Source organism: Clostridium tyrobutyricum, assembly GCF_019144085.1.
GTDB classification, from domain to species: domain Bacteria; phylum Bacillota; class Clostridia; order Clostridiales; family Clostridiaceae; genus Clostridium_B; species Clostridium_B tyrobutyricum_A.
Genome location: NZ_JAHHUY010000003.1, coordinates 1 through 115,343, shown reverse-complemented (window position 1 = coordinate 115,343; position 115,343 = coordinate 1). Strand labels below are relative to the sequence as shown.

At 29.4% G+C, this 115,343-nt stretch carries 107 protein-coding genes, 1 pseudogene and 1 riboswitch (1 of these 109 running past the window's edge); of the genes and pseudogenes, 16 read left to right on the top strand and 92 right to left on the bottom strand.

Annotated elements, in window-relative coordinates:
* Positions 1–125, bottom strand: partial view of a molybdopterin-dependent aldehyde oxidoreductase gene (locus KM800_RS02165; RefSeq protein ID WP_217811604.1) — the 5' end (the start) only. It extends 2,599 nt beyond the left edge of the window; 125 of the gene's 2,724 nt are visible here — the first part of the coding sequence; it begins with the start codon at positions 123–125; the stop codon falls past the left edge of the window.
* A gap of 27 nt (positions 126–152) precedes the next feature.
* Positions 153–1,181: a molybdopterin-binding protein gene (locus KM800_RS02160; protein WP_217811603.1), complete on the bottom strand. Its 1,029-nt coding sequence runs from the start codon at positions 1,179–1,181 to the stop codon at positions 153–155.
* A gap of 306 nt (positions 1,182–1,487) precedes the next feature.
* Here KM800_RS02160 and KM800_RS02155 point away from each other — a divergent pair, with 306 nt between their 5' ends.
* Entirely contained in the window at positions 1,488–3,410 is a 1,923-nt protein-coding gene (locus KM800_RS02155) for an ABC-F family ATP-binding cassette domain-containing protein (RefSeq protein WP_217811602.1), read from the top strand.
* 68 nt (positions 3,411–3,478) lie between these two features.
* Here the strand turns inward: KM800_RS02155 and KM800_RS02150 are convergent, their stop codons facing one another.
* The gene (locus KM800_RS02150) at positions 3,479–4,879 is read right to left on the bottom strand and encodes an aminopeptidase (protein ID WP_217811601.1); all 1,401 of its coding nucleotides are present in this window, start codon (positions 4,877–4,879) and stop codon (positions 3,479–3,481) included.
* Positions 4,880–5,044: 165 nt separating this feature from the next.
* Positions 5,045–5,143, top strand: a riboswitch (SAM riboswitch).
* Between the two features lie 173 nt (positions 5,144–5,316).
* Here KM800_RS02150 and KM800_RS02145 point away from each other — a divergent pair.
* Genes KM800_RS02145 through KM800_RS02135 form a run of 3 tightly spaced genes read left to right on the top strand, consistent with a single transcriptional unit; the run spans position 5,317 to position 7,590 of the window.
* On the top strand, positions 5,317–6,129 hold the full coding sequence (locus KM800_RS02145) for a MetQ/NlpA family ABC transporter substrate-binding protein (RefSeq protein WP_217811600.1): 813 nt from the start codon (positions 5,317–5,319) through the stop codon (positions 6,127–6,129).
* A 19-nt stretch (positions 6,130–6,148) separates the two neighbouring features.
* On the top strand, positions 6,149–6,925 hold the full coding sequence (locus tag KM800_RS02140; protein WP_017750551.1) for a methionine ABC transporter ATP-binding protein: 777 nt from the start codon (positions 6,149–6,151) through the stop codon (positions 6,923–6,925).
* Positions 6,922–7,590: a methionine ABC transporter permease gene (locus KM800_RS02135; RefSeq protein WP_217811599.1), complete on the top strand. Its 669-nt coding sequence runs from the start codon at positions 6,922–6,924 to the stop codon at positions 7,588–7,590. The genes KM800_RS02140 and KM800_RS02135 overlap by 4 nt, the downstream gene beginning before the upstream one ends.
* A 53-nt stretch (positions 7,591–7,643) precedes the next feature.
* Here the strand turns inward: KM800_RS02135 and KM800_RS02130 are convergent, their stop codons facing one another.
* The 4 genes from KM800_RS02130 to KM800_RS02115 all read right to left on the bottom strand — a co-directional run bounded on the left by KM800_RS02130 (position 7,644) and on the right by KM800_RS02115 (position 10,330).
* The gene (locus KM800_RS02130) at positions 7,644–8,582 is read right to left on the bottom strand and encodes a magnesium transporter CorA family protein (protein WP_217811598.1); all 939 of its coding nucleotides are present in this window, start codon (positions 8,580–8,582) and stop codon (positions 7,644–7,646) included.
* A 74-nt stretch (positions 8,583–8,656) separates the two neighbouring features.
* Positions 8,657–9,205: a 5-formyltetrahydrofolate cyclo-ligase gene (locus tag KM800_RS02125; RefSeq protein WP_217811597.1), complete on the bottom strand. Its 549-nt coding sequence runs from the start codon at positions 9,203–9,205 to the stop codon at positions 8,657–8,659.
* Positions 9,195–10,130, bottom strand: a complete 936-nt coding sequence (gene hprK / locus KM800_RS02120; RefSeq protein ID WP_217811596.1) for an HPr(Ser) kinase/phosphatase — start codon at positions 10,128–10,130, stop codon at positions 9,195–9,197. The genes KM800_RS02125 and hprK overlap by 11 nt, the downstream gene beginning before the upstream one ends.
* An 11-nt stretch (positions 10,131–10,141) precedes the next feature.
* The gene (locus KM800_RS02115) at positions 10,142–10,330 is read right to left on the bottom strand and encodes a DUF896 domain-containing protein (protein WP_217811595.1); all 189 of its coding nucleotides are present in this window, start codon (positions 10,328–10,330) and stop codon (positions 10,142–10,144) included.
* A 364-nt stretch (positions 10,331–10,694) separates the two neighbouring features.
* Between KM800_RS02115 and KM800_RS02110 the strand changes: the two genes are divergently transcribed.
* Complete coding sequence (locus KM800_RS02110; RefSeq protein WP_217811594.1) at positions 10,695–10,859, top strand: aspartyl-phosphate phosphatase Spo0E family protein; 165 nt, start codon at positions 10,695–10,697, stop codon at positions 10,857–10,859.
* A 147-nt stretch (positions 10,860–11,006) separates the two neighbouring features.
* On the opposite strand, the gene helD is transcribed toward KM800_RS02110, so the two are convergent.
* Both helD and KM800_RS02100 read right to left on the bottom strand, forming a co-directional pair.
* Positions 11,007–13,307, bottom strand: a complete 2,301-nt coding sequence (gene helD / locus KM800_RS02105; RefSeq protein WP_217811593.1) for an RNA polymerase recycling motor HelD — start codon at positions 13,305–13,307, stop codon at positions 11,007–11,009.
* Positions 13,308–13,458: 151 nt separating this feature from the next.
* Entirely contained in the window at positions 13,459–13,953 is a 495-nt protein-coding gene (locus KM800_RS02100; protein ID WP_217811592.1) for an ECF transporter S component, read from the bottom strand.
* Between the two features lie 157 nt (positions 13,954–14,110).
* Between KM800_RS02100 and def the strand changes: the two genes are divergently transcribed.
* A complete protein-coding gene (def, locus tag KM800_RS02095; protein WP_217811591.1) occupies positions 14,111–14,584 on the top strand; it encodes a peptide deformylase in 474 nt (157 codons plus the stop codon).
* Positions 14,585–14,641: 57 nt separating this feature from the next.
* Here def and KM800_RS02090 read toward each other — a convergent pair whose 3' ends face one another.
* From KM800_RS02090 to KM800_RS02075, 4 genes are all read right to left on the bottom strand, one after another.
* Complete coding sequence (locus KM800_RS02090; RefSeq protein WP_217811590.1) at positions 14,642–16,333, bottom strand: B12-binding domain-containing radical SAM protein; 1,692 nt, start codon at positions 16,331–16,333, stop codon at positions 14,642–14,644.
* A 322-nt stretch (positions 16,334–16,655) separates the two neighbouring features.
* Complete coding sequence (locus KM800_RS02085) at positions 16,656–17,213, bottom strand: class I SAM-dependent methyltransferase (protein ID WP_217811589.1); 558 nt, start codon at positions 17,211–17,213, stop codon at positions 16,656–16,658.
* 90 nt (positions 17,214–17,303) lie between these two features.
* Positions 17,304–18,020 carry a zinc dependent phospholipase C family protein gene (locus KM800_RS02080; protein ID WP_217811588.1) on the bottom strand — a complete coding sequence of 239 codons (717 nt, stop codon included), beginning with the start codon at positions 18,018–18,020 and terminating at the stop codon, positions 17,304–17,306.
* Positions 18,021–18,055: 35 nt separating this feature from the next.
* Positions 18,056–19,363, bottom strand: coding sequence for a hypothetical protein (locus tag KM800_RS02075; RefSeq protein WP_217811587.1), 1,308 nt, complete (start codon positions 19,361–19,363; stop codon positions 18,056–18,058).
* Between the two features lie 123 nt (positions 19,364–19,486).
* On the opposite strand from KM800_RS02075, the gene spoVB reads away from it, so the two are divergent.
* Positions 19,487–20,818, top strand: coding sequence for a stage V sporulation protein B (gene spoVB / locus KM800_RS02070; protein ID WP_217811586.1), 1,332 nt, complete (start codon positions 19,487–19,489; stop codon positions 20,816–20,818).
* Between the two features lie 12 nt (positions 20,819–20,830).
* On the opposite strand, the gene KM800_RS02065 is transcribed toward spoVB, so the two are convergent.
* The 6 genes from KM800_RS02065 to KM800_RS02040 form a co-directional block, all read right to left on the bottom strand.
* Positions 20,831–22,432, bottom strand: coding sequence for a putative polysaccharide biosynthesis protein (locus tag KM800_RS02065; RefSeq protein ID WP_217811585.1), 1,602 nt, complete (start codon positions 22,430–22,432; stop codon positions 20,831–20,833).
* A gap of 22 nt (positions 22,433–22,454) precedes the next feature.
* Positions 22,455–23,414, bottom strand: coding sequence for an RluA family pseudouridine synthase (locus KM800_RS02060; RefSeq protein WP_217811584.1), 960 nt, complete (start codon positions 23,412–23,414; stop codon positions 22,455–22,457).
* Between the two features lie 160 nt (positions 23,415–23,574).
* A complete protein-coding gene (locus KM800_RS02055; RefSeq protein ID WP_217811583.1) occupies positions 23,575–24,747 on the bottom strand; it encodes a M20 metallopeptidase family protein in 1,173 nt (390 codons plus the stop codon).
* A 24-nt stretch (positions 24,748–24,771) separates the two neighbouring features.
* Entirely contained in the window at positions 24,772–26,763 is a 1,992-nt protein-coding gene (locus KM800_RS02050; RefSeq protein WP_217811582.1) for a cell division protein FtsA, read from the bottom strand.
* Between the two features lie 100 nt (positions 26,764–26,863).
* On the bottom strand, positions 26,864–27,151 hold the full coding sequence (locus tag KM800_RS02045) for a hypothetical protein (RefSeq protein ID WP_017750570.1): 288 nt from the start codon (positions 27,149–27,151) through the stop codon (positions 26,864–26,866).
* A 199-nt stretch (positions 27,152–27,350) separates the two neighbouring features.
* A complete protein-coding gene (locus KM800_RS02040; protein WP_217811581.1) occupies positions 27,351–29,183 on the bottom strand; it encodes an ATP-dependent helicase in 1,833 nt (610 codons plus the stop codon).
* Positions 29,184–29,325: 142 nt separating this feature from the next.
* Between KM800_RS02040 and KM800_RS02035 the strand changes: the two genes are divergently transcribed.
* Positions 29,326–30,807 carry a nicotinate phosphoribosyltransferase gene (locus KM800_RS02035; RefSeq protein ID WP_217811580.1) on the top strand — a complete coding sequence of 494 codons (1,482 nt, stop codon included), beginning with the start codon at positions 29,326–29,328 and terminating at the stop codon, positions 30,805–30,807.
* Positions 30,808–30,835: 28 nt separating this feature from the next.
* Here the strand turns inward: KM800_RS02035 and KM800_RS02030 are convergent, their stop codons facing one another.
* Positions 30,836–31,456: an NUDIX hydrolase gene (locus KM800_RS02030; RefSeq protein WP_217811579.1), complete on the bottom strand. Its 621-nt coding sequence runs from the start codon at positions 31,454–31,456 to the stop codon at positions 30,836–30,838.
* A 192-nt stretch (positions 31,457–31,648) separates the two neighbouring features.
* Here KM800_RS02030 and KM800_RS02025 point away from each other — a divergent pair, with 192 nt between their 5' ends.
* Both KM800_RS02025 and KM800_RS02020 read left to right on the top strand, forming a co-directional pair.
* Positions 31,649–32,905: a D-alanyl-D-alanine carboxypeptidase family protein gene (locus KM800_RS02025; protein ID WP_217811578.1), complete on the top strand. Its 1,257-nt coding sequence runs from the start codon at positions 31,649–31,651 to the stop codon at positions 32,903–32,905.
* Positions 32,906–32,979: 74 nt separating this feature from the next.
* A complete protein-coding gene (locus KM800_RS02020; protein ID WP_217811577.1) occupies positions 32,980–34,497 on the top strand; it encodes an MBL fold metallo-hydrolase RNA specificity domain-containing protein in 1,518 nt (505 codons plus the stop codon).
* A gap of 44 nt (positions 34,498–34,541) precedes the next feature.
* Here the strand turns inward: KM800_RS02020 and KM800_RS02015 are convergent, their stop codons facing one another.
* Positions 34,542–35,651, bottom strand: a complete 1,110-nt coding sequence (locus KM800_RS02015) for a methyl-accepting chemotaxis protein (protein ID WP_217811576.1) — start codon at positions 35,649–35,651, stop codon at positions 34,542–34,544.
* A 192-nt stretch (positions 35,652–35,843) separates the two neighbouring features.
* Here KM800_RS02015 and gltX point away from each other — a divergent pair, with 192 nt between their 5' ends.
* On the top strand, positions 35,844–37,301 hold the full coding sequence (gltX, locus tag KM800_RS02010; protein WP_217811575.1) for a glutamate--tRNA ligase: 1,458 nt from the start codon (positions 35,844–35,846) through the stop codon (positions 37,299–37,301).
* Positions 37,302–37,350: 49 nt separating this feature from the next.
* Here the strand turns inward: gltX and KM800_RS02005 are convergent, their stop codons facing one another.
* The 4 genes from KM800_RS02005 to purB form a co-directional block, all read right to left on the bottom strand.
* The gene (locus KM800_RS02005) at positions 37,351–37,764 is read right to left on the bottom strand and encodes an acyl-CoA thioesterase (protein ID WP_217811574.1); all 414 of its coding nucleotides are present in this window, start codon (positions 37,762–37,764) and stop codon (positions 37,351–37,353) included.
* A gap of 38 nt (positions 37,765–37,802) precedes the next feature.
* Positions 37,803–38,603, bottom strand: coding sequence for a hypothetical protein (locus KM800_RS02000; protein ID WP_217811573.1), 801 nt, complete (start codon positions 38,601–38,603; stop codon positions 37,803–37,805).
* An 85-nt stretch (positions 38,604–38,688) separates the two neighbouring features.
* Positions 38,689–40,134, bottom strand: a complete 1,446-nt coding sequence (locus KM800_RS01995; protein ID WP_217811572.1) for an NAD(P)/FAD-dependent oxidoreductase — start codon at positions 40,132–40,134, stop codon at positions 38,689–38,691.
* A gap of 75 nt (positions 40,135–40,209) precedes the next feature.
* Positions 40,210–41,640, bottom strand: coding sequence for an adenylosuccinate lyase (gene purB / locus KM800_RS01990; RefSeq protein ID WP_217811571.1), 1,431 nt, complete (start codon positions 41,638–41,640; stop codon positions 40,210–40,212).
* A gap of 190 nt (positions 41,641–41,830) precedes the next feature.
* Between purB and KM800_RS01985 the strand changes: the two genes are divergently transcribed.
* A complete protein-coding gene (locus tag KM800_RS01985) occupies positions 41,831–42,052 on the top strand; it encodes a DUF378 domain-containing protein (RefSeq protein ID WP_217811570.1) in 222 nt (73 codons plus the stop codon).
* Positions 42,053–42,096: 44 nt separating this feature from the next.
* Here the strand turns inward: KM800_RS01985 and KM800_RS01980 are convergent, their stop codons facing one another.
* From KM800_RS01980 to dprA, 38 genes are all read right to left on the bottom strand, one after another.
* Positions 42,097–42,357, bottom strand: coding sequence for an HPr family phosphocarrier protein (locus KM800_RS01980; RefSeq protein WP_039655600.1), 261 nt, complete (start codon positions 42,355–42,357; stop codon positions 42,097–42,099).
* A 96-nt stretch (positions 42,358–42,453) separates the two neighbouring features.
* A complete protein-coding gene (locus KM800_RS01975) occupies positions 42,454–43,647 on the bottom strand; it encodes a pyridoxal phosphate-dependent aminotransferase (RefSeq protein ID WP_217811569.1) in 1,194 nt (397 codons plus the stop codon).
* Between the two features lie 76 nt (positions 43,648–43,723).
* Positions 43,724–44,980, bottom strand: a complete 1,257-nt coding sequence (locus tag KM800_RS01970; protein ID WP_217811568.1) for a hypothetical protein — start codon at positions 44,978–44,980, stop codon at positions 43,724–43,726.
* 17 nt (positions 44,981–44,997) lie between these two features.
* On the bottom strand, positions 44,998–45,858 hold the full coding sequence (locus tag KM800_RS01965) for a decaprenyl-phosphate phosphoribosyltransferase (protein WP_419195451.1): 861 nt from the start codon (positions 45,856–45,858) through the stop codon (positions 44,998–45,000).
* Positions 45,859–45,981: 123 nt separating this feature from the next.
* Complete coding sequence (locus KM800_RS01960; protein WP_217811567.1) at positions 45,982–46,242, bottom strand: stage V sporulation protein S; 261 nt, start codon at positions 46,240–46,242, stop codon at positions 45,982–45,984.
* Between the two features lie 146 nt (positions 46,243–46,388).
* Positions 46,389–47,933, bottom strand: coding sequence for a ribonuclease Y (gene rny / locus KM800_RS01955; protein WP_217811566.1), 1,545 nt, complete (start codon positions 47,931–47,933; stop codon positions 46,389–46,391).
* Positions 47,934–48,142: 209 nt separating this feature from the next.
* Entirely contained in the window at positions 48,143–49,228 is a 1,086-nt protein-coding gene (recA, locus tag KM800_RS01950; protein WP_217811565.1) for a recombinase RecA, read from the bottom strand.
* A gap of 192 nt (positions 49,229–49,420) precedes the next feature.
* Positions 49,421–50,008, bottom strand: coding sequence for a CDP-diacylglycerol--glycerol-3-phosphate 3-phosphatidyltransferase (pgsA, locus tag KM800_RS01945; RefSeq protein WP_217811564.1), 588 nt, complete (start codon positions 50,006–50,008; stop codon positions 49,421–49,423).
* Positions 49,992–51,332 carry a 30S ribosomal protein S12 methylthiotransferase RimO gene (rimO, locus tag KM800_RS01940; RefSeq protein WP_217811563.1) on the bottom strand — a complete coding sequence of 447 codons (1,341 nt, stop codon included), beginning with the start codon at positions 51,330–51,332 and terminating at the stop codon, positions 49,992–49,994. The genes pgsA and rimO overlap by 17 nt, the downstream gene beginning before the upstream one ends.
* Positions 51,333–51,427: 95 nt before the next feature.
* Entirely contained in the window at positions 51,428–53,701 is a 2,274-nt protein-coding gene (locus KM800_RS01935; RefSeq protein WP_217811562.1) for an FtsK/SpoIIIE family DNA translocase, read from the bottom strand.
* A 109-nt stretch (positions 53,702–53,810) separates the two neighbouring features.
* Positions 53,811–54,497 (bottom strand): ClpP family protease, encoded by a 687-nt coding sequence (locus KM800_RS01930; RefSeq protein WP_217811561.1) that lies wholly within the window; start codon positions 54,495–54,497, stop codon positions 53,811–53,813.
* 77 nt (positions 54,498–54,574) lie between these two features.
* Positions 54,575–55,780, bottom strand: coding sequence for an aspartate kinase (gene dapG, locus KM800_RS01925; protein ID WP_217811560.1), 1,206 nt, complete (start codon positions 55,778–55,780; stop codon positions 54,575–54,577).
* Between the two features lie 83 nt (positions 55,781–55,863).
* On the bottom strand, positions 55,864–56,136 hold the full coding sequence (locus tag KM800_RS01920) for a YlmC/YmxH family sporulation protein (RefSeq protein WP_217811559.1): 273 nt from the start codon (positions 56,134–56,136) through the stop codon (positions 55,864–55,866).
* A 65-nt stretch (positions 56,137–56,201) separates the two neighbouring features.
* Positions 56,202–57,500 carry a M16 family metallopeptidase gene (locus KM800_RS01915; protein WP_217811558.1) on the bottom strand — a complete coding sequence of 433 codons (1,299 nt, stop codon included), beginning with the start codon at positions 57,498–57,500 and terminating at the stop codon, positions 56,202–56,204.
* A gap of 111 nt (positions 57,501–57,611) precedes the next feature.
* Positions 57,612–59,723, bottom strand: a complete 2,112-nt coding sequence (locus KM800_RS01910) for a polyribonucleotide nucleotidyltransferase (RefSeq protein WP_217811557.1) — start codon at positions 59,721–59,723, stop codon at positions 57,612–57,614.
* A gap of 78 nt (positions 59,724–59,801) precedes the next feature.
* Entirely contained in the window at positions 59,802–60,065 is a 264-nt protein-coding gene (gene rpsO, locus KM800_RS01905) for a 30S ribosomal protein S15 (RefSeq protein ID WP_017750599.1), read from the bottom strand.
* A 122-nt stretch (positions 60,066–60,187) separates the two neighbouring features.
* On the bottom strand, positions 60,188–61,120 hold the full coding sequence (locus KM800_RS01900) for a bifunctional riboflavin kinase/FAD synthetase (RefSeq protein ID WP_217811556.1): 933 nt from the start codon (positions 61,118–61,120) through the stop codon (positions 60,188–60,190).
* Between the two features lie 2 nt (positions 61,121–61,122).
* A complete protein-coding gene (gene truB / locus KM800_RS01895; RefSeq protein WP_217811555.1) occupies positions 61,123–62,004 on the bottom strand; it encodes a tRNA pseudouridine(55) synthase TruB in 882 nt (293 codons plus the stop codon).
* Complete coding sequence (locus KM800_RS01890; protein WP_217811554.1) at positions 62,005–62,970, bottom strand: DHH family phosphoesterase; 966 nt, start codon at positions 62,968–62,970, stop codon at positions 62,005–62,007.
* A complete protein-coding gene (gene rbfA / locus KM800_RS01885) occupies positions 62,960–63,322 on the bottom strand; it encodes a 30S ribosome-binding factor RbfA (protein WP_217811553.1) in 363 nt (120 codons plus the stop codon). The genes KM800_RS01890 and rbfA overlap by 11 nt, the downstream gene beginning before the upstream one ends.
* Before the next feature lie 32 nt (positions 63,323–63,354).
* Complete coding sequence (infB, locus tag KM800_RS01880; RefSeq protein ID WP_217811552.1) at positions 63,355–65,418, bottom strand: translation initiation factor IF-2; 2,064 nt, start codon at positions 65,416–65,418, stop codon at positions 63,355–63,357.
* Positions 65,419–65,435: 17 nt separating this feature from the next.
* Positions 65,436–65,747 carry a ribosomal L7Ae/L30e/S12e/Gadd45 family protein gene (locus tag KM800_RS01875; RefSeq protein WP_217811551.1) on the bottom strand — a complete coding sequence of 104 codons (312 nt, stop codon included), beginning with the start codon at positions 65,745–65,747 and terminating at the stop codon, positions 65,436–65,438.
* Complete coding sequence (gene rnpM, locus KM800_RS01870; RefSeq protein ID WP_217811550.1) at positions 65,737–66,006, bottom strand: RNase P modulator RnpM; 270 nt, start codon at positions 66,004–66,006, stop codon at positions 65,737–65,739. The genes KM800_RS01875 and rnpM overlap by 11 nt, the downstream gene beginning before the upstream one ends.
* A 13-nt stretch (positions 66,007–66,019) precedes the next feature.
* Positions 66,020–67,090 (bottom strand): transcription termination factor NusA, encoded by a 1,071-nt coding sequence (nusA, locus tag KM800_RS01865; protein WP_217811645.1) that lies wholly within the window; start codon positions 67,088–67,090, stop codon positions 66,020–66,022.
* 17 nt (positions 67,091–67,107) lie between these two features.
* Positions 67,108–67,572, bottom strand: coding sequence for a ribosome maturation factor RimP (gene rimP, locus KM800_RS01860; RefSeq protein ID WP_217811549.1), 465 nt, complete (start codon positions 67,570–67,572; stop codon positions 67,108–67,110).
* A 295-nt stretch (positions 67,573–67,867) separates the two neighbouring features.
* Positions 67,868–72,178, bottom strand: coding sequence for a PolC-type DNA polymerase III (locus tag KM800_RS01855; protein ID WP_217811548.1), 4,311 nt, complete (start codon positions 72,176–72,178; stop codon positions 67,868–67,870).
* Positions 72,179–72,233: 55 nt separating this feature from the next.
* Positions 72,234–73,283, bottom strand: a complete 1,050-nt coding sequence (ispG, locus tag KM800_RS01850) for a flavodoxin-dependent (E)-4-hydroxy-3-methylbut-2-enyl-diphosphate synthase (protein ID WP_217811547.1) — start codon at positions 73,281–73,283, stop codon at positions 72,234–72,236.
* Between the two features lie 28 nt (positions 73,284–73,311).
* Positions 73,312–74,322 (bottom strand): RIP metalloprotease RseP, encoded by a 1,011-nt coding sequence (gene rseP, locus KM800_RS01845; protein WP_217811546.1) that lies wholly within the window; start codon positions 74,320–74,322, stop codon positions 73,312–73,314.
* A 21-nt stretch (positions 74,323–74,343) separates the two neighbouring features.
* On the bottom strand, positions 74,344–75,519 hold the full coding sequence (locus tag KM800_RS01840; RefSeq protein ID WP_217811545.1) for a 1-deoxy-D-xylulose-5-phosphate reductoisomerase: 1,176 nt from the start codon (positions 75,517–75,519) through the stop codon (positions 74,344–74,346).
* A gap of 160 nt (positions 75,520–75,679) precedes the next feature.
* On the bottom strand, positions 75,680–76,477 hold the full coding sequence (locus KM800_RS01835; protein ID WP_217811544.1) for a phosphatidate cytidylyltransferase: 798 nt from the start codon (positions 76,475–76,477) through the stop codon (positions 75,680–75,682).
* Positions 76,478–76,520: 43 nt separating this feature from the next.
* Positions 76,521–77,276: an isoprenyl transferase gene (locus tag KM800_RS01830; RefSeq protein WP_217811543.1), complete on the bottom strand. Its 756-nt coding sequence runs from the start codon at positions 77,274–77,276 to the stop codon at positions 76,521–76,523.
* Between the two features lie 73 nt (positions 77,277–77,349).
* The gene (gene frr / locus KM800_RS01825) at positions 77,350–77,907 is read right to left on the bottom strand and encodes a ribosome recycling factor (RefSeq protein ID WP_217811542.1); all 558 of its coding nucleotides are present in this window, start codon (positions 77,905–77,907) and stop codon (positions 77,350–77,352) included.
* 17 nt (positions 77,908–77,924) lie between these two features.
* Complete coding sequence (gene pyrH, locus KM800_RS01820) at positions 77,925–78,638, bottom strand: UMP kinase (protein WP_217811541.1); 714 nt, start codon at positions 78,636–78,638, stop codon at positions 77,925–77,927.
* Between the two features lie 83 nt (positions 78,639–78,721).
* Positions 78,722–79,642 carry a translation elongation factor Ts gene (tsf, locus tag KM800_RS01815; RefSeq protein ID WP_217811540.1) on the bottom strand — a complete coding sequence of 307 codons (921 nt, stop codon included), beginning with the start codon at positions 79,640–79,642 and terminating at the stop codon, positions 78,722–78,724.
* A gap of 91 nt (positions 79,643–79,733) precedes the next feature.
* Complete coding sequence (gene rpsB, locus KM800_RS01810; protein WP_217811539.1) at positions 79,734–80,435, bottom strand: 30S ribosomal protein S2; 702 nt, start codon at positions 80,433–80,435, stop codon at positions 79,734–79,736.
* Positions 80,436–80,575: 140 nt separating this feature from the next.
* Positions 80,576–81,352 carry a GTP-sensing pleiotropic transcriptional regulator CodY gene (gene codY, locus KM800_RS01805; RefSeq protein ID WP_217811538.1) on the bottom strand — a complete coding sequence of 259 codons (777 nt, stop codon included), beginning with the start codon at positions 81,350–81,352 and terminating at the stop codon, positions 80,576–80,578.
* Between the two features lie 287 nt (positions 81,353–81,639).
* Positions 81,640–83,766, bottom strand: a complete 2,127-nt coding sequence (gene topA / locus KM800_RS01800; protein ID WP_217811537.1) for a type I DNA topoisomerase — start codon at positions 83,764–83,766, stop codon at positions 81,640–81,642.
* A 101-nt stretch (positions 83,767–83,867) separates the two neighbouring features.
* Positions 83,868–84,980: a DNA-processing protein DprA gene (gene dprA, locus KM800_RS01795; RefSeq protein ID WP_217811536.1), complete on the bottom strand. Its 1,113-nt coding sequence runs from the start codon at positions 84,978–84,980 to the stop codon at positions 83,868–83,870.
* A 150-nt stretch (positions 84,981–85,130) separates the two neighbouring features.
* Between dprA and KM800_RS01790 the strand changes: the two genes are divergently transcribed.
* Both KM800_RS01790 and KM800_RS01785 read left to right on the top strand, forming a co-directional pair.
* Entirely contained in the window at positions 85,131–86,645 is a 1,515-nt protein-coding gene (locus KM800_RS01790; RefSeq protein WP_217811535.1) for a YifB family Mg chelatase-like AAA ATPase, read from the top strand.
* 326 nt (positions 86,646–86,971) lie between these two features.
* Positions 86,972–87,340, top strand: a complete 369-nt coding sequence (locus KM800_RS01785) for a YraN family protein (RefSeq protein ID WP_217811534.1) — start codon at positions 86,972–86,974, stop codon at positions 87,338–87,340.
* 20 nt (positions 87,341–87,360) lie between these two features.
* Here KM800_RS01785 and KM800_RS01780 read toward each other — a convergent pair whose 3' ends face one another.
* The 22 genes and pseudogenes from KM800_RS01780 to pta form a co-directional block, all read right to left on the bottom strand.
* Positions 87,361–88,173, bottom strand: coding sequence for a ribonuclease HII (locus KM800_RS01780; protein ID WP_419195452.1), 813 nt, complete (start codon positions 88,171–88,173; stop codon positions 87,361–87,363).
* 79 nt (positions 88,174–88,252) lie between these two features.
* A complete protein-coding gene (gene ylqF, locus KM800_RS01775; protein ID WP_217811533.1) occupies positions 88,253–89,098 on the bottom strand; it encodes a ribosome biogenesis GTPase YlqF in 846 nt (281 codons plus the stop codon).
* A gap of 44 nt (positions 89,099–89,142) precedes the next feature.
* Positions 89,143–89,664, bottom strand: coding sequence for a signal peptidase I (gene lepB / locus KM800_RS01770; protein WP_217811532.1), 522 nt, complete (start codon positions 89,662–89,664; stop codon positions 89,143–89,145).
* Between the two features lie 46 nt (positions 89,665–89,710).
* Positions 89,711–90,058, bottom strand: coding sequence for a 50S ribosomal protein L19 (gene rplS / locus KM800_RS01765; RefSeq protein WP_217811531.1), 348 nt, complete (start codon positions 90,056–90,058; stop codon positions 89,711–89,713).
* Positions 90,059–90,149: 91 nt separating this feature from the next.
* Positions 90,150–90,887, bottom strand: a complete 738-nt coding sequence (trmD, locus tag KM800_RS01760) for a tRNA (guanosine(37)-N1)-methyltransferase TrmD (protein WP_217811530.1) — start codon at positions 90,885–90,887, stop codon at positions 90,150–90,152.
* A complete protein-coding gene (gene rimM / locus KM800_RS01755; protein ID WP_217811529.1) occupies positions 90,872–91,366 on the bottom strand; it encodes a ribosome maturation factor RimM in 495 nt (164 codons plus the stop codon). Before rimM ends, trmD begins: the two co-directional genes overlap by 16 nt.
* 68 nt (positions 91,367–91,434) lie before the next feature.
* Positions 91,435–91,578, bottom strand: a pseudogene (locus KM800_RS01750) (KH domain-containing protein); the annotation flags it as partial.
* Positions 91,579–91,646: 68 nt separating this feature from the next.
* Positions 91,647–91,874 (bottom strand): KH domain-containing protein, encoded by a 228-nt coding sequence (locus tag KM800_RS01745; RefSeq protein ID WP_217811527.1) that lies wholly within the window; start codon positions 91,872–91,874, stop codon positions 91,647–91,649.
* An 18-nt stretch (positions 91,875–91,892) separates the two neighbouring features.
* Entirely contained in the window at positions 91,893–92,150 is a 258-nt protein-coding gene (gene rpsP / locus KM800_RS01740; protein ID WP_017750636.1) for a 30S ribosomal protein S16, read from the bottom strand.
* 41 nt (positions 92,151–92,191) lie between these two features.
* Positions 92,192–93,547, bottom strand: coding sequence for a signal recognition particle protein (ffh, locus tag KM800_RS01735; RefSeq protein WP_217811526.1), 1,356 nt, complete (start codon positions 93,545–93,547; stop codon positions 92,192–92,194).
* Between the two features lie 15 nt (positions 93,548–93,562).
* Positions 93,563–93,898, bottom strand: coding sequence for a putative DNA-binding protein (locus KM800_RS01730; RefSeq protein WP_217811643.1), 336 nt, complete (start codon positions 93,896–93,898; stop codon positions 93,563–93,565).
* A 157-nt stretch (positions 93,899–94,055) separates the two neighbouring features.
* Positions 94,056–94,967, bottom strand: coding sequence for a signal recognition particle-docking protein FtsY (ftsY, locus tag KM800_RS01725; RefSeq protein ID WP_217811525.1), 912 nt, complete (start codon positions 94,965–94,967; stop codon positions 94,056–94,058).
* Between the two features lie 23 nt (positions 94,968–94,990).
* Complete coding sequence (gene smc, locus KM800_RS01720) at positions 94,991–98,557, bottom strand: chromosome segregation protein SMC (RefSeq protein ID WP_217811524.1); 3,567 nt, start codon at positions 98,555–98,557, stop codon at positions 94,991–94,993.
* 12 nt (positions 98,558–98,569) lie between these two features.
* Positions 98,570–98,668 (bottom strand): hypothetical protein, encoded by a 99-nt coding sequence (locus KM800_RS01715; RefSeq protein ID WP_017750641.1) that lies wholly within the window; start codon positions 98,666–98,668, stop codon positions 98,570–98,572.
* Between the two features lie 13 nt (positions 98,669–98,681).
* A complete protein-coding gene (locus KM800_RS01710; protein ID WP_217811523.1) occupies positions 98,682–99,755 on the bottom strand; it encodes an elongator complex protein 3 in 1,074 nt (357 codons plus the stop codon).
* Between the two features lie 14 nt (positions 99,756–99,769).
* A complete protein-coding gene (rnc, locus tag KM800_RS01705; protein WP_217811522.1) occupies positions 99,770–100,474 on the bottom strand; it encodes a ribonuclease III in 705 nt (234 codons plus the stop codon).
* Between the two features lie 117 nt (positions 100,475–100,591).
* Complete coding sequence (gene acpP / locus KM800_RS01700; protein WP_217811521.1) at positions 100,592–100,825, bottom strand: acyl carrier protein; 234 nt, start codon at positions 100,823–100,825, stop codon at positions 100,592–100,594.
* 136 nt (positions 100,826–100,961) lie between these two features.
* A complete protein-coding gene (plsX, locus tag KM800_RS01695) occupies positions 100,962–101,960 on the bottom strand; it encodes a phosphate acyltransferase PlsX (protein ID WP_217811520.1) in 999 nt (332 codons plus the stop codon).
* 104 nt (positions 101,961–102,064) lie between these two features.
* Positions 102,065–102,247 (bottom strand): 50S ribosomal protein L32, encoded by a 183-nt coding sequence (rpmF, locus tag KM800_RS01690; protein ID WP_017750646.1) that lies wholly within the window; start codon positions 102,245–102,247, stop codon positions 102,065–102,067.
* 18 nt (positions 102,248–102,265) lie between these two features.
* Positions 102,266–102,766 carry a YceD family protein gene (locus KM800_RS01685; RefSeq protein ID WP_217811519.1) on the bottom strand — a complete coding sequence of 167 codons (501 nt, stop codon included), beginning with the start codon at positions 102,764–102,766 and terminating at the stop codon, positions 102,266–102,268.
* 81 nt (positions 102,767–102,847) lie between these two features.
* On the bottom strand, positions 102,848–104,044 hold the full coding sequence (locus KM800_RS01680; RefSeq protein ID WP_217811518.1) for an acetate kinase: 1,197 nt from the start codon (positions 104,042–104,044) through the stop codon (positions 102,848–102,850).
* A 53-nt stretch (positions 104,045–104,097) separates the two neighbouring features.
* A complete protein-coding gene (gene pta / locus KM800_RS01675; RefSeq protein ID WP_217811517.1) occupies positions 104,098–105,099 on the bottom strand; it encodes a phosphate acetyltransferase in 1,002 nt (333 codons plus the stop codon).
* Between the two features lie 213 nt (positions 105,100–105,312).
* Between pta and KM800_RS01670 the strand changes: the two genes are divergently transcribed.
* Together KM800_RS01670 and ylbJ are read left to right on the top strand one after the other, a co-directional pair.
* Positions 105,313–106,548 (top strand): nucleotidyltransferase, encoded by a 1,236-nt coding sequence (locus tag KM800_RS01670; protein ID WP_217811516.1) that lies wholly within the window; start codon positions 105,313–105,315, stop codon positions 106,546–106,548.
* Between the two features lie 97 nt (positions 106,549–106,645).
* Positions 106,646–107,815, top strand: a complete 1,170-nt coding sequence (ylbJ, locus tag KM800_RS01665) for a sporulation integral membrane protein YlbJ (protein WP_217811515.1) — start codon at positions 106,646–106,648, stop codon at positions 107,813–107,815.
* Here ylbJ and KM800_RS01660 read toward each other — a convergent pair.
* The 7 genes from KM800_RS01660 to KM800_RS15400 form a co-directional block, all read right to left on the bottom strand.
* Positions 107,798–108,322, bottom strand: coding sequence for an ATPase (locus tag KM800_RS01660; protein ID WP_217811514.1), 525 nt, complete (start codon positions 108,320–108,322; stop codon positions 107,798–107,800). The two genes, ylbJ and KM800_RS01660, sit on opposite strands and share 18 nt — an antisense overlap.
* A gap of 21 nt (positions 108,323–108,343) precedes the next feature.
* Positions 108,344–108,838, bottom strand: coding sequence for a pantetheine-phosphate adenylyltransferase (coaD, locus tag KM800_RS01655; protein WP_217811513.1), 495 nt, complete (start codon positions 108,836–108,838; stop codon positions 108,344–108,346).
* A gap of 1 nt (position 108,839) precedes the next feature.
* Complete coding sequence (rsmD, locus tag KM800_RS01650; protein ID WP_217811512.1) at positions 108,840–109,406, bottom strand: 16S rRNA (guanine(966)-N(2))-methyltransferase RsmD; 567 nt, start codon at positions 109,404–109,406, stop codon at positions 108,840–108,842.
* An 86-nt stretch (positions 109,407–109,492) separates the two neighbouring features.
* On the bottom strand, positions 109,493–111,529 hold the full coding sequence (recG, locus tag KM800_RS01645) for an ATP-dependent DNA helicase RecG (RefSeq protein ID WP_217811511.1): 2,037 nt from the start codon (positions 111,527–111,529) through the stop codon (positions 109,493–109,495).
* A gap of 53 nt (positions 111,530–111,582) precedes the next feature.
* Positions 111,583–113,241 (bottom strand): DAK2 domain-containing protein, encoded by a 1,659-nt coding sequence (locus KM800_RS01640; RefSeq protein ID WP_217811510.1) that lies wholly within the window; start codon positions 113,239–113,241, stop codon positions 111,583–111,585.
* Positions 113,242–113,256: 15 nt separating this feature from the next.
* On the bottom strand, positions 113,257–113,607 hold the full coding sequence (locus KM800_RS01635; RefSeq protein ID WP_017750657.1) for an Asp23/Gls24 family envelope stress response protein: 351 nt from the start codon (positions 113,605–113,607) through the stop codon (positions 113,257–113,259).
* A gap of 264 nt (positions 113,608–113,871) precedes the next feature.
* A complete protein-coding gene (locus tag KM800_RS15400; RefSeq protein WP_254906432.1) occupies positions 113,872–115,128 on the bottom strand; it encodes a transposase in 1,257 nt (418 codons plus the stop codon).
* Between the last annotated feature and the right edge of the window lie 215 nt (positions 115,129–115,343).

Below are 115,343 nucleotides of genomic sequence, written 5' to 3'. Positions count from 1 at the left end.
TTACCACATCCCACTTTAGTGCCTAAAAGATGAAGTTGTTCTCTAAGAACTGTTGACAACATTGTTTCAGGTGTTGTTATGACAATTTTTGGAACACCATTGATTATTAAAGTCGTATTATACATTATAAATTCCTCCTTAAAAAATATTTATTATATAGCACATTTTCCAAATCCACAGTTTGGAAATGAACACTTTTCACATTCAATACACAAACCTCCATGACCAAGCTTTATTATATCTTTCCTTGTAACTTTTTCACCTGCTACAAGTCTTGGTACAATCAGATCAAAAATTGTTCTTTTATTATACATTACACATCCTGGCAGTCCTAAAACTGGTACTTCATTTATATATGAAAGTAAAAACATTGAACCTGGAAGTATCGGCGCACCATAGGATATAATCTGTGCCCCTGATTCCCTTATTCCTGTAGGTGTTACATCATCTGGATCTACAGACATTCCACCAGTAACCGTAACCATATCTGCTCCTTCTTCTATAAGTTGTGTTATGGATTTTGCAATCATATCTGCATCATCTCTTGCATATAACTGCTTTATTATATTACAATCAAGTTCTTTAAATTTCCGCTGTATGACAGGTCCAAACTTATCCTTTATCCGCTTATAGAATACTTCATTTCCTGTAGTAACTATACCTATATTTAATTTTTTTAGAGGTTTGACATCTACAATAGGATAATTTGTTTTACATATATCCTCTATATGCTTTATCTTACTTTCCTTAGTAGTTAGCGGTATTATTCTAGTACCTGCAACTTTGGCATCTCCCTGTATAAACTGATTTGTATGAAGTGTAGCAAATGCAATTTCCTCAACATCGTTTATTTCCATCAATGCTTCATAATTTATTTTTAATAATCCACTATGTCTAGAAATAAGGGTTATTTTTCCCTCTGAAGGTCCAAAAAGTTCTATGCCTTTCCCTGCTGCTGCTTTAGCCATTCTAATAGCTGCTTCATTTTCATGTATATATCCTTCTTTTATTTCCATGATATATATATGTTCTTTGCCCATATTAAGTAGTACAGGTATATCTTCCTTCTTTATAACATGACCTTTTTTAAAAGCAGCACCTTTATGTTTTCCGGGAATTATTTGAGTCATATCATGACCCAATACCATTCCCTCGGCTTCTTTTACTGGTAAAAGCTTCATTTTTGTCATCCTCTCTACATTTATAGTTTTTCATGTGTTATATATTTATATAGCAATATACATGCCAAAAGCTAAAGTGTGCATTTTAAATGATTTCGTTTACATGTATTGCAGTTTTGTTCATTTTTAGAACAAAATTAGTGAAATTGTCTGTGTATTTTTCGAACAGTGATCTATTGTGATACAATATAATATACTATATCTTTTGTAAAGATTTCCAAGCAGGCTAATTAATATATCACATTTATTTTTTACCCATGTTATAATAGATTAGAATTTACTTGTCAAAGAATAGGATGTGTATAAATGAATTTACTAACTGTAGAAAACATAAGTAAAAGTTACAGTGAAAAAATACTGTTTGATAATATATCTCTGGGGATAAATGATGGGGATAAAATAGGAATAATTGGTGTAAATGGTACAGGTAAATCAACATTATTAAAAGTAATTGCAGGTATTGAAGTGCCAGATACTGGTGATATTGTTAAATCCAATAAATCTATAATAGGATATCTTCCTCAAAATTCCGATTTCAATAATAGTAATCAATCAACAGTAATTGAACAAATTTTCAAAAGCGGTTCTCCTGTCATGGATCTTTTAAGAGAATATGAAACTACTGTTAAGTTGATTAAAGAAAGTCCTGATGATGTAAAACTACAAAATAAACTTTTTGCTCTCAATACAAAAATAGAATCAGAAAATGCATGGGAACTGGAAAGTCAAGCTAAAACTATACTTACCAAGCTAGGAATTACTGATTTTAATGCAAAAATATCTACACTATCAGGTGGACAGAAAAAAAGAGTATCCCTTGCATCTTGTCTTATAACACCTGCAAATATTTTAATACTTGATGAACCTACTAATCATCTTGATGATGAAACTATAGAATGGTTGGAGGAATTTTTAAATAAACGCAGTGGTGCACTCATTATGGTAACCCATGATAGATTTTTTTTAGATAAGATTACTAATAAAATGTTGGAACTTGATTATGGAAAACTCTACAGCTACTTAGGAAATTACAGTACTTTTCTTGGAAAAAAGGCTGAGAGACTTGAAATGGAAACCAACAATGACAGAAAAAGAGAAAGTCTTATAAAAAAAGAACTTGCATGGATAAGACGTGGTGCAAAAGCAAGAAGTACAAAGCAGAAGGCAAGAATACAGAGGTTTGAAGATCTTACCAGTCAAAAATCAAGTATAAACAATTCAAAATTTGACATTGACATTCAAAGTTCAAGATTGGGAAAGAAAGTAATCAATATCGATAATATAAGTAAAAGTTTTGGAGAAAAAACATTGGTCAAAAATTTTTCTTATAATATATTAAATAATGATAGAATAGGCATAATAGGCTCTAATGGAAGTGGAAAATCTACATTGATGAATATTCTAAATGGAGATATAATTCCTGATAGTGGAAATATAGATATAGGTCAAACAGTTAAAATAGGATACTATTCTCAAGGAATCTCCAATATGGATATGAAACAAAGAGTAATCGAATATATAAGAGGTACATCAGAATATGCTAAAACTTCTGAAGGTGAAAAAATAAATGCATCAAATATACTTGAAAAATTTTTATTTGAACCTTCAGTACAATGGACTCCTTTAGGAAAACTTTCAGGTGGTGAAAGAAGAAGACTTTATCTTTTAAAGGTACTTATGGAATATCCTAATGTACTTTTACTTGATGAACCTACAAATGATCTTGATATAGAGACACTTACAATTCTTGAAGATTATCTTGAAAATTTTAATGGTGCTGTTATTGCAGTATCTCACGATAGATATTTTCTTGACAAAATAGTCAACAAGATATTTGCATTTGAAGGCAAAGGTGAAATAAACCAATATACAAGTAATTACTCATATTTTAGAAAAATGCAAAAAGAAAAACAGATACATTTAGAAAAAGACACCGTTGAAAATAACGCTGAAAAAAAGAATTATAAACAACAGAGTAGGAAGACTTTAAAATTTTCATATAAAGAACAACTTGAATTCAGCAAAATAGATGAAGTAATTGAATCTTTGGAAAAAAGCATATGTGAAAAAGAATTTGAGATAAAAAATGCTGGATCCAACTATATGCTTCTTGAAGATCTTTTGAAAGAAAAAGCTGTTTTAGAAAAGACACTAGACGAAAAAATGGATCGATGGGCATATTTAAATGAGTTAAATGAAAAGATTCAGGAAAGTAAAAAGCATATATAAGAAAAATGAGGATAGATTGGTTTTTACACAAATCTATCCTCATTTCCTCTCTATATTACAACTAATTGCTATATCTCGTTTAAAAATGCCTTATATCCTTTTACAGCTTCATAAATATCAGCTTTACTTGCAACTTCCCATGGTGCATGCATATTATGGAGAGCTATACCACAGTCTATTACTTGCATATTGTACTCTGCAAGTATATATGCTATAGTTCCACCGCCGCCCTGATCTACTTTACCGAGTTCAGATGTCTGCCATGATACATTGTTTTCATCCATTACTTTCCTTATCTCAGCAATAAATTCTGGATTGGCATCATTACATCCTGACTTTCCTCTAGCTCCTGTATACTTGTTAAATACTACTCCTTTTCCAAAATAAGCTGCATTATTTTTCTCCATTACGGATGGATAATTAGGATCAAATGCGGCGCTTACATCTGACGAAAGCATCTTGGAATTGGTCAACGCACGCCTCAATTTCAAATCACTATAGTCTCCAATAAGATCTATTAATTCTGCAACTGTATTTTCAAAGAACCTGGATTGCATTCCAGTGGCTCCTACGCTTCCTATTTCTTCCTTATCCACTAAAAGTGTAACACAGGTTTTATCAGGATTTTTTATTTTCATCATGGCATCAAAGGATGTATAGGCACATATCTTGTCATCATGTCCATAAGCCATTACCATACTCTTGTCAATTCCATAATCTCTTGCCTTGCCAGCTGGAACCACTTCAATTTCTGCGGATACAAAATCTTCTTCTTCAATACTGTATTTTTTGTTGAGTATCTTAAGTATATTCTGTTTTACTCTATTCTTTACATCTTTATCTTTTACAGGGATACTTCCTACCAATATATTCAAATCTTCTCCCTCTATAACCTTAGCTGCTTTTTTAGCCATCTGATCCCCTGAAAGGTGTATTAACAAATCAGATATACCTACTACAGGATCATCTTCATCTTCTCCAATTACTATATCTACTTTAGTACCATCCTTTTTTATTACTATACCGTGAATTGCAAGTGGTAATGTAACCCATTGATATTTTTTTATTCCACCATAATAGTGGGTATCAAAGAGGGCAAGATCCGTATCTTCATAAAGTGGATTTTGTTTTAAATCAAGCCTTGGTGAATCTATATGGGCACCTAATATCCTCATACCTTCTTGTATATCTTTTGATCCTATTACAAAAAGAGCCAAAGTCTTATCCTTGTTGTTAGCGTATACCTTGTCTCCAGGATTCAGTTTGGTATTGCTTTTTATAAGTTCCTCTATATTTTTATATCCCTTGACTTCCGCTCTTTTTATAAATTCTCGAGTACATTCTCTTTCAGTTTTACATTTTGACATAAAATCCTTATACTCATCTGATATTTTAAAAAGTGCTTTAAAGTCATCCTTTGAATATTTATCCCAAGCATAGTCATATTTCTTCTGTAAGTCTTTTGCCATTTGTCACATCTCCTAACTATAAATATCCTCTGCTTTAATTAATGATTATATTCTATCACAAAAAAACCAATATTTACAGTATTTTAAATATTGATGCAAAATATTTATATTGACAACTTAGTACAAGTTTGCTATACTTCATGATACAATCAAAAAATCAAGATCTTTCTATCAAGAGAGGCTGAGGGACTGGCCCTATGACGCCCGGCAACCTAATACATTTAATGGTGCTAATTCCAGTAGGATTATCCTTGAAGATGGGAAGTAAGTAGAGTTCTTCTTACGTCTATCTCTTATGAAGAACTTTGTTTTTATGTGAAATTTTATATTTTTTATATTTTCCAGGTTGACTAGAAAAACTAGAGACCAGGTTATAGGTGTTTTATGCCTATAGTCTGGTCTCTTTTTTAATATAACTATTATGAGGGGTGTCTATTATGAAGAAAAAAATTGTTACTTTACTATTCTGTGTAATTTTATTGGGAGGAATTTTTACAGGCTGTAACAGTAAAAATACAGAAACTTCAAATTCAAAAACGTTGAAAATAGGAGCTGTCGCAACTCCACATGCAGAAATTTTAAATCATATAAAACCAACACTAAAAGCAGAAGGCATAAATTTAGATGTTATCGTTTTTGATGACTCAGCGCAATTAAATCCTGCACTTAAAGATAAACAAATTGATGCCAATTATTTTCAGCATAAACCATATTTGGATTCAGTTGCTAGTGAAAAAGGATTTGATTTCTCATCAGTTGGCAATATCCACGTTGAGCCTATTGGATTCTATTCTAAAAAGATCAAATCTATAAATGAATTAAAAGATGGAGCAACTATAGCTATACCTAATGATGCTTCAAATGAATACAGGGCATTATTATTATTGCAAAAGCAGGGATTAATAAAGGTAAAAAATACAGTTTCTAATAAAAGTGCTACTATCAACGATATTGCTGAAAATCCAAGGCATTTAAAAATTGAAGAATTGGATGCATACCAGATACCAAGATCACTTCCTGATATTGATGGGGGAATAATAAATACAAATATAGTACTTCAATCAAAAATAGATCCTAACAGTGCATTATTTAAAGAAGATAAAGATTCACCTTATGCAAACATAATTGTAGTAAGAAAAGGTGATGAAAATAGAGATGCTATAAAAAAATTAGTTAAAGCACTTCAATCAGATGATGTGAAAAAATTTATTAAAGAAAAATATAAAGGTTCAGTAGTTCCCGCATTTTAAAAGTTAGGAGGTTTTTACTTTGATAACCATTAAAAATTTAAGTAAGAAATTTAATACTCCTTATGGAAAGGTTGATGTTTTAAAAGGCATCAACCTTAAAATTGAAAAGGGAGATATATTTGGAATAATTGGCTTCAGTGGAGCAGGTAAATCTACTATGATAAGATGTTTAAATCTTCTAGAAAAACCTGATGAAGGAACAATAGAAATCGGAAATAAAGAAATTACTTCTTTAAATAAAAAAGAATTAAAAGATGCAAGAAAAAAAATAGGAATGATATTTCAACAATTTAATTTATTTGACTCAAAAACAGTATTTGAAAACATAGCTTTTCCATTAAAAGTTGCAAAATATCCCAAGGATAAGATAAAAACCAGAGTAGATGAAATACTGGATCTTGTAGAATTATCTAATAAAAGATATGCCTATCCAGCTCAATTAAGTGGCGGTCAAAAACAAAGAGTAGGCATAGCTCGAGCTCTAGCTAATAATCCTGATGTTCTCTTAAGTGATGAGGCAACTTCTGCATTAGATCCACTTACAACTTATTCAATTTTAGAACTTTTAAAAAATATAAATAAGAAGCTTAATTTAACAATATTATTAATCACCCATGAACTGGATGTAGTTAGATACTGCTGTAACAATGTGGCTGTACTCGAAAAAGGAGTAATAACTGAAAGTGGCTCTACTAAAAGCTTATTTTTAAATCCTAAAAGCAATACAGCTAAAAAGTTTATTGATATAACAAACAGCTTTCAAACTACTACATGGAAAGAAGGTGCTGGAATATGACTGATGAAATGTTAATAGTACTTAAAAAAGCACTTGGAGAGACCATATATATGTCTGTAATTACATGTATATTTACTTTTATTCTGGGAACTATCTTGGGAATACTCTTAGTAGTAACAGAAAAGGGAAATATATTAGAATCTCTTAAATTCAATAAAGTATTTGGAACCATAATAAATATTATAAGATCATTCCCTACCATGATTTTAATAGTAGTATTGCTTCCTCTATCTAGGCTAATCGTAGGTACGACCATCGGTACAAATGCTGCAATAGTTCCATTAGTTATAGGATTGTCTCCATTTTTAGGCAGGATGATTGAAAATAGCATAAAAGAAGTTGAACATGGAAAAATAGAAGCTGCTGTAAGTATGGGAACAACAGAAATAACTATAATAACTAAAGTATTAATTCCTGAAGCTCTTCCATCTCTTATAAGAAGCTTTACTCTATGTACAATATCCATAATTGGAAGTACTACTTTAGCCGGAGCAATAGGTGCCGGAGGACTCGGAAGTGTCGCCCTAAGATACGGATATGAAAGATTTGAAACTAGCTATATGATAGCAACTGTTGTTATATTGGTAATTTTAGTAGAAATAGTACAAATAGTTGGAGATCTACTATCCAAAAGAATTATTAAAAAAAGATATAAATCTATTTAATTATGTAAATGAATAAAGATATAGTTTCTATTTAAACTAAACATAAATAGAAACTATATCCACTTATTTCTTTTAAATATAAATATCAAAAAAATTGCTATACATATCATAAATATAACCACATAATGGCATCCATTTTCCAACTCTATAAATGGAATTCCCTTTAAGTTCATACCATACATACTGGTAATTAAATTCAGAGGAAGAAATACACTTGTAATTACAGTAAAAATTTTCATAAGCTCATTTGTCTTATTTGCAGTTTCAGACTCAAAAGCTTCTCTCACAAGTGCTAAATCTTGAACTAGACTTTCAAGAGACAACATAAGTTTCTCTATCTTTTTGTTCAAGCCTATAAAATAAGCTATATTTTCAGTTTCTATTATCAAATTATCATTTAATGACAGACTATCGCCTATATATCTTAGAGGATTTAAATATTTTCTAACCTTATACACCTGTCTTCTTAAAGTTATAAGGTGATATAATTGCTCTTTTTCTGCATCTTTTAAAATATTTATTTCTATCTTGTCTGCACTGGCCTCCAATTTTGATATAACATCATAGTTCCTTATAATTATTCTATCCAATATATAGTACAATAACATATCTACAGCAGGCTTATCTTTTAAAGCATAACAATTTTTTGAATCTCTTATATCATCTATTAAATTGTTTAAAATCCCCATGCTATCTCTATAAACAGTTATTATATAATTTTTACTTAAAAATACATTTAAATCTTTTGAAGTAACTATGTCATTTTGCCAGCTCAATACATTAAAGATAACAAAAATATATTCATTAAAAAAACTTATTTTAGAAGTTTGAGAAAAACTTTTACAATCCTCTATGCTCTCATTATCAATGTTTATAAATTTATTTAAACTTTCGACTTCACTTACATCTGCCATTATCCAACACTTATTATCTTTTAAATCTTCTTCACAATCAACATTTATAAAATTATTATCTATATCAATTATTCTCATAGTAACACCACCATAGATGCATGATTAATTTTAAAAATAATTATAATGTTTATTTTGTGCAGAAGTTAAGATATTTAATCAGTTATTATTTTATAAATTGATACATCGTGATTTTCTCTAGGTACTTTATCCAATAATTGAAAATTATAGCAGATAGCTATTTTTTCAGAATCCCTTTTCAGTTTTTTTAAAAATCTGTCATAATAGCCTCCGCCATATCCAACCCTGCCTCCATGTCTATCAAAGGCAACTCCTGGAACATATATTAAATCTATAAAGCTTTCATCTATTTTTTTATATATATTTATAGGTTCCAGTATATTAAAAGCTCCTGGAACCAATTCACTAAACTTTTCTATTCTCACTGCTTTCATGCCTTCATCTTTAGATATTATTTTAGGTACACAGACTATTTTTCCAGATGACAGAGCATGTTTTATAATTTCATGGGTATTAACTTCACTTCTATAACTTACAAATACAAATATACATTTAGCACATTTATATTCTGAACTTTTTATAATTTTATCAAATATTTTATTGTCCAATGCTTGACGCTGACTATTACTTAGTGAATCTCTAATTGATAGTATGTTTTTTCTAATATCTTTCTTATTCATCATCTTCTAATATTTTCCTCTTTTTCTCCACTTGATTCATTCTCTTACTTATTATATCTACTGGAGTAACATCAGTCATAAGACCATACCTGTAATTTGCTGCAGCTGCTTCTATTATAACAGCTAAATTTCTTCCCGGTCTTATCGGAAGTGTCATTTTTCTTAGTGGTACATTCAAAATATTGATATACTGTTTATCTACTCCCAATCTATCGTAATTTTGAGATTCTTTCCACTGCTCTATATAGACTACTAAATGAATTATTTTACTCTTTAAAACTGAACTCAATCCATAAAGGGCTGATATATCTATTATTCCCATTCCTCTAACTTCAATCATTCCTGACGTTATGTAAGGAGATTTTCCATGTAGTTCTCCATCTATTTCTTTTATATCAACCGCATCATCTGCAACAAGTCTATGTCCTCTCTTTATAAGTTCAAGTGCTGTTTCACTTTTACCTATACCACTTTCACCAGTTATTAACATTCCAACACCATATACGTCTACTAGCACTCCATGAAGTCTAGTTTCAGGTGCCAATTTATAGTCTAGATAATTCATAAGTTTATTTATAAATCTTGTAGATAAACTGCCGGTTCTAAGTATCCATCTATCATATTCACGTGCACTTTCTAAAAGTTCTTCATGAGGTTCTAGATTTCTAGTTATTATAGTGCATGGGTTATCAAACTCAAAATATTTTTTTAACCTTTTTTGTCTTAAGTCTGGCTGCATAGCATCTAAAAAACTCCATTCTGCTTTTCCTACTACTTGTACTCTTTCATTGGCATAATAATTATAAAATCCACTAAATTGAAGTCCCGGTCTGTTTATATCACTTACATTAATTTTATTTACCCTTTTACCTTCATTTAAAACTTCCAATTTTAAATCCTTTATCATATTTTTAACTGTTACAGCCATTTTTTCGCCCCCTAGTCCAACGCTTTATTATCCATTGGTTTAGTTATATTATCCAGTTGGGCTCTAAAGTTTCTTTTTACATTATTTAAATATTTTTTTCTAAGTTTTTCCTGTTCCATTTTTTCCTGTTCTGTAAGTCCAACACTTTTGCTTTTAGCATATAGTGAATTTATTCTATCTATTAATTTATCTTCTATCAAATCTCTTCCTCCTGAATATCCTGTTTTTATGGTATTTATTATAGCACAATAGTATGAAAAAAGTATAAAACTACAAGTATAAAATTGAGAGTAAATAAATTCTTATATATTGATTATATGCAAAAAAGTTTTTGACAATATTTTGCCTTTGCAATTTTTTCCATTCTCTTTCATATCAATATATAAAGACATGTTTTTATGTTTTTCCACATTTTTTCCACAGAATAGTCCACATCTTATCTACAGAAATTATGTTTTTTCTTGTAATAATCTGTATTTTATTGACTTATAAAATATATGTTTAATTATTTATTATCCGTTAAAATATATAGAGATAACTAAATTTGAATTATGAGGTAATGTGATGGAGAAAAACTTAAATAACCTAAATCTAGAAATAAACCAATTAAAATCTGTTTTATATGAACTAATGAAAACTGGCACTTTAACAGATAAAAAAGTAGTACAGTGCAGTATGGAATTAGATGAACTTATATTGAAATATCAACAACAAAAAATGTCTAATTAGCAGTGTAAGTATATTTTATGACTTATTGCACTACTTTATTTCTTTTTTAATTATACTAGGGATTTGAAACTCGCTATATATCTTATAATAAATAAAAATTCATCACTTTTATTGCAATAATGACATTGTAAAGACTTCAATCAAATATTATTTATCATCCATAATGAGATTGGAAATATTCCCCGAATAAAATATAAATTCAAAATGAAGTGCTCTTGTTAAAGCTACATACAATATCTTTTTATCCAATTCATTATTTGCATAATTTTCCTCATTGCAATTATATATTACACTACAGTCAAATTCTAATCCTTTTGTCATATATGATGGTATTATTATACAATCCAATTCTAAGTTCTTATCATTTTCTTTTATTAATTTCCAATCATAATTGCTGTATTTTCTTAAGTAATCCTTTATTTTTTTACATTGCTTATAATTTTTTCCTATAACTGCTATACTCTTTTTATTATTATGTTTAACTTTAAATACAATTTCATCTAATCTTTGTGCAAAATCTCTATTGGTTTTAAATTTAAATATTTCTGGTTTTTTACCATGCCTCAAAATAGGAACTGCCGGCTTTAAATTGTTCTTCTGAAGTTTTAATACTCTATTGGCAAATTCCATTATTTCAATTGTAGACCTGTAACTTTTATTTAGTCCTACATACTTAAAATCTTCCTTAAATACATTTTCAGTCAAGCTTTCCCAGTTTGAAATTCCTTTATAATAGTATATTCCCTGACCAATATCACCTACTATAGTCATGGAATTATTATATGCCATTTCCCTAAACACAGAAAATTGAAATTCACTGTAATCTTGAGCTTCATCTATAACTATATGCTTATATTTGAATTTTTCAGATATACCTTCTATTTTAAACTTCAAATATAATAAAGAGGCTAAATCATCACTGTCTATTATATTTTCTTTAGCATTCTTATTGAAGTCATCTCTAATAAAGTTCCATAACTCTTCATTGACTTTTCCATCCACAAATTTTTTAAACATATAATCACTATTTAAAAAGTCACTATACTTGCTTTTAGTACTGACACCTTTCCAAGTATCAAAATACGATTCAAAAGATTTCTTTGCATCAATACATAATCTCTTTTTCTTATCATCTCTTTCACTATATATTTCTCTAAGTTTTTTTCTTCTTTCATCTCCATCTTCCATAGTACTTTTAATTCTCGATACTAAATAAGCATAGGAAAAATCAACTTTATCCATAATAAATTTTATCTTATCATCTATTTTTAATTTAAAATACCTTTTTATTTCATCTTTTCTCCTATTTATAGGAAAATTTATCATATCCTTTAAGTACAATCTTTTTATTTCATCTTCTTTAAACATTACATAATTGTCAGCTTTTATATCATCTATATTAGAATCCTGTTCCTCCATATACTTTATATAGATATCCAAAAAACTCTTATATAGCATGCTCCCTTTTAAATTACTACTTCTAATTATAAGAGATTTATTTTTTATATCCGATTCCTCTACTAAATATGATAATTTTTTATCCTTTGTAATTATTTTATTCTTAATACCTAATATATTCATACTTATTTGTTCAAAAGTACTTTGTTTTACATCACTTACTCCTAAATCCGGAAGTACTTCAGATATATAATCCAGGAAAAGCTCATTAGGGGCTATTACAAGAATATTTTTTCCTTCTAATTTATCTTTATACTTATATAAAAGATATGCCAATCTATGAAGAGCCACTGTAGTTTTTCCCGATCCAGCTGATCCTTGAACTATAAGAGATATATTTTTTTCTGTTCTTATTATATTATTTTGCTCTTTTTGTATAGTCGCAACTACATCCTTAAGTTTTGTACTTATACTTTCTTCCAAGTTTATTTTTAAGAATTCATCAGTTAAAGAACTACCCTTTTCATCTGATGATCTAAGCATAATATCGTTTATTCCATCATCAAATGCATCTTTAAGTTCACTATTTCTTATGAGGAATTTCCTTTTAAGACTTAATTTGCCGCTTACTATTCCCATTGGTGCTCTATAAAAAGCATCTCCAAAAGTTCCACTATAGTATAAATCAGCCAATGGTGAACGCCAGTCAATTACTTTTTCATCCCCATCTCTTATATCACCAAGACCAAATTTTCCTATATAAAAACTTTCTTCATCTCTTTTATATTCCCTGAAATTTATTCTTCCAAAATAGGGTTGCTCAAGACTTTCTATATACTTTTCCAAGTTTTGATAAGTTATATTATATAATTTCTCTTTTGTTTCAAGTTCTTCATTATATTTTCCCTTTAGCTGTTTTCTAAGATTATCTATACCACTTTTTAGCTTTTTATAATCCCTACTTATATTTTCAATTTGATTCTGTATCCAACTTTTAGTTTCTTCCAAATATTTAACTTCAAATACCATGTCTTCATGTTTTATTGACACAACACAAACCCCCTTTTGCAATGAATATGTTCAAATGTTTCTAAACATTATACAAATTTAAATTTTATATTTAAGCGGTATATATGTCAAGGCTTTAAAAATAGGGCAGTGCAAAATCTGCACTGTCCTATTAAAATTATCTATATATTAATTAAGCTTTTCTCAAATTCACCTTTAATGTTTTTGTCAGAGTAGATAAAAGTATACATGCTATAACACCATCCACAATATGATGAGCCACAGTGCCTACTCCTACTACAACAAGTACTTTATACATTGTAAATCCAAAAGGCATAACAAACAATGCTTCAAGTACAGCATGAACAGGTGCGGTAAAAGCAATTACAGTTTTAAATCCAAATCCTTTCTTCAACAGTACAGAACCAATAAATCCAACAAAAATATGACTACATGCCCTAGCTGCAATTACTGCCGGGCTGGTTATCAAAAATCCAAGTGCAGATCCTACCCCTACAATTACTGCTGGCACTGGTCCTAAAAACATTGATAAAAACATTGGAACATGTGCTGCAATTGTGGCAGTAAATGGTCCCAATTGAATTTTTAAAAATCCAAAAGCTGTAGGAATTACAATTGCAAGTGCTGTTAAAAGCCCTGCATAAGTAAGTTTTTTAATATTATCCATTAATTATTCCTCCTAAACGCATTCTAGTGTATATACATTAGAATATACTATTTTCTTTTTAATGTAAATATATTTATAACTAATTTCAATATTTGATTGTTATTTTAATTAAATGTATAATTTAATTAGAACTTACTTTATAGGAGGGTATAATTAAATGGCAGTAAAAGAAGTATTGCAATATGGAAATAAAACTCTTAAAAGAGTGAGCCGTAAAATTGAAAAGATAGATGATATCATTTTAGATATTATAAAAGATCTTAAAGATACTTTATATAGCAATGATGATGGTATAGGCCTTGCTGCCCCACAAATAGGAATATTAAAAAGAATTATAATCATAGATTTAAGAAGAGAAGATTCCAAACCAATTGTACTTATAAACCCTAAAATTTCAAAAAAAATCGGACACGAAGAAAGTACTGAGGGCTGTCTTAGCTATCCAGGATATGAAGGCATTGTAACAAGACCTAAAAGAGTTATAGTTACAGGTATGACACCAAATGGTAAAAAAACAGAATATACGGCAAACGGACTTTTAGCAAAAGCTTTTTGTCATGAGATAGACCACTTAGATGGTGTGCTTTATATGGAAAAAGCAAAGAAAATGTATAAGCTCAACAAAAAATAATTTATAATCACTTTTTATACTCTGTGCCAGATATTGTATATCTGGCACACAATTTAATTAATCAAACAAATATATTTCTCTATTACTATTGCCATCAAATATTATATATCCTTCTTTTTTCTCTAATATACCATTATTTTGGAACTTATGAACATCTATAAAAAACTTTTCTATATGATAATTTCCTGAAACTGATATATCTCCATCTTTTATTCTATTTTTCAAAATTCTTTCTTCTTCTTTGATTCTGTCCCTGACAAGGAATTCAGGAAGCCATCTTTTTTTATTAAATTCAAGATAATCATATTTTATAATCTCTTTTAATTCAGTATTATCCTGTTCCAAATGTTCCGAATTAAACTCTAAAAATACTTTATAATATTGTACTGCAGAAATATTTCTATTTAAGTATCCTTTATCATAAAAAAATTTACCTAACTCATAGTAAAAATCAAATGGTGTACTGAATATATTTAAAAAATATTTTAATATATTATTGAATTTGCCTGAATTATAGTATTTATCTACAACCTCATCCACTCTTTTTAAAGACAAAATTTCCATATAACTTATAAAATCGTTTTTTAATATTTCATAAGGTGGAAATGGTGAATATACTATTCCCCATTTTTCAGCTTCGTATCTCATAGAAGATCCCTTTAAAAGTTTCAAAAAACCCACTTGTATTTTTTCAGGATGAATGGAGTATACATCATTAAATGAACTTTTAAATGATGCAAAATCTTCTCCTGGAAGTCCAACTATTAAGTCAAGATGTTGATTTATATTATGATATTTCTGTATTCTCTCAACTTTATTTTCTATATCAGAAAATTTCACTCTTCTATTTATGTTTTTAAGCACTTCCCAATTTGTAGTTTGGACTCCTACCTCAAGCTGTATTCTTCCTTTAGGGGCACTATTTAACACTTCTATTTCTTCATCAGTTAATATATCTGCAGAAATCTCAAAATGAAATGTAGCATCAGTATCCTGAGCAATTATAAATTTCCATATATCTATAGCAAATTTATAATTGCAGTTAAAAGTTCTATCTACGAACTTTATAAGTTTTATGCCCTTATTTATTAAAAAGTTCAACTCTGATTTTACTCTTTCCGCATTTAAAAATCTAACACCTTCTGTTGTTGAAGAAAGACAATATTTACAAGAGAAAGGACACCCTCTAGAAGCTTCATAGTATACTATTTTATTGTCCAAATTATCATTTTGACCATATGGGAATATTATCTCATTTAAATCCAGGGCCTTTCTTTTACCATTAAATACCACTTTACCATTTTTATTAAAACAAAGTCCCTTTATATCTTCTAATTTACCTAAATAGCCTGCCCCTTTTGAATTTTGTATTTCAAAATTCAAAAGATCATAATATGTAGCTTCGCCTTCTCCAGATATAACATAATCCCCTTGATTATATTTTAAAAATTGGGAACAATCATATGATACCTCTGGTCCTCCATAAAATATCTTTATATTAGGATCTATAAGTTTTATAAGCTCTGCTAAAGATGTACAATAGTCTATATTCCATATATAGCATGAAAAACCAACCATATCAGGTTTTTCTTTTATTATTTCTTCAAGCATATTTTCTCTTCTATCATTTATCGAAAATTCCTTTATCACACATGTATAATCAATCTCTCTAGTAAAGGATTTTAAATATCTAACTGCCAAATTACTGTGAATAAATTTTGCATTTATAGCTGTCAATACTATTTTCATTTGTAAATGAATTCTCCTCTCAAACTCTTATCTGCACCATAAAATATATTAACACAAATACGATATATATTAAATTAATAAATTTATCTTAAATTAAAATTAAATTAACATAAATTAATATTTTTTGTGATATAATAATTCAAACAATAAAAATGGAATTTAAAAACAGAAAAGGTGGTTGTCCCAATGTTTGTTATATATGTATGTTTTATCATTCTAGGAATTATGTTTACAATGTTTAAATTAGAGCAAGTTGTCAACAATGAATAATTTTAAAAGAACCTCCATAATTAGTCAGGAGGTTCTTTTAAGATTTTTATATCTAATTTTCATCATTAATATCAGTAATTGATACTTCCTTTAATTCTTGTTTTTCACATTTATTTTTTGCCTTTATATAATATATATCTTCGGTAAAATTGTATTCTTCTACGTCAAAATATTTGCTTATAATATTTAGTGTGTTCTCTTTTGAACTATTTTGAATTATATTAAAATCTCTTATTTTTATTTTTTTTAATCTCTTTCCTGGAATTAAAATTTTTATATCTCCGTTAAAAATTTTACCAATTTTTTTATCTATATCCCATATATAAAGCAAACCGTTTTTATTCAAGCATCTATGTATCTTTTCTATAATCATCTTCCTTTTGATTTGAGAGAATATGGTACTAAATGAAAACAACAAAATACAAAGATCATAATAATCTTCTTTTATATACTTTCCCTCATCTTCTCCGCTTACATACTCTACATTTATTTCATGATTGAATTCTTTGTATATATTATATACTATCCCATAATTATCTAAGCCCACATCTAATAAATTACCTCTGAATATTTCATTTTCCATATTTATAAATACTTCTTTTTTATTCATAGCATCGCCTCCTTTTTTTGTATTTATTTCCGTAATAAGTAAATGCTTTATATATGATATGTTCTCTAATAATAAAAAAAATCCTTCAATTTAATGAAGAATTTTAAGTGACTTTATTTTATCATAATAATTGAGCATAAAACCCGCAGTAGTTCTTTGTGCTTCTTTTATTATACATGAAGCTATTTTTTGATATCTATCATATGTTTTTTTTATATTTAAATTTTTTATATAGGTACTGTTCGCCATTACTGCATTATTTCTTATATAATCTTCTAAGTGTTCATATCTTACCACTTTATCATACGCTATAAAAGAATAATCAGACAAGAGTCTTCCTATAATCCACAATTCAAATTTTCTGTGACTTTTTAAGAGTCTGTTATTAACATGTTGAGGTACTGTTACATCCTGAATTAAATGGCATGCAGCTCCAAAATAAAAATTTGCTTTCTCCACATTATTATCTTTAGCCATATAAATAGACTTACTATAATATTTTTTGCACTCAGTAAGAGCATCTGAAAATCCATACAGACCTCTTCCCTTACTTACATGATAAAAATGATTTGAACTTTTAAAATCCTGGTCTGCCCAGGTAACACCTGAATTCAGACTAGATATATTTTTTCTAAAATAATTAGATTGCACTTCATATCCATCATTTTTTAATATTTCTATAGCTCTGATCATTATAAATTTATGAGCGGTACAATTAGTTTTCATTATCTTCTTTTTAAGTGGATTCACTGCAAAAAATAATTTTCTTACTGCTCCACCGTAGGTTCTTTCAAATTTTTCCTTCATCTTGAGATTATCTCCCTCTTTCTAAACAATATTAATTAATCTCTTCTAGCTTTGAGAATTAATATAATAATTAAAACAATAAATATAATAAGATAAATATAAATATTATTGTAATCTTTTAAATTCTTTATAGAATTAAACTTTCCCTTATCTATACTATACAAGTATCCATTACTGCTATCAAGTATTAATAAACTTTTATTATATAGTTTTATGCTTTTTATTGCAGAAGTTTTATTAAATACAATTTCTTTTTTCGCTACTTTAGGATATTTAAAACTATATAATAGATTATCTATCTTATCATAAAAAAATATACAATTTTTTTCACCTATATTTCCTGATTTATCCACTACAGCACTTCCTAGACTTGAAACCTTATTATATTGATAAACAGGTGAAGGCGGATTCATATTAGGATGATTTTCAAGTAAAAATCCCAGGTTGTTTTTTCCCTTAAATTTAGGAGATGTAATTGGATCTCCTCCACTATAATCAGGCCATCCGTACCAAAATTCCTTTTTTATTTCATATATATAATCATTATCACCCATGATTGGTCTGGATCCCCTATTCTCCATTCCTCCTACAACACATATAAGTTTGTTATCTGAATCAAAATCCATTGCTGTAACATTTCTTATACCCCATGCAAAAGTACTTCCTTTTTTAGTATTTAAGTTATAAACTGCAATAGATGCATTACCTGGAAAGTGAGCAGGAACTACTTGTCCTTTAATACTCTTTGTTCCATAACTTTGAAATGCACCTGTTTTGCCATTCAAAGAATTTATACCTTTTAAAGTTATATCTCTGGAAGTTATGTCATGAGCATAAGGTTCATTAATCTTCCAATTATTATCTTCTCCTACTATACCCGAATTAGTCGCAGCTCCTATGGAAACAAAAAGATCATCTCCATTTACTTTTACAATACTTTTATTATAATCTCCATAATTTGGAATTCCTGATGCAAATTGACTATTATTTTTATTTTTTATATTATAACAATATATTTTATCTTTAGAAGAATAATATAATTTACCATCTTTATAATCTATACTTGTTATATTAAAATTAGGATTTTCGATTACATCATAGCTTTTACCATCCTTTCCTATAAACTGAATCTTGGAATTATATGCTATGTAGTAATTTCCTTCATTATCCCATGTGAAATCCACTGATTTCTTTAGATTTTTATATTTTATACTGTAACTTAAATTTTTGTTCTCTATTTTCAAATTCACACAAGTATTTTGTTTATAAAAATATAATTTAGCTGCATATACAAAGATGCATACACTTACTATAATAAGTAATATTTTAAATACTTTTTTCATTTTATACAATCTCCTAACTTTATAACTCATAGAATATGTATATTTAAAATTATAGTTATATATGAATATATCTTTTTTTAACATCATATTTATTTATTAATTCTATATATTTAGGAGTTGTTTATGAAAAGAGACAGATTTTTAAAGAGTTCACTTATTTTAATTTGTTCAAACTTGATTACAAGTATATTTGCCTTTATATTCTCTATTATACTTTCAAGATACCTAGGTGCTGAAGGTATGGGACTATATGATCTGATAATGCCTATATATGATCTGTTTATATGCCTCATCTGTGGAGGTATGGTAACATCCATATCGAAAGCATCTGCTGTTTATTTTGGAAAAGATGATTTTTCAAATTTAGATGGTTCAATTTCAGTATCATTGCTTTTTGATTCCGTATGGTCTCTTATAATAATATGCTTCGTATTTGTAAATGCTAAATACATAGGTATGAATATAATAGATGACATAAGGGCAGTACATGCTATTCAAGTAATTTGTCCAGCTATGTTTTTCATAGCACTATCATGCATATTTAAGGGATATTTTTATGGTACATCCGATGTTAAAATTCCAGCACTTATAGATGTAGTTGAAAAATTTCTAAGGATAATCATAATAACAAATATAGTGAGTGCATTTACATTAAAGGGTGTAAATAAAACAGTAACTGCAGCTTATTTAACACTTGCTTTTGGGGAACTCATAAGTCTAGTTGCACTTTATTTTTTCTATAAGTTAAAACGGAGAAAACATTTAAGGGCACTAGATTACAACGTAGACAAATTCCAACTTTTATTTAATGTTTTAATTGTATCATTTCCTCTATGTTTAAATGGATTTTTGTCTACAGGAATATCTGCCGTATCTGGACTTACTATTCCAAGAAGACTTGTATCTTCTGGTATAGATTACAATCTAGCTCTTTCTATGATAGGTAGATTCAAGGCTATGGCTTTTAGTATAGTATTCTTTCCAACTACTATACTAAATTCCATATCAATAGTTTTAATCCCAGATCTATCTGAAAAAATAAGCAGTCGGGACTATTTTGCAGTGGAAAATAGAATATCTCAAGTTTTAAAAGTTTCTATAATTCTAGGTATAATAACCATGGTTATATGCCTTTGCATTCCAGATTATTTGGGACAATTATTCTATAAGAGAAATGATATTGGAAATTATATAAAATTCGCTTCTCTTTGCGCCCCTGTAAGTTTTGTTTCAGCTGCAAGTTTTTCCATATTAAATGGAATAGGCAAACAAAATATACTTCTCAGGAATTCTCTTATAGTATCAGTTGAGGAACTTATATTAATATATTTTTTAACTGGAATACGTTCAATAAATATATACGGTTGTGGAATAAGTCTTATTCTTACCTCACTTACAAGTTTAATCTTAAATATGCATGAAATAAAAAAAGAAGGTTTCTATAATCCACTATAGAAACCTTCTTCTCTATCTTATTTTTGAAACTATGAATTTAGGAATACATCTAGTCAATTTTCTAGGCATGCTGTTTAAATCTTTTTTTGTTATTCCACCTATAATTGCCAGTATAAATACATAACTCAATGCTCCTATTAAAATTGCTATAATAGTAGAAACTGCATTTGCAATATATCCAGGTCTTATTAATTGTATCAATATATCCAATACGTAGTATATAAAGAATACCACTATACCCATAAATATAGAAGAAATAACAGGCTTAACAGCATGTCCAAGCATGCTTATATGTATGCTAAGTGACTTCTTAATCATTCTATGATTTAAAACTATAGGTACCAAATATCCTATTACACTTCCACCAACGGCTCCAAGTATATTTATTCTTGGAATTGCAATAAGCATATAATTGATACCTATCTTACATGCGATACCAATAACCGAATATATTGTAGCTGAATATAATTTCCCTATTCCCTGCAGTATGGTAGTCTGTATCTGCATAATAGCCATAAGTACAAGCACTATGGAACCACATGCCATTATATAAGCTCCACCCCTGAATTTCAGTAGATTAAATATAGGACCACTCAAAATAGCAAGTCCTGCAGCACATGGAATTGATATCAAAAAACACAGCCTAAAAGAATAATTTATACTATGCTTCACTTTATTTTCATCTCTAACAACAGCAGCTGCAGAAATAGCTGGAAGTATTGCCATTGTTAGAGATGAAATAATAGCAATAGGTACATTCATAAGTTGCTGATACTTGGTAAGATATCCATATAATATCATGGCACCATCACTTGTAAATCCTCCTACTACAAGCCTTGATGTAGTATTTATTACATCTACTATGTTACCGGCATAGGTCATTCCTACACATATTGTTATGGGAATTCCATAATTTATTATTTTTCTCAAGAGCTGTTTGTTACTAAACCTTCTTTTATGTTCATTTAAATTATCTTTATCTCTAAAACTTCTATTGTTATTGTAACAAAACATTAAAAATGCAGCTGAAGCCAAGGCTCCCAGTGAAGTTCCTATAGTGCTTCCTGCTATACCCGCTTCTACTCCGTACCTTATAAGATAAGCTGCAAAAGCTATAGAAAATACAATATTTAAAGTTTGTTCTATAACCTGTGAAACTGCAGTTGGTGTCATATTTCCCCTGCCTTGAAAATATCCTCTGTAAGATGAAGATACAGATGTAAACAAAATGGCTGGAGACAATGACACAAGGGATAAATATGCTCTTCTATCAGTTAATTTTGCAAGCGGAAATGCAAACACAATTAACATAACAGACATAAATATACCTACAAGGACAAGAACAGCTCTAGCTATTTTAAAGCCCCGTGCAGCATCCTTGTAATTTCCTGTAGCTGTCAGTTCTGATATAAGTTTTGATATGGCAACAGGTATTCCCGAATTGGTCAGCACAAATACAAAAGCATATATTTGGTAGGATGCTCCATATATTCCGTAACCGACTCCACCAATTATAGCAATTAAAAGAGGCACATATAACAATGATATAACTTTTGTAAGCATCCCTGCTGCTGAAAGTATGGCAAAACCTTTAGTTGTTGATTGTTCTTTCATATTAAAGACTCCCTACCCAAAGCTAGAATTTTTCAAAAATATCTTTTCTTATTTTTTTAAATACAGGAGGCAAAGCTGCAGTTATAGTCTTATTTTCCATATAATTTAATTTTTCATCACAATTTTTAAAATTTAACTTATAGGCATATAAATATTGATAATTTAAACCATATTTATTATAAAAAAAGCTGTTAATTTTTGTCTCTCCATATTTTCTATCTCCTATAATTGGATTTCCAAGATGAGCCAAATGAGCTCTAAGTTGATGACTCCTACCTGTAATTAAATCCAATTCCACAAAAGAATACAAACCACAGGTTTTTATCATTTTAACTTTCATGGAAATCTCCTTTGTATCTTTTCCAGGACTATTATATATCTCTGATATATTTTCTAAATTATCCTTGCATATGTATGCCTTGTATATACCATCTTTTATATTGCCTTTTACTATTGCCTGATAGTACTTACTTACAGTTCTGTCTCTTATCATCTCATTTAAAAGCTTGAGTGACTCATAGTTTTTGCCATAAATAACTATTCCTGAAGTATTTCGATCCAATCTATTACAGGGAGATGGGGTAAAAGTTACTGATTCATTTGGAATGTAATCTCCCCTATCATATAAATGTGACAATACATAATCTGTCAAAGTAGGATCTTTACTTTTGCTGTCTGAATGTACAAGTACTCCAGGCCATTTTTCAACTAACAGCATATTTTCATCTTCATATATAATCTTCAAAAAGCTATTGTCTATGCTCTTAAATTCACTTTTTTCCTTCTTAGAAGTAATATAGTTTGCCTCCACTGTATCTCCTTCTTCTAAAAAGTACTTTTCTTTTCTCTTTTTCCCATTTACTTTAATATCGCCTTTTCTTATAGCCTTATATATAGCACTCAAAGGGACGTCTTTCAGCCACTTTCTTAAAAATTTATCAAGTCTCTGACCTGATTCATTTATTCCTATTTCAATTTTCATTCACTCACTCCTATAAGAATATAAAAATATGTATCATTTTTCCCTAACTAATTAATTATATAATAACAATCTAATTGAAATCAACATAATTCTACATTAGTTCTATAAAATATAAAAAATATACTTAAATATGGTACTTTAAGTATATTTTTTATATTAATTATTTTAAAAAGTCATATACTGCCTGACATTGTATAGCCACACCAATTGGCAGGCATCCTTCATCTATATCAAACAAGTTGCCATGAGCTGGATTAGTTATACCCCTACTCTCATTTCTACTTCCCAAATAATAAAATGCCGATGGTCTGTTCATAGAAAAATATGCAAAACTCTCCACTCCCATACTTGGATTCTTTAAGTCTACTATATTTTCATCACCTATTATCTTGGAAGCTGAAGAAACTATATTCTTAATTACAGTATCATCATTATATAAACAAGGATAACTCTCTTCTATTTCTATTTCACAGCTTCCCCGCATAGACTTTACTATTCCCTCAGTTACTTCTCTAAGTCTTTTTTTAACATATTCCCTGTGTTCAGTTTTCATAGTTCTTATTATTCCTGATATAGTTAATTCAGTTGGTATTATATTCTGAGCTGTTCCACCATGTATTGAGCCTACAGTAATTAAAGCACCATCTGTTGGTGGAATTTCCCTACTTATTATTTCTTGCAGTGCAACTACAACATAACTTCCCATTACAATGGGATCGATACCCATATTAGGTCTGGCTCCATGAGCTCCTATTCCCTTTATTTTTATATTAAATGGATTAGATGCTGCATTCACAACTCCATATCTAACTCCTATTTTGCCTACATCTATTCCTTCTTCCACATGGAGTCCTATCACCCTGTCTACATGAGGATCTTCAAGTATTCCTTCTTTTATCATTATCTTGGCTCCACCACTTGTTTCTTCCGCAGGTTCAAAAAATAATTTTACATTTCCATTCAATTGATCTTTTATGCTGTTTAATATCTTTGCAACTCCGAGAAGTATTGTAGTATGTGCATCATGTCCACATGCATGCATTTTTCCTTTCTCCTTAGATGCATAATCGCATTTTTTCATATCTTGAAGAGGTAATGCATCCATGTCAGCTCTCAAGCCTATAGTTTTACTTCCATTTCCCCTTATTATTGCACATATTCCTGAACCGGCAGATTCAACATATTCTATATTCTCTTTATCTAAAACGTCTTTTATTTTTCCTTGAGTTCTGTAAAGCTCATAATCAAGTTCAGGATGCATATGAATATCCCTTCTAACCTTAACTAATTCATCTTGCATATTTTTGGCGATTTTTAAAAAGTCTAAATTCATTTAACTACTCCTCCTAATTGATTTTTATTTCCATCCTATTTCTATTACATCTCCTTGAGAAAGTTCATCATAGTATCCTGCGTTTTTTCCATTTAAATGAAGATATAATTCACCTTTTGAGCTAGATAGGTCAAATTCTATATGGTTAAATATATCAACAAATATATATTTTTTCTTTCCTTTTAGTTTTATATTTTGTCCATTTGCAGTCAATGTAATTTCATTATAATCTTCTTCATCATTTTTTACACTGTCAACAACAATTTCTGATTTTTCTTTAGGAACTCTGTATATTCTATCTCCTTCTTCAATTACATATTCATCTTCTAATTTATTACCGTTTAGATAATAGATAAAATCATCTTCTAAATCCACAAAATATTTTTTATAATCTTCTAAAGTTCTAGGATATATTATATCAACTCTAGCATTTTCTCTAATAAATGTATTGAGTTGGGATTTTTTATTATTTATATATAGTACAGGTTCTAGACTATATATTATATTATTTATAAAAAAACTTACAGAATATATATTGTCAATATAGTCTTTAACTCTAGGTTCTGCATTTTTTCCATTTATAGAATACTTAAGTTCTATATTATCTCCTTCCCTAACTTCTTCGTCAATACTCTTTTTAACTCCATTTATAAATATTGAAGCATTGGAACCCATTGTACCAAACGCCACTCTCTTTATATCATTTAAAATAAACCTTATGTTCTTTCCATTTTTCGCTATTAAAACTTTTGGATTTACACCTGCCTGCATCATAACATCCATAACAGTATGCCTATGAGAATTAAACAAACTTATTATAGTATCATTTAAAATAACGTCGATAAAATCATGTCCAAGTTTTCTTATAGAAACAAGTGCAATACCAAGTACCGTTACCCCTGTGCTTTCAAGAGAATTATCCATACATACACAATCACTTACTGAATTTCTACCTTTTATTGCTATTCTCTGCATTGATAAATTTAGATTTTTAGATAAAAATTCTTGAAGTTTAGGGGTATGTGCTCCACCTCCTACTAAAAATACAGCATTTGGTGGCTTGTCTCCATTCAGACTTATTATCTTTGAAGATATTTCATCTGATATTTTTTTTACTACAGGAGATATAAGTTGTATGACTTCTTCGCCAGATATTTCATTTTCAATTCCAATAACATCTTCATATTTTATCTTTTTCTCTAAGCTACATTGTTTTTTTATTATTTCCGCAGTATTAAAATCCACTAGATAATTCTTAGCTATTATTTCTGTAACTTCATCTCCAGCTTTAGAAATCATTCCATATGCACTTATGGTATTATTGCTACTTATGGCTATATCAGAAGTTCCTGCCCCCACATCCACAAGAGCTAAATTAAGAAGTCTTAATTTTTGTGGGACAGCAGCCTCCATAGCTGCTATAGGCTCCAGAGTCAAGCTTATTACTTGAAGATCAACCTTTTCCATAACGGAATACAGGCTGTCAACTACAGATCTTGGAAGAAATGTGGCAATAACTTCTACAGAGATATTTTCTCCTTTTTGTGATAGTAAATTTCCTATCAAATATCCATTTAGATAATAATTTTGTACGCTATACCCTACACAATACAATCTTCCATCAGTATCCTTATTAACTATATCTTCTGCTGACTTCACTGCCGTTAATTCCAGACTTCTTATAGTATCTTTATCTATTTCACTGTCATAATCAATTTCCATATCCTCTTTTGATAGTACAGTTCTTAAAAATCTACCTGCTGCTGCTATAACCACTTTTTCCATTTTCATATTCAAATCTTCTTCTATTTTTTGTTTAACTTCATTTACAGTATTTGATACAAGTTGTATGTCATGTATTTGACCATCTACCATTGCTCTATCTTTATGTTCAATACAATACTCCGATATCACATTAAATTTTTTATTTTTCACAATTCCAGCTATTCCTATTACTGTACGTGTTCCTATATCTAATGCAAATATTATATCCTGTGAATTAAGGTCGGCAATCATACTATTTACCCCTTTTTTCGTAATTTAAAAGCTCATATTCTTAGAATATGAGCCTAATAAAATTATATAACATTAATATTAAACATTCAATGATGCTGTTTTATGCCAGCTTTAAAACTCCATCGTTTTCTTTTATATAAGGAAGTGTCTTCAATATTTCATACTCATATAAATATTTCTTGTCTAGATTTTCTTTTATTCCTATTTCATTAAGGCAAACTATATTGCACCATATATCTACAAAATCCTGCTTTGTTATAAAATAAGTATTTATATTGTCTTTTATTACAAATCCACTCTTGAAATTTTCTATTACTTTTATATTTTCTATCTGATTGTTTGACAGGGAATCACATACATCATCCCACATTTTTTTAAATGCTATCATTCAATATATCCTCCTAAATCAATATTGTTTTTATAAAACGTATACATTATGTCTATAGTATAACATATATGTTTAATATTTTAAATAACCATATTAAAATCATTTAATAGTATAACTTATATTTTATAATTTGTTTACATTTATTTTAATTGACATAATATTTTTAACGTATACTAGATTATGCTTTTGCTAAAATCTATTATTCATTAATAAACATTTCATCTAAAAATCTGGATTGATTTTTTGGTTTTCCACATATACTTTCAGCTGAAAATATATAGAGATTATCTATAGCCCTTGTAATTGCGACATAGAAAAGTCGTCTTTCCTCTTCCAGTGATTTTGGAATACTATTTACATGTGGAATTATTTCCTCATTGCAGTTTATTATAAATACATTATCAAACTCCATACCCTTTACTCCATGAATACTACTTAAAATTACAGCATTGTCAAAATCAACACTCTCATTTATACTATTTGAAAACTTTTTCACATGTTCTAAAAATTCACTTATGTCATTGAATTTTTCAGAACATTTTTTAAACTCCCATAATATATTTTCATATTCAGCAATATCAATATTGTTCTTTTGGCATAATTTTTCAAGATAATTTATATATCCAATTTTGTATACTATAGTGTCTATAACTTTATTTAAAGACATTTTCTTAAATCTTGATACAATTTTTTTCAATTTTAATATCTTTTTTATCTGAAAAACAGAAGTATTTCTTATGTTGCTTAAAACATCAAAACAATTTTCTCTATATGGATACTTTTTAACTTTTGCTATATTGATTTTACTAATATATCTATAGGGTTTGTTTATTATATTTGAAAAACTATCTGTATCGTATTCCTTTATAGAAATATTTAAATAATCTATTATATCCATGCATATAAAATGTTCAAAGAAATTATAACTTCCATTTAAAAACTTAAATTTGATATCCTTCTTTAAAAAATCATCTATTATATTTCTTGATTCTATGCTGGTTCTATATAAAATTGCAATATTTCTATAATCGTATTTATTGGAATCTACAATTTCTATTATTTTTGTTGAAATATAATTTGCCTCATCACATTCTCCTTTAAAGTTAAAGAATTCTATTTTCCCTGAAAATTTCTTGTTGGCATTTATACTTTTTAAATTTCTATTCTTATTGTTCATTATAAGATTTTTAGAAAGTTCCACAACATTTTTCACACTTCTATAATTCACATTTAAAAAAAGCTTCTTTCCTCCATTAAAATATCTATCAAAATCCACCATGTAACCTGGATTAGATCCTCTAAATCCGTATATGCACTGATCTTCATCACCTACTGCAAATATTGAATTGTCTGAACAAATAAGTTGCAGCAATTTCAACTGAAGTTCGTCACAATCTTGAAATTCATCAACCAGCACATACTTAAATGTTTTTCTATACCTATTTAAAATATTTTCATTATTTATAAATAATCTTTTGGCTTGTAACTGTATATCATCAAAATCCAGTAAATTATTTTTGAGCTTATATTTTTCATAGCTGTTGAAGCAATGAATAAAAACATTTTTATCAGTTTTGCTTTTAAAAGTATCAATACTTGAATTTTTATTTTTTAACATGGATATATCATTTAGTATCTCTCTAATTTTCTGCTTTGGGACACAATCCAAATACATTTTTAATACATTCTTTATAATTCTAAAACTGCAATCTTCTTCTATTATATTTATACTGTGTTTGTATTCTAATAATATTTTATAAAATAGAGAATGGAATGTTCCAAAGAAAGGTATCTTGTCTTTATATTTTGAAATAGCTAAATATCTGTTTTTCATATTATGTGCAGCTGATTTGGTAAATGTTATTACTACTATATTAAATGGATTCACTTTCATATCTTCTATTAAATGACATACTCTATTTATAATAACAGTGGTTTTTCCCGAACCTGGTGGTGCACATACTTCTACATTAGTATGTGCAGTATAAACAGCTTCTCTCTGTTTTTCATCAAGTTGATTATCTTTAAACATAAATATAAATGCCCTCCTATAATATATGTAATCCATTAGGCTGTTGTGCTATTGTATTAACTACACTAAAGTATTACAATGTGTATATACAAAATTATTGACATATGAGGAATAATTAAAACATAATTTAGAGGAGATTATTATGAACTACGTAAAAAATTCTGACGTAAGAAACAGTAGAAATCTTACTATGTTAGTAGATTTTTATGAACTGACTATGGGAAATGGCTATTTGGAAAGCAATATGGGAAATAGAATTGCCTATTTTGATATGTTCTTTAGAAAGATACCTGATGATGGTGGCTACTGTATTATGGCTGGAGTTCAACAAATAATAGAATATTTATCTAACTTAAAGTTCACTAAAGATGATATTAACTATTTAAGGGAAAAGGGTGGCTTTTCAGAAAAGTTTTTAGACTACTTAGAAAATTTTAAATTCACCTGCGATGTATGGGCAGTACCTGAAGGATATCCTGTTTTCCCAAATGAACCTCTCGTAACAGTAAGAGGACCTGCAATTCAAGCTCAATTTATAGAAACAATGATACTTCTCACAATAAATCATCAAACCCTTATAGCTACAAAAGCAAATAGAATATGCAAAGCAGCTAAAGGAAGACCTGTTATGGAATTTGGTTCAAGACGTGCTCAAGGATATGATGGTGCAGTATATGGTGCAAGAGCTGCTGTCATAGGTGGATGTGACTCTACTGCCTGCACTATATCGGAGCAGATGTTTGGAATACCTGCTGTAGGTACTATGGCACACAGTTGGATACAACTTTTTTCATCTGAATATGAATCCTTTAAAACATGGGCTAAAATTTCACCAGATAATTGTGTGCTTCTAATAGATACTTATAATGTGTTAAAATCCGGACTTCCAAATGCCATAAAGGTATTCAATGAAGTTCTTCTGCCCATAGATAAAAAACCTCTAGGTATAAGAATAGACAGTGGAGATATAACTTATTTAACTAAAAAATGCAGAAAAATACTAGATGATGCTGGTTTTGACTATGTTAAAATAGTCATTTCAAATTCTCTGGATGAATTTATTATAAGAGATGTACTTAATCAAGGAGCTTGCATTGATTCTTTTGGAGTTGGAGAAAGACTTATAACTGCAAAATCAGAACCAGTATTTGGAGGAGTATACAAGTTATCCGCCATAGAAGATGAACATGGAAATATAATTCCAAAAATAAAAATAAGCGAAAATGAAGAAAAAATAACTAATCCAGGGTTTAAAAAGATTTATAGAATATATGATAAAACTGAAAATAAAGCTATAGCAGATTTAATAACCTTAAGAGATGAAAAAATAGATACTTCAAAACCTATAGAAATATTTGATCCTGTATTTACATGGAAAAAGAAAAAATTTAAAGACTATTATATAAAAGATCTTATGGTAAAAATATTTGATAAGGGAAATTTAATGTATAAAAGTCCAGATGTAATGGATATAAGAAATTCTGTAAAAGAGGAAACTGAAAAAATGTGGCCTGAAGTTTTAAGATTTGAAAATCCGCATCCTTATTATGTAGATCTTTCAAAGCAGTTATGGGATTTAAAACATGAACTTCTTCATAAACATTCTAAAATCTATGAAGAATAATATCATAAAACTGGAACTCCATATTATTTTATGGAGTTTCGGTTTTATGATATTTTATTATATCTACAAATCTTTTTACCACAAGAGCTGTAAATCCCCATATAACATACTCTTTGTATTCATAAAAATAATCCTGAACTTTTCCCTCTCTAAACTTGTAATTTTTCCCGCCATTTATAAGATGATATGGAAAACTTTCATCACTCTTTTGAATTATAGGTAATTCATGCATCTCTGGTTCATTATTTATAAAAAATTTCAGAGGTACTTTAAAAATATGATCAACTTCAGCTTGGCTTGGCACTATTTCTGCATTTTCATCTAATTTAGATACAAATGGAAATATTATAAAATTAAATGGTGTAACTACATAGTCCATATCGCCAATAAAATGTATGTCCTTTCTATTTAGACTTAACTCTTCCATTGTTTCTCTTATAGCTGTCTGTCTTGGGATTTCATTTTTTTCTATTTTTCCTCCAGGAAGACATATGTCTCCCGGTTGATGAGACAATTTAAAAGATCTTACTTCAAATACTATATTAGGATTATTCTGTTCACCAGTTAAAAGCAGCATAACTGATGCCTTTTTAAAATTTCCTATTATGCCTGGTTTTCTACTCTTAAATATACTATATATTTTATCCATAATATACACATTTCCTTCCATTTTATATTATATTTATTAATAATATATTAATTTGACATATGACTTAAGACAAGTCCTCTTCTTCAATTGTAAAATATATTTCTTAATGATATACTTTTACTGTTATATTCATAGTATAATATTATTTAACATAATTATATACATAAATCTAAGTAAATGGAGTGAGCTTCGTTGATTAAAAATAAATTTTACATATTTATTGCATTTATAATTGTTATGATTCTTAACATCAATGTATATGCCAAAGAGCCTGAAAATTCAGCTCAAGTAAAAATATATGGTGAATCAGCTATTACTGTGGACATGCAGACCGGAGAGATTATATATTCTAAAAATATAGATAATAGAATGTACCCTGCTAGTACAACCAAGCTTTTAACAGCTTTAATTTTATCTGAAAGCAAACAAAAAAATATCCCTTTGAAATATACTAAAGGTGCAAAATCACAACCAGCTGCTTCATTAAATGATGATATACACTCCATAGATATTGGAGACACAATGACTGCTTCTTCTGCAATGGATGGTTTATTAATGTATTCTGCAAATGATATAGCATATATGATAGCTGAAAATGTATCCAAAGATGTTCCGTCTTTTGCAGATCTTATGAATAAAAAAGTTAAAGAATTACACTTAAAAAACACACATTTTGTAACTCCAAATGGACTTCACAATAAAAATCACTATTCAAGTGCCTATGATATGAGTATCATAGCAAAAACCGCATTTAAAAATCCCTGGATAAAAGAAACTATGGGAAAATCATCAACTACTATAAAGACTTCAAAAGGAGTAAGCTTTACATTTAAAAATAGAAACAAGCTGCTGGGAAAGGATGGCTGCATAGCTGGAAAAACTGGATATACTGTTCCCGCTGGAAGATGCCTTGTAACAGTTTATGAAAGATCAGGTAGAAAAATACTTGGTGTTGTCATGAAATCAATCTATGATCCAAAAGACACTTATGTATTTAACGATATGGAAAAAATAATAAATTGGAGTTATGCTGCAAAACCAACTATATTACACACAAAAAATTCAATTGTTGAGCAAAAGAGTATAAAATATAAGCCTTTAGGTTTTGGACCAAGTATTAAAATATCCGTACCTTTAAAAGTATCTGATAATGTTACTTATTATGAAAATAGTGTAAATAAAAATGAATTAAAAGAATCCATAAATCTAAGCTCTATAGATTCATCCAATTTAGAAGGCAAGAAACCTATAGGTACTTTACAGATAAAAGAACGTGACAGTTTAAAAAAGTATTCTCTTTACTCTGGGTTATCGAGAAAATACATTATGAAAAAAAGTCTTCCAATATATATATCTACTATAATTATACTTGCGATCATTGCACTTGTGATCAGAAGAATCATAATTCATAAAAGACAAAGACTTCGTAAATTTTATAGATATAGATAAGATATTTTCAAATCACAGTATATGCTATAATATTTATATAAACCTAATATTGATTTTATGCAGGAGGCGATATTGTGAAAATGGAATTTTATGGTGCAGCTGGATGTGTTACAGGTTCATCTCATCTATTAAAAATTAAGGATAAAAATATACTGCTTGATTGTGGTTTATATCAAGGTAAGGATGAAAATGAGCGTGGAAATGCTACCTTTAATTTTGATCCCAAAATAATTGATTATGTAATTTTAAGTCACGCACATATAGATCACAGTGGCAGAATCCCCCTTCTTTATAAACAAGGTTTTAAAGGATCTGTAATATGTACGGATGGAACAAAAGACTTATGTAATATAATGTTAACAGATAGTGCTCATATAATGGAATCTGATACAGAATGGAAAAACAGAAAAAGAATAAGACAAGGTATCTCCACTCCATTAGAACCTCTATATACTGTAAAACTTGCCCAAGTTTCCATGTATCTTTTTAAATCCTATCCTTATGAGCAATGGATAGAACTATTTGATGGCTTTAAATTAAAATTTAAAGATGCAGGACATCTGCTTGGTTCAGCCATAGTGGAAATGATCATAACTGAAGATACTAAAGATACTAAGATCGTATATACAGGTGATCTGGGAAATAATCATTTACCTATTTTAAGAGATCCTTCAAATGTGGATTATGCTGATTATGTAATTATGGAAAGTACTTATGGAGACAGACTTCATTCGAATTCATCTAGTGAAATGAAAAATTTATCACAAATTATAATTGATACTTTTAAAATAGGTGGAAATGTAATAATTCCTTCTTTTGCAGTAGGACGTACTCAGGAAGTTATCTATTCATTAAATAACTATATTTCAGAAAACGTTTTAAATAAAATAAAAGTTTATGTGGATAGTCCCCTTGCTTCTGAATCGACTTCTATATTTTCAAGATATGAAAAATACTATGATAGTGATGCAAAAAAACTTCTAGAAAAAGGTATCAATCCCCTTAGATTTGACGGATTAACTTTCGTAAGATCACCAGAAGAATCTATGAAATTAAACAAGGTAAATCAAGGCGCCGTAATTATATCCGCCAGTGGGATGTGTGAAGCTGGCAGAATAAAGCATCATTTAAAGCATAATCTTTGGAGAAAAGAATGTTCTATTGTATTTGTAGGATATCAAGCCGAGGGAACTCTTGGAAGAAAAATAGTAGATGGAGCTAAAAGAATAAAAATATTCGGTGAAGAAATAGCTGTAAACGCCAAAATATATAAGCTTGAAGGTTTATCCGGACATGCAGATAGAGATGGATTATATAACTGGCTGTCAAATTTTAAAGTTAAACCAGAGAAAGTAATACTTGTACATGGTGAAAAACACTCTTTGGAAAGTTTTAGTAATTTTTTAAATCTAAAAGATTACTCAACTTTTATAGCTCATGCAGGAGATACTTTTATTCCAGGGATAATTCCACAAAAATTCAGCATAGTTAGAAATAAAATATTATCCATAATAAATTCTATAGAAGACCTGGATTCCTTTAACAGAGAAGCTCTAATAGAAAAAATAAGTTCTGAAATTAAAAATATATAAAAAAAGGGGCTATCACACTAAAAATTAGTACGACAGCCCCTTTTTTATTCTTTAATTAAATTTTTAATCCGGGTACTGATACCTGAAGATAAATTTGAAAGTTTTTGTGAAGCATCCGCTATTTCTGATGAAGATGAAGATATGCATTGTGAATCTTGTGAAATTTTTTCTATTCTCTGTAGTATTTCACTATTGTCGTTTAAAGTTTCATTAAATGATTTTTTAGTTTCATCTATAAGATTTGGAACTATAGTAATTGAATTTATAATATCCTCAAATGAAATTATAGTATCATTTGCTGCTTCAGCTTGATTCTCCAATAGCGATCCAACTTCATTTGAATTATCAATAACATCTTTTGTTTCATTAATTATAGATCTAACTAGGTTAGAAACTCTTTCCGATGAATTTTTAGATTTTTCTGCTAATTTTCTTACCTCATTTGCAACTACTGTAAAGCCCTTTCCATTCTCTCCTGCTCTGGCAGCTTCTATGGAAGCATTTAGTGCTAAAAGATTGGTTTGTTGAGATATTCCTGATATAACGTCAGTTATTTTTCCTATTTCAGACACTGTATTAGATAAACTATTTATTTTATTCATGACTATATCAAAAGAGCCCTTTATATTTACTATATATTTTATAAGTTCATATATTTTATCTTCTCCTTCTTTTGCATTCAATGTACTATCTTTAGTATTCTTGGATATCATTAATAATTTTTGTTCTATCAAGTCAACTTTATTTTTTAAATCTTCAATTAAAGTAACTACATTTACTATTTCATCACATTGTAAACTTGTATCTTTGGATATATTCTGTATAGAACTTGCTACTTTATTGGAAGATGATTCAATAGTCTTTGACATATTAAATATGTTGTTAATAGCTGTTTTGGATTCTTCTGAATCCATATTGGAGTCTATATTAATTAAATTATTTCCACTGCAAGATATGTCTTTTACATCTTGATTTATAGGTTTGCCTATACCAAAAGCTATAATTATACATACAACTGCTATTATTGCCAGACATATTATAAAATTACTATTATTTATATTGCCTGTATAACTTAGAAAACAGTATACAATACCTATAATTACTATAGGTATAACTGAAAAACATATGCACATCAATCTGTGTCTTTTCTGCATCTTTTTATACTTACCTCCACATGTTACTGAATTTTATACATATATATTATACCAAAAGTACATGATATTTAAAATCATCTTGACACCCAAACTCCATTATTATATGATTTAATTGAGATTAAGATTAATTTTAACCTTTCGTCTTTTGGATGAGAGGTTTTTACTTTAAAAATAATAGGAGTGAAGCTAATAATGACTAAAGTAAGAACAAGATTTGCACCAAGTCCAACAGGTTATATGCATGTTGGAAATCTACGAACTGCCTTGTATGCTTATTTGATAGCAAAACACGATGGTGGAGATTTTATACTTAGGATAGAAGATACTGACCAGGAAAGATTGGTAGAAGGTGCTTTAGATATAATTTATGATACTTTAAAAATAACAGGGCTAAAACACGATGAGGGTCCAGATATAGGTGGTCCGGTTGGTCCCTACATTCAAAGCAAAAGGACTAACATATATATGGAATACGCAAAACAGTTAATTGAAAAAGGAGAAGCTTATTACTGTTTTTGTTCAAAAGAAAGACTTGATGAACTTCATAAAAATGCAGAAGCAGCAAAACAAACTTATAAGTATGATAAACACTGTCTTCACCTTTCAAAAGAAGAAATACAAGAAAATTTAAATTCGGGAGTACCCTATATAATAAGACAAAACAATCCTGAAACTGGTACTACGATTTTTCATGATGAAATTTATGGAAACATATCTGTAGACAATTCAGAATTAGATGACATGATACTTATAAAATCCGATGGATTTCCAACATACAATTTTGCCAATGTTGTAGATGATCATCTTATGGGAATAACCCATGTTGTAAGAGGAAGTGAATATCTGTCTTCTTCCCCAAAGTATAATAGACTGTATGAGGCTTTTGGATGGCAAGTTCCAATTTATGTTCACTGTCCACCAATAATGAAAGATATTCATCATAAATTGAGTAAAAGAAATGGAGATGCTTCTTTCGAAGATTTAATAAAGAACGGCTATCTAAAAGAAGCAATACTGAATTACATAGCTCTACTAGGCTGGAATCCTGGAGGAGAAAATGAAATATATAGTTTAAACGAGTTGGTAAAAGCCTTTAATTACAAAAATATAAACAAGTCTCCAGCTATATTCGACGACGTAAAATTAAAATGGATGAATGGCGAATATATTAAAAAAATCAATATTGATGATTTTACTGAAATGGCAATGCCTTATTATAAAAAAATAATAAAAAAGGACTTGAATTTTAAAAAGATAAGTGAACTTGTTCAAACTAGAATTGAAGTACTACCTGAAATTTGTGATCTAATAGATTTCTTTCAGGATCTTCCTGAGTATTCGGCTGATATCTACGTTCATAAGAAGATGAAAACAACTTTTGAAAATTCACTTTTAACTCTTGAAAAAATCTTTCCAGTATTTGAAGCAATGGATAACTGGAATATAAAAAATATAGAAGATGCATGTATGAATCTAGTTAAGGAGCTATCTGTTAAAAACGGTATAGTCTTATGGCCTATAAGAACTGCCCTATCCGGGAAAAAATTCTCTGCTGGTGGTGCTTATGAAATTGGAGCTATAATAGGTAAAGAAGAATCTTTAAAAAGATTATCTATAGGAATTGATAAATTAAAAGCTGCTATTGAATAAAATAAAGGCTGCATGGAAAATATCTAATATATTTTCTATGCAGCTTCTTCTATTTTAACAACTGAAGCTTACTCCAAAAATCCGTATATTTTTTTTGCAGGTTTACTATCTTAAAATCCTTGTTTACAAAGGTTTGAGTAGTTTTGCCTTTAGCAATCAGTTTTCCTGTAGATTCATGTATTACCTTATAGTTAAGTATTATTTTAACTGGAGTTAGCTCTCCAATTGAAGTTTCAACTATTAATTCATCATCATACACTGATGGTCTTAAATACTTGCAGTATGTTTCAACAAGAGGCATGAGTATGCCTCTTTGTTCCATTTCATTATAGGTAATGTCAAGTTTTTTTATAAAATCTCCTCTAGCTACTTCAAACCAAATGTAGTAGTTAGAATGATAGGCTATCCCCATTTTATCTGTTTCAGCATATCTTACCTTTATCTTCGTAGTACTTGTATACATAAATAATAAATTACTCCTTTTTATACAGTATAATTATATTAATTCTCTTTTATTAAAATAATACTACTAAAACTTATAATAATATTATTATCAAACAAAACAAATCCATCATAAACTTTTTTAACAACACATTCTTTTATAAATTTAAATTTTCCCTGATTTATAGTTTCAATACTAATCTTTTTTCCAATATGAGAATTAAAATACTTTTCCATAGAAATACTCTCTACATTTGTATGTTTAGTATCATCTTCTTTAAAAGGAACATTTTTTAAGTATATTCCTGATATATTGCAAACTGGTAAAACGAAAATTTGATTTTGAGAATCTCTAATTCTCAAAATATTGTCATCTGCATATATCAAAAATACATTTTCCATTGTATTTAATGCTGGATATTTAAATGATATATCAATATATTTACTATAAAATTCAGATAAAAGATAGCTAATATGATTATGATAATCTTTTTTAGCAGAAGTTTCTTTAACTTTCATTTCTTTTTTGTCTTTTGCCAAACTGTCACCTGCAACTTTGTTCGATATCTTATTATCTTTGTCACTAATTTTTTTATCTTGATTTACTTCTCTTTTTTTGTTTTTAGATCCTATATCTTTTTCGGATAAAAAATTTTTCTCTAAAAAATCAAATAACTTTTTTCTATCCATTAATGGATCTTTATGATAATCATGAGAATGTTTTTGACCTTTCAAATGATTGTCAGGTTCTCCATGATCATTATAATGTCTTCTATATCTCTCTATTCGTCTCATATATTTTGGCAACATATATAGTGCAATCTGCATAAAATCATCTATATCATTATAGGATCTGCTCATATTAATACCTCCGCGTATATCAGTATACTATATGATATGGAATCATACACAAGCAGTTACACTACCTAATATTATAATTTCAATATTATTTTTTTAAATTCATAATGTGAGATCTACTTGCTCTTTTAGGAAGTATAGATGATCCCGGACCTCTTCTCTTAACTTCATCTTCATCTATTTTTAATTCTCTTGCTATAATTTTTCTTACTCTTGGCTGGCAGAACATGCCTTGACACATTCCCATTCCTGCTCTTGTACGTCTCTTTATGCCATCTATTGAATTAGTCTTTATAGGTCTTCTTAAGGCATCTAGGATCTCCGCTTCTGTAACCTTTTCACATCTACATATTATATGGGTTTTAGGATCTTCGGAATTAATATCCCCAACAAATTTTTCATCTTTTTTTACTATAATAGGCTTTCTATAAGAGTTAAATTCTTTATTTTTTTCTAACTTCATACCCATTTCTGATATAATATCCACTACTTTTAGAGCTATTGCAGGAGAAGATGTAACTCCTGGAGAATCAATACCTGCTACATTAACAAAGCCTTTAACTTCAGTTTCCTCTATTATAAAATCTTTTGTACTGCTAGTTGGTCTTACTCCTGCAAAAGATGTTATAGCTTTTTTCATATTAAAACCTGAAACTGATTTTTCAGCAGTTTTTACTATATATTCAAGCATTTCCTCATCGGTAGATACATCATTCCTGTCAGATACTTCTTGAGCATTTGGCCCAATCATAAGATTGCCATGATATGTAGTTGTTACCAATATTCCTTTTCCCTTTTCAGTTGGAACCTGAAATATAACACTATTGATCAAATAGGATTGATCCTTATTAAAGATAACATATTGTCCCTTTCTGGGAATAATACTAAAATAATTTAATCCCAGCATATTAGATATTTTATCACTATATGCTCCTGCTGCATTTATAACATATCTACTCTCTATTTTTCCCTTATTGGTGACTATTTCAAAATATCCCTGCTTTTTAATTATTGACATAACTTCATGTTCCAATTTTAAATCTACACCATTTTCTACTGCATTTTCTGCTAATGCAATTGTCATTTCATAGGGTGAGCATACACCTGCATTCTTACAGTATAATGCCCATTTAACATTTTTACTTATATGTGGTTCCATCTCCATGACTTTCTGTCCATTAATTATTTCCATACCTTGTACACCATTTTTTATTCCATTAGTATATAGCTCTTCTAAATGAGTTTTCTCAGTATCATTAAAAGCTAATACCAATGAACCTGTTTGTCTATATCCAAAATTCAGTTCATTATTTAAATTTTCATACATTCTGTTTCCTTTGACACAAAGCTCAGCTTTCAATGTACCTGGTATATCTGAATATCCCCCATGAACTATACCACTATTAGCTTTAGATGCACCACAAGATACATCATCTTGTTTTTCAAGGATACATAAATTTAATTTATATTTTGAAAGTTCTCTTGCAATTGAACAGCCTACTATACCTGCACCAATAATTGTAATATCAAACATAAAATTTCCTCCATTAAATGAATTTTATGTTTACATTATACTACTAAACCAACACAAATTAAATCATTTACAATGCTATACATTTATCTCAACTTTTTCTCCAAGAATGTCCTTGTTTTTTTCAAGCAGCGGCTTTATATCACAATTTATAAAGTCTTCTACCTGTTGTTTTGCTCTTCCAGTAAATTTATATGGATCTATCAAATCCAATATTTCATTTTCCTGCATATTAAAGAAAGAATCTCCTATTATTCTCTGTATAAGATCATTTTCCTTTCCTTCCATTTTAACTTTTTTAGCAGCTTCCATTGAGTGAACTCTTATTCTCTCATGAAGTTCCTGTCTGTCTCCACCCTTTTTAACAGCTTCCATTATTATATTTTCAGTAGCCATAAATGGAAGTTCTTTTTTAACATGAGATTCAATCACATTTTTATATACAACCATATTTTCTGATACATTAAGGTATAAATTTAATACTCCATCTAAAGCCAAAAATGCTTCAGGTATTGCTATTCTCTTATTTGCTGAATCATCCAGTGTTCTTTCAAACCATTGTGTAGCAGCTGTTATTGCTGGATTCAATGAATCTACTATTATATATCTTGCAAGTGATCCTATTCTCTCACATCTCATAGGATTTCTCTTGTATGCCATAGCTGAAGAGCCTATCTGATTTTTCTCAAAAGGTTCCTCCATTTCCTTCATATTTTGAAGTAATCTCATATCGTTGCTAAATTTATATGCACTTTGGGCTATTTCAGATAGTGTATTTAATATTATAGAGTCTACCTTTCTAGTATATGTCTGGCCTGTAACCATAAACTCATTTTTAAATCCCATCTTTTCAGTTACAATTTTATCAAGAGCTTTTACTTTTTCAGTATCTCCATCAAAAAGTTCCATAAAACTAGCCTGAGTTCCTGTAGTTCCTTTAACTCCTCTAAATCTTAAAGTATCTATTACAAATTGAAGATTTTCCAGATCAAGATAGAGATCCTGTATCCAAAGACTAGCCCTCTTTCCTACTGTAGTTAACTGAGCTGGTTGAAAATGAGTAAAACCAAGAGTAGGCAACTCTCTATAATTTAATGCAAATTTAGTTAATACATTTATTACATTTAATATTTTCTTCTTGATTAAGTTAAGTCCATCTCTCATAATTATTAAGTCGGTGTTATCTCCTACATAACAACTAGTAGCACCTAAATGAATTATTCCTTTTGCTTTTGGACACTGAAGTCCATAGGCATATACATGGCTCATTACATCATGTCTAACTTCTTTTTCTCTTCTTTGTGCATCTTCATAATTTATATTATCAACATTGGCCTTTAACTCATCGACTTGCTCTTTGGTTATATTAAGTCCCAATTCTCTTTCGCTATCTGCAAGAGCAACCCATAGTTTTCTCCATGTTTTAAATTTCATTTCTTCTGAAAATATGTAACTCATCTCTTTTGATGCATATCTTGTATTCAATGGTGTATTATAAGTATCTCTCATATTAAAATTCCTCCGTAATTATTTGATTTTTCTATGCTTTTCGTTCATATTATAACATATGAAAACTTATTTTTATACTTTTATATTCGTATTTTTAACATAATACTGTAATTATAAATATACAGTTCTATATTTTTTATATTTAAATATAATTTTACTGACAGGTAATATTTTTAGGAGGTAAACTTATATGTATAAATTTACTATTATAGATATTGTTTCTCTTTTTTTAATAATTATATGTGCTTTAAATCAAGGATTATATGGTATTTCAGATTTTAACCTAATTGAAATTATATCTGGTGGGCATGATAAATTGGTAGGAAGAATTATTTACATACTTATGGGAGTATCTGGAATAGATATAGTTATATTTTTAATTAAGGCAAAAAATTATAATTCATATAAATAAATGGCTCTTAATGAGCCATTTATTTATGTAATTATTTTTTAATTTTATTCTTCTAATGAGTCTATTAATTTAGCTATTTCCTCAACAGCCAAAGATTCGTCGTCTCCTGATGCAGTAATTTTTACCGTTGAGTTGTTTGTAACACCTAATGATAGTACTCCTATTAAACTTTTAATATTAGCTTTCTTTCCATCAAATTCTATAGACATATCTGATTTAAATGAAGAAGCTTTCTTAACTAATAACGTTGCAGGTCTTGCATGCAATCCTGTTGCACTTTTAACTGTAACTTCTTTAGATACCATTTTATTCACCTCAATTATTCTGTAATTAAATTATTTAAAAACTCTCTTTTAATTATAACATTTTTTTTACATCTTTTAAACATATTTTGGTTAAATTTAATTTATACTATTAATAAACTTTTCTATTCTATTCAAACCTTCATTTATATTTTTCATAGATGTAGCATATGATAGTCTAATATAGTTATCCACTCCAAAACCACTACCTGGTATTACCGCTACTTTTTCTTTTTTAAGAAGTTCACTGGAAAAGCCAAGGGAATCATTAATTTCAACTCCATCAACTTTTTTGCCAAACAGTTTTGATATATTTACCATTACATAAAATGCACCTTGTGGTTTAACAGCTGTTATTTCTTCTATATTTTCTATACGTGATATCATGTATTTTCTTCTATTGTCAAATTCCCTTATCATAGATTCAATATCAGAACTATCATGTTTTAGTGCACACAAAGATGCATATTGAGATATTGAGTTAGCATTACCTGTAGTGTGACTTTGTATGTTAGACATCAATTTTATTATTTTACTGTTTCCTGCTGCATATCCTAATCTCCAACCTGTCATTGCATAAGTCTTTGACATTCCATTTATAACTATTGTTCTATTATAGGCGTCTTCTGATATACTTGCTATACTTATATGAAGGTTATTATTATATATTAATTTTTCATATATTTCATCAGATATTATAATTATATCTTTCCTCTTCGCAAATTCTGCTATATTTGAGAGTTCCTTTTTAGTGTATACACTTCCAGTAGGATTATTAGGACTATTTATTATAATTGCCTTAGTTTTATTTGTAACTGACTTTTCAAGATTTTCTATAGTATATTTAAATCCATTTTCCTCTTTAGTTGATACAAAAACAGGTGTACCGTCAGCAAGTTTTACAAGTTCAGGATAACTAACCCAATATGGCACTGCTATAAGTACTTCATCTCCTGGATTTAATATGGCAGACAATACATTTGAAATACACTGTTTAGCACCTGTAGATACAATAATCTGATCAATTTCATAGTTTAAATTATTATCTTTTTTGAATTTATTTGCTATTTCCTGTCTAAGATCTGCTATTCCAGCAGCTGGAGTATATTTGGTAAAACCATTTTTTATTGCATCTAAAGCAGCTTCTTGAATATACTGTGGTGTATTGAAATCAGGTTCTCCTGCTCCAAATCCCACTACATCAATACCTTCTGACTTCATTTGTTTTGCCTTGGCTGTTATTGCTAAAGTTATAGATGCTTGAATTTTTTCAGCTTTTTTTGATAAGTTCATTTTTATTCCTCCATTTTACATTTGAATGATATTTTAAATTATTAACTGTTCATGAAGTCAAAATTAAATAATATATTTAATTTTTTCTTATTTTACCAAGTAAAAATAAATTTTTAAAAAATATATAAAAATAATATAAAAGCACAAATATTATTGGGAAAGAGTACCTCCCCTGTCCTTCCGTTAGAAAATAAACACATGTAAACATAAAGAATAGTAATACTCCATATATATTAAATTTACTAATAAGATAATTTCTGCGTTTTATTAAACATTTTAATATAAATGCACTATAAAGTATTATGCATAATATAGCTGGAGCAAAAACTATCTCCCTTATAAGATTTGCATAAGCAATGAGAAAATATCTAAAGCCAGTACTTATGCCACTTGCATATGTACTATAAACTATATCATCTCCTACGAAATATGTATTAAAAAGTCTTTTAAATCCTAATTCAATAAATTTGGCAGGATGAGATTTTATCCATTCTTTAGCAGATGCACTTAGCATTTTATTTTTAACAGTCATATTTGCATTTTTATATTTTGAAGTATTTACAATGGATTTTTCAACTGCATTTGCTGCCATCCAACGTCCCTTTGAATTTTGGGAGTTATTATTTATATATAATACTATTCCTCCATTATTGGACACATAAGTAAATTGACCTATTAATTTAGAATTTCTATATATCCACGGCGAAATTACAATAACGGTCATAACTAATACTATCAATGCATTTTTTACAGAACCTACAATCTTTTTGTGCATTATAATTTCTACAAGAAATATTGCAAAGAATATTATTATAAAAAATGGCTTAATCATAGTATTAATTCCTGATAAAACACCGATCCAAAAATATTTAAATTTTACTTCACTCATATAGAGATTAGTTATAATTAAAAGTACTACTGTAAAAAGTAGTTCTGTACCTAATATACTATTGTAAAAAATATTATTTGGTATAAATACAAACAAAGCAAACAGTATCTTTCTATCTATGGTCTTTAAATCTAGTTTAAATAAAATCGATTTAAAAGATAAGTAACTTATAAATGTCAATATTATATTGAATATTTTAGCTTTAAGAACACTAGCTCCAAATAACTTGAATATGCCACCCAATACTATGGAATATCCAACTGAAGTATATGTATCTCCCCATAAACCTCCATTTGCTATCGTAACTGCCATTTTATAATAATAATCAAAATCTGAGAACGGTGTGGAATTTATAAATATTATCCACAATGCACATAATACTATACCTATTGTCATAGTGATCTTATAATAAAATGTATCTTTTAAAACACTTCTTATCTCCATACAAAATCGGCACCTTTCTAAAGTTTTAGATATATTATAGTAACTACACTTATAATCCAAATAATAATATTTATTAAAAATGGCTTATCTTTAGCAAAAACAGCTTCAGGCTTACCTCCTAAATTTTTCTTATCTACCAAGTATTCATATCTGAATATTCCATAGAGTACAAATGGAATTGTAATCATCATAGTCCTACTTTGAATTGAACTAAATGTGTAAAGACAATATGCCATTAATATAGATGGATTAACTATAGTAAGCATCTTGTCTATATTATTAACAGAATATTCTTCTAATATTTTTCTATGAGATGCACTTTTATCTTTTAATGTCAATATCTCACTTTTTCTTTTATTTAGTGCCAAAAATAGAGATAAAAGTACAGTACACAAAAACAGCCACGGTGATACAGATACTCCTGTAGCAATGCTTCCACTCTCTACTCTCAACATAAATCCAAAGGTAATTATCATTACATCTATTATAACTACATTTTTTAATTTGAAAGAATACATTATATTTATAATTATATAAATCAGTATTATACTAAATATTGCAATACCCATAAATCTATAGCTTATAAAACTGACTAAAACGAATAGAATTATATCTAAAATTATAGCTGACTTTTTACTTATCCTGCCACTTGGAAGAGGTCTTTTCTTTTTTTCAGGATGGCATTTGTCCTTTTCTGTATCAACTATATCATTCAATATATATACTATTGATGAAGTAATACAAAATAGTATATATGTCAATATGTTTGAAACAACCACATTTATATTTAAAAAATTTCCTGAAAAAATAACTGCTGCAAAAACAAAGAAGTTTTTAATCCACTGCTTTGGTCTCATTAATTCTAACAATGCTGCCATAAAAATCCTCCTAGGTTGTATATCTTTTTTAATTTTAACATAGTATGTAAGATAGTCAATGGATAAATTAAACAAGGACTTGATAATAATTCAAGTCCCCATGAATACATATTCAATCTATATTTATCTTGGCTGCACTATTAACTTAATAGCAGTTCTTTCCTCACCATCTATCTCAACATCGGTAAACGCTGGTATACATATTAAATCGATTCCACTAGGTGCCACAAACCCTCTAGCAATTGCCACTGCTTTAACTGATTGGTTCAATGCGCCAGCCCCTATAGCCTGTATTTCTGCAGCTCCACGTTCTCTTAGTACCCCCGCAAGAGCCCCTGCAACTGAATTTGGACTTGATTTTGCTGAAACTTTTAATACTTCCATAGTAACCCTCCTAATATATTAACCCTATTTGTTATTGATATTATTATCACTTTATAATATTCTACAAAAAATCAAAAATTCCTTTTAGATTTAATAAAGCTTACTCATTTAAAAAATCCAAAAGAAATTCTCATTTATTTTAATTATTATTTTGCATACTCAACTGCACGAGTCTCTCTAATTACATTCACTTTGATTTGACCAGGATATTCTAATTCTTCTTCTACCCTTTTTACTACATTCCTTGCCATCTCAACGGCTCCTGCATCGTCAATATCTTCTGGTTTAACCATAATTCTAAGTTCTCTACCCGCTTGAATGGCATATGACTTTTCTACACCTTCACATGTATTTGCTATCTCTTCTAATTTTTCCAAACGCTTGATATAAGCTTCCAAAGTCTCTCTTCTAGCTCCAGGCCTAGCTGCTGAAATCGCATCAGCTGCCTGAACAAGTATTGCTTCTAAAGATTGAAATTCTACATCTCCATGATGGGCTGCTATAGCATTTACTATCAATGGTGATTCATGATATTTTTTAGCTACATCTGCTCCTATAATTGCATGTGGACCTTCAACTTCGTGATCAACTGCCTTACCTATATCATGAAGAAGACCAGCTCTCTTTGCTATAGTTGGATCCATACCTATTTCAGAAGCCATGAGACCGGCTAAATAAGAAACTTCTATAGAATGTTTTAATACATTTTGACCATAACTAGTTCTATATTTCAATCTTCCAAGTAATTTTATTATTTCTAAATGAAGACCATGTACTCCAGTTTCAAATGAGGCCTGTTCACCCTCTTCTTTAATATCACTTTCCAATTCTTTTTTAGCTTTCTCTACCATTTCTTCTATTCTTGCTGGATGTATTCTTCCATCTATTATAAGTTTTTCTAGCGCTATTCTAGCAATCTCTCTTCTTATAGGATCAAAACCTGACAATATTACAGCTTCAGGTGTATCATCAATAATTAAATCTACACCTGTTAAAGTTTCAAGAGTTCTTATATTTCTACCTTCTCTTCCTATTATTCTTCCCTTCATTTCATCATTGGGAAGAGTTACAACATGCACTGTAGTTTCAGCCACATGATCTGCAGCACATCTTTGTATCGCACAAGTTATAATTTCTCTAGCTTTCTTATCAGCTTCTTCTTTAGCTCTAGCCTCAATTTCCTTAATCATAACTGCAGATTCGTGCTTAATTTCTTTCCTAACTTTTTCTAACAAAATTTCTTTAGCATCTTCGGAACTTAGTCCTGATAATCTTTGAAGTTCTTCATTTTGTTTTTTATAAAGCTCCTCTATACCAGACTGTGTTTTTCCAATTTCCTGTTGTTTTCTATCCAGATCATTTTCCCTTTTTTCAAGCACATCATTTTTCTTATCTAATGATTCTTCCCTTTGAATAATCCTTCTTTCAAGTCTTTGAACTTCATTTCGTCTATCTCTAGACTCTCTTTCTACATCGTTTCTTAATCTGTGGGCTTCTTCTTTAGCTTCTAATATAATTTCTTTTCTTTTAGATTCAGCCTCTTTTTTAGACTCTTCACGTAATTTATTGGATTCTTCAACAGTTTTTGATTTTATATCAGATAATTTATTTTTTATAGTATAAAATTGAGCTAATATAATGACTGCTATAACTATACCAGCAATAATTTCATATATTAATATAGAATTCACATGTACACCTCCCTTGCTTATCTTTATGCATCTATAACCTTTAAAATATGTAAGCGTAGAAAAGGTGTCATATTTATCCAATTGGTAATTCCTAAGTACATGACAAACCAGAATTTGTCTTAATTTTATATTATATTTTAAACATTGTCAAGTTCCTATACTGCAATACTATTATATATATATTTGTTAATTTTATAAATAAAAACTATCTATTTATCTTGTGTTTTTAAATTGCTTTTTTCATCAGCTGACTTTTCGCCTTTATTTTTATCATTTTCCTTTTTATCAGGCTTTTCTAAAGGCAAATTATATTTTTCTCTTATCTTATTTTCTATTTCCAATCTTATATCTGGGTTATCCCTCAAAAATTGTTTGGAATTTTCTCTTCCCTGACCAAGTCTTGTTTCATTATAGGAAAACCAAGCTCCACTTTTTTGAATGAATTCTTCTCTAACTCCAACATCTAAAACATTACCCTCTTTTGATATTCCATGATTATACATTATATCAAATTCTGCACGTTTAAAAGGAGGTGCCACTTTATTTTTAATAACTTTTACTTTGGTTCTATTTCCAACAATATTATCTCCCTGTTTTATAGAATCTATTCTCCTTACATCCATTCTAACAGAAGAATAAAATTTTAATGCTCTTCCACCAGGGGTGACTTCGGGATTTCCAAACATAACACCAACCTTTTCTCTAAGTTGATTTATAAATACTGTTACACATCTTGATTTATTAATTGATGCAGTTAACTTTCTAAGAGCTTGTGACATAAGTCTAGCCTGAAGTCCTACATGAGAATCTCCCATTTCTCCTTCTATTTCTGCTTTTGGTACCAACGCTGCTACAGAGTCAATTACAATTACATCTATAGCATTTGATCTTACTAATGCCTCTACTATTTCAAGTGCTTGCTCTCCTGTATCAGGCTGAGATACTATTAAGTTTTCAGTATCCACTCCTAAGTTTCTAGCATAGGAAGGATCAAGGGCATGCTCTGCATCTATAAATGCTGCTACCCCACCTGCTTTTTGAGCCTCTGCTACTATATGTAATGCTACTGTAGTTTTTCCAGATGATTCTGGTCCAAAAATTTCAACTACTCTTCCTCTGGGAACTCCTCCTATTCCAAGTGCTATATCCAAATCAAGACACCCTGTAGAAATGGAATCTATGTCTAATATACTATTTTCTCCAAGTTTCATTATAGAACCTTTTCCAAATTGTTTTTCTATCTGTCCCATAGCTGATTCTATAGCTTTTAGCTTTTCATTATTTAAACTTGCCAAAGATTTCACATCCTTTCATATTCGAACGTATGTTCCTAATCATTATATACCACATTATTTATACAGTCAACCTATAAATTAAATCTCCAATATCATATTATAAAATAATTTTGTGTATATAACTAATTATAGACATTTTTTTAGAGTTTTAATCCATTAATTACATGAATTAAAACTCTACGAATTAAAATTTTATTTATCAATATTTATTACTTTTTTATTCTTCACAAAATAGTCTATACCAGACAGTATAGTCATTATTATGGCTAATCCCATAAAGATATCTGTAGTCAAATTTAAAAATTTATGAGGATGATTTACTACAGTTTTAAGTATTCCCAAAGATACATGATTATAATTTAAATTTATAAGAGCAAATATTATAGCTATTATTTGAGTTACAGTCTTAGCTTTACCCCAAGGGCTAGCAGCTATTACTATACCTTCAGCAGCAGCAATACTCCTAAGTCCTGTTACTGCAAATTCTCTAGCTATTATTATCATGGCTACCCATGCTGGTATTATATGATATTCAACTAATGATACAAGAGCAGCTGTCACTAACAGTTTATCTGCAAGCGGATCCATAAATTTTCCAAATCTAGTAATTTGGTTCCTACTTCTTGCTATATAGCCATCTAATTTATCTGTTATTGATGCTAAAATAAATATTATTATAGCAATAAATTTAAAATATGGAACATCTTTTACTGCCATAAATACTAAAAATACAGGAACAAGTATAATCCTAACTATTGTAAGTTTATTTGCTAAATTCATCACATACAACTCCCATTAAATCATATTCAAGACTGTCTACAATTTTTATTTTTATTATAGTTCCAATTCTTAATTCATTTTTACTCTTTATGTATATACTTCCATCTATTTCTGGACTCATTTCATAACTCCTGCCAAAATATAAATTATCTTTTTTATCTTCTAAAATAACTTCATATGTTTTTCCTATTTTAGCCCTATTGATTTTCTGAGATATTTTTTGCTGAAGAAGCATAATCTCTCCTTCTCTTTGAACTTTTATATCTTCTGGAATCTGACCTTTCATTTTATAAGCTGGAGTTCCCTCTTCTCTTGAGTACTTAAAAACTCCAAGTTTATCAAATTTCATATTATTTACAAACTGTTTTAGTTCATTAAAATCCTGTTCTGTCTCATCGGGAAATCCTACTATCAAAGTAGTTCTTATAACAATATTGGGAATACATTTTCGCAAATTATTTATATTTTGAATTATTTCAGCTTTTCTTCCTTTTCTGCCCATGGATTTAAGTATATTATCACTTATATGCTGTATAGGTATATCTATATATTTACAAACCTTTTTGTTTTTTGCCATTTCATCTATTAGTTCCATAGTTATCTCTTCTGGATAACAATAAAGCAATCTAATCCATTTTAGTCCATCTATTTGAGAAATATTCTGTAAAAGTTCAGGCAGCATTTTTCTTTCATATAAATCTATTCCATACCTTGTAGTATCCTGAGCTATTAATATTATTTCCTTTACTCCTTGTTGCACAAGTTCCATACATTCTTTCAAAATTGACTTCATAGTCCTGCTTCTATATTTTCCTCTAATTTTAGGTATTATACAGTAAGTACATAAATTATCGCACCCTTCTGCAATTCTCACATAAGCAGTTGATATCGCTGTTGTAAGTATTCTACTTCCTTCATTTATTTTAACATTACTATAATTAAAACTGTATACCTTATCAAATTTATTTTCAATATAATTTTTAATACTTTCATTTAATTTGTCATAATCATTAACTCCAAGCATTATATCAACCTCAGGAAGAAGCTGCATAATTTCATTGCCATATCTTTGTGCCAAGCATCCTGTAGCAATCAGTATCTTACAGTTAAATTCTTCTTTATACTTAGACATATCAAGTATTGTATCTATTGATTCCTGTTTGGCAGATTCTATGAATCCACAAGTATTTACAATTATTATATCTGCCTGTTTTAATTCAGAAACAAGATCATAATCGTATTTTAAATTATTTAAAATAATTTCAGAATCCACTCTGTTTTTATCACAGCCTAAACTTATAATTCCAACTTTTAGCTTATTCAATTTTCTCCTCCTAATTTCAGGTTGCAAATATACGATTCATATTTAATAATACATATGTTATTGTAAATCTACTTTATTAATTTTACAAGATAAATTTATAATTTAAATTCATCTTTATTTACCAGTACCTGCCTTGGTTTCGTTCCATCTTTTCCAGATATGATACCTCTTTCCTCCATCTGTTCTATTATTCTGGCAGCTCTATTATATCCAACTCTCAATCTTCTCTGAATAAGGGATGTAGATGCTTGTCCTGAATCTAGTACTATTCTAATTGCCTCATTTAAAAGTTCATCACAATCTTCATCATTTTTAGATACACTTGTATCTATTTCTTCAATTATTTTATTTTCATATTGTGCTTCGCCTTGTTTATCTCTAATATATTTAACTACATTTTCTACTTCCTTTTCAGATATAAAAGCACCTTGTATTCTAACAGGTTTTCCTTCACCAACAGGGTAAAACAACATATCTCCTTTTCCCAGCAGCTTCTCAGCTCCACTTGTATCAAGTATGGTTCTGGAGTCTATCTGACTGGATACTGCAAAAGATATTCTTGAAGGTATATTTGCCTTAATTACTCCAGTAATTACATCTACAGACGGTCTCTGAGTCGCTATAACAAGATGCATACCTGCAGCTCTTGCCATTTGGGCAAGACGTCCTATATAATCCTCTACTTCATTTGGACAAACCATCATAAGATCAGCAAGCTCATCTATTATCATAACAACAAATGGCAATTTACTATCTACTATTTTTTCATCTGCCAGCTTGTTGTAACCTTCTATGTTTCTTACTCCAGTATCTGCAAATAACTTATACCTTCTATTCATCTCCTGAACAGCCCAATTCAAAGCCCCTGCTGCTTTTTTAGGATTCGTCACAACTGGTATTAAAAGATGTGGTATACCATTGTACACACTCAGCTCAACTACCTTTGGATCTATCATAAGCAATTTTACTGTTTCTGGAGAATATTTATATAACAAGCTTATAACTAAAGTATTTATACATACACTTTTTCCTGAACCAGTTGCTCCTGCAATAAGAAGATGAGGCATTTTTGTTAAGTCAGATACTATGCAATTTCCTCCTATATCCTTTCCCAAACAATATGCCAGTTTTGATTTGGAATTTGAAAATTCCTTTGATTCTACAACTTCTCTCAAATAAACTGGAGTAAGTATTCTATTCGGTACCTCTATACCTATAGCCGATTTTCCAGGTATAGGTGCCTCTATTCTAACTCCTGTAGCTGCAAGTCCTAATGCAATATCATCAGATAAATTGACTATTTTACTTACTTTCACACCAGGACTTGGCTGTAGTTCAAATCTAGTAACAGAGGGTCCTTTACTTACTTGCATTACTTTAGCTTCAACTCCAAAACTGTTTAAAGTTTCCTCCAATTTGTTAGCACTGTTAATTAGTTCTTTCTTATCTTCTTTATTTAACTGAGATTTAATGTTCTGTTTTAACAGATCTATCTCAGGATAGTTATATACTAAATCTTGAACTTCACTTTCAATCATTTTTTTATTTAATTCTTCGTTTATAGACTTATCAGGGACTTTATCTGCCGCTATTTCTATTTCAATTGGATGATCTAAAGATTTACTCTTTTTATCTGAAGTATCAGCAATATCAATTTTTTTATCCTCTTGTTTTTTATCCTCTAAAAGTTCTTCATCTTTGGATTTCATAAAGTTTAATATTTTTATTCTATTATTCAAGCCTTTAATAAATCCGTCTTTTTCATCTATATCTTTTACTTTGCTTATACTATCTCGTTCTTCCACTATTGTATCTTGATTTTCTTCGGATATAGACTCTTTAATTTTATGTATTACATCATATAAAGTCAGTTTGCTCATAATTATTACGGATATAAAATATAACGCTAAAAATATAACATAACATCCTATATCTCCAAACAATTTAAGTAGAGGTATATCTATAAACAGACTTATAATTCCTCCATGAACTATATTATCCAAACTATACATACTCTTTATACTGTCCAATATACTATTATAAGGATAATAATCTGACATAGTTATCATCTGTACAAAGAGAAGCGTATTTATCGTAAATAATATTATGCCATAAAATCTCTTACTAAAATTAATTTTATTCTTTCTTGCTAAAACGCATCCTCCTATAAAAATTATCAAAGCAGGAAAGATAAAAGCTCCAAGCCCCATAAGCATAATTAATATTTTCTTTATATTTCTTCCTACTATACCTGATGTAGAAGGTGAGAATACGCTTATTAACATTAAGATTCCAAAAGTAATTAGTATTATTCCTTTAATATCACTATTTGAACTTTCTACTTTTTTTCTTCTCTTTTTTCTAGTCATAAAAATCACCTCCAAAGTCATAATATCTTCATTTTATTATATTCTACATTACCTTTTCATTTCCTTTGAATAAACATAAATACCATAGGATCAGCTCCTATGGCTAATTTTACTTATTCTGTTTATCTATAAGCTGGTGGAGTTTTGATATAGCTCTACTTATTCCACCTACTTCATCAATTAATCCAGCTTCTACAGCTTCTTTGCCAACCAGCATAGTACCAGTATCATTTAAAAGTTTATCTGTCTTCAACATAAAATCCGTCAATTTTTCCCCAGTAATATTTGAAGTTCTAATAATGAATTCATTTATTCTGTCCTGTATTTTATTAAAATATTCAAATGTTTGATGAACTCCTATTATCATACCATTCATTCTAACAGGATGAACTATCATAGTTGCAGATGGAGATATAAATGAATAGTCTGAACTTGTAGCTAAGGGAACTCCTATGGAATGACCTCCTCCTATTACAAGAGATACCGTAACTTTGCTAAGACTGTTTATCATCTCAGCTATGGCAAGACCTGCCTCTACATCTCCTCCTACAGTATTTAAAATTACAAATACACCTTTAATGTTACTATTTTGTTCTATCGAAACAAGCTGAGGTATTACATGTTCATATTTTGTAGTCTTAGTCTGAGGTGAAAGTACTTCATGACCTTCTATTTGACCTATTATAGGTAAAACTTGAATATCATCTTTAATATTTGAAATACTATTTATTCCTAATTCCCTTATATTTTGTCTTGTATTTTCATCTGTGCCTCTATTTTCTTCCTGAACTGACATAATGTATCTCCTCCATAATCAAATTGTATATACTACTATTTTGTTCATTGAAGAGATTCCATATACATTAATATTGACTAATTTTCACTAAGACCAAATCCTTTATGCAGTGCATTTATAGATGTATTTTCAAAACGACTTTCAACAAGACACCATATTGTAGTATGAGAATCCGCTGTCTGAAGAACCTGTATATTTTCTTTTGCCAGTATTTTAAGTATCTTTGCCATAACTCCTGGTATTCCACGCATGCCATTTCCTACAAGAGCTATTTTGGTACATTCCTCAACTATAGAATATTTTAAGCCAAGATTTTCAGCTACAATTTTAAAATTTTCGATGTCTTTATTATCTATTGTAAAAATCTTCTGTTTTTTAAATACATTTATAAGATCTATACTGATAAGATTGTCCGCCAGTTCATCAAACAAATTAAAATAATTTCTATTTTGGGTATTTTCATCATATTTTACAGTAATTTGTACTCTGTTATTTACAGAAGTTATTCCACTTATTATCTTATCTTGATTTTCCATAATGGAATTACTGATTATTGTACCTGTACTATTATTAAGAGTATTTTTAATAACTAGTGGTATATTACTATTCATGGCTATTCTTACAGCTCTGGGATGTATTACCTTGGCACCTTGATCTGCCAGCTGAAATACCTCATTATAGCTTATCTCCTTAATTAGAGAAGCATCCGCTACTACTCTAGGGTCTGCAGTCATTATTCCATCTACATCCGTATATATTTCCACTTTTTCTGCTTTTAAAGCGTTTCCTAAAAGTACAGCTGTTACATCGCTTCCTCCTCTTCCAATAGTAGTCATAAATCCACTTTTATTTATTCCCTGAAATCCAGAAACTACGGGAATTTTGTTTGAGCCTATTATTTTAAATAATTTCTTTGGATCTACATTTATTACAGATGCTTCATTATAATTATCATCGGTTATTATAGATGCCTGAGCCCCAGTAATTGGAACGGCATCTAATTCTCTCTTTGATATTTCATCTGATAAAACAACAGCACTTATAATTTCTCCACAGCTCATTATCAAATCACAGGCCAATTTATTTTTCACCTTAAAATTATCGCTTATTAAAGAAAGTAGTGTATCAGTAGCATAAGGCTGACCTTTTCTTCCCATTGCAGATACTACTACTACTGGAAAATAGCCATCTTTCTTTGCCTTGACAACTTTGTTTACTACATCTTCTCTTCTTTCATGTGTAGATACTGAAGTTCCGCCGAATTTTTGCACTAATATTTTCATATCCATCCCCCATTTTATTCTCCATTGTAATAAACATTTTATTACCCTGCTACATTCATTTTATTAATAAGCTTAAGGTTTTGTTAATGGGTTTTTTTAAATTTTTTTTCATCAGCATCTATTATTATTGTTTTAGCACCAATCTTCTGAACACAATCCCAAGGTACTTCTACAAATTCATTTTTACCAAACAGTCCAAATTTAGATTTATTTTCATTTAACAATAATATTTTTAAGTTACCATTTTCATCTATAATAATATCATTATTCCCCAGAGAGTTAAATCTGTCACCATCATTTACATTTATAATTTCATACCTTTCAATATCTCCATAAAACTTTATATTGTCACTCACAAGTAATTCCTCCAATTCACATGATTTACTATATAAATAATATGAATTGGATATATAACTTATTACTATATATTTATACTACTACCTTTTTTAAAAGGATTTTCACATTCACCTAATATACTTTTAACTATATCTACATCTATATCTAATCCTACAAATGCTGAATTTAATATTCCATTTTTAAAAGTCTCTTCCATTACTTGGTTTAATTTATCAGTATTAATTTTGTCTATCTTTCTCATTATATCTTCAGGGCTATTTACTTTATTTAAAAAAAGAACTGACTTTCCATTATTGAACATTCTACTTGTAGTACTTTCTATTCCCAATATATAATTTCCTTTTAACTGCTCTTTTGTTTTCTGTAGTTTTTGAAATCCAATACCAGATTTCGTTAGTTTAAATACTTCTTCCTGTATTATATTTATGGCATCATAAGCATGTTTTGGATTCAATCCAGTATATATGCTGATTACTCCCGTATTATTAAATGAGGCTATATATGAATATATAGAATAACATAAACTTTTTTCTTCCCTGATCTTTTGAAATAGGATAGATGATGCTCCTCCACCAAGTATATTACTTATAAGCAATTCAGTATATAAATCATCATTTCCACTCTCTATACCAGGTATTCCGAGATTTAAGTGCAACTGCTCTATATCTTTCTTTTTAAATATGTGTTTTTTAAAAAATTTAGGATTTGAATACTGTACTGCTTTTTCACTATTATTTTTCCACTGTCCAAAATACTGGTCCACCACTTCTTTAATAGTATATAAGTCTATCTTGCCACATATTGATATTACAGCATTTTGCGGAACATAATATCGTTTTAAATAATCTATTACTTGCTTTCTGGTAAATGATTTAACATTTTCTTTAGTACCCAGTATTGGATAGGATATTGGATCATTGCCCCATATTGCCTTACTGTGAATGTCTGATAGGACATCCTCCGGGGTATCTTCGCTCATATTTATTTCTTCAATTATAACTCCCTTTTCTTTTTCCATATCTTCAGGTGAAAATTTACTATTAAAAAGCATATCTGATATAACATCCAATGCTAAATTTAAATGGGAATATAATGCTTTTACATAAAAACAAGTAGCTTCTTTTCCTGTAAAAGCATTTATCTGTCCACCTACTTCTTCTATACATTCAGCTATATTAAACGCATTTCTCTTTTCAGTACCCTTAAAAAACATATGTTCAATAAAATGAGATATTCCATTTTCATGTATGCCCTCATTTCTAGAACCGTTTTCTACCCACAGTCCTACACTAATTGAGTTAACATGATCTATATTTTCTACAACTAATCTTAATCCATTGTCTAGCTTAATTATATTGTACATAATTTTATCATCACCTTCTTTTATTTCAAATTATAATTACACTATATTCTATGTATATTTCAATTATTTATAATTGAAAAAAATAAAAAGGCACATAAGCCCTTCTATTTTTTAGTCCTCATCTGATTTCTTTTTTTCTGAATCCTTTATTGCATCTTTTCTAGAAAGATTTATCCTGCCTTGATTATCTATTTCTATAACCTTAACAAGTATTTCATCTCCTACTGAAACTATATCTTCAACTTTATTTACCCTAGTAAAATCAAGTTTCGATATATGTACCAATCCTTCTTTCCCTGGAAGTATTTCAACAAATGCCCCAAAGTTTGTAGTTTTAGTAACTTTGCCTAAGTAAATTTCTCCTACTTTTACTTCTCTTGTTAAGTCATCTATAATCTTTAATGCCTTTTTAGCAGATTCAGTATCATCTGACATTACAAATATGTTACCATCTTCTTTTATATCAATTTTTACTCCTGTTTCCGCTATTATCTTATTTATTACCTTTCCACCAGCTCCTATTACATCTCTTATTTTGTCAGTATCTATACTCATGGTAAATGTCTTTGGAGCATATTTAGAAAGATCTTTTCGAGGAGCACTTATACATGCATTTATTTTATCAAGTATAAACAATCTAGCTTTTTTCGCTCTTTCCAAAGTTTCTTTTATACAGTGCAATGAAAGTCCATGAATTTTAGTATCAAATTGGATAGCTGTTATTCCTTCCTCAGTTCCTCCTACCTTGAAATCCATGTCTCCAAAGAAATCTTCTATTCCCTGTATATCAGTAAGTAATTCTTCCTGAGATAAATCATCACTAGTTATAAGTCCTATGGCGATTCCTGCTGCCGGTCTCTTTATAGGAACTCCAGCATCTAAAAGGGCTAAGGTACTTCCGCATATACTTGCTTGAGACGTGGAACCATTAGAACTTAAAACTTCTGATACAAGTCTTATTGTATATGGAAATTCAGATTCAGTTGGAATAAGTGGTATCAAAGCTTTTTCTGCTAGTGCACCATGTCCTATCTCTCTTCTTCCAGGTCCTCTAAGAGGTCTAGTTTCACCAGTACTATAAGATGGGAAATTATAATGGTGTATATATCTTTTAGATTCTTCTAAATCTATTCCATCAAGCACTTGAACATCTCCAAGAGATCCAAGAGTAGCTACTGTCATTACCTGAGTTAATCCTCTTGTAAATAATCCTGTACCATGTGTTCTTGGAAGTATTCCAACTTCACAACTTATAGGTCTTACTTCATCAAATCTTCTTCCATCAGGTCTTCTATGTTCATTTAAAAGCATATTTCTAACTATTTCTTTTTGAATTCTATATAGAATATCACTAATATCTGCTTTACTGTCTGGATATTTATCTCCAAATTCCTCATCTAATTTCTTTTTGACTTTATCAAGCGCATCATTTCTTTCATCTTTGTCAGTTATGTGCATAACTTCTTTAATACTATCAAAAGAAAAATTTCTAACTTCATTTTCTAAAGTTTCATTTACTTTATGTAATTCTGGTACGCCTTTCTTTTTACCGTATTTCTCCATAGCTTCTCTTTGAAATTTAGCTATTTTTTTACATTCCTCAAAGCCAAAATTTATAGCATTATACATTGCATCTTCTGCTATTTCATCTCCACCAGCTTCTACCATCATCACTCTATCTTCAGTGGCACATACAGTCAAATTCAATGTACTTTTTTTTCTTTGTTCTAATCCTGGGTTTATTACAAAATCTCCATCTACTATTCCAACAGAAACAGCCCCTACAGGAGTATCGAAAGGAATACTTGAAAGGCACAATGCTAGAGATGCACCATTTATAGAAAGTATATCTGGCATGTTATCTTGTTCAACAGACATTACAGTACATACAACTTGAACATCATTTCTATATCCTTTAGGAAATAACGGTCTAAGAGGTCTATCAATTGCCCTTGCATGTAAAATGGCTTTATCAGTAGGTTTACCCTCTCTTTTTATAAATCCTCCAGGTATCTTTCCTACAGAATAGAGTCTTTCTTCATATTCTATGCTTAATGGGAAAAAATCTACCCCATCTCTTGGTTTTGCAGAAGAGTTTGCATTTACTAGAACAACAGTATCACCATAACTTATTAAAATGGCACAATTGGAAAGTCTTCCAACCTTACCATAATCAACTTTTAGAGTTCTTCCTGCAATAGTAGTTTGAATAATTTCACTCATTAAATTACCTCCTTCACTTACGGCTAAAATATTAATATTTTTTTAAAATAATAGAGCGGTTTGAAAGCCGCTCCAAGATTATTTTCTTAAATTTAATTCTTTTATAATAGTACGATATCTTTCAATATCTTCTTTAATTAAATAATTAAGAAGTCCTCTTCTCTTACCAACCATCATCAAAAGACCTCTTCTTGAATGATGATCTTTCTTATGAACTTTCAAATGTTCATTTAAATGATTGATCCTTTTAGTAAGAAGTGCTATTTGAACTTCAGGTGAACCTGTGTCTCCCTCATGTCTTTCATACTTCTTTATTATTTCCTGCTTAATTGCCTTTTCCATTTTGCTACACCTCCAAATTGTTAATCCCCTATATTCCAAGAAAGACGTCGGCAAGTCGAATTTCTTAGCATAAGGATCACGTCTGTAATTATAGCAAATAAAATTAATAATGTAAATTAATTTTAAAAATTAATTTCTAAGTTTTTCTTATTTGCATAATTTCTATCACTTTCAAGCTGACTGATTAATTGATCTAAATTTTGAAATTTAAATTCATCCCTAATTCTATCAATAAAATAAATTCTCAGTTCACTTCCATATATATCTTTGTTGAAATCTAAAATATTAGTTTCAACACTCAATTTATTATCATTTGTAGTAGGATTATATCCTACATTTGTTATACCCTTATAAAATTTATTTTCAAATTTTACAGCTGTAAAATATACTCCTTCTTTTGGCAAAATAAATTTTGTATCAAATTCCATATTAGCAGTTGGAAATCCCAATTTCTTTCCAAGATGTTTTCCTGAAATTATTTTTCCTTGAAGCATATAAGGCCTTGAAAGCATATTGGCAGCTTGCTTTACATCGCCCTTATCTGCAATAAGATTTCTTATAATTGTACTTGATATGATATTACCATTAAATTTTACTGGTTCTATAATATCCAATGAGAATTTGTATTTTTCGCTTAACTCTTTTAAAAGTTCAATATTTCCCATATTCTTATATCCAAATCTATAATTGAATCCAATTACAAGTCCTTTTGCATTATAATTTTGTATAAGCTTAATTATAAATTCTTTTGGTGATATTTTCATAAAATCATAATCAAAGCTTGCCATATTTATTATATCCAAGCCAGACTCTTTTAATACTTCTAATTTACTTTCATTGTTCATTAAAATTTTAGTAGCAGACTTTTTATTTATAATGTTTCGTGGATGAGATTTAAACGTAAATACCATACTTTTTGCATTATTAACTTTTGAGAGTTCAATTGCTTTTTTTACAAGCTGCATGTGACCTAAATGAAGTCCATCAAAACTTCCAAGTGCAATATATGTTTTTTCTTTCAAATGAATTTTAAAATTATCTTCTATTACTATCATATCTAATTACCCCGAATCAATAATTTTATCATTTTAAAACCAGTATTACCATTATTCATACCAATTCCTATAAATTGATCTCCATCTATGTATACCCTATAAATTTCATCTGGATTTACATATTTTAAAAATTCCTCGTCATATATAGGAATTCCATTTAAAACATTCTTTTTGAAATTATGTTTCACAAAAACCTTTGGACATTTGTTTAATGCTTTATCCATGGGTATTATATACTGTAACACATTTTCATTATTCAAATCATTTATGGATATGGAATTCAAAATATCAAATTCTCCAGTATGTGTGCGAACAAGACTCCACATAGCCCCACCACAACTTAAACTTTTCCCTATATCATAACAAAGACTTCTTATATAAGTTCCTTTTGAACATTCAACTTTTAATTTTACATAAGGAATATTTATGTTCATTATGTCTATGCTGTATATGGTTATATCTCTACTCTTTCTCTCGATTTCAATTCCCTGTCGTGCTAAATCATATAGTCTTTTTCCATTTACTTTTAATGCAGAATACATTGGTGGTATCTGTTTTATATTTCCTATAAAACTATTTATTGTATCAATTAGTTGATTTTGATCTATATTTACATCTGATTTACTAGTAATCTTCCCATACCTATCATAAGTATCGGTTACTATTCCCAATTTTAATTCAGCTATATAAGTTTTTCTGCCTTGCATTATATAGTCTACCAATTTGGTAGCACGTCCTATGCAAATTGGTAAAACCCCTGATGCTCCTGGATCAAGAGTGCCTGTATGACCCACCTTTTTAATATTTAAAATAGTTTTTACCTTTTTAACTACATCAAAAGAAGTCATGCCAACAGGTTTATTTATATTTAAAATTCCATTCATCTACATCAACTCTTTTTGTATTTCTTTGATTATCAAATTTTCAGCCTCATTTATATCTTTTCCATGAATTTCAAGTCCTGCTGCTCTCACATGACCACCACCATTAAATTTTTCTGCAATATTTCTTACATCTACAATTTCTTTAGATCTAAGGCTCGCCTTTATTCCTTCTTCTGATTCCTTCAATAATAGCGCAACTTCCACTTTTCCTATTTGAAGTCCTATATTAACTATATCATGGGTGTCTATATCAATATCGTCTTTTACTACTTCATCTATCATAGCTTTAGTTACATATATAACACATATACTCTCATCTATAATTTTCATGCTTTCTATAGCTTTGCCGCTTAATTTAACTTTTTCAAATTTCTTGTTCTCAAATAATACTCTATGAATTTTGCTAAAGTCAAATCCTGTATTTATCAAATTTCCTGCAATATTATGTGTCTTTTCCGTAGTTGAAGAATATCTAAAAGATCCTGTATCCGTAATAAGAGAGGTATACATGCATATGGCAATATCTCTATCTATATTAATATCAAGTTTTTTTAAAATATCATATATGATTTCAGATACTGCAGCAGCTTTCGTATCAATATAATTCAAGTCTCCATATTGTTCATTGGTGAGATGATGATCTATATTTACTATCGTATAACTTTTGCTGTTAAAATCCAAATTGGCATTTATTCGTTTTTTATCTCCACAATCCAAAACTATAACACAATCTATATCAGATTCAACTTCAAACTTATCTGGATCAATAATATCTGAATAAGGCAAAAATTTAAAATCCTCAGGTACTTTTTCCATTGAAAGTAAGGCAACTTGCTTTCCAATACTTTTAAGTCCTTGAAATAGTGCAAGTGCACTTCCAATAGAATCTCCATCAGGAGATTTATGAAAAGTAATAGCAAATTTATTACTTTTCTTTATTGTCTCCAATATATCATCAGTTATCATTATTTTTATGCTCCTTTATCTTTCTCAGAAGCTCATCTATATGCATTCCCTGTTCTATAGTGTTATCCAATTCAATTATTAATTCTGGAATGTTTCTAAGTCTTATTCTATGACCCAATTCTCTCCTTATAAAACCTGATGAATTTTTTAAGGCTTCTAAAGTCTCCTCTTTAGATTTATTATTTCCATATAGGCTGACATATACTTTAGCATAGCTTAAATCTCTTGTGACTTCAACTTTTGTCACACTTATCATGGCTGTGAGTCTTGGATCTTTTACATCACTTCTTATTATATTGCTTATTTCCTTTTTCATTTCTTCGTTTATTCTGCCACTTCTATATTTAGACATAAACTATCACCTCTCAGTATTACTTATATTAATTATAACTCTTTCTTTTTAATTTCTTCCATAACATATGCCTCTACTATGTCGCCCTCTTTTATATCATTGAACTTTTCAATAGAAAGTCCACACTCATAACCTTGAGCAACTTCTTTTACATCATCCTTAAATCTCTTTAAAGATGCAAGTTCAGATTCAAATATTACTATTCCATCTCTTATAATTCTAACACTGCTGTTTCTAGTTATCTTTCCGTCTAAAACATAGCATCCTGCAATAGTTCCAATACTTGAAATCTTATAAGTACGCCTTATTTCAACTTTACCAATTACATTTTCTTTATAATCAGGTTCAAGCATTCCAAGCATTGCTGCTTTTATATCATCTAGGGCTGTATATATAACTCTGTAAGTTTTCATGTCGACTGCTTCTCTTTCAGCTGCTTTTTCTGCATTAACATCTGGTCTTACATTGAATCCTATTATAATTGCATTTGAAGCAGATGCCAAACTTATGTCTGTTTCAGTTATAGCTCCAACAGCTCCATGTATTACTCTTACCTTTACTTCATCAGTTGATAACTTTTGAAGTGATTGTTTGAGGGCTTCTATAGAACCTTGAACATCAGCCTTTACAATTATGTTCAACTCTTTTACCTTGCCCTCTTTTATCTGATTATATAAATCTTCCAATGAAACTTTATGTGTAGATTGGAGATATTCTTCTCTGACCTTCTGTTTTCTACCATCGGCTAATTCTCTTGCTGTTTTTTCGTCTTTTACTTCGTTGAATTTATCTCCAGCTTCAGGGACTTCAGATAATCCCAATATTTCAACTGGAATGGATGGTCCTGCAGATTTAATTTTTTTACCTTTGTCATCAAACATTGCCCTTATTCTTCCATAAGTTGTTCCAACTATTATAGAGTCTCCTACGTTTAATGTACCATTTTGAACAAGTAGTGTTGCTACAGCTCCTCTACCTTTATCAAGTTTTGCTTCAATTACAGCTCCTCTAGCATTTCTATTAGAATTTGCTTTAAGTTCCTGAAGTTCTGCAGTTAAAAGAACCATTTCCAGCAATGTGTCTATACCTTCCTTGGTATGAGCTGAAACTGGAACACATATAGTATCTCCGCCCCAATCCTCAGGTACAAGCTCATATTCTGTTAATTCCTGTTTTACTTTATCTATATTTGCACCAGGCCTATCTATTTTATTTATAGCAACTACTATAGGAACATTTGCAGCTTTGCAGTGATTTATAGCTTCTTCAGTCTGAGGCATTATACCATCATCTGCTGCAACTACAAGTATAACTATATCTGTTATCTGAGCTCCTCTGGCTCTCATTGCTGTAAATGCTTCATGTCCAGGCGTATCTAAAAATGTTATTTTTTCTCCATTTATAGTTACAGTATAGGCTCCTATATGCTGAGTTATTCCTCCAGCCTCATGAGAAGTAACTTTTGATTTTCTAATAGCATCCAAAAGTGATGTCTTACCATGATCTACATGACCCATAACGGTTACTACAGGAGGTCTTTTTTGTAAGTTGTCTTCAGATTCAGTTTCTTCTTCTTCTTGTTGCTCTGAAATCTCTTTATCGATATTCTTCTCCTTTTTCACTGCAATTACATCAAACTTCTCTGCTAATTTTTCAGCTGTTGAAAAATCAATTTCTTGATTTATTGCCGCCATTACTCCCATAAATATAAGTTGTTTTATAACTTCAGTAGATGATTTTCCTATTTTTTCTGACAATTCCTTTACAGTTATAGTATCATCTATTTCTATTATTTTTTCTTCCTCTTCTGATTCTTCCTCTTTAGGAATATTTTTAGATTTAGACTTTTTATTATTCTTAGTGCTTTTATTATTAGAATCAGTATTTTCATCTACAGCAATTTCAATATTTTTATCATCTTCTGCGTTTTCTGCCTTGTCAGATAAAAACTCTTTTATAAGATTAGCATCCTCTTCTTCTATAACACTCATGTGATTTTTTACTGCTATACTAAATTCCTCAGAAAGAAGTTCGATTAATTCCTTGCTGGATATATTTAGCTCTTTGGCCAATTCATAAATTCTTATTTTTGACAAATACTTCACCCCCGAAATTAAAGTTTATCCTCTTTTTTAATACTAATTAATTTTTCGCTTATGTTTTTATCTTTAACACCAATGATTTTTATTTCATCTACTCCAATAGCTTTTCCAAGATCTTGTTTAGAATATTTTATTATAACACTTATATTATATTTATTGCCATATTTCAAAAATTTATTTAAAGTGTTTTCAGAAGCGTCTTCAGATAATATTATAAGATAAACTTTATGCTTTTTAATATTTTCTTCACATTTATTATATCCTTCTAAAATTTTTCCTGCACGTTTTGCGAGCCCTAAAAATTTCAAAAAATCATTTTTCATTTTCTATTTCTTCCTTCAAGCTGTTATATAAGTCTTCATTTATTTCTATTTCAAGATTTTTTTGAAGTCTTTTATTTTTAAAAGCCTGTTCAAGACATGCAATGTTTTTGCAAATATAGGCTCCTCTTCCATTTTTCTTTCCTGTAAGATCCACAAAAACTTCGCCCTCTTTATTTTTTACTACTCTTATCAGTTCTCTTTTTGGTTTCATTTCCATGCATCCAAGGCACATTCTCTGTGGTATCTTCTTTTTTTTCATAAATAACACCACCTTAATTTATATTATCTTCTTTACTATTATCTACTTGTGTTTTGCTCTTTATATCGATTTTCCAACCTGTAAGTTTAGCTGCTAATCTTACATTTTGTCCTTCTTTACCAATAGCAAGAGATAATTGATCATCATCTACTACAATTTGTGCAAATTTATTATCTTCATCTATATATACATCTAAAACCTTAGCAGGACTTAAAGCATTAGCTATATATTCTTCTGGAAGCTTACTCCACTTTATTATGTCTATTTTTTCATTCTTAAGTTCATTTACTATGCTTTGAACTCTTATTCCCTTAGGTCCTACACAAGCACCCATTGGGTCCACATTTTCATCGTTGGAGTGTACTGATATTTTAGTTCTGGAACCAGCCTCTCGTGCAATTGACTTTATATCTACTATACCATCGAATATTTCAGGTACTTCTAATTCAAATAATCTCTTTATAAGTCCTGGATGTGTCCTTGATATTACAATTTGTGCACCTTTTGTAGTATTTTTTACTTCTACTATATATAGCTTGATTCTATCATTAAAATTATATTTTTCACCGGGCATTTGTTCATTAGGTCCAAGTACTGCCTCTGTTTTGCCTAAATCTATAAGAACATTATTCTTATCTTTTCTAATTACTGTCCCAGTTATTATATCATCTTCTTTTTCAGTAAAATCACTATATATAATTCTTCTTTCTTCTTCCTTTATCCTTTGAATTACTACTTGTTTTGCAGCTTGTGCGGCTACCCTTCCAAACTTCTTAGGAGTAACTTCTATACTTACCAAATCCCCAAGTTCATATTTTGGATTTATTGTTCTAGCTTCATCTAATGATATATCATTTAATTCATCTTCTATTTCTTCTAATACTGTTTTTTGAGAATACACATGAATTTCTCCATTTTCCCTGTTCATAGTAACTTTCACATTTTGACCATTGCCAACATGTGAAGCATAATTTTTCTTGTAGGCAGCTACCAGTGCATCCTCTATAGTAGCAAACAGCAACTCCTTGCTTATTCCTTTCTCTTTTACTATTTCTTTTAAGGCCTCTATAAACTCTTGATTCATTTCCATTATACCTCCCCTTAGAAATTGACCTTCAAACACACATCATAAATTTTGTTTTTAGGGATAACTAATTCATTATCTTCAATTTTTATATATATGTCATCTGCATTGAAGTTCAAAAGCTCCCCTTCATATCTTTTCTTTCCATTTAATAATCCTTCTATATTTACAGTTACCATATTTCCAATATACTTTTTCAAGTGAGCATCTGTATATAATTTTCTTTCTATTCCAGGTGAAGATACTTCCAAATAATATGGAAAACTTATAGGATCTTTTTCATCAAGCATAGCACTGACTTCTCTGCTTACTTTCTCACAGTCATCTAGAGATATTGGAGAATTTTCATTATCTATATATATTCTTAAATAATTTTCATTTTCTTCTTTGACTAATTCTAAATGATACAATTCATATTTTAAACCAGTAACTATAGGATTTATTAATTTACGCAATCTATCTACTAAATTATTTTTATCCATATTTATTTCCTCCTTACTTCATATGTTAAAAAATTCAAAAGAAAAAATGTAAAATCATAATTTAAAAACGCAACTTACGCTGCGTTTTTACAAATAGAAAGAGTGGGTTTTAACCCACTCTACAATTAAACAATCTTCTGTAGAATTACTATTCTAATTTTAACATAACAAAATACTTATTTCAAGACAAATATTGATTCTAAATATCAATGAACTATTTTAAGCTGCTGATTCTTTAATTTGGAATTTAGCAATAAATAATATTTGTAACTACAAATAAACATAACAAGAGTAATTATGCAAACAAAGAAAGCTGATTTGTTTCTGGCAACCCCTTTAGACATCCATGAATATCAAGCATTTCTATTGCACTTTTAGAAGCTTTGCCTCTGATTTTTAAATCTTCTTTTGATATAAACTCTCCTTGTTCTCTGCCTTTAACTATATTTTTTGCTGCATTTTCTCCTATACCTTGAAGTGCATTTATAGGAATCCTTATTCCTTCATCTTCTATTAAAAACTTTACAGCATCCGATTTATAGATATCTACTGGAAGAAATTTTATTTTTCGTTTATACATCTCATAGGAAAGTTCTAATATTGTTAGAAGCCCTTTCTCCTTTTGCGTAGCATTATTACCCATAGCATATATTTCGTCCATTTTTCTCTTTATTGATTCTGATCCTTTTATAATTATATCCACATCAAATTCATCAGCTCTAACTGTAAAATAAGTAGCATAATAAGCTCTTGAATAATATACCTTGAAATATGCAATTCTAACTGCCATCATAACATATGCCACAGCATGACCTTTAGGAAACATGTATTTTATCTTCTTACATGAATCTATATACCAATCTGGTACATCATGCTCTCTCATAAGTGCTTCTCTCTCTTCTGTTAGGCCTTTTCCTTTTCTTACTTTCTCCATTATGGTAAATGCATCTTTTGGAGGTAACCCTTTGTTAAGCAAATACATCATTATATCATCCCTGCATGCTATACAATCGCTTAATGTAGTATATCCTTCCTTTATATAATACTGAGCATTATTTAGCCATACATTGGTACCATGAGATAATCCTGATATTCTTACTAAATCTGCAAAGCTCTTAGGTTTCGTATCTAACAGCATTTGTCTTACAAATTTTGTACCAAACTCAGGTAATCCATATGTTCCAACAGGGCAACCCAGTTCCTCAGCAGTAACTCCCAATGCTTCTGGTGATGTAAAAAGGCTCATTACTTTATGGTCCCCTAAAGGGATTTTTTTAGGATCTAATCCTGTCAAATCCTGAAGCATTCTCAAAACAGTAGGATCATCATGACCTAGAATATCCAACTTCAATAATCTACCACTTATGGAGTGATAATCAAAATGCGTAGTTATTATATCTGTGTCATTATCATCTGCAGGATGTTGAACTGGAGTAAAATTATATATTTCATTATCAGCTGGAACTACCATTACTCCACCAGGGTGCTGTCCTGTAGTTCTCTTTATGCCAGTACATCCAAGTGTAAGCCTTTCTATTTCAGCCTGAGGCACTGTTATATTTTTCTCTGATAAATATTTTTTAACATATCCATAGGCCGTCTTTTCAGCTATAGTTCCAATAGTTCCAGCCTTGAAAACGTGTCCTTTACCAAACAATACTTCTGTGTATTTATGTACTACAGATTGATATTCACCCGAAAAGTTCAAATCTATATCAGGTTCTTTGTCTCCATTAAAACCAAGGAATGTTTCAAATGGTATATCGTGTCCATCACGTCTCATATCAATTCCACATTTCGGACATTTCTTTTCTGGAAGATCAGCCCCAGAACTTACTGAACCATCAGTAATAAATTCACTGTATTTACATTTAGGACAAACATAATGTGGAGGAAGACCATTTACCTCTGTAATATTTGACATGGTAGCAACAAAAGAAGAACCTACAGATCCTCTGGATCCTACAAGATATCCATCTTCTGATGACTTTGCTACAAGTTTTTGTGCAATTAAGTACAAAACTGCATAGCCGTTGTTTATTATAGAATTCAATTCTTTGTCCAGTCTTTTTTCTACTATATCAGGTAATTTATCACCATATATAGAATGTACTTTATGTAATGTCATATCCTTTATCTGTTCTTCTGCACCTTCTATTTTAGGAGGAAATGTTTCATCTGGTATTGGTTTAACATCGCCTATCATATCAGTAATCTTGTTTGTGTTGTCTATAACTACTTCCTCTGCCTTTTCTGTTCCAAGGTATTGAAACTCTTCAAGCATTTCTTCAGTAGTTCTAAAATATAAAGGTGGCTGAGCATCTGCATCGGAGAAACCCCTTCCAGCCATTATTATCCTTCTAAACACTTCATCTTTTTCATCCATAAAATGTACATCTCCTGTAGCAACTACTGGAAGATTATACTTATCTCCAAGATAACAAATTCTCCTATTTATTTTTTCAAGTTCTTCTTTCCCATTTACAGTTCCATTTCTTATCATAAATTCATTATTACCTGTAGGCTGTATTTCCATGTAGTCATAAAATTTCAATGTATGTTCAAGTTCACTATCACTCTTACCGCTTAAAACTTCTCTATAAATTTGTCCTGCTTCACAAGCACCACCTATGATAAGTCCTTCCTTATACTTCATTATAAGACTTTTAGGCATTCTTGGCCTTTTAAAAAAATAATCAAGATTAGAGAATGAAACCAGTTTATATAGATTTTTTAATCCAATCTGATTTTTTACCAAAATTATAAGATGATATGTGGGTTCCTTTTTTATATCTATGTTTTTTAAAAATTCACTATTGATTTTTCCAAGATTGAGTATATTTCTATCTTTAAGAATTTTAAAACATCTCAAAAGTATATCCGCTGTCGCTCTTGCATCATCTACTGCTCTATGGTGATTTTCAAGGGATATACCAAGATGTTTTGCCACTACATTCAATTTAAACTTCTTTAATTCTGGAAACAGGAATCTAGAAAGAAGTACTGTATCCACAATAGGGTTTTTAAACTTCATATCCATATCCTTGCAATTTTTCTTTATAAACCCTGTGTCAAATCTTGCATTATGAGCTACTACTACTGAATCTCCTATAAAATCTATAAATTTCGGGAGTATTTTATCTATTGAATCCGCACTGCTGACCATAGCATCTGTAATACTTGTAAGATCCACAATATGACCAGGTATTGAAATTTGAGGATTTACAAATTCACTAAATCTATCTATTACTTTTCCATCTTTAATTTTAACTGCACCTATCTCTATTATTTTATCATTAATACTTGAAAGTCCTGTAGTTTCAATATCAAATACTACATAGGTGTCATCTAGGTTTCTTTCCTCTCCTCCTATGGCAATTGGAACACCATCATCTACTAGGTAGGCTTCTACACCATATATAACTTTTATATTATATTTTTTTGCAGCAGACATTGCTTCAGGATAGGCTTGAACTACGCCATGATCCGTTATAGCTATAGCTTTATGTCCATAACTTGCCGCTCTCTCTATAAGATCCGAAGCAGGACTTACAGCATCCATGGCACTCATCTGTGTATGAAGATGTAATTCTACTCTCTTCTTAGATGCATTATCCGTCTTTTTTGTCTTAACGGATTTTACTATATCCTTTGCCATTATTACCAATTCTCTTGCATAAGGATCATTTACAGATTCGCCTCTTACAGTACAATAAAGCCCTTCCTGTATCTCTTCAATTATCCTCTCTGCATCTCTTGGTCTTGGGAAAAACTTAACCGTAATGGAACTAGTATAATCTGTTATATAAAATGTGACTATTTTTCTTCCCGTCTTAGTTTCTATAATTTCCTTTTTAAATATAGTTCCCCTTATAACTACAATACCTTGAACTTCTGTTATATCTTTTATTTCTATAGGTGCTCCAGTTATAGGTTTTCCAAATATAACCGATCCGGATTTAACTTCACGATTTTCATTTTTAAAATCAGTATTTCTTTTGGATGTTATTTTGTTTTGAATATCCTTTGTTACTATAGGCCTATTTTTCAGCATACTTTCTATATACTTTTTTTCCTTGTTCTGGCTTTCTTCTAAAAATTTCTCATTATAAAGATTTTTGTCATATATCAAAAATACATTACATTCTATTCCAAATATGTCTATTATGATTTTATGCATAAGCTTTTCTAAATTTTTATTTTTTAAAAGATTATATATAAAATTATTTCCACTATATATGTTTATAGTATTGTCTTCTACCTTTTTTGAAGATTTAGTCAAGAATTCTTTACATACAGGAATATATGAGGAAATTATATTTACTAATTCCATCCAATAATTATTGCATACTTCTCCTAATGATGCATTTGATATGTCCCTATAACATATAAGATCAATATTATTAAAGCATCCTAATTTTTCACTAACTATCTGCTTTATTTTATGTTTTACATTGGAATTTAGCTCATTAACCGATTTAACAATTACTTTTAATTTATTGCTCTTTTTTAAATACTGAACCTTTTGCAACTTTACTTCTTCAGAAATAATATCACTATTGCAATCTATGTTTTCCTGCAAAAGTTTTATAATGTCAGTACTCATTGTTCACAGCCCCCTTATGTACAAAACCGAGCTAACAACATATACTTTTTGTTAATTACATATTTTGAATTTCTTCCATAAGAGCTTCAACTAGATTTTCTTCTCTTACTTTTTTTATGATATATCCATTTTTAAATATAAGTCCTTCACCTTTTCCTCCAGCTATTCCAATATCAGCCTCTCTTGCTTCTCCAGGACCATTTACCACACAACCCATTACTGCTACTTTAATATTTTTGTTTATATGAGAAAGTCTTCTTTCAACTTCCTCAGCTATTTTTATGAGATTGATTTCAGTCCTGCCGCAAGTAGGACAGGATATCAACTCAACTCCCTGTTTCCTTAATCCACAAGCTTTTAGTATTTCTTTTCCAACTTTAACTTCTTGCACAGGATCTCCAGTTAAAGACACTCTTATAGTATCTCCTATTCCTTCCATAAGAAGTGTTCCTATTCCTACACTTGACTTTATAGTACCAGTGAAACTGGTACCTGCCTCTGTTACTCCAAGATGAAGCGGATATTGACAAATTGTAGATATTTTCCTGTAACTTTCCACCATTTGAATAACATTAGAAGATTTTATTGATATAACTATATTATCGAAATTTGCATTTTCAAGTATTTTTACATGATTCAACGCACTTTCAACTAATGCATCTGAAGAAACCCCTCCATATTTTTTTAACATATCTTTATTTAAAGAACCTGAATTAACCCCTACTCTAATCGGAATATTGGAATTTTGAGCCGCTTTGGCAACCTCTTTAACTCTATCATTACTACCTATGTTGCCCGGATTTATTCTAAGACCAGACACACCATTTTCTATGGATTTAATTGCCAGTCTATAATCAAAATGTATATCTGCAACTACAGGTATGTTTACACTTTTTGTAATATCTTTAAGTGCATTACACGCCTCCATATCAGGAACAGCACATCTTACTATATCGCACCCTATTTTTTCCAAAGATATTATTTGTTCTATAGTAGCTGCTTTATCTCTCGTATCCGTATTAGTCATAGATTGCACAGTTATTGTGGAATCCTCACCTATAAATATATTTCCTAATTTTATTTTTTTAGTATTTGATCTATTCATTATTAAACTCTCAACTTTCAAATTTATATTAAAATTGAATAGGATGTAATAAATCTTTTACTGTTACCAGTACCATAAGCATCATAAGTATAGCAAATCCTACATAATTTATTACTCCTACCTTATTCTGATCTACTCTTTTCCCTGTTATTATTTCAAATAGAAATAGGAATATATACCCACCATCCAATGCTGGAAATGGTATTATATTAAATATTGCAAGTTGTATACTTATATATGCAGAAAAAGCCAATAAGGTAAGTATGCCTGCCTTTGCAGCTGCTCCAGATAATTTAATTATAGTAACAGGTCCTCCTACATCATTCATATTAGCCTTGCCCTGGAAAAGTGTTTTAAAAAATGAAAAAGTTTGGGTGATAAGTGACCGTGTCTCTACAAATCCATATGATATGGACTGACCTATACTGGGGCTCTTTATTTGTCTTGGTCCTATTCCTACCATATATCTATTTTCTGCTTTATTCTTAATAGGAGTTAGCTTAACTTGTTTTAAATCTCCATCTCTATTATAAGTAATATTAACAGGATCCTTGCCACCTAAATATACTGCAGATGAGAAATCCTCCCATGTAAGTACTTTGGATTTATTTACCCTAACTATTTTATCTCCAGGTTTTAAACCTGCCACCTGTGCCGGATAATTATTTACCGTACTATCTATTATAGGAGCTAAATATCCTTTTTGTGATGCTATTATGGCAAATAAAATTACTCCAAGTATAAAATTCATTATAGGTCCTGCTGCTACAATGCTTAATTTTCTAAGAGGACTTTTATTATTAAATGCTCTTGGATCCGTACTTTCTCCTTCATCACCAAGCATCTTGACATATCCGCCTATTGGCAATAATTTAATAGAATACTGTGTTTCATTTTTCTTTATTCCAAATAGCTTTGGACCCATTCCTATTGCAAATTCCTCTATCTGAACTCCATTTATCTTTGCCAAAGTAAAATGTCCTAATTCATGAATAAAAATTAATACTCCAAAAGCTATTATTGCTGCAATTATATACAATAACCATTCCTCCTAAATACATTATTTAATTATTTCATCTGCATGAGAGTATTTGAGATTCACATAATTTTTTATGCTCATATTTAATTCCAGTATATCATCTAATGTATAATCTCCTTTTCTCTCAAATTTATTCATACAGTCTTCCAATATATCCATTATATCTAAAAATTTTATCTTTCCAGACAAAAACAGAGAAACTGCAACTTCATTGGCACAATTTAGTATAGCTGGCATGGTTCCACCTGTTTTTCCTGCTTCATAGGCCAGTTTAAGTGGTCTAAAGGTATCTATATCAGGTTTTTCAAAATGCAAACTTGAAATATTATAAAAATCCAATGTATCTACTACTTTGTCTTTTCTTTCAGGATAATTTAATGCATATTGTATGGGAAGTCTCATATCTTTGCTTCCAAGTTGTGCTATAATACTGCCATCTTTATATTCCACCATTGAATGTATCAAGCTTTCCGGATGAACTACTACTTGTATTTTTTCATATGGCATATCAAAGAGCCAGTGAGCTTCAATAACCTCCAAACCTTTATTCATAAGAGTTGCAGAATCCACCGTAAGTTTTCTTCCCATTTGCCAATTAGGATGATTTAAAGCTTCATCCACGGTCACATCTAAAAGTTCACTTCTTTTTTTACCTCTAAATGGTCCTCCAGAAGCTGTAACAATTAATTTATTCACATTTTCAATTTTATTTCCTCTAAGGCATTGAAAAATTGCTCCATGTTCTGAATCTACAGGGATAATTTTTGCATTATTCTGCTTTAACTCTCTTTTTACAATTTCACCTCCAGCAACAAGAGTCTCTTTATTTGCAAGTGCTATAGTCTTGCCAGCCCTTATGGCCTTTATAGTTGGTACAAGTCCTACTATTCCAACTACAGAAGTAACTACTATGTCTACATTCTCTAAAGAAGCTATTGTATTTAATCCTTCTATTCCAAATAATATTTTTGTATTTACATTTTTATTACTACAATATTCTTTAACTTTATCATAAGCCGATTTTTCATTTAAAACTGCATATTCAGGTTTGAATTCGTTTATTATATTAACAAGTTTTTGGAAACTGCGATTTGCAGAAACTCCAATCAGCTTGAAATTTTCTCTATCATTTCTAATTACGTCAAGTGTTTGAGTTCCTATGGAACCCGTAGATCCCAATATGGAAATTTTCTTCATTAAAACATCTCCCTATTAAATTAAACTATAACTTGAACTACTTATTTAATAGCAATTAAACTATGATTATTATACCATATTTATATTATTATAATAGTCAAAGTTTATAAAACTATTTAAAACAAATATCCCCATATACAGCATGAGGATATTTGTGATTTTATATTAAATTTGAGAATATCAAGTAACAGTAAACTATAAATCCTGAAAAAAGCACGCTGTCAAATCTATCCAAAATTCCTCCATGTCCAGGTATCAGATGACTATAATCTTTTACTCCTGCATATCTTTTTATAGATGATGCAAACAGATCTCCAAACTGGCTAAAAATTCCACAAAGAATTCCTATTGCAATATAATTATACAAATGTATCGGAACACCCCTATAAGCACAGAACATGCCAAATAACCCGCATATAACAGTACTTCCTATTATTCCACCTATAGATCCTTCTATAGTTTTCTTTGGGCTTAATTTAGGACACAATTTGTTTTTTCCAAGAATTTTCCCACTATAATAAGCCGCAGTATCACAAACCCATGCTGAAATAAATATAAGCCATACTAAATACTTTCCATGATCAGATTGATTAACTATACCTATATAACTGAAAAACACACCTACATATAAAAATCCGAATACAGTTATAGCTGAATCTATAAAATTATATTTTAAGTCGAGAACAGGTATACACATAGTAATAAACACTGCTATTATAAGAAATAAAAATATGAATTTGTAATTCATATTTTTATTTATAAAAATGTAATATACTATACAAATTAAATACCCAATTATACTAATTGGCTTTATTTCCTTTTCTTTTGTTGTCTTATAAAATTCATACATTCCCAAAAGTGACAATATCATAATTAAATATTTTAGATATATTCCACCTATAAATAGGAATAATATAAAAGGAGCAATTATAACCGCTCCTAAATATCTATTATTCAAAATAGCACCTCCTTATTTGATACTTAATCTACCAAATAATACTTTATTTAATTTTTCCAAATCTTCTATCTCTGTTTTGATAATCATATATCGCCTGAATCAAATCTTCTTTTCTAAAATCAGGCCAGTTTATATTAGAATACCAAAATTCAGAATATGCACACTGCCATAGTAAGAAATTACTAAGTCTCTGTTCGCCACTTGGTCTTATTATAAGATCTGGATCCGGCATTCCCTTAGTATAGAGATACTTTGAAACTATCTTGTCGTTTATATCATCTTCACTTAGTAAGCCATTCTTTATATCCAAATTCATAAGTTTAAAAGCTCTTATAATTTCTGCTCTTCCTCCATAATTAAATGCCAGGTTTAGTACTAATCCTGTGTTATCCTTTGTGTTATTATATGCATTTATCAATTCCCTTGCACATAATTCTGGCAATCCAGATGTATCTCCAATATTGTTTATAACCACATTGTTTTTATTCAATTCATCAAGTTCTCTTCTTAAATATTGAACTAGGAGTTTCATAATTGCAGAAACTTCATCTTTAGGTCTCTGCCAATTTTCAGTAGAAAATGCATATACGGTTAAATATTTAACTTTCAATCTATCACATTCTCTTACAATTTTCTTTAAAGCTTCTACCCCTGCTCTATGTCCCATTGTTCTAGGGAGCTTTCTTTGCTTTGCCCATCTTCCATTGCCATCCATAATAATAGCTATGTGCATAGGTATATTATCTTCATCAATATGTAGTGTTGTATTTTTATTATCTCTATAAAATTTTTCTAACATATTCAAATTCTCCGTTCGACAAATTAGATTTATCTTAATAAAACCTGCAAAAGCAGGTTTTAAAGTAAAAAGATTATATTGACATAATTTGCTTATCTTTATCTGCAATTATATTTTCTATTTCTTTTATAAATTTATCAGTTTTCTTTTGTATCTTGTCTTCTGATGATTTTAGTTCATCTTCTGTGATTTCATTGTTTTTCTTCATTTCCTTAAGCTTGTCATTGCAATCTCTTCTTATAGATCTTACTGCAACTTTTGAATTTTCTTCTGATTTTTTTATATTTTTAACTAAATTTCTTCTAGTTTCTTCTGTAAGCTCAGGGACCATAAGTCTTATAACTTCACCATCATTTGAAGGATTTATTCCTAAATCTGATTTTAATATTGCCTTTTCTATCGCCTTAATAGCACTTTTATCCCAAGGTTGAATGGCAAGTACCCTAGTTTCAGGTATAGAAACATTTCCAAGTTGGTTTATAGGCGTGTTGGTGCCATAATATTCAGCTTCTATTTTATCAATCATAGCCGGATTAGCTCTTCCTGCTTTCATAGAAGCCAATTCCTTCTTCAAAGATTCAGTAGTTTTCTTCATTTTTTCATCTGCTATTTTTAAAATATCATTAATCATAGAAAATACCTCCCAATCTATTCTTTACATACGAGTGTACCAATTTCTTCACCTAAAACAGCCTTAACTATATTTTCAGGATTATCCAATCCAAATAACAAAATAGGTATATCATTGTCCATACATAATGTTGTTGCTGTAGAATCCATAACCTGAAGTCCTTTATCCAATACTTCTATATAATTGAGTTTTTTATATTTTTTAGCATCATTGTATTTATGAGGATCCTTGTCATATACTCCATCTACCTTTTTAGCTAGAAGTATAACTTCAGCCTCTATTTCAGCTGCACGAAGAGCAGCTGTAGTATCTGTGGAGAAATATGGATTACCTGTTCCTGCTGCAAATATTACTACCCTATTTTTTTCAAGATGTCTCATTGCACGCCTTCTTATAAAAGGTTCTGCTACTTCCCGCATTTCAATAGCCGTTTGAACTCTAGTATTAACTCCCAAATTCTCAAGAGAATCCTGTAATGCCATTGCATTTATACATGTAGCAAGCATACCCATATAATCTGCTGTAGTTCTGTCCATGTCAGCTCCATTTCTTCCTCTCCAGATATTTCCTCCGCCTACAACAGCTCCTACTTGAACTCCCATATCTACAATTTTCTTTATTTCTTGGGCTATATTTTTTGCTACTTGAAAATCTATTCCATATCCATTTTCTCCTGCCAATGCTTCTCCTGACAATTTAAGCATTACTCTTTTATATTTAGAACAATCCATATTGTACCTCCAAATTATTATAAATGTATATAATTAATAGCCACTCTAAAAAAAGAGAACACTGTGTGTCCTCTTTTCAGTTTCTATTTGCCTTCCATTTGCTTTTGTACTTCTGCAGCAAAATCCTCTTCTTCTTTTTCTATTCCTTCACCTTTTTCAAATCTTACAAAAACAGAAGCTTTTATTGGTGCTCCAACTTCTTTAGACTTATTCTGTAGATATTTGTTTATAGTTAAGTCTGAATCCTTTATCCATACCTGATCAACTAGACAATTTTCTTTATAGAACTTTTTGATTCTACCTAAAACCATCTTTTCAACAATCTTTTCAGGTTTACCTTCATTTAATGCCTGAACTTTATATATTTCTTTTTCTTTTTCAATGACATCTTGATCTACTGAAGATTCATCCAAGAACATAGGATTAGTAGCAGCTACCTGCATAGCTAAATCTTTTGCTACTTCTTTCAATACTTCACTTTGTTTGTCACACTCAAGTTTAACAAGAACACCTATTCTTCCATCTCCATGTATATAACTTTGAATAACTCCATTTTCAACTGACAATTTTTCAAATCTTCTTACTGCCATATTCTCACCAAGTGTGGAAATAAGCTCTGTAAGTGCTTGAGATATTGTCTTTGTTTCATCAAGCAAATACTTTTCCTCTACAAACTTTTCTACAGAACCTGCACTTGTAGATGCTGCTTGTTTTGATAATGCATTTGTGAATTTAACAAACTTATCATTGATTGCTACAAAATCTGTCTCACAGTTAACTTCAACTATAGCAGCAGATTTTCCATCTTCTGAAATATATGTGCTTACAACGCCTTCAGCTGCTGTCCTTCCTGCTTTTTTAGCTGCTGCAGCCAAACCTTTTTCTCTAAGTACTTCAATAGCCTTATCAATATCTCCATTTGAATCATTCAAGGCCTTTTTGCAGTTCATCATTCCTGCTCCAGTTCTTTCTCTTAAATCCTTTACCATTTTTGCAGTTATCATAAGCATATTCCGTTATTAGCATTATTAAAGATCACTAATCAACGGTTTTCCACTCCCTTCAATATTCGTATTTAATCCCAAAGCAAATTTACTATTCAGCTAATTGCTCTCCCTGTCTTCCTTCTATAACAGCATCGGCTACTTTAGATGTAATCAATTTTACCGCTCTTATTGCATCATCGTTTCCAGGTATAACATAATCCACTTCATCAGGATCACAGTTTGTATCAACTATAGCTACAACTGGAATGCCAAGAATTTTAGCTTCTGATATAGCATTTTTTTCTTTTCTTGGATCTACTACAAACATTGCACCTACATTATTCGCATTCATAGCTCTGATACCGCCTAAATTTCTTTCAAGCTTATCTTTTTCACCTTTTAACTTTATAACTTCTTTTTTAGGAAGAACTTCAAAAGTTCCGTCTTCTTCCATTTTATCTAAATTATCTAATTTTTTTATTCTAGTCTTTATAGTTTCAAAGTTTGTAAGCATGCCGCCTAACCATCTATTATTAACATAGAACATGTCACATCTCTTTGCTTCTTCTCCAATTGCTTCCTGAGCCTGCTTTTTTGTTCCTACAAAAATTATATCTTTTCCTTCTTGTGATACTTCTCTTATAAAGTTATATGCCTTTTCTACCTTTTTAACTGTTTTCTGTAAATCTATTATATATATTCCGTTTCTTTCTGTGAATATATAAGGAGCCATTTTAGGGTTCCATCTTCTAGTCTGATGTCCAAAATGAACACCTGCTTCTAATAATTGTTTCATTGAAATAATTGACATAAATTTCCCTCCTAGGTTTTTCCTCCATTATCTGCATATTTATAAACTACCATAAGGCACCAATTCATAAATTAGATAATGTGTGTGATTATTACTGTATGTAGTATATCATATTGAAAAGATGTATTCAATAAAATTTACTATTTTATTTTTTTAAGTTCATCCATAAGTTTGTTATTTAATATCTTTATATGAGTTCCTTTCATTCCAAGAGACCTTGACTCTATTACGCCTGCGCTCTCAAACTTTCTCAAAGCATTTACGATAACAGATCTAGTTATTCCTACTTTATCAGCTATTTTAGATGCTACAAGCAATCCTTCATTTCCATCTAATTCATTGAATATATGTTCAACTGCCTCTAATTCTGAATATGAAAGTGTGCCTATTGCTAATTGTACTACAGCTTTTTTTCTAGCTTCTTCCTCTATTTCATCATTTTTTGCTCTTAACATTTCAAGTCCAATTATAGTGGCACTGTATTCTCCCAGTACTAAGTCCTCATCAGTAAACTCTTCCTTGAATTTAGATATAAACAATGAACCAAGTCTTTCTCTATTGCCCACTATAGGAACTACTGTTAAAAATTTGTCTTTGAGATATTCTTTATCTTCATTTCCAAAGTTGAATATTTGAATATTGGATGCATTTGATATTGTCTCACGTATATTAAGTAATTTATTATTATATTCTTCCGGAAATCTCATATTATTTATAAATTCCATATTTATATCACTGTTTTCCGAACTTTCAGAAAAATTATAGCCCAATATTTTACCCTTTCTACTTATAATATACACGCTACAATCTAATACATTGCTTAATAAATTACATATATCATTAAAAACTACTGGTTCAGTTCCTGATTTCTGTAATATCTTATTTAGCATCCTTGTTTTGTTTAACAGAGATGTCATTTCAATTCCTCCTTTAATGTTGAATACATTAATACACATATTATAACACTATAAAATAAAATCCTTTATATTAATTTTTACAACAAATCGAATAATTCCTATTACAAAATTAACAATTTAGATTTTTTTAAATATTTAGAATTATCTTTTACACCTAACTATGATAACATAATAGCTATCATATTTCAACATTATTTTTTATTTAAAATTCGGACATAAGATATGCATAGTTTATATAGATGTTAGTAAATATCTTCTATATAAACTATGCATATCTAATTCACTATCTATTTATCCTTATTATCCAAATCAGAATTTTTATCTTCCTCTTTATCTTCCTCTTTATATTCCCTATGTTTACATTCACTATTTGAGCATTCTAAAAAATTTCCTTTAGATTTATTATATTTCTTAACCATATAATTTCCACATTCAGGGCATAACTCGTTTGTTGGCTCAAACCAACTTACAAAATCACAGTCTGGATAACTACTGCATCCATAAAATTTTCTCCCTTTTCTGCTTCTTTTTAATACTATCTTACCTCCACATTTAGGGCACTGCACATCCAACTCTTCTACTATAGGTTTTGTATTTTTACATTCAGGATACCCTGGACAGGCAAGGAAATCACCAAATCTCCCATGTTTTATTACCATAAACCTACCACATTTATCACATTTTATATCTGTTACTTTATCTTCTATTGTTATCTTAGCTACTTCTTTTTCGGCTATATCAATTGATTTCTTTAAAGGTTCAAAGAACTCACCTACAACTTTTCTCCAGTTAACTTTTCCTTCTTCTATGTTATCTAATTTTGATTCCATACCAGCTGTAAATTCTACATCTACTATTTGCTTGAAATATTCACTTACTATATTATTTACTATATTCCCTAATTCTGTAGGAATCAATGTCTTTTTATCTCTCTCAACATACTTTCTGTTAAGAATTGTAGATATTATCGGTGCATAAGTACTTGGCCTTCCTATTCCGTTTTCTTCCAATGTCTTGACTAATGATGCTTCTGAATATCTTGCTGGGGGTTGAGTAAAATGCTGTTTTTCATCAATTGATTTTTCAATTAATTTTTCATCTACGCTCAGTTCTGGTAGACTTGTTTCATCTTTTTCATCCCCTGTAGAATAATCATAGACTTTCATAAATCCATCAAAATTAACCTTTGATCCACTTGCTTTCAATCCATAATTTTCATTTATTATATCTATTGATTTTACATCAATTATACTTTGTGCCATCTGGCTTGCTACAAATCTCTTCCATATTAAGTTATATAATTTATATTGTTCAGGTTTTAAGCTCTCCTTAATTTGATCAGGAACTAATGATATATTAGTAGGTCTTATAGCTTCATGTGCATCTTGAATATGTTTTTTGCTTTTAAAATTTCTTGGTTTTTCTGGGATATACTTATCTCCTAAAGTTTCCTTCAAAAAATCTCTGCAATCATTTTGAGCCTCTTCTGAAATTCTCACCGAGTCTGTTCTCATATATGTTATAAGTCCAACTGTCCCATGTTTTTTTATATCAACACCTTCATAAAGTTGTTGTGCTACAGACATAGTTCTCTTTGTAGAGAAATTCAATTTTCTATATGAATCCTGTTGAAGTGTACTCGTAGTAAATGGAGGCAGTGGATTCTTGTTTTTTAAAGTCTTTTTAACATTTTTTACTATAAATTCTCCTGATTTTAAATCTTCAATTATTTTGTCTACTTCTTCTTTATTGTCTATCTCAATCTTCTTCTTATTTAAGGTAGTAAGTCTAACTTTAAAAGTTTTTTTTGTGGATTGTTTATTCAAAAGACATTCTACTGTCCAATATTCCTTTGGTATAAATTCATTTATCTCCTTTTCTCTTTCACATATCATCTTTAATGTAACTGATTGAACTCTTCCTGCACTTAATCCCCACTTAACTTTTCTCCAAAGTATAGGGCTTATCTTATATCCTACCAATCTATCTAAAACTCTTCGTGCTTGTTGTGCATCTACAAGATTCAGATTGACTATCCTGGCCTGCTTTAAAGAACCTTTGACTGCACTTTTTGTAATCTCATGAAATTCTATTCTACATTTATCATCTTCATTTAAATTTAAAGCATGTAATAAATGCCATGAAATAGCTTCACCTTCCCTATCAGGATCGGTAGCAAGATATATTTTATCACTTTTCTTAGCTTCTTTTCTTAGCTTGCTTAAAAGCTCACCTTTTCCTCTTATTGTTATATATTTAGGATTGTAGTCATTGTCAACATCCACACCCAGTTGACTTTTAGGCAGATCTCTAACATGCCCCATGGAAGCCTCTACTACATAATTCTTTCCCAAATATTTGCCTATTGTTTTAGCTTTTGCTGGCGACTCTACTATAACTAATTTCTGTCCCATATATTATTACTCTAATTTTTTAAAATTAATCAGAGCATTACACCCCCTCATATTTTATCTAGCATATTTAATTTAATAGTTTTACAGTAGAATATTATGTATTAATTTATAATTTTATTTTTATCCGGTACTTTAACATAATAATTTCCTGAAAGACAAATTATCTTATTTTTTAACTGCAATTCAAATAATAACTCATATAATTGTTTTATGTCAACATTAGTTTCCCTAAAAATATCATCTATATGTAGTGGTGTATCACTTATAATGTCATATATTATTTTTTTATTTCCACCTAATTTATCATTGTTTTCTTTATATTTTATATGATATTCTATTTTCATAAGTTGAAATAAATCTTCAAAATTATTAAATGGATACGCGCCCTCTTTTATTAATTTATTTGTTCCTTTACTTTCATCGGAAAAAATATTGCCTGGTACTGCCATTATATTTTTTCCCTGTTCCAAGGCTATATCTGCAGTTATTAGCGCACCACTTTTCTCTCCAGCCTCAACTACAATTACTAAATCACTTAATCCGCTTATTATTCTATTTCTCATAGGAAAATTATAGGACATCGGTGGTGTTCCCGGTGCAAATTCAGAAATAATACATCCTCCTTTTTTCAAAATTTCATAATATAATTTTTGATTATCTCTAGGATATATTACGTCTATTCCAGATCCCAAAACTGCACATGTATATCCACCAGATATAACGCATCCTCTATGGGCACATGCGTCTATTCCCCTTGCTAGGCCACTTATTACATTTACATTATTTTTAGAAATTTCAGAGCTTATCATGTCAGCTACATTTCTTCCATATATAGTACACTTTCTAGACCCCACTATTGCCACATTTAGATTTATATTCAATTTTGTTATATCTCCTATATAAAACATAACTGCCGGAGCATCCATATACTCTTTTAAATTCTGTGGATACAGTTCATCATTTAAAGTAACTGATTTAATACACTTCCTATATGCTTTTTCAACTATATTTTCTAATTTTTCCTTATCCCAGGCTAGTTTTAAATTCTTGTTTATTTTTAAATTTTGTTTATTATTAGAACATATTTGTATGGATTTATCACGGCAAACAGTTGTCATCCAAATTTCTTGAGCGTTTTTAAACTTTTTTATTAAATTTAATTTTATTCTGTTAGGTATATTAACAGTCGAAAACCATAAATCATATATATTCATACAGCACTCCACCTTATAAAATTAATATTTTTTATTATTAACACTAAAAAATTATTTTATTCACTCCTTATCAACGGAAATTTTTATAAATACAATTCAAACTCGTTTAATTGTATTTATTTATGTCAATAATTAAGCAGAGGTGATGTCATGGTTATAAAAATAAATGCTGCAACCATTATAGGCATAGATGCAAATATAATATCTGTAGAAGTAAATGTGGAAAATGGATTCCCGTGTTTTAATATTGTAGGATTAGCAGATGCTTCTGTTAGAGAATCAAAAGACAGAGTACGATCTTCTATAATAAATTCTGGATATAAATTTCCTATAAAAAAAATAACTGTAAATTTGGCTCCTGCAGATATTAAAAAGGCAGGTTCACTTTTTGATCTTCCAATAGCTATAGGAATATTATATGCTACTGGACAAATACATTTTAATGATTCAAAAAAATTTATACTTATTGGTGAATTGTCTCTTTTTGGTAATTTAAATAGAGTAAATGGTGTGTTAGCAGTAACTATTGAGGGATTAAAAAACGATATTAAAAATTTTATAACTCCAGATGATAATAAAGATGAATGTTCACTTATAAAAGATATAAATTGTTATCCATTTAAAAATTTGAAACAAGTAGTATCTTTTATAGAAAATAGAAATATACTTCCATACGCTAATAAAATAAAAAATACAGATTTAAAATACAGATTGGACTTTTCAGATATAATAGGTCAAGAAAGTTGTAAACGTGCTGTAGAAGTTGCTGCTGCAGGTAACCATAATATATTTATGATTGGTCCTCCAGGTTCTGGTAAAACAATGATAGCAAAACGAATACCTACTATACTTCCAAGATTAAATTACAAGCAGTCACTTGAAGTTACAAAGATATACAGTTCAGCAAATATGCTCAATAGAAATAACGTTATTATTAAGGATCCTCCATTTAGAAATCCTCATCACACTACCACTCCAATTACCATAATAGGCGGTGGAACTAATTTATCCCCTGGAGAGATCTCCCTTGCTCACAATGGAATATTATTTCTAGATGAAATAACTGAATTTAAAAGAAATGTATTGGAAACACTAAGACAGCCTCTAGAAGAAAATTTCATAATGATAAGTAGATGTAATGGAAAAGTAATTTTTCCATGTAATTTTATGACTGTATTGGCTGCAAATCCATGTAGATGTGGTAACTTTGGTTCTAATAGATATTGCTCTTGTACAGAGTATGATAGGAAAAGGTACATATCCAAACTTTTTTCTCCACTAATGGATAGAATTGATTTATTCATTTTTGTACCAGTTCCATCTCTTAAAGATATTGAAAACAAGTCTAAAAATGAAACATCCAAAGATATACAGAAGAGAATAATCGCCGTTAGAAAAATCCAAGAGGAAAGATTAAAACATGAAAATATTTATTTCAATTCTCAGATGGGTCCAACACTAATAAAAAAATATTGTAACCTGGATAGTAAAACTAAAAATTTAATAAATAATATATTTTGTAAATACAACTTGAGCTTGAGGGCTTATAATAAAATACTTAAAATATCGCGAACAATAGCTGATATGGATAATAAAGAATTAATAAAAGAAGATCATGTTATAGAAGCTCTAAATTACAGAAGGTTTTTAGAAAATATAATTTAATTTCATAAAATATTTTACATTATATTCCACTTATTGTAAAATACTATTATAATATAGTACATACGAAAGTATAAACACGTTTCCACTATAATTTTAAGATTGGAGATAATAAAAATGAATTTTTCAATAGTTATATTTCTATTAATATTAGGAACTATTATATTTTTATTGGGATTAAGAGCTAAAAACTATCATATGATTACCTCTGGAAGTGTAATTATAATTTTTCTCTTGTTAATATCGATAAATATATATATTCCACATACAATAAATTGTTTTAAGTAAAAAGATACCTGCATTTGTAAATACCATAATAGGAGTAAGAAATGAAATATAATAATAAAAAAATAGGTGATTTGGGAGAGAATATTGCTATAGATTATTTATACTCAATAGGATATTCTATAATAGAAAAAAACTTTAGATGTAAAATAGGAGAAATAGATATAATATCTCAAAATAAAAATACTATATGTTTTATAGAAGTCAAAACAAGACATTCAAAAAATTACGGTGAACCTTGTGAAGCTGTAAATTATTTTAAAAGAATTAAAATTTATAGAACCGCATATATCTACATACAAAAAAACAAGTTACACAAATATAATATAAGATTTGATATAATAGAAATTATGATAAATTCAAATAAAAGAAACTATAATATTAAATTAATTAAAAATGCCTTTCAAGTATAAGCTAGTATATTAGCCTATACTTAAATTATATTCTTCAAGAAACTTAATCTATGTAATTTACAAATTCCATATTTTTTTATGGCATCAATATGCTCTTTAGTACCATATCCAGAATTGCTTAAAAAATTATACTGTGGATATACCTTGTGATACTCTTTCATAAGATTATCCCTGTATACCTTAGCAATAATGGAACCCGCTGCTATACTGGCACTTTTTGAATCGCCTTTTACTATAAACTCATTGTCTATATCCAAATGGTTTACAGCATAGCCATCTGATAATACAAAATCAACAGGAACTTTCAGACCTTTGACAGCTCTTTTTAATACCTCATTATTACACCATGAAATTCCTTTTTTATCAATTTCATCATTATTTATAATAGAAATATTATAAGTTACTGCCTTGCTTTTTATTGCATTGGAAATTTCTTCTCTTTTCTTAGCTGAAAGTTTTTTCGAATCCTTGATTCCCATAACTAATTCTTTTTGATCTTTATAATTCATATTAAATACTACTGCTCCTGCTGCTATAGGTCCTGCAAGTGGTCCTCTTCCAACTTCATCTACGCCTGCAATATATATACAATTTGAAAATTTTCTATCAAATTTATACATATTTTTCACTCTTTCAATTTCACTTTCTGTACTCTTAAAAAATTTTAAGAGTGTTTTGGATAAACCTTTGACATTTTTTCTTTTATCGCAATTCAAATAATCGGATACTTTTAAAAGAGATTCTTCATTTAAATCGAAATAATATTTTTTCATTTCATGTACTATTTTATTTAATTGAGAGAAAGTTAACTCATCCCTTTTTTTCAATATAATATTTTGCATATCATCTATATCAAATTTATCTAAATCAATATCAGTTGACATATTAAAACATCTCCTGTAAATTTATAAGCTATTTAGGAAATTCCAATGAAACATTTCCAATTTTTCCCGACCTGAACTCATCCAATATAATATTTGAAACTCTATTATAGTCTATATTACCGCCTTTTATTATAGCTCCACGTTTTTTAGCTATATTGTCAATAATATCAATAGGATTATCACTTAAAGAATCTAATTTATATCTATCAATAAGTTTGTCTGGATAATTTGCAGAAAGTACCTCTATAAGATGTACTGCTAATTCTTCAATATCCATAATTTCATCTTTTATGGCACCTGTAAATGCTAAATTTAGTTGAGTTTCACTGCTTTCTAATTTAGGCCAAAGTATTCCAGGAGTATCCATAAGTTCCATTCCAATTTTAGTCTTAATCCATTGTTTTGATTTTGTAACTCCAGGCTTATTTCCCGTTCTGGCAATCTTGTTTCTAGCAATCTTGTTTATAAAGGATGATTTACCTACATTAGGTATTCCAACTACCATTACTCTGTCTACTATCTTATTGATTCCTCTATTTTTTAATTTTTCATGTTTATCTTGCAATATATTATCCAATAATGATTTTATATTATTCAATCCATAACCAGTAATGCAATTTACTGATAAAACTCCTACATTATCTGAAGATAAAACTTTTATCCACTTATTCGTTACTTTATCTTCACTTAAATCACTTTTGTTAAGTAAAATTATTCTAGGCTTATTACCACATATATCATCGATTTCAGGATTTTTACTAGATCTTACTATTCTAGCATCTCTTATCTCAATTACAGCATCTATAAGCTTCAAACTCTCTCTTATTTCTCTTCTAGTTTTTACCATATGCCCTGGAAACCAATTTATATTCATATATAGACCTCCTGTATTAGATAATTTTCATACTTGTTAATACATTATTTTGGAGTTTTTAAGGTACCTATTCTTGTAAATGGAAATAACCTAAATACCGCTCTACCAACTACTAATTTATAGCTTACAAAACCTACATCCGTGAATCTGCTGTCACGACTGTTATTCCTATTATCTCCCATGACAAATATAGTATTTTCAGGTACTGTAACTTCATTATAATTTCCAATCATAGGTTCCAGTATATATGACTCATTTTGAAGTTTATCATTTATATAAAGCTTTCCATTATCAATCCTTACTTTATCTCCACCTACTGCTATTACTCTTTTAATAAATTTTTCACTTGGATTTGCAGGATATTTAATTACAACAATATCCCCTGGCTTTGGTGCTCTAAAATAATAACTAACTTTTTCTACTATAAGTCTATCCTTGTTATTTAATGTAGGATCCATAGAATGACCGTCAACACTTACAGTTTCAAATACAAAGGTTATAATTAAAAAAGCTGCTATTATAGCAATTAATATTGATTTACCTATATCCAGTAGTTCTTTAAACAACTTTCACTACCCCCTCAACATAAAAAAGGGCTTTTATAGCCCCATTTTACTTTAATATTCCTTTTACTTTAGCAGCCTTACCAACTCTATCTCTTAAATAGTATAGTTTGGCTCTTCTTACTTTACCTTTTCTAATTACTTCTATTTTATCTATTATAGGAGCATTAACTGGAAAAGTTCTCTCAACTCCAACACCATAGGCAACTCTTCTTACTGTAAATGTTTCTCTCAAGCCACCATTTTGTCTTTTTAATACTATACCTTCAAATATCTGTATTCTTTCTCTATTTCCTTCGCTTATCTTTACGTGAACTTTTACTGTATCTCCAACATTAAAGTTCTGTATATCCTCTCTTATCTGTTCTGCTTCTATAGCTTTTATTACATCTAACATTATGTGCATTACCTCCTTATATTAATAAACCTTCTTGCCCAGCATATCATTGCAGACAGAGGAAGATCCGTGTAGCACAAGCTACATTGTATCATATTTGAATATTATTTTCAATATAATTGTTTACTAATTTCATATCCTCTTTAGAAAGTTTGAATTTTTTTAAAATATCCGGTCTTTTTTCCATGGTTATTAGAATAGATTGAAGTCTTCTCCACTTTCTTATATTTTCATGATGCCCTGACAATAAAACCTCTGGAACTCTTTCACTTTCAAAATATTCAGGTCTTGTGTATTGTGGATACTCCAAGAGTCCATTATAAAAAGATTCATCCTCATAGCTCTGTTCCGATTTAAGTACACCAGGTATCATTCTGCATATACTGTCCACAATTGGAATGCAGGCAGATTCTCCTCCTGTAAGTACAAAGTCTCCTAAAGAAACTTCCATATCTATGTACTTATATGCTCTTTCATCTATACCTTCATAATGCCCGCATAAAAATACTAATTCTCTTTCTTTTGATAGATCTTTAGCCATTTTTTGATTGAAAGTCTTACCCTTTGGTCCTAAAAATATAATTCTACCTTTGTTTAACTTTTTAACTGCCCTTATACAATCTACTATTGGCTGAACTGACATTACCATTCCAGCTCCACCACCATATGGATAGTCATCTACCTTTTTATGTTTGTCTTTAGTATATTCCCTTATATTGACTGTATTTATATTTAAAATTCCCTTTTCTCTTGCTCTACCAATTATACTATAATTAAAAACGTCAAACATTTCAGGAAAAAGAGTTAGAATATCTATTCTGCCATCCATACACTCACCGGCTTTATAATAATCTTTGATTTTTCTATATCTATATTTAATACTATATTTTCAAGTGCAGGAATCAAAATCTCCTTTTTTTCTTTTATCCAATACACATCATTATTGGGAGTATGGATTACCTCACTTATTTTTCCATAGTAATTATCTTCATCATCAAATACATCGCATCCTATTATATCAGATATAAAATAGCTGTCTTTTGCCAATTCTACTGCATGTTCTCTTTCTACTTGAATATACTTTTCCTTGTAAGTTTCTGCATCTTCTATAGTATCTATTCCTTCTATTTTTAATATTACTCTCTTGGACTGAAGCTTACAATTCAATACATTTGTTTCTTTTTCTTCAATATATACTTTGTGTAATTGTTTGAATCTTTCTAAATTGTCAGTAAGTGGATATATTTTTAATTCACCTTTTATCCCATGAGTATTTACTATTTTACCTATAGTAATAAATTGATCCATAAAGTCACTCTTCTCTCCTTTCACTTAGTATTTTTTATATAATATAAGAGTTAGGATATACCTAACTCTTATATTATCTCTACAACAACTCTCTTATTTTGTTTTATAGCTGCTGCTTTCACTACAGTTCTTATAGCCTTGGCTATTCGTCCCTGTTTGCCTATTACTTTTCCCATATCTTCTTGAGCAACTTTCAATTCAAGAATTATGGACAAGTCACTCTTCTCTCCTTTCACTTAGTATTTTTTATATAATATAAGAGTTAGGATATACCTAACTCTTATATTATCTCTACAACAACTCTCTTATTTTGTTTTATAGCTGCTGCTTTCACTACAGTTCTTATAGCCTTGGCTATTCGTCCCTGTTTGCCTATTACTTTTCCCATATCTTCTTGAGCAACTTTCAATTCAAGAATTATGGACTGTTCACCTTTAATTTCATTTACCTGAACCATATCTGGGCTATCTACTAATGATTTAGCTATAATTTCAACTAATTCTTTCATTCAATTCACTCCCAGTTACTACTTGCTCAATTTTTCATCTAATCCAGCTGTTGTAAAAAGTCTCTTTACAACATCAGTTGGCTGAGCACCATTTTTTATCCATTGTACAGCTTTTTCTTCATCAAATTTAATAGTAGTTGGTTCTGTTAAAGGATTATAATATCCTAATTCTTCTATGAATCTTCCATTTCTTGGAGATCTTGAATCTGCAACAACTATTCTATAAAATGGAGACTTTTTTGCACCCATTCTTCTCAATCTTATTTTTACTGACACCTAATATCACCTCCTTAAATATAATAGGAAATTAGCATATATCAAAATGGCATTTTTCCAAATAAATTTTTTCCAAATCCTTTTCCGTTCTTGATACCATTAAATTGTTTCATCATTTTTTTAGTCTTGTCAAAGTCTTTAAGAAGTCTGTTAACCTGTTGTATTGTAGTTCCTGAACCAGAAGCTATTCTTTTCTTTCTTGAAGAAGAACTGCTTATAGTTACAGGACTCACTCTCTCTTTTTGAGTCATGGATTTTATTATGGCTTCCTTTATTTTCAAATCCTTTTCTCCTTGAGAAAGATCTACACCTTTTAAAACTTTTGAATCAACTCCGGGAATCATCTCTACAAGTTTACTAATAGGCCCTAGCTTTTTAGCCTGCTGCATAACATCCAAAAAATCCTGAAAGTTAAATTCCTTGTTTAACATTCTCTCCCCTAGTTGTTTAGCCTCATCCTGATCTATTGATTGCTGGGCTTTTTCTATAAGAGACAGTACATCACCCATACCCAATATTCTAGATGCCATTCTATCTGGATGAAATACCTGAAAATCATTCATTTTTTCTCCCAGACCTACAAATTTTATAGGTTTTCCTGTCATGGCCCTTATGGAAAGAGCTGCCCCTCCTCTAGTATCTCCATCGAGTTTCGTCAGTATGACCCCTGTAATGTCAATTTGTTCATTAAAACTCTTTGCTACATTAACAGCATCCTGACCTGTCATTGAATCAACAACTAACATAATCTCATTTAGGTCCACTACTTGTTTTACATCTTTAAGTTCATTCATAAGTTTTTCATCTATTTGAAGTCTACCTGCAGTATCTATTATTACCACATTCAAGTTATTATTTTTTGCATATTCAACAGCTCCCTTTGATATATCCGCTGCTGTAACTTTATCTCCCATGGAAAATACGGGAATATCTATCTGATTTCCTACTACCTGTAACTGCTTTATAGCAGCTGGTCTATATATATCACATGCTACCAAAAGTGGTTTTTTATTCTTTTTCCTAAGTTCAAGTGCCAATTTTCCACACATTGTTGTCTTTCCTGCACCTTGAAGTCCTACAAGCATTATTATTGTTAATCCATTTTTGGAATACTCAATAGGAGCCTCACTTTTTCCCATTAAAGCAGTTAGCTCTTCATTTACTATCTTTATGACTTGTTGTGCTGGAGTTAAACTCTTAAGTACTTCTTCTCCAAAACACTTTTCACTTACACTTTTTATAAAATCACGTACAACTTTATAGTTAACATCTGCTTCCAAAAGTGCCAATTTTACTTCCCTCATTGCATCTTTTATATCTTTTTCCGAAAGCTTACCTTTTCCTCTAAGCTTTTTTAAAGTTTCCTGAAGCTTAGATGCCAATCCTTCAAAAGCCATGTTAAACCTCCTATATTAAATATTATCCACTATATATTTCTTCATATTATTTACAAGTTCCTTATTGTCTGAGTTTTTCAGTAGATCTAAATCTTGTAAAATATTCTTTTTAACTTTTTCCAATTTCGTTTTTTGGTTAGCTAAACTCAATTTTTCTTCATATTGGAACAGTATTTTATGACATCTTCTTATAATATCATATACCGCCTGTCTTGTTGTATCTGTATGTTCAGCTATCTCACCTAAAGACAAATCACAGTTATAATATAAATCCATTATATTTTTCTGTTTATCTGTCAATAAATTTCCATATACATCCATCAGTATGGAAATTTGTATTCTTTCTCTCATGACACCTACAGTACGATCCACTGTCTCTGCCACTTCCTTAAAATTTATTTTTATGAAATTAAAACTTATATAGTTATCTACCAGAAATATAATATCAAAATTTAAATAAGGTGTCAAGTGTTTTTACTTAACAGGCTGCAGAATATATGAATTTAATTTAAAATAGTGCTTCTACAAAATCATTAGCATTAAATTCCTGAAGGTCATCTATACCTTCTCCTACTCCTATTAGCTTAACCGATATACCAAGTGAATGTTTTATGGATATTACAATTCCTCCTTTGGCAGTTCCGTCTAATTTAGTCAATACTATACCACTTATCTTACAAACTTCCATAAACTGCTTTGCCTGCTGAACTGCATTCTGTCCAGTAGTAGCATCTAATACTAGCAAAGTTTCCCTACTTGCCTCTGGATATTCCCTGTCAATTACTCTGTTTATTTTTCCAAGCTCATCCATCAAGTTTTTTTTGTTATGCAATCTACCTGCAGTATCGCATATAAGTACATCAACATTTCGTGATTTGGAAGCCTGAACTGCATCAAATATAACTGCTGCTGGATCAGAGCCTTCTTGATGTTTTACTATATCCACTCCTGCCCTATTGCTCCAAATTTCCAGCTGATCTATAGCAGCTGCTCTAAAAGTATCTGCAGCAGCCATTAAAACTTTATATCCCTTATCTTTTAACTTTGAACTTATTTTACCTATAGATGTGGTTTTTCCAACTCCATTAACTCCAACTACCAGTACAACCTCAGGTGTGTTCTCAGGTTCCAATACAGCATTTTCACTTCCTAATATATCTATAATTACTTCCTTTAAACAATCATTTATAAGGTTTGGATCTTTTATCTTGTTTTCTTTTATCTTCTGTTTCAACATTTCTATTATGTATAGTGTAGTATCAACTCCTATATCAGCAGTTATAAGTATTTCCTCAAGTTCATCATAAAGATCTTCATCTATAGAAACATAACTGCTTAAAACTTCCATTATCCTGCCTGTTAAATTATTTTTAGTTTTAGTAAGTCCATTCTTTAATTTGTCAAAAAATTTTTGAATCATATGATTACCTCCTGATTTTTATTTTAAGATATATTTTCATTTAAATCCACAGAAACAATTTTTGATATACCTTTCTCTTCCATGGTAACTCCATATAGAACATCACTTACTTCCATAGTTCCTTTTCTATGAGTTATTACAATAAATTGGGTGTCTTTAGAAAACTTTTTTAGGAATTCAGCATATCTGGCTACATTTGCATCATCAAGAGCCGCCTCAATTTCATCCAGTATACAAAATGGAGTTGGTTTCATTTTAAGGATTGCAAATAAAAGTGCTATGGCGGAAAGTCCTTTTTCTCCACCAGACATAAGATTTATATTTTGAAGTTTCTTACCAGGTGGCTGTACAGTTATATCTATATTTCCTGTAAGCTCATCACCATTTGTAATTATAATGTCTGCATTTCCACCCTTAAACAGTTCATTAAAAGTTTCATTAAAAGTTTTTCGAAGTTTATTGAAGTTTGCATTAAATACAACTTTTATTTTATCTGTCATTTCGCAAATTACATTGTTCAGCTCATTATTTGCATTTATTAAATCCTGCTTTTGAGATTCCATAAAATCCACTTTTTCTTTTAATTCCTTATATTCCTCAATAGCACCTAGATTAACAACTCCTATATCAGATATTTGCTTTTTTAAATTCTGAATTTTTATTTTAAATTCTTCTATATTTTCAATTTTGAATTTATATTTAAGAGCTTCCTCATATGTAATTTTCATATCTGAATTCAATTTTGAATACATATTTTCTTCATCCGCTATAAATTTAGTTAAATTCAATTGAGACCTATGTAATTCTTGTTCCTTCTTGTTTATTTCCAAAGCTAAATTTTGAGAATCACTATTTAGGATTTTAACTTTGTCTTTAATTTTTATTTCATCTATTTTTAATTTTTTTATTATATTTTCAAATTTTAATATACAATTATTCTTTTCCTCTATATCAAACTTGTTTTTTTCAATTTCTTCATGGTATTTTTTTGTATTGCTATTAAAATCATTTAATTCATTTTTCAAATTCAAAATTTTGTTTTTAAATTCATTTATATTTTCTTCACGGTTTTTAAGTGTATTATTTATATTTAATATACTTTCATCAACTTTAGCCTTTTTTATTTTTACAGCTGTAAGTTTTTCTCTCGTACTATCTATGGTTTCATTTTTACCCTTTAACTCTTCTTCCAAAGTCAATATGTTTTTATTATTAAAATTTTGTTTGTCATTAAAATCCTTTAGTACTATTTTTTTACTTTCAAGTTCTTTCTTATAATCTTTAATTTCTATATCATGATTTTGTATCTGCTTTTTAGATATATCTATATTCTTTTTCAATTTCAGATTCTCATTATTTATATTATTTATTTTCCCTTTTAACTCGGTAATATCTATATTTTTAGAATATATATCATCTCTAAGATTTAAATTTTCTTCATCGAATTTTCTTATACTTTCTTCATAATTACTTATAAGCTGACTTAACGATTTTATTTTACCTTCAGATTCACCAAGTTTGGTTTCAATACTTTTAATTTCTCTTTTTCTTCCTATTATATTGCTGGCTTTTGATTTTAAGCTTCCTCCTGTTAGAGCACCTCCAGGATTTACTATTTCACCTTGAAGAGTGACTATCCTTACAGTATAATTGCTTGTTTTAGCTATATTTAATGCACTATCTATATCCTTAGAAATTATAGTCCTTCCCAGTACATATTGTAATGCATTTTTAAAATAACTATCGCATTCAACTATATCACTTGCAATACCTAAATAACCATCTATTTTGCTAAACAATCTATTCTCAGATATCTTTCTACCTTTTATTATTGTAAGTGGCAGAAATGTAGCTCTACCCAAATTATTTAATTTCAAATATTTTATAAGATGTTTTGCCATTTTTTCATTTTTGGTTATAATATTGGAAATAGCCCCACCTAGAGCTATTTCTATAGCTACTTCAAACTGTTTATCAACCTTTATTATTTCACCTAAAACAAAACAACTATTTTGCTCTACTTGAGCTTTGCCAGATTTTATATGTTGCATAAGCATTTTCACAGATCTATTATATCCTTCATATTGACTGTCTAAATTTATAAGCATATTTCTATTTGCTTCATATCTCATATGTATACTGTTTATTTGTTTTAACTCTTCCTGGGATTTTTTTAAACAATTTCTGTGATTTAATATACTTTTCTTATTTTCAACTATTTTAACTTCATATTCTTTAACTTTTTTCTCTATATCTCTAATCTGTAAATCAATAACATCTTTTGTGCTAAAATTTATCATTAGTGAATTTTCATATCCAGTATACGTTTCTTTTAAATTTTCTATTTTATCTATAGTCTTTTTTATATATTCTGTAAACATTGAAATATTATTTTTTAAATTTGATATAGTACTTAAATACTCTATCTGGCTATCTTTCAAATTTCTAATTAATTCATTTTTGTTATAAACCGTCTGTACATATTTATCTAAATTACACTGATGTTCCTCTATTTCATTATTCAGTTCAACTTGAATATTGCAAAGCTTGGAAAGCTCATTATTCTTTAAAGTCTTTTCATCAATAGTGGAATACATTTTTTTCTTCAAAGTATCATATTCCAGGTCATTTTTTTTCATAATATTTTTTATATTTGATATCTTTTCTTTTAATAATTCTATTTTTGAATGAAGTCCCTGTACTTCGGATTTGCTATCATAATAATTTTTTTCGCAATTTCTTCTATCAATAATAATATTATCTATTTTTTTATTGAATTCATCTACCTTATAATTTAAATTTACAAATTTTAAATTTAAATTATCTATATTTTCTTTCTTTTCAGCAACTATATCTCTTAATTTTTCTACCTTTATCCTAATCTCATCTATTGAATGAATCAGTAAATTTATTTCCTTTTCCTTTAATCCTTCTGAAAGTTTCAAAAATCTATTGGCCTTATCATTTTCTATACCAAGAGGTTCAAGCCTATCTTTATAGGCACTCATTATATCATCTATTCTTATTAGATTTTCATTTGTATTTTTAAGCTTTTTTTCAGCCTCATCTTTTCTCCACTTAAATTTTACAATTCCAGCTGCTTCTTCTAAAAGACTTCGCCTATCTTCAGGCTTTCCACTAAGAACGGCATCTATTTTACCCTGACCTATTATTGAATATCCTTCTCTGCCAATTCCAGTGTCCATGAATAACTCATATATATCTTTAAGCCTGCACTTAGTACTATTGATATAATATTCACTTTCTCCTGACCTATATAATCTTCTTAAAACTGTTACAGAAGTATACTCAAGTGGAAGAGCTTTATCTGAATTGTCAAGGTTCAATGAAACCTGGCATAACCCTACTGGTTTTCTAAATTGAGTTCCAGCAAAGATTACATCTTCCATTTTACCTCCTCTTAAATTTTTAACACTTTGTTCTCCTAATACCCATCTGACTGCATCTGAAATATTACTTTTCCCACTTCCATTAGGTCCGACAATAGAAGTAACCCCATTTGTAAGTATCAATTTTGTTTTGTCTGCAAAGGATTTAAATCCTCTTATCTCAATAGCTTTTAAATACATTTTCTTCTCCACCTATCTTCCAAAAATCATTGGAAGCAAACCTACTATAAACATAATTACTATAAATACCACAAATATTTTAGTCATCTTATCTCTAGTATCCTTTTTCATAGTACACACCTCTTTAATATTTAAAATCCTTACTGAATAAATAAAGATCAAAATATAATTTTCTTTCATCTTCTTCCAAATTCAAAATAAAAGTATCCCTTTTAAGGCTATTATCTTGAACTACCTGTATTTTAGATACATTAAGTTGCAATTTAACATCATTAAAAAACTTTTTACCATTAGCATATAATTTTGATATATCTTTTCCATTAATCTTAATTTTTACTTTTCCGATATAATTGTAAGGTATGTTTTTCCTCAAAAACTCACTATATATACTTCCTATCACCAGTTCCCTAAAGGCAGGATGAAAAGGGCCACTTACAATTTCAGCACCCAGGTTTATTTCTTCTGTAGGCTGAAGTCCAACTCTTATTATATTTATTTTATTTGATATTAACATACAATAGAGTATTTTAGTTATATAAATTGCTTCCTCTAAGCTGTATGGACTATACATACCTTTTTTATACATACCTTCCATAGGAGTATTTTTTATTACAAGAGAAGGATATATTCTATATATATCAGGTTTCATGTCTATGGATTGTTTAACTGAAGATATATCTTTCTGAAAATTATCCCCTGGAAGTCCAAGCATAATTTGATGTCCTAAGGTAAATCCATATTTTTTGATTAGAGCTGAAGCTTTTAATACATCCTCTTTGGAGTGACCTCTGCCAGACTTAAAAAGTACTTCTTCATCCAAAGATTGTACTCCTAATTCTATTACATCTACACCATATGATCTAAGATTGTCTAATATAGTATTATCTATATAATCAGGTCTCGTAGAAAGATGGATAAGGTCTATAAGACCTGCATCTTTATACTCCTTAGCCACTTTCAAAAGTTCATTCTGTTTTTTCATATCTATAGCTGTAAAAGTCCCTCCAAAAAATGATACTTCAACCTTAGCCTTACGTGAATCTATAGTATTTAAATATTTGTCTATAGTATTTCTAGTGAAATCAGCATCTACCTTTTTTTGACTTCCAGTTATAGTAGTTTGATCACAAAAAACGCAATTATGCGGGCATCCTTCATTTGGAACAAATATAGGAATTATATAGTGCTTATTGCTCATATTGAAATTACCTCTTAATCTTTATAATAATTTGTATTTTTTAATGCTCTATATGCGGCATTTTGCTCTGATTGTTTTTTACTGTATCCAACACCATTTCCAAGTATATTTTCGTTTACAGATACCTGTGTGTAAAATTTTCGTCTATGTGGAGGTCCTTCAAATTTAGTAAGCTTATAGTCTATTGAAACCTCTCCGCTTTGCTGCATAACTTCTTGAAGTTTTGTCTTGTAGTCCAATATAATTTTATCATTTATTGCTTTTTCTATAATAGTGTGAAAGTTGCTTATTATAAATTCATCAACTTTTTTGTATCCATTATCTATATAAACAGCTGCAATTATAGCTTCAACACAGTCTGAAAGTATTGATACCCTTTCCCTGCCACCTGTCATCTCTTCACCTTTACTCATATTTATATAATGACCTATATCCCACTTCTTTGCAATTTCATAAAGTGAAGTTTCACATACTATAATTGATCTTTTTTTAGTAAGTACCCCTTCTGGCTCATCTTTATAATTTAAAAACAAATATTCTGATATGGAAAGTTGAAGTACTGCATCTCCCAAAAATTCTAGCCTTTCGTTGAATTTTATTGATTTCTTGCCATTTGCATAAGAACTATGGGTGAGTGCAGTTTTTAATATTTCTTTATCTTTAAAACAAACCTTTAATTTTTTCTCAAGTTCTTCAAAATCATTCAAAAATTGCTCCATTAAATCTTCTCCTTTTGAAGTTTATTCCTCAGTTTGCTTTTAAAAACAAATTCAAGAATAAACTACATATTAAATCATTATAAAATTTAGAGTCCCGTATAAAACGAGACTCTCTTCTTACTCCTCTGTATGAGCTTTTATGTACTCAACTACGTCTCCAACTGTAGATATTTTTTCTGCTTCTTCATCTGGTATTTCCAAATCGAATTCTGTTTCAAGAGCCATAATAAGTTCAACTATATCAAGTGAATCTGCGCCTAAATCATCTACGAATGATGACTCCATCTTTATCTCATCTTCACCTATTCCGAGTTGTTCTGCTATTATTTTTTTTATTTTTTCAAAAACCATAATTTCGCCTCCTAAAAATTTGTACATAAATAATATTACATAAATATCGTATACCGTCAATACATTAGCATTAAATTTATTATATACCAATATATTCAGTATTAATATACATATATTGATTTTTTTAATTACTATATCAAATATCTGATATTTTTTCTATTTCTAACTTTATTTTATCTACAACTTTACTTTCTACACAATGTTTAGCCCTAAAAATAGCATTCTTAAAAGCTTTGCTGTCAGAACTTCCATGTGCCTTTACACATATTCCCTTCGAGCCTAAAAATGAACATCCACCATATTCAGAATAATCAAATTTTGACTTCAAATTTCTAAATACATTTTTCATTAATATTGCACCTATTTTAGCAGTAGAAGATTTTAATATTTCTTCTTTGAGCATACTCATTACATTTAATGCAACACCCTCATACATTTTTAAAACAGTATTTCCTACAAAACCATCACAAACCAATATATCTACATCACCATCAGATATATTTCTAGGTTCTACATTACCGATAAAGTTTAAATTAGATTCCTTTAGAAGTTTATATGTTGCTTTTGTAAGCTCATCACCTTTTTGTTCTTCAGTACCTATATTAACAAGACCAATAGATGGATTTTTTATATTCAGCACATTTTCTAAATATATCTTACCCATTAAAGCAAACTGAAGTAAATATTTAGGTTTACAATCTACATTTGCTCCTGCATCTACCACCATGAATTTACCATTTTTACCGGGCATAATTGGTGACAAGGCTACTCTGTCAATTCCCTTAATTCTGCCTACTATTAAAGTAGCTCCTGTCATAAAAGCTCCTGTGCTTCCTGCCGAAACTACAGCTTGTGCTTTTCCTGAAGATACAGCATTAAGGGCCTTAACTAAACTTGAATCCTTTTTTTCCCTAACAGCCATGACAGGATGTTCATTAGTAGTAATTACTTCTTTTGCATCCAAAACACTAATTCTATTCTTATCATACTGGTATTTTCTCAACTCATTGTTTATTATATCTTCTTTTCCAGTTATTATTATATCTATATTCGATTCTTTTATAGCAGAAACTGCACCGCAAACAGCCTCTCCAGGTGCAAAATCTCCACCCATACCATCTACAACAATTACCATGATCTCACACCCTGACAATAAACAAATTAGCTATAATTATATCACATTAGAATGATGAAAAATAAATATTAACCAAAAAAAGAAAGCCTATCGACTTTCTTTAACTATTTTGCAGCTGCAATAACCTCTTTACCACCATAGTAGCCACAATTCTTGCACACTCTGTGAGCAAGTTTCATTTCATGGCATTGGGGACATTCTACAATTCCTGGTAAACTTGCCTTGAAGGTCTGAGCTCTTCTTGAACTCTTTCTTGCTTTTGATGATTTTCTTGCTGGACTTGTCATAGTAAAACACCTCCTTAATCATTTAGAAAACATATCTTTTAACTTTTCCCATCTAGGGTCAATATCATTTTCTTTGCAATTGCAGGTTGAATCATTTAAATTAGTCCCACATTTAGGACATAATCCCTTACAATTTTCTTTGCAAAGTCTTTTTATTGGCAATGCTAATATTATGTTATTTTCTATTATTTGAGTAATATCTATGTAACCATCATTAATAAAGAAAATATCCTCGTCACAATCAACTATTTTCTTGTCTGTAAATCTTTCATTGATATTTATATTTATGGCATGAGCAAACTTCTTCAAACATCTTGAACAAGTAAGTTCAAGTACTCCACTGACTTTACCATTTAGAGTAATCATATGATCTGTTTTCTCCAAATTCGCCAGTAACATGATAGGGGTTAAAATACCACTATATTCCTTGCCATCATAAAAACTATCCTCTTTTAAAACAATATCTAGTTTTTTTGTAAATATCTCTTTATTTAGCAGATCAGATATATCCATTTTCATAATGCTCACCTCTATACATTAGCCACAATTTATTATATAGAGATGAGCATTAAAAGTCAAGATTTATTTAAATTTCACTTTTTATTTACCTTCAACTATTTCTTTTGTATCTCTAGCTATCATAAGTTCTTCATTAGTAGGAATAGCAAATACTTTTACTTTAGAATCATCTGAACTTATCTGAGCTGGTTTTCCCATAACATTGTTTCTTTCCTTGTCTAAAACTATGCCTAAATTTGAAAGTCCATCACATATTCTTCTTCTCAGAGGTTCTGAATTTTCTCCAGATCCAGCTGTAAATACTATACAATCAACTCCATTTAAAACTGCTATATAAGAACCTATTACTGATTTAACCCTGTAAGTATAAACATTCAAAGCAAGTTCCGCTCTCTTATTTCCTTTAGCTTCTTCAGCTAATACATCTCTAAAATCACTGCTTACTCCTGATACACCAAGTACACCAGATTTTTTATTCATTAGAGTATCTACTTCATCTATAGACATTCCAGCTGATTTTACGAGAAAAGGAATCACTGCAGGATCTATATCTCCACATCTAGTTCCCATGCAAAGACCTGCAAGTGGAGTAAATCCCATACTAGTATCTACAGACTTACCACCGTCAATGGCACATATACTAGCTCCATTTCCCAAATGGCAAGTTATAATTTTAAGAGATTTTATGTCCTTTCCCATCATCTTAGCTGCTTCTATTGATACAAATTTATGTGATGTACCATGGAATCCATATTTTCTAACACCATATTTTTCATATAGATCATATGGTACTGCATAAGTATATGCATAATTTGGAAGGGTCTGATGGAATGCAGTATCAAATGTTGCCACCATAGGAGTATTTGGCATTAATTCTTTACATGCATTTATACCTATCATATTTGGTATATTATGAAGTGGTGCCAATTTAGCACAATCTTTTATAGCTTTTATAACATCTTCATCTACTAAAACTGAATTTGCATATTTTTCTCCACCATGCACAACTCTATGTCCAACTGCAGATATTTCAGACATGTCTTTAATAACTCCATAATCCTTGTCTACTAGTGCATTCAGAACTAATTTTATAGCTATTTTATGATCTTCCATAGGCTGTTCAGTAATATACTTTTCTCCATTTACTTTATGAGTAAGGATGGAGCCTTCTATACCTATTCTTTCCACAAGACCCTTAGCAAGTACATTTTCATCTTCCATATTTATCAACTGATATTTTAAAGATGAACTTCCACAATTTATTACTAATATTTTCATAAAATCATCTCCTCGTATATTAATAGAACCTTATATTTACGCTACTCATTAAATTATTTTGCAGCTTGTGCTTGTACTGCTGTTACAGCTACTACATTTACTATATCGTCAGAACTACATCCTCTTGACAAATCATTTATAGGTTTTGCAAATCCCTGACATATAGGTCCTATTGCTTCTGCTTTTGCAAATCTTTGAACTAATTTATATCCAATATTTCCTGCCTGAAGCTCAGGAAATATAAGTACATTTGCCTTTCCTGCTACAGGACTACCAGGAGCTTTTAAATTCGCAACTTCCTGTATTAAAGAAGCATCCAATTGAAGTTCTCCATCTATTTTAAGATCCGGTTGCATTTGTTTAGCAAGTTTGGTTGCTTCCCTCACCTTATCTACATTTTCATGTTGTGCACTTCCCTTAGTTGAAAACGAAAGCATGGCTACTTTGGGATCCATACCACATAAACTTTTTGCAGTTTCTGCAGTACTAATAGCTATTGCAGCTAATTGTTCAGTATTAGGTACAGGATTTACAGCACAATCTGAGAACAACAAGAAACCATTATCACCTAAATCACAGTTTGGAACTTCCATCATAAATATACTTGAAACTACTGAAGTTCCTGGAGCAGTTTTTACAATTTGAAGACCTGGTCTCAAAAGATCGCCTGTAGTATGTATAGAACCAGATACCAATCCATCAGCATCTCCTAGTTTGACCATCATTGTTGCAAAATACAACGGATCTCTAACTATCTTATTTGCTTTATCTGGAGTAATACCTTTTTTCTTTCTCAATTCATAAAACTCATGAGCATATTTTTCTAATTTATCAGAAATTTGTGGATCTGCCAATGTAACGCCAGTTAAATCCACATTCAACTTGCTAGCCTTTTCCTTTATTACATCAATGTTTCCAACTATTATTACATTAGCAAGACCATTTTTAGTTATTTTTTCACTTGCCTTAAGATTTCTTTCTTCTTCACCTTCAGCTAAAACAATTGTCTTTTTATCTGTTTTTGCCTTTTCCCATATTTGTTTCATTAATCTCATTTTCGTTTCTCCCTTCAAGATATAAAAATTAATATAAAATCACATATACTTATAATATAATCCTTTTTCAATATATATTTCAATAAAAAAACAGTATTTTTTTTTATTTTTTTATAAAAAATTTTTATCTGTTATAATAATATGCTTTATCTGTTATAATAATATGCATAAAGAATTAAATTAAGATAGATAAATAGGAGGTTTATTAGAATAATGAAGATAACCGGCATTATAGCGGAATATAATCCTTTTCATTGCGGTCATGCTTATCATATTCAAAATACACGTAAAATAACAAATTGTCAAGCTATTATAGCCATAATTTCAGGAAATTTTGTTCAACGAGGACTTCCTTCAATAATAGATAAATGGAATAAAACTAAAATTGCTCTTTTAAATGGAGTGGATTTAGTATTGGAATTACCTACATTATATAGTGTTTCTTCTGCAGAGTTTTTTTCTTTCGGAGCAATAAGTCTAATGGAGAATTTAGGCGTAGTTGATAATATTTGTTTTGGAAGTGAATGTGATAATATCTCTTTATTGAATTCTATATCAGAAATTCTATATGATGAGCCTCCTGAATTAAAAAATTATTTAAAAACTGAACTTTTAAAGGGTAATTCATATGCTGAGGCAAGAAGTAATTCTATAATAAACTTTCTTAAGGACAGATATAAAAATATTTCTCCTTTAGAATTCAAATCTATATTATCAGCCTCTAACAATATTTTAGCACTCGAATATTTAAAAAGTTTAAAAAAGTTAAACAGTAATATGAATGCTTTTTCTATAAAAAGACAGGGTCAAAATTATAACAGCACTATATTGGAAAATAATTTTTCCAGTGCTTCTGCTATAAGAACTTTCTTAAAACATAATAGAGATCTATCCTATATAAAAGAAACTGTTCCAACTGAAACTTATGGAATTTTACGGAGATTATGCAGACAAAACTATAATTTTGATATGGAAAATTTAATGGTTCCTTATTTAAAATATAGATGTTTTTTACAAAAAAAATCTATATTAAAACTTCCGGAAGTATCTGAAGGTATAGAAAATAGAATTTTTCGAGCTTTGGAAAACAAATCTGATTATAATGAAATAATTAAATGTGTTAAAACCAAAAGATATGCCTACACAAGAATAAGCAGAATACTATGTCAATTTTTTCTTGGATTTGATGAATTTGAAACTGATATTATGAGAAGACAAAAATGCTCTTACACACGAGTTCTTGGATTCAATGAAACTGGAATGAAAATACTAAAATCCATTAAAGAAAATTCCTCAATTCATGTATACACAAAATTTCCTAAAAAACTTGATAATTTCTTATCCATAGATTTAAACTCTACAAAAGCATATAGTCTTTTAAACAATTTTGTGAAATTTAATTCGGATTACAAAAAAAGTCCAATTATATTTAAAGGAAATGCTTTTTAAAATAATACTATATGAAGTAATAAACATCCTTTTTTTTTAATATAATTCTAATATGTTTTCATATAAGAATTGAGTTAAATAAAAAGCAGGTGATTAAATGGCAATATTATTCTATATACTATTATTTATAATAGTATTACTTCTAGCATTTCTGTTAAAAGACAGAAATTTATTTGTAACTATATTATGTTCTCTTTTAATTATACAGATTATATTATCTCCTAAATTATGTATAGATGGCGCTATAAATGGAGTTATACTATTCTTTTACAAGGTATTTCCATCATTATTTTCTTTTTTAATAGTATCAAATATAATAATTAATTGTAATGGCATTTATATATATGCCAAATTATTTGGTAAAATATTATGTTCTCCATTAAAGCTTCCAAGAAGTTGTAGTTTTACTCTTATAATAAGTATGCTCTGCGGTTACCCTCTAGGTGCAAAATATGCCTGCGATTTATACGAAAATAAGGAAATAGATAATAATACTTTTACAAGATTATTAAATATAGCATCTAATTCAAGCCCCCTATTTATATTAGGTTCTGTAGGTATATCAATGTTTAAAAGCAGCGTTTTAGGATATATACTTCTGCTTTCAAATTTAATTTCGTGTTTTATTATGGGATTTATTCTTCCATCCAAAGTTAGTTATAATAATAACAATTACATTCAGAACTCAATAACATCAAATTCCAATATAGGAAATATACTAAAAAAAAGTATTGAAAATTCTATTAAAACTTGTCTATCTATTGGCGGTTTTGTTACTGTGTTTTCTGTTATAAACAGCATACTTGAACATAATTTAGTGTTTGAAATAGTTACAGAAAAAATTTCCAATATATTTAATATTTCATCTGGTATTATTAAAGGTACACTACTTGGAATAATCGAAATGACAAATGGTTGTAATTTGATATCTACTTCTGGTGGAAATATCTATATAAAGATTTTAATTGTAAGTTTTTTATTCACTTTTAGTGGTTTTTCAATTATATCACAAGTATACTCTTTTACCTATAAATTTAAAATTTCCATGGGAAAGTACATATTTAGAAAAATAATCCACGGAATACTATGTGCTATATTAAGTTTATTTATATTTAAAATATATGAAAGTAAATTAATATCAAAGGAAATATTCTCTTACTATTATTCACCAATAGGAAGTAGTGACAACATATTTATATTCCTAATTGGTATCATTATATTTCCTGTTATACTGTTCAAATTAAAAAATCTATTTAATATTCTTTAGTTCATCTATATTATCTCTTATTAAATTGGTTTTTAAATTTACACTTTCATAAAGAGCATCAACAAACTGTTGTGCTTGAAGCTTTAAATCTGAAAGCATGACTTCACTTTTGGATTGTATTTCTGCATCTAACTGCTTAAGTATATTATCTGCATATTCTACTGAACCCATACGTATGGCTTTTGCATTTTTTTTTGCAGATGATATTATTTCAGCAGCACGTATATTTGCTTCCTTAGTTATGTCATGATTTTCTATCTGCATTTTTAATATATTCAAATTTTCTTTTTTCATATTATCTGCTTCTTTTATAGCATCATTTAATATTCTCTCTTTTTCTTCTACTATCCATTTTGATTTTTTAAATTCGCCTGGAAGACTGTTTTCTACTTTATCTAATATATCTAAAACTTCTTTTTTACTTATCATTACTTTACCAGTCATAGGTACCTTTGCTGATGTTTCTATAATTTCTTCAAGGTATTCTAACAACTTGATAGTATTCATAATTTTTCCTCCTAAGGATGACTAACTTTTTTTACAATATTTATGAGCTTTCTTCATTACATCAGTTATAATTTGATCTGGAACCAAATCTTTGATACATCCATTAAACATAGCAACTTGTCTTACTGCAGAGGAACTTAAAAATGAATTTTTAGCACTTGTCATCATAAACATGGTTTCTGCTTCATGACAAAGCTTTTTATTCATAAGATCCATTTGGAATTCATATTCAAAATCTGATACTGCCCTAAGACCCTTTACTATTACCTGAGCATTTTTCTTTTTCATAAAATCTGTTAAAAGTCCGCTAAAACTTTCTACACTTACATTATCTATTCCATTTATAACCTTTTCTATAAGAGAAACTCTCTCTTCTACATTAAAAAATCCTTTTTTATCAGGATTGACAAGTACGGCAACTATTACATGATCAAATATTTTAGCTGATCTTTTTATTATATCTAGGTGCCCATTTGTTATTGGATCAAAACTTCCAGGATAAACTGCTGTTTTCACCTTATTCATCCTCCTTATATTTTTTATAAATGCATATAATCGTCTTTCCATATTTTCTATGGTCACTTAAAATTATATCACCATTTCCTTCATGTATTTCTTCTCTACTATCAATTTTGGAAACTATTATTCCATGGTCATCTAGTAGTTTTTTCTCTTTAATTATATCCAATGCTTTTGGTATCATATTTTTCTTGTACGGCGGATCTATAAATATAATATCAAACTTGATATTTTTAGATCCAAACTCTTCAAGTGCCCTGTAAGAATCAGTATTAATACAACTGCATTTTTCATCAAATTTTAAATTTATTACGTTTTGTTTTAAAAATGAAAATGTTTCTCTACTTTCATCTATGAGATAACATTTCTTGGCTCCTCTACTAACTGCTTCTAGTCCAAGACTTCCAGTGCCTGCAAATACATCTACTACTACAGAATCCTGTAATTTATTTTGAATTATACTGAAAATCGATTCTTTTACTCTATCTAAAGTAGGTCTTGTAGTATCGTATCCAACTGGTGATAATAATTTTCTACCCTTGGCAAGACCTGCAATTATTCTCATTATTTATTTCCTCCTCATGTATTCAAATATAAGTATTTATCCTTAATATTTTATCATAAATTTTATTTATACACAAAATTTTTAACCTAGTTGAAACATATGAATTTAGAACTTTTCTCTATTTTATTGAATATATTATTTTTAATTTTGATATCCTCTTCTTTATCACTTTTTATAAGTTGTCTAGCCGACATGTTCGCTACTTTAAAAATATCTATATCCTGGTTCAAATCTGAAATTATAAGTTCATCTTCTCCATGTTGCCTATATCCAAAAATTTCTCCTGCACCTCTTATTTTCAAATCTTGTTCAGATATGAAAAATCCATCGTTACTGCTTTTCATAATTTCCATTCTCTTTCTTATTATGTTATTTTTTATATCTGCAATGAGAATACAATATGATTTATACTTTCCTCTTCCAACTCTTCCTCTAAGCTGATGAAGCTGTGATAAACCAAATCTCTCTGCATTTTCTATTATAATAAGGGATGCATTTGGAACATTTATGCCTACTTCTATAACTGTAGTAGCTATTATTGCTTTTATGTTTCCTGTTTTAAATCTATTCATTATATCTTCTTTTACTTTTGATGACATTTTTCCATGTATTATATCTAAGGATATATTTTTAAAATAATCCTCCTTCAATTCTTCATATAGTTTCTCCACAGAACTTAAATCCATATCTTCATTTTCCTCTACCAAAGGACAGACTATATAAACTTGTCTTCCATTTTTTATTTCATTTACGGCAAATCTATATGCCTTAATTCTTGAAGATTTACTTAAATACAATGTATCAATTTTTTGTCTTCCAGGTGGAAGACTATCTATGGTGGATACATTTAAATCTCCATATAAATAAAGTCTTAATGTTCTAGGAATAGGTGTAGCGGTCATCACTAATACATCTACATTTTTAGCTTTATTTAACAATTTGCTTCTCTGCATAACTCCAAATCTATGTTGCTCATCTGTAACTATAATTCCCAATTTAGAGAATTCTACATCATCCTCAATAAGTGCATGGGTTCCTATTATAACATCTATATATCCATTTTTTAAATTCTGTTTTATGTTTTCTTTATTTTTTTTAGTAATACTTCCACATAAAAGTTCTATATTTATATTGAATTTTTCCAATAGTTTTTTACTTTCAACATAGTGCTGCCTTGCAAGTATCTCTGTAGGAGCCATAAGCACTGCTTGATATCCGTTTTTAACTACATTAAATATAGCAATTATGGCAACTATAGTCTTGCCACTCCCTACATCTCCTTGAACTAGCCTATTCATAGAATTACTTCTCTTTTCATCTAATAATATTTCCCTTATGACCTTGTTTTGTGACTCTGTTAATTCATATGGCAATGAATACTTCAAGTCTGTTAGGTCTTTCGAAATTTTAAATGATATACCTTTTTTATTTTTTGTATAGTAATCTTTTAATGTCAATATTTTTAGTGAATATGTAAAAAGTTCTTGAAATTTAAGTCTTCTTTTAGCTTCTCTAAGTTCTTCTAAATCTTTAGGGTTATGTATAATTCTTATTGCTTTATCTAAACTGCACAAATTATATTTTTTTATTATCCAACTAGGAAGATTTTCTGAAATCTCTATTTTTTTTAATACTTGATCTATCAACCTTATAAATATATTATTTGTCAATCCAGCTTTAAGTGGATAAACTACCTCTATATTTGTATAATTCTTAAAGCTGAAATCATCTTTTACTACAACTGGATTCATTATATAAGATTTTCCTTTAAACTCATTCAATTTTCCAATTATAGTATAACCACAGTTTACTGAAAACTTATTTTTCATATATGGCTGATTAAACCATCTGCCGGTAAAAACGCCATCATCATTATCAAATACTACTGTAGACATTATTTTTCCTGTTTTGGTTCTAATATCTCTTCTTATAGATTTAACTACACATTTTAATATTATTTTATCTCTATTGGAATTTGAACTTCCAAATTGTGAAATAGTCTTATACTCTCTTGGAATGTATAGCAGAAGATCCAATACACTAAATATACAACATTTATTTAATGCATTCATTGTCTTAGGTCCTACTCCTTTTAAAATTCCTATATCACTGTAAGCATCCATAAAATCACCTACCTTTTTAAAAATATAAAATAAAAAAAGCCCTTTGGCTTTTTTTACTCAACTGAAATTATAAAATAGTATAAAGGCTGTTCTCCATTATAACACTGTACATCCATATCTGAATATTTATTCTCTATCTTATGGGTGAATTCTTCAACCTTATCATGATCACAGTCTTTGCCACAATATATGCTTATTAAATCACTATCTTGGCTGACAATACCAGTTAGTATATCTTCACAAACTTTAAATATATCATCACCAACTTGTTTTATATTTCCATCAACAAGTCCTAATATATCTCCTTCTTTTATAATTTTACCATCTATTTCAGTGTCCCTTACCGCATAAGTTACGGAACCAGTAACTACACCTTTTATAGCTCTCTTCATGGAATTAACATTTTCTTCCACACTTAAATCCGAATTAAATGTAGTAATTGCTGTTATTCCTTGAGGTATAGTTTGAGTTGGTACTATTATAAGCGGCTTTTCACTAATTTCAGATGCCTGTTTAGCTGCCATAAAAATATTTTTATTATTGGGAAATATAAATATTTTTTCAGCGTTTATGTTCTCTACAGCACTTAGTATATCCTGAGTGCTTGGATTCATAGTCTGACCGCCTTCTATAACACAGTCTACTCCTAGGTCTTTAAACATATTTGCCAGTCCGTCTCCCATAGCTACTGTTATAACTGCATATTTCTTTATGCCATTATCCTCTTGACTAATATCACCAGTTGAATTGTTTACATCTAGAATCTTGTTATCATCCTTATCTATACCTAATACATGCCTGTGTTCTTCTCTCATATTATCTATCTTTATTTTTGATAATTCTCCCAATTTAACAGCTTGAGATAATATCCATCCTGGATCATTTGTATGGATATGAACCTTTATTACATCTTCATCACTTACAACTACCATAGAATCTCCCATGGTTGAAAGTTTATCTTTAAATACTTGTATATCTGCATTTTTAGAATGTACAAAAAACTCCGTACAATATCCATATTTTATATCTGCCTGATCCAAATTTTCCACCTGAGATTGACTATCAATTTCTTCAAAATCCTGTAATTCAGCATCTTCAATTCCATCTCTAAGAGCTCTATACATTCCCTGTAATATTATAAGAAGTCCTTTACCTCCTGAATCAACAACTTTAGCTTTTTTCAAAGCTGGAAGCATTTCGGGAGTTTTATCCAATGTGACCTCGCTGTAGGCGCATACTTCCTTTAAAAGATCTGTTACATTGTCTGTATTGGATCTTAAAGCAGCTTCTCCTGCCGATCTTATAATTGTTAATATTGTACCTTCTGTAGGTCTCATTACTGCCTTATAGGCATATTTAGCTCCTTCATTTATACTATTTGCAATTTCCATGGAATTAGCATCTGATTTTCCTTCAAGCCCCTTTGATATTCCTCTCAATATTTGAGACAGTATTACACCTGAGTTTCCTCTTGCTCCCATAAGAGCTCCTTTTGCAAGTTGTTTTGCTATATTGCCAAGAGACTCTCTTTTCATATTTTTTATTTCAGATACAGCTGTTTTTAATGTCATGGACATATTACTCCCAGTATCACCATCAGGCACTGGAAAAACATTCAATGAATTCACAAGGCCTTTCTGTTCTTCTAAATCATTACTAGCACTTACAAACATATTGTAAAAACGCTGTCCATCTATTTTTAAGTAATCCATTTTTACAATTCCTCCCTAGATTCTAACACCTTGAACATTTACTGTAATAGTTGAGACTTTTAATCCTATATAATTTTCAACGTTATATTTTATTCTCTGTATTATGTTATTTGCAATAACGGATATTTTTGTTCCATACTCAACCATTATATATAACTCTATCAAAAGTTCATTATTTTTAGAACGAATTTTTACTCCTCTGCTTAGGCTTTCCCCTCTTATCAATTCCCAAAATCCATCTTTTGCATTTTTAGATGCCATACCTACTACGCCATAACACTCCATTGTAGATATACCAACTATGTTTGCCACAGATTCCTCTGAATAATAAATTTCACCGATTTCACCTGTAATACTACCTATCACATTAAAACCTCCTTACAATAATAACGCCATATAACATATTTTATATTAAATAAAACATTTATTCAAGGAAATATTGGTATTGTCTTTTATTTTACAGGAGTTTAGCGCCAAAATTCCAGTAAAAATTTTGATTTAACTAAAAATGTATTTTATTACACTTAATTAAAGAAATGGTATGTTTGTAGACCGATAGGTTGTAAATATAAATAAGGTTTCCACTTACCCCGTAAATTTTACTTAATTGATTTCCAATTTAAATCATATTTACGTTACTTTAAATATAGGGTTTATCCAATTACTTACACTCAGCATTTCGTCTCTTATATCTTCTACAAAGTCTATCTGGAGCATTCGTGTATCTCTAAACCCTCTTATACACCTAAAAAAATACAACTGCATTAAATTGAATGCAATTATTATAAACATTAGTACTGTTTCAACGCCCAAAGGGCTATGGAGAAAGCAATGATCCAGATGCCACCCAGTTTTCAGCTGGTGAAAAACATTATTTTCAATGTCCCATCTCTTATACATTATCTTCCATAAAATCTTTACTGGGGCTGTTTTATCTGTCGTTATAATCCACGATTCCTTAACTTCTACTTTGCCTCCATTATTGTAATAAATTTTTTCTACAAATTTTATAAACCTAACTTTTGTTTCTAAATCAGCCATTTCAAGATTATCTTCATCCCATGCTTTTATGTGTCTATAATTGCCACATTTTTCTTTCATAGTCCAAAAATCATCTGCCTGACGGCATTTAAATATACCAAGAGCATCTTTTACAATATTAAGCCGCTTGTTTTTAACCCTCACTACTGCATCCATTCCTATAGATAAGATTTCCTTAATCCAGGTAGATTTACAATATAGAGCATCAGCAACTATTATATCTGCAAAATAATGATACTGCTTATATAATTTTTTAATTAATCTTTTACCGCCTGTAATCTCACCCTCATTTTTATCTGAACTGTCTCTTTTGGGTTCAAGCATTTCCTGTCCAAAAATAATATGTGGATCTGAACCTACTGATGCACAAACTACTGCCCTGTGGAAATAATGAGTTTTTCCATCCTTTTGAACTCGTGAAAGACATTTATAACAACATTTTTTAGTACTTTCAAATAGTTCAACACCATCAATGGCAGCCACTTTTAAGTTATGAATATTACCATTTTGAAACACCTTATTTTTTATAACAGTTTTTACTATGTTACTGTTAATATCTTTCAATCCTTCTAAATCGAAATTACTTAAACACCGCCTGACGGCGTCAATACAGGGTATTTGTGCCCCTTTAGGAACTATTTTTTTAAATTTATTGCTTTCAAACCAATGTTTTAATCTATTGAAACTATTTATTTGAAGCATAAATCCAAGTAATACTACAAAAGTAATTGTTGAAACTTTTACTGGAGATTTTATTATTTTATCTTTTAAGTTATTGATTTCTTTGCCAATATGGTATACCTTATTAATATAAGTGAGTACCTGTTTTAAATAACTTTTACTCATTTTATCAGCATCCTTTTTTAAGTTTTTTAGAGCAAAACTATTATAAAAAGGATGTTTTTATTATGCAAATTTTTCTATATAATTTCCAGTAAAAATCAGAATTTATTAATTCTATTGTAAATACCGATAAACTTTTATAATCCAAAGGACTATCGTCTTAAATATTTTTAAGTGCTAAACTTCTGTTTATTTTACTTCAATTCGTAATTTGAATA

What these genes read in the sequence shown, in the direction of transcription:
- KM800_RS01680 (WP_217811518.1), bottom strand. Translation starts at nt 104,044, where the DNA reads ATGAAAATATTAGTAATAAATTGTGGAAGTTCATCTTTAAAATATCAG.
- def (WP_217811591.1), top strand. Translation starts at nt 14,111, where the DNA reads ATGGCAGTAAAAGAAGTATTGCAATATGGAAATAAAACTCTTAAAAGA.
- KM800_RS01935 (WP_217811562.1), bottom strand. Translation starts at nt 53,701, where the DNA reads ATGACTAGAAAAAAGAGAAGAAAAAAAGTAGAAAGTTCAAATAGTGAT.
- ispG (WP_217811547.1), bottom strand. Translation starts at nt 73,283, where the DNA reads ATGAATAGATCAAATACTAAAAAAATAAAATTAGGAAATATATTTATA.
- tsf (WP_217811540.1), bottom strand. Translation starts at nt 79,642, where the DNA reads ATGATAACTGCAAAAATGGTAAAGGATTTAAGAGAAAGAACTGGAGCA.
- KM800_RS01715 (WP_017750641.1), bottom strand. Translation starts at nt 98,668, where the DNA reads ATGAAAAAGGATACTAGAGATAAGATGACTAAAATATTTGTGGTATTT.
- KM800_RS01685 (WP_217811519.1), bottom strand. Translation starts at nt 102,766, where the DNA reads ATGAAAATGGATATATCTGATCTGCTAAATAAAGAGATATTTACAAAA.
- spoVB (WP_217811586.1), top strand. Translation starts at nt 19,487, where the DNA reads ATGAAAAGAGACAGATTTTTAAAGAGTTCACTTATTTTAATTTGTTCA.
- KM800_RS02045 (WP_017750570.1), bottom strand. Translation starts at nt 27,151, where the DNA reads ATGATAGCATTTAAAAAAATGTGGGATGATGTATGTGATTCCCTGTCA.
- KM800_RS01670 (WP_217811516.1), top strand. Translation starts at nt 105,313, where the DNA reads ATGAAGATAACCGGCATTATAGCGGAATATAATCCTTTTCATTGCGGT.
- ftsY (WP_217811525.1), bottom strand. Translation starts at nt 94,967, where the DNA reads ATGATTCAAAAATTTTTTGACAAATTAAAGAATGGACTTACTAAAACT.
- KM800_RS01710 (WP_217811523.1), bottom strand. Translation starts at nt 99,755, where the DNA reads ATGAGCAATAAGCACTATATAATTCCTATATTTGTTCCAAATGAAGGA.
- KM800_RS02125 (WP_217811597.1), bottom strand. Translation starts at nt 9,205, where the DNA reads ATGATGAATAAGAAAGATATTAGAAAAAACATACTATCAATTAGAGAT.
- KM800_RS01970 (WP_217811568.1), bottom strand. Translation starts at nt 44,980, where the DNA reads ATGGAGATAAGAAGTGTTTTAAAAGATACATTTTATTATAAGATCACT.
- gltX (WP_217811575.1), top strand. Translation starts at nt 35,844, where the DNA reads ATGACTAAAGTAAGAACAAGATTTGCACCAAGTCCAACAGGTTATATG.
- topA (WP_217811537.1), bottom strand. Translation starts at nt 83,766, where the DNA reads ATGGGACAGAAATTAGTTATAGTAGAGTCGCCAGCAAAAGCTAAAACA.
- smc (WP_217811524.1), bottom strand. Translation starts at nt 98,557, where the DNA reads ATGTATTTAAAAGCTATTGAGATAAGAGGATTTAAATCCTTTGCAGAC.
- KM800_RS01915 (WP_217811558.1), bottom strand. Translation starts at nt 57,500, where the DNA reads ATGTACAATATAATTAAGCTAGACAATGGATTAAGATTAGTTGTAGAA.
- KM800_RS02015 (WP_217811576.1), bottom strand. Translation starts at nt 35,651, where the DNA reads ATGCAGAAAAGACACAGATTGATGTGCATATGTTTTTCAGTTATACCT.
- KM800_RS01745 (WP_217811527.1), bottom strand. Translation starts at nt 91,874, where the DNA reads ATGAAAGAATTAGTTGAAATTATAGCTAAATCATTAGTAGATAGCCCA.
- KM800_RS02000 (WP_217811573.1), bottom strand. Translation starts at nt 38,603, where the DNA reads ATGAGCAGATCCTATAATGATATAGATGATTTTATGCAGATTGCACTA.
- KM800_RS02135 (WP_217811599.1), top strand. Translation starts at nt 6,922, where the DNA reads ATGACTGATGAAATGTTAATAGTACTTAAAAAAGCACTTGGAGAGACC.
- KM800_RS01660 (WP_217811514.1), bottom strand. Translation starts at nt 108,322, where the DNA reads ATGAATACTATCAAGTTGTTAGAATACCTTGAAGAAATTATAGAAACA.
- KM800_RS02005 (WP_217811574.1), bottom strand. Translation starts at nt 37,764, where the DNA reads ATGTATACAAGTACTACGAAGATAAAGGTAAGATATGCTGAAACAGAT.
- trmD (WP_217811530.1), bottom strand. Translation starts at nt 90,887, where the DNA reads ATGGATGGCAGAATAGATATTCTAACTCTTTTTCCTGAAATGTTTGAC.
- KM800_RS02145 (WP_217811600.1), top strand. Translation starts at nt 5,317, where the DNA reads ATGAAGAAAAAAATTGTTACTTTACTATTCTGTGTAATTTTATTGGGA.
- KM800_RS01910 (WP_217811557.1), bottom strand. Translation starts at nt 59,723, where the DNA reads ATGAGTGAAATTATTCAAACTACTATTGCAGGAAGAACTCTAAAAGTT.
- KM800_RS02030 (WP_217811579.1), bottom strand. Translation starts at nt 31,456, where the DNA reads ATGGATAAAATATATAGTATATTTAAGAGTAGAAAACCAGGCATAATA.
- KM800_RS02075 (WP_217811587.1), bottom strand. Translation starts at nt 19,363, where the DNA reads ATGAAAAAAGTATTTAAAATATTACTTATTATAGTAAGTGTATGCATC.
- KM800_RS01985 (WP_217811570.1), top strand. Translation starts at nt 41,831, where the DNA reads ATGTATAAATTTACTATTATAGATATTGTTTCTCTTTTTTTAATAATT.
- KM800_RS01965 (WP_419195451.1), bottom strand. Translation starts at nt 45,858, where the DNA reads ATGGCAGCATTGTTAGAATTAATGAGACCAAAGCAGTGGATTAAAAAC.
- KM800_RS01830 (WP_217811543.1), bottom strand. Translation starts at nt 77,276, where the DNA reads ATGTTAGAAAAATTTTATAGAGATAATAAAAATACAACACTACATATT.
- KM800_RS02060 (WP_217811584.1), bottom strand. Translation starts at nt 23,414, where the DNA reads ATGAAAATTGAAATAGGAATAAATGAATCAGGTCAGAGACTTGATAAA.
- frr (WP_217811542.1), bottom strand. Translation starts at nt 77,907, where the DNA reads ATGATTAATGATATTTTAAAAATAGCAGATGAAAAAATGAAGAAAACT.
- rplS (WP_217811531.1), bottom strand. Translation starts at nt 90,058, where the DNA reads ATGTTAGATGTAATAAAAGCTATAGAAGCAGAACAGATAAGAGAGGAT.
- nusA (WP_217811645.1), bottom strand. Translation starts at nt 67,090, where the DNA reads ATGAATCAAGAGTTTATAGAGGCCTTAAAAGAAATAGTAAAAGAGAAA.
- KM800_RS02035 (WP_217811580.1), top strand. Translation starts at nt 29,326, where the DNA reads ATGAACTACGTAAAAAATTCTGACGTAAGAAACAGTAGAAATCTTACT.
- KM800_RS15400 (WP_254906432.1), bottom strand. Translation starts at nt 115,128, where the DNA reads ATGAGTAAAAGTTATTTAAAACAGGTACTCACTTATATTAATAAGGTA.
- KM800_RS01980 (WP_039655600.1), bottom strand. Translation starts at nt 42,357, where the DNA reads ATGGTATCTAAAGAAGTTACAGTTAAAAGTGCAACAGGATTGCATGCA.
- recG (WP_217811511.1), bottom strand. Translation starts at nt 111,529, where the DNA reads ATGGATGCTTACAGTGATATAGGAATTTTAAAAGGAGTAGGACCTAAG.
- hprK (WP_217811596.1), bottom strand. Translation starts at nt 10,130, where the DNA reads ATGGCTGTAACAGTTAAAAATATGATAAAGGATTTAAAATTGGAAGTT.
- rpsB (WP_217811539.1), bottom strand. Translation starts at nt 80,435, where the DNA reads ATGTCAATTATTTCAATGAAACAATTATTAGAAGCAGGTGTTCATTTT.
- rsmD (WP_217811512.1), bottom strand. Translation starts at nt 109,406, where the DNA reads ATGAGAATAATTGCAGGTCTTGCCAAGGGTAGAAAATTATTATCACCA.
- KM800_RS02065 (WP_217811585.1), bottom strand. Translation starts at nt 22,432, where the DNA reads ATGAAAGAACAATCAACAACTAAAGGTTTTGCCATACTTTCAGCAGCA.
- KM800_RS02055 (WP_217811583.1), bottom strand. Translation starts at nt 24,747, where the DNA reads ATGAATTTAGACTTTTTAAAAATCGCCAAAAATATGCAAGATGAATTA.
- KM800_RS02100 (WP_217811592.1), bottom strand. Translation starts at nt 13,953, where the DNA reads ATGGATAATATTAAAAAACTTACTTATGCAGGGCTTTTAACAGCACTT.
- KM800_RS01840 (WP_217811545.1), bottom strand. Translation starts at nt 75,519, where the DNA reads ATGAAGAAAATTTCCATATTGGGATCTACGGGTTCCATAGGAACTCAA.
- KM800_RS01975 (WP_217811569.1), bottom strand. Translation starts at nt 43,647, where the DNA reads ATGAACTTATCAAAAAAAGCTGAAAAAATTCAAGCATCTATAACTTTA.
- rnc (WP_217811522.1), bottom strand. Translation starts at nt 100,474, where the DNA reads ATGGAGCAATTTTTGAATGATTTTGAAGAACTTGAGAAAAAATTAAAG.
- ylbJ (WP_217811515.1), top strand. Translation starts at nt 106,646, where the DNA reads ATGGCAATATTATTCTATATACTATTATTTATAATAGTATTACTTCTA.
- KM800_RS01730 (WP_217811643.1), bottom strand. Translation starts at nt 93,898, where the DNA reads ATGAGAGAAAGAATACAAATTTCCATACTGATGGATGTATATGGAAAT.
- rbfA (WP_217811553.1), bottom strand. Translation starts at nt 63,322, where the DNA reads ATGTCTAAATATAGAAGTGGCAGAATAAACGAAGAAATGAAAAAGGAA.
- KM800_RS01790 (WP_217811535.1), top strand. Translation starts at nt 85,131, where the DNA reads ATGGTTATAAAAATAAATGCTGCAACCATTATAGGCATAGATGCAAAT.
- KM800_RS01640 (WP_217811510.1), bottom strand. Translation starts at nt 113,241, where the DNA reads ATGGATTACTTAAAAATAGATGGACAGCGTTTTTACAATATGTTTGTA.
- KM800_RS01890 (WP_217811554.1), bottom strand. Translation starts at nt 62,970, where the DNA reads ATGATAACTGATGATATATTGGAGACAATAAAGAAAAGTAATAAATTT.
- KM800_RS01900 (WP_217811556.1), bottom strand. Translation starts at nt 61,120, where the DNA reads ATGATAGTAATAGAAGATAATTTTAAAATTCATTTGAAAGAAAAAACA.
- KM800_RS02040 (WP_217811581.1), bottom strand. Translation starts at nt 29,183, where the DNA reads ATGTTTAAAGATAATCAACTTGATGAAAAACAGAGAGAAGCTGTTTAT.
- KM800_RS01855 (WP_217811548.1), bottom strand. Translation starts at nt 72,178, where the DNA reads ATGAGTACTGACATTATAAAACTTTTGCAGGAAAACATAGATTGCAAT.
- dprA (WP_217811536.1), bottom strand. Translation starts at nt 84,980, where the DNA reads ATGAATATATATGATTTATGGTTTTCGACTGTTAATATACCTAACAGA.
- rpsO (WP_017750599.1), bottom strand. Translation starts at nt 60,065, where the DNA reads ATGGAAAAGGCAATTAAGCAGGAAATAATAAAGAAGTATGAAAGACAT.
- KM800_RS02080 (WP_217811588.1), bottom strand. Translation starts at nt 18,020, where the DNA reads ATGAAGGAAAAATTTGAAAGAACCTACGGTGGAGCAGTAAGAAAATTA.
- acpP (WP_217811521.1), bottom strand. Translation starts at nt 100,825, where the DNA reads ATGGTTTTTGAAAAAATAAAAAAAATAATAGCAGAACAACTCGGAATA.
- KM800_RS02050 (WP_217811582.1), bottom strand. Translation starts at nt 26,763, where the DNA reads ATGATTGCCGACCTTAATTCACAGGATATAATATTTGCATTAGATATA.
- purB (WP_217811571.1), bottom strand. Translation starts at nt 41,640, where the DNA reads ATGAGAGATACTTATAATACACCATTGAATACAAGATATGCATCAAAA.
- rpmF (WP_017750646.1), bottom strand. Translation starts at nt 102,247, where the DNA reads ATGACAAGTCCAGCAAGAAAATCATCAAAAGCAAGAAAGAGTTCAAGA.
- dapG (WP_217811560.1), bottom strand. Translation starts at nt 55,780, where the DNA reads ATGAAAATATTAGTGCAAAAATTCGGCGGAACTTCAGTATCTACACAT.
- rimP (WP_217811549.1), bottom strand. Translation starts at nt 67,572, where the DNA reads ATGGATAAAAATAATTTAGTAGATAGATTGCGTAAATTAATAAATCCT.
- KM800_RS01960 (WP_217811567.1), bottom strand. Translation starts at nt 46,242, where the DNA reads ATGGAAGTATTAAAAGTTTCAGCAAAATCAAGTCCAAATTCAGTTGCA.
- plsX (WP_217811520.1), bottom strand. Translation starts at nt 101,960, where the DNA reads ATGGTAATTGTTGTAGATGGTATGGGTGGAGATTTTGCACCTGGAGAG.
- KM800_RS02130 (WP_217811598.1), bottom strand. Translation starts at nt 8,582, where the DNA reads ATGAGAATAATTGATATAGATAATAATTTTATAAATGTTGATTGTGAA.
- KM800_RS01875 (WP_217811551.1), bottom strand. Translation starts at nt 65,747, where the DNA reads ATGAAAAATGATTTTTTGAAATTTTTAGGGCTCGCAAAACGTGCAGGA.
- KM800_RS02155 (WP_217811602.1), top strand. Translation starts at nt 1,488, where the DNA reads ATGAATTTACTAACTGTAGAAAACATAAGTAAAAGTTACAGTGAAAAA.
- truB (WP_217811555.1), bottom strand. Translation starts at nt 62,004, where the DNA reads ATGAATGGAATTTTAAATATAAATAAACCTGTTGGCATGACTTCTTTT.
- KM800_RS02085 (WP_217811589.1), bottom strand. Translation starts at nt 17,213, where the DNA reads ATGAATAAAAAAGAAGTATTTATAAATATGGAAAATGAAATATTCAGA.
- ffh (WP_217811526.1), bottom strand. Translation starts at nt 93,547, where the DNA reads ATGGCTTTTGAAGGATTGGCATCTAAGCTTCAGGAAACTTTAAAAAAG.
- rnpM (WP_217811550.1), bottom strand. Translation starts at nt 66,006, where the DNA reads ATGAAAAAAAAGAAGATACCACAGAGAATGTGCCTTGGATGCATGGAA.
- KM800_RS02090 (WP_217811590.1), bottom strand. Translation starts at nt 16,333, where the DNA reads ATGAAAATAGTATTGACAGCTATAAATGCAAAATTTATTCACAGTAAT.
- ylqF (WP_217811533.1), bottom strand. Translation starts at nt 89,098, where the DNA reads ATGAATATAAATTGGTTTCCAGGGCATATGGTAAAAACTAGAAGAGAA.
- KM800_RS02160 (WP_217811603.1), bottom strand. Translation starts at nt 1,181, where the DNA reads ATGAAGCTTTTACCAGTAAAAGAAGCCGAGGGAATGGTATTGGGTCAT.
- KM800_RS01995 (WP_217811572.1), bottom strand. Translation starts at nt 40,134, where the DNA reads ATGTTTGATATTACAATTATTGGTGCAGGTATAGTAGGCTGTTCAATT.
- pyrH (WP_217811541.1), bottom strand. Translation starts at nt 78,638, where the DNA reads ATGGATTGTTCTAAATATAAAAGAGTAATGCTTAAATTGTCAGGAGAA.
- pgsA (WP_217811564.1), bottom strand. Translation starts at nt 50,008, where the DNA reads ATGAATTTAGCAAATAAACTTACAATAGTTAGGATTATACTTGTTCCT.
- KM800_RS02110 (WP_217811594.1), top strand. Translation starts at nt 10,695, where the DNA reads ATGGAGAAAAACTTAAATAACCTAAATCTAGAAATAAACCAATTAAAA.
- KM800_RS01930 (WP_217811561.1), bottom strand. Translation starts at nt 54,497, where the DNA reads ATGTCAGTTCAGGAAGAAAATAGAGGCACAGATGAAAATACAAGACAA.
- KM800_RS02150 (WP_217811601.1), bottom strand. Translation starts at nt 4,879, where the DNA reads ATGGCAAAAGACTTACAGAAGAAATATGACTATGCTTGGGATAAATAT.
- codY (WP_217811538.1), bottom strand. Translation starts at nt 81,352, where the DNA reads ATGACATCTCTGTTAAACAAAACAAGGATGCTAAATAAGATATTACAG.
- pta (WP_217811517.1), bottom strand. Translation starts at nt 105,099, where the DNA reads ATGAGATTAATGAAACAAATATGGGAAAAGGCAAAAACAGATAAAAAG.
- KM800_RS01785 (WP_217811534.1), top strand. Translation starts at nt 86,972, where the DNA reads ATGAAATATAATAATAAAAAAATAGGTGATTTGGGAGAGAATATTGCT.
- rimM (WP_217811529.1), bottom strand. Translation starts at nt 91,366, where the DNA reads ATGGATCAATTTATTACTATAGGTAAAATAGTAAATACTCATGGGATA.